Below are 115,343 nucleotides of genomic sequence, written 5' to 3'. Positions count from 1 at the left end.
CTCAATGCACTCACCGATGTACTGGTAGAAAGCGAAACAGAAAAACACTGATCTTTTTACCGGACTTTGATTAGATACTGCTTGCCGCAATGGGCAGGCTTTTTGTGTTTATGAAAAGGGCTACTTTTATTACTAAATTCCGGATGATGACGAGCGAGCAGCAACAAATTATTGATCGTACGGTGGCTTACGTGCAGCAGGAACTGGCCCATGCAGAGGGTGGCCACGACTGGTTTCATATTTACCGGGTGTGGAAGCAGGCCTTACACATCGCCCAGGCAGAGCAGGCCAATGTATTTGTTGTGTCGCTGGCTGCCCTGCTACACGATATTGCAGATGCCAAATTCCATCATAATGACGACACCATTGGCCCGGCCAAGGCACAGGCCTTTTTGCTGACCCAGGATATTGCCCAAGACATCGTGCATCACGTGGTGGCCATCGTGGAAAACATTTCCTTCAAGGGTGGCAAAACACAGCGCAGCTTCCACTCCAAAGAGCTGGATGTGGTGCAGGACGCCGACCGGCTGGATGCCATTGGCGCCATCGGTATAGCCAGGACCTTTCACTACGGTGGTTACAAACATCGCGCAATTTATGACCCGTCCATCCCCCCTAACCTGGAGATGGACGTTACCCAATATCGCAATAGCCAGGCGCCCACGCTGAATCATTTTTACGAAAAATTATTGCTGCTCAAAGACCGTATGAACACAGACTCCGGTAAAGTACTGGCCGCCGCGCGCCACCAATTTATGGAGGAATACCTGCACCGGTTTTACAAAGAATGGGAAGGGGAAGCCTAGTGCAGCGTACTTTAAATGCAGGGCTTTGATCATCTCCAGAAAACAGGATGTACCTTGCGGCTTTAAATCCTACATATTCACATCAAGCATCATCTAAAGATATGGCCGATAATATTTTAAGCGCTGCCGACCTGGAGGCCCTGCGCCAGTTGCAGGAACGTTCTAAAGAAGCTTACCGCGAATTGCAGCGTTTCCGTATAGAGGTATATCCTTACATGAGTATGGATGACAGGGTACAGTTTTGGGCCGGTGAAATGGAACGTAGTATGCATTGGACTGATGAGGTAGGGGAGGAAGAAGGGCCGGCAGCCATTGATCCGCAAAACCAGGCAGCCCCATTGGACCTCAGCTTCTTTGATCAGCACTGGTACGACGAATGCATAGGTTTTGATAAGGATTTCGATAAAATATTGGTAAAAGTAGCGCCGCTCATCGGGCTAGACCTGGGGGGCTTGCAGATAAAGCGAAAAAAATAAACGCAGGACAGGTCTGCGCAGTATATTTAATTTTTAGGTGCAGGGGCTACAACTGGTCATAAAATAACGCTTTCAACTCCGAAGCGTCCTGCGGCTTCATGCGGCCACTCAGTACCAACCGGAGCTGGCGCCGCCGCATGGCACCTTCAAACAATAGTTTCTCCTCCTCCGTTTCCGGGATCACCGCTGGTACCGGCCGGGAATTACCATTAGGGTCCAGGGCCACGAAAGTCATAAAGGCCTCATTGGATTTGTAGCGGGATTGCTGCACGGGATCTTCGCCCCATACTTTCATGTGTACTTCCATGGAGGTATTGAAGGCCCGGGTTACCTTGGCTTCAATATGCACCACATTACCCAGTTTGATGGGATTTTCAAAAGAAATATTATCTACCGAAGCGGTAACCGTAGGCGCTGCACAGTGTTTCATGGCGGCCAGGGCAGAAGCGATGTCCATCCAGTACATGAGGCGGCCTCCCATCAGGTTACCGAAGGTATTGGTATCATTGGGCAGCACCAGTTCTGTCATCTGGATCAATGAGTCGTTCGACTTCTTGGGCATAAGCGTCATACTTTCTATGTTTACCGGCCTGCAAAATTAAGTAAAAAGCGCTAAGGTGCGGTGAGGCATTGTCTTTTGTTTATTTAAAATACGGGGGCAAATATTCAACAAAACCCGCTAAGTGGCGGGCTGTGCCTTAAAAATGGTAGGTATGGTCAGCCTGGGTTGCCATTTCCAAAAATTCCGGGGTGCGGGGAAATTTATCGGCGGCAAAGCCATCTTCACTTTTTTGCATTTCCCTGTGCAGCTTTAAAAGTGGCCACCATGGATGGTTTAGGGCCAAGGCGCCTACCAAGTGCGGTGGCAGCGGGCGGGGTGTTTTTCATTTTTTTCACTTTTTTGCTGTAGCTTTGCATGACCTTCGGAAGTGATACTTGACAGGTACAACATCATACATCTGCACTTCTTTCATGCTTCTTTTGGTCAAGTAGCTAGATTCTCAGAATATCAATATTATGGCAAAATATATCTTCGTGACGGGAGGTGTGACATCCTCTTTGGGTAAAGGAATTATTGCGGCTTCGCTGGCAAAATTGCTGCAAGCCCGTGGTTTCAATGTGACCATTCAGAAATTTGATCCTTATATCAACGTGGATCCCGGTACCCTAAACCCTTATGAGCATGGAGAGTGTTATGTTACGGAAGATGGCGCGGAGACCGATCTGGATCTTGGTCACTATGAGCGTTTCCTGAACAAACCTACTTCCCAGGCCAATAATGTGACCACTGGCCGCATTTACCAAACCGTGATCAACAAAGAGCGGGAAGGCGCTTACCTGGGCAAAACCGTACAGGTAATCCCCCATATTACCGATGAGATCAAACGCCGCATTTTACTATTAGGCAAAGACAGCAAATACGACATCGTGATTACTGAACTGGGCGGCACGGTGGGTGATATTGAATCCCTGCCTTACATTGAAGCAGTGCGCCAGTTGCAATGGGAGCTGGGCGAAGAAGAATGCCTGGTTATTCACCTTACCCTCATTCCTTACCTGCGGGCGGCCAAAGAGTTGAAGACCAAGCCTACCCAGCATTCTGTGCGCCTACTCAGCGAGTATGGTGTACACCCCGACGTCCTCGTATGCCGCACCGAAGAACCGATGTACAGCGATTTGAAAAAGAAGATAGCGCTGTTCTGTAACGTAACGGTAGAATCGGTTATCGAGGCCAACGACGTAAACACTATTTATGAAGTGCCGTTGGAAATGCTGCGGGAAAAGCTGGATGTGATCTGCATGAAGAAACTGAACCTGCCCATGACCAAAGAACCAGAACTGGTAAAATGGCGCGAGTTCCTCGACAAACTGAAATACCCCAAATCCAAGATCACCATTGGCCTGATTGGCAAATACGTAGAATTGCAGGATGCCTATAAATCTATCCTGGAATCTTTTGTACATGCTGGTGCGGTGAATGAGTGCAAGGTAGTGGTGGAAAACATTCACTCCGAATATATTACCCCGGAGAATGTATATGAGAAACTGAAAAACCTGGACGGCCTGCTGGTAGCGCCAGGCTTTGGCCACCGGGGCATTGAAGGAAAGATCACGGCTATCCGGTATGCAAGGGAAAATAACCTGCCATTCTTCGGTATTTGCCTGGGCATGCAAATGAGTGTGGTGGAATACGCCCGCCATGTTATTGGCCTGAAAGAAGCCCACAGCTATGAAATGAATACAGCATCGCCCTACCCGGTGATAAATCTGATGGAAGAGCAGAAAAAAATTACTTCCAAAGGTGGAACTATGCGCCTGGGCGCCTATGCCTGCGATCTGAAGCCCGGCACTAAGGCGGCGCAGATTTATGGCACCACCCATATCAGCGAGCGTCATCGCCACCGCTATGAGTTCAACAATGACTTTGTGGAGCAATTTGAACAGGCAGGCATGGTACTATCCGGCAAGAATCCGGAAAGCGGGTTGGTGGAAATGATAGAACTGCCCCATCATCCATTTTTTGTGGGCTGCCAGTTTCACCCGGAACTGAAAAGCACCGTAGAAGCCCCGGCCCCGCTATTTGTGAGCTTTGTGAAAGCGGCCAAGCAATATGCAGAGAACAAGCAAAGTAACAAGCAACAGCTGGTGGAAGAACACCAGTAAGCAGTTGTAATACTATTAAAAAGCGGTCACTGCTACGGCAATGGCCGCTTTTTTTTATGGCTGAAAAGCCTATGCTTCTTGCTTCTCCAGCTCCGCCTGTAGCCAGGCTGTCCGGTCTTTAGTAGCGGAGAGATCCAGTTCCTGGTATTGCTCGAAAGGTATTTCCCGGAAACGGATTTCCAGGCCAATGGAGGTATTTTCTTCAATGAAATCCTGCACATAAGGAAAACGGCCCAGCACGGCTACGGTATGGCCTTTCATAACATCTTCCACAGCTTTGAGCTTGCCCCTGATGCCGCCAGACTTGCTCAGGAAGTGCAGCAACGCGGCTTCCTGCAAGGCGGCGAATGCTGTACCCCGGGCGGAGATTACGATGTAGCCGATGTCTATCCCTTTGTAAGTGGAGGCCTGGGTGTTCCAGCCTTTCTGGGTTTTCCACCAATTGTAATCGATCTCGTAATTGTGGGGGGCTGGTTCGTACAGTATCTCGTGGCCGGCGGTCATATATTCCGTTACCTCGGGGGGCAGGCGCAGGGCATGTGCTTCCAGGTAATGCACCAGGCCCTCGGGCCATACATATTTGCCATCGGTAAATTCCATGCTGCCCAGGCGACCCGTACGGGGCCCGTCGCAGCGAAAGCGGCACCAGCTTTGGCCCATGTAGGTATAAGGCATGGGCTTGCCTGCTTTCAGATGGACCAGCACCTGCTGGCGGATGGCAGCATCCCAGTTGTGGTCAGTAAACCAGGCAGGATCTGGATAATCGGTTTCATAGACGCTCTGCCAGTAGCCGATCATGGTAAGGGAGTGTTTCATACTTGCAGCAATTATATAAAATATTTCTATAATGCAATATACGGGCTTACGTTGGCTTTAACCGAAAAATAACCCCTGTTTGCCTAAAATCCTTTGTTGGCCGGTGTAATTCATAATTAGATGCTTACCTTTGCTGCCTAAATTTTAATTGCATTTCATGGACAGAAATTCGGTCATTGGCTTTGTTTTACTGGGTGCGTTGCTGGTCGCCTACCTGACTATCAGCAACCGCCAGGAGAGTGCGGCCAAACTTGAAAAAATCCGCAAGGATTCTATTGCCCAGGCTAATTTGCCTAAAACAGCTCCTGTGGATACAGTGGCCCAAGCTGCCGGCGTTGCCGTGGATAGCGCTCGACTGGCCGGTGAATATGGGACCTTTGCTGCTGCAGCCGGTGGCAATGAGCAGACCACCATCCTTGAAAATAACGTGGTAAAGATCATCTTCACCAATAAAGGAGGCGATGCCCAAAGCGTACAACTCAAAAATTTTAAAACTTTCGATGGCGGTCCACTGATGCTGCAGGAAGGTTCACTGAACCGCCTGGCCCTGCAACTGCCTGCTGCCGGTCATACCCTTAATACTGCCGACCTTTATTTCACCCCCGCTTATACGGAGGTTAACGGTGCTAAAACCTTGACTTACCATCTGCCTACCTCCAACCCGGAGCAATACCTGGAATACATTTATACTTTACAGCCTAACAGTTATCTTGTAGACTTTACCGTGCGGGCAGTAGGACTGGAAAATGTACTGGTTCCCGGCACCAATGCACTTACCATGCAATGGAATGCCCAGGCTGGCAAACAGGAACAGGACATGCAAAACGAGCGGACCAACAACCAGGTGCATTACCAGACCGAAGCCGGCAAGCACGATTTCTTCACCCTGTCCCGCACCAGCCACGAGCAATTGAGCAATCCTTTACAGTGGGTTAGCTTTAAACAACAGTTCTTTAACGTGGCGCTAATTGCAAAAGACAAGCATAACTTCAACAGCGCAGATTTTAATACCCAGGTACCAGAAAGTGGTAACATCGTAGGTATTTCTTATGCTACGTTGCAACTGCCGTATGACCGTAGCCATGATTTCCGTTTTCCCATGGAAATTTATTACGGGCCTAATCACTATAAAACGCTGAAGTCTTATAATATTGGCCTGGAAAACATTATCCCACTGGGTTCTGGCATTTTCTTCTGGGTGAAATATGTAAACAAATGGGTAATTATACCCGTGTTTAACTTCCTCAGCGGATTTATCCACAACTATGGTGTTATTATTATCCTGCTTACCATTTTCATTCGCCTGCTTATTTCTCCGTTCACTTACCAGAGTTACGTGTCGCAGGCTAAAATGAAGGTGTTGAAACCGGAGTTGGATGAGCTGCGCGCCAAGTATGCTGACGATCAACAGGCTTTTGGCGTGGAGCAGATGAAATTGTTCAAGAGCGCCGGCGTAAGTCCACTGGGCGGCTGTTTGCCCGCCTTGCTGCAACTGCCTATCCTGGTGGCGATGTACAACTTTTTCCCTTCTTCCATTGAGTTGCGTCAGCAAAGTTTCCTGTGGGCAAAGGATTTAAGTACTTACGATTCTATTCTGAATTTCTCTTTCAATATTCCTTTCTATGGCAATCATGTGAGCCTGTTTACCCTGCTCATGACCGCCACCAGTTTGATCCTGGCCTTCTACAACCGTGGTATGGCCGACCAGAGCAACCCGGTGATGAAGTATATGCCTTTTGTATTTCCGATCATGCTGCTGGGTATTTTCAATAAACTCGCGGCTGCATTGACCTTCTATTATTTCCTGTCTAACACCATCAGCATCATCCTGCAATGGGTGCTGCAAAATTTGGTGATAGATCATGCCAAGATCCATGCACAGATACAGGAAAATAAAAAGAAGCCTACCACCAAAAGCAAGTGGGCAGAGCGTTTGGAAGAAATGCAAAAACGCCAGCAAGAAGCGCAGCGGGGCAAAAAATAAGGTAGCCGCTACGTTTTTGAAAACCAGAAAATCTAATCATACCAGCCCGGTTACGGGCCATATAAAAAGGCCTGATGCGGTAACTCCCATCAGGCCTTTTTGTGGGTGAGTGAATCAGGAAGCGTGCTAAGGTTTGATGAATGTTTAAGGCCATTAATAGCAAGCGGCTATATGTAGAAGTGTTTAGCTCAGATAGCAAAAAAAACGCGCATCCGGAAAAAGATGCGCGTTTTTCGTAGGTGCATATACGTTATTGTCCGTCTTTTTTAGGCGGATTGGTTTTGGCAGGTGGTTGGGCGGGAGTTTTGTTCTCGCCTGTTTTTTCCTTTTGGCCGGGTTGCTGGGTAGGCTCGCCATAGTCGCTTACATCCAGATAATCGGCGGCGTTGCCATTGCCCTGGTCATCGATCTGTGCATCCGGCGGCACATTGCTATCGTAATTCAGGTTAATATCGTTATGCATACCGGCAGGGATGGAGAAGGTAGATTTGGGATCAATTTTCAGTGATTTATCCGCATACACTTTCTGCATAAAGTAGGCCCAGATGGGCAGGCCGGTATTGGCACCCTGGCCCATAGCAGTGGTGCTAAAGTGCAGATAGTTATTTTCACAACCTACCCAGGCGCCGGCCAGGAGTTGTGGGGTGTAGCCCAGGAACCAACCGTCGGTATTATCATTGGTAGTTCCGGTTTTGCCGGCCATTTCGCCCTGTAAGTTATAGCGGAAACGCACGCGGGCACCAGTGCCGCCGGGGGCCGTTACCCCTTCCATCATTTTCACCATAGTGTAAGCTTCGGTTTCACTGATCACCTCGCGTTTTACGGGCGCAAAGGTTTCCAGGATATTGCCATTGCGGTCTTCAATGCGGGTAATGTAGATCGGTTTAGAAATGATGCCGCGGGCCGGGAACATGGTGTAAGCCTGCAGCATTTCATAGAGCGACAGTTCCGGCGTACCCAGTGCAATGGAAGGGTAGGCGGGTACACGGCCTCCAAAGCCCACTTTATTATTGGCAAAATCGGCCACGGCTTGTGGCGTTAATTGTTTGATTAAATAGGCTGAGACCAGGTTCAGCGACTGCGCCAGTGCGCCTGCCATGGTAATGTTGCCGCCTACAGAACCTTCGGAATTGTGATTGAGGGTCCAGTTGCCAATGGTAATAGGTTCATTGGGCAACATGGTATTGGGCGACATCCCGTTCATAATGGCAAAGCAATACAGGAATGGCTTGAATGTAGAGCCCACCTGTCGGCGGGTCTTCATCACGTGATCATTTTTAAAGTAACGGAAATCAGGGCCACCCACCCAGGCTTTCACCTCGCCGCTTTCCGGGTCCATGGCCATAAAACCGGTTTGCAGGAACTCCCGCATGTAGCGGATAGAATCCATGGGAGTCATTACGGTATCGATCTCATTCATACTTGGATCTGTAGCACTTCTCCAGCCAAAAACCTTCATTTTGGTAGGGGTAGAAAAAGCTTTTTTAATCGCTGCATCGCTGGCATTGTCATCCTGCATACTTTGGTAGCGGTCGGATTCTTTCATGAATTTATCGAGGTCGCCGCTGCGTTTGTCCCATACTTTGCCGGACTTGATATTGCTTTGTAAAAAGAAGGATTTTTGCAGGGTTTTTAAGTGCTGGGCTACAGCTTCTTCTGCATACAACTGCATGCGGGTATTGATGGTAGTATAGATCTTCAGGCCGTCGCGATAAATGTTATAATCGCTGCCGTCGTTCTTTTTATTTTTCTTGCACCAATCCTTGATCTCGTCGCGCAGCACCTCCCGGAAGTAGGGGGCCAGACCATTGTTGTGATCAATTTTATTATAGTGCAGGATAATGGGTTTGCTCTTGGCTTCCTGTGCTTGCGCGAGGGTGATGGAGCCATTGTCTTCCATATTTTCGATCACCGTATTGCGGCGGTTCATGGCGTTTTGCGGATTGCGGCGTGGGTTATAGAGGGTGTTGCCTTTGAGCATACCCACCAGCGTGGCGGCTTCCTCTATAGAAAGGTGGGCGGCGTCTTTACTGAAAAAAGTGCGGGCGCCGTTTTCAATGCCATATACATTATCGCCGAAGGCTACGGTATTAAGGTAAAGGGTAATGATTTCTTCTTTGGTGAAATTGCGTTCCAGCTTCACCGCCATAATCCATTCCTGAAGTTTTTGGAAAGAGCGGGCAAATATGCTGGATGAACGCTTTTTACCGGATTGGTCCAGTTGCAGGTTTAGGGCCAGTTGCTGGGTAATGGTGCTGGAACCGCGTTTTTTACCGATAGCCAGGTAAAAGGGAATAGCAGCAGTGCCGTAGGCATCAATGCCGGAGTGATCGTAAAAACGGCGGTCTTCCGTGGCAATGAGTGCGTTGATCACATTGGGAGAAATGTCTTTATAGTCACTGTTAGACCGGTCTACCATGTAATACTTACCGAGAATGGTGCCATCGTCGGCGATGACTTCAGAGGCGAGGGCGGCTTGCGGGTTTTCCAGGTCTTCCAGGGCAGGAATGTTGCCGATGATCCGGAAATTGAACAGGAGCAGAAGCAGGACGAACAGGCCGATCCCGCTGAAGACCGTGATCCACAATATTTTCACCGAACGTTTCATTGATGCGTGTTATTTGGCTTTGGTTATAAGTTGGGAGCAAACCGGCGTGTAGTGCGGCTGCGCGTATTACAGTGTTTGAAACGGCGTGTGGTGCAAACATCGATCCAGATGTCATATTAAAATAAAATTGCGCACGTTTCTCCTGCAAAGCTATTAAAAAAAGGGCGTAGGTAGCAGGTATTATATGTTAAGTACCGGTAGCCCAGGCGGCTGTTTTGCGAGGAGCAAAGTAGCTGTGCCTACCTTTTTACTGCTGGGTCATGTAATTTTGCTGGAAGAATTGCATATAACCCTGCAGGTCTTTGGTACTGTTTAGCAGTATGAAGTTGTCCCTGGAAATGATAAACATTTGATAGTCTGTTTCCCGCACGCGTGGAATAATCTTATCGGGAGCGGCGATCCGTAGCTCATCGTAATATTCCAGCGAGGCGTTCTCGTTGGGGAACAGCCGGAATATGAGCATGATATCGGTGGGTGTCAGCACAAAGCTGCTGACTTCTATTTTATCATTTGGATGCTGGGCAGCATTGTATCGGGTAAACTGGTTCAGCACGTCTTCCAGCAGCGCTTTGTCTACGCGGGTAAAGCGCAGTACTACGAAGTGTGGTACTGCGGCGGTTTCGTTGGGCAGTTTATAAGGTGTCACCGGTTTGGGGGGTGGCAGGTTGGCCTTGGCAATAGAATCGGCCTGTATCTTTGCCAGGGAATCGGCGGCGGTTTTCATCAGGGAATCCTGCAGGGCCTTGTTGCGCAGGGAGTCCAGGTGCATTTGCTGGCGCTGCCAGGGATAAATCATGCTTACGTGTTCGTCTACCACCTGTCCATTATTGTTTTGCCGTTGTACCTGCAAGTGGGTCAGGTAGTCTGTTACCTGCTGGCGGCGGCTCAGGGCATCCAGGATAGCAAGTGCCTGCTGCTGAATAGCGGTATCCAGCGGGTATTTTTTCACCACGGTTTGGAGGGCGGCAGTACCACGGGTGGCGGAGGTATCTATTTTAATATACGTGATGGCTTGCAGCAGGTCTATCTTGGATTGCAGGCTGCTGTAGCCGTAAGTAGTATCGATCTTGCTGATCTGGTCCAGCGCCTCGGGGTAGCGGCCCGTGAGGTATTGAAGATAGGCGGTGTCGTAGGCGGCAGCAATCTCGCGGATCTTACCGGCATTGGTATCGGCTGGTTTATTGCCATACTGGATGATGTTGGCGAAATTGGATGTGGGGTATTGGGTAAGGATGATCTGCTTGTATTTATTCGACCTATCCTGTTGGTTCAATTGGCCATACCAGATGTAGAGGGAGTAAAGCACTTCTTCTTTCTTAGGGTGGTCAGGATATTTAATGAGCAGCGAATCGTACGTTTCGATGGCCATCTGCGCATCTTCCAGTTTGTCATGATAGATCTTTCCAAGATCAAACATTGCATCCTGTTGTTTTACCCGGGAGGCCTGGAGTTTTTCCGTTGTAAGGGGTAGGTTTTTCACGAGCAATTGAGCAGAAATGCTGTCTGGTTTCACATCGCTGGTGAGCAGCAGGGCCGGATCTATGGTAGCATCTGGTTTAGGTTCCAGCGACACGGGTGTACCGGCGGAGGAGCGTTGCCAGTTATCGGCCAGTGGGCGGTTGCCCCAGCGTTTTTTAAACTCTGTGAAGCCGACGGACTTGCTGTTAGGATTATAAAAATACCATTCTGCCTGGTTAGCGTCTATGCTATTATTGCCGGGCATGGGCACGCCAGACACCAGTTGCTGGCCGGGTAGGTTGGGATTGTAGTTGTAATTATTTCCTGGCGAGTTGGCAGCCAGTTCCTGCTGGGTGGCTTGTTGTTTTAGCTGGGCCACCAGCACTTGCAGGTACTTCACCCGGTCGGGCTCCGACATGGCCGCAATACGTTGCAGGCTATCTTCCTGGCGGATGATGGCTTTCTTTTTCACTACATCGTCCAGTACATTTTTGCGGGTGTTTACCAGCTTGGCCTCGGCAAAATCAGGCGTCATGAAGGTAGCGGTGCTATCATAATATTTGCGGGCCTGGGTGTAGTCTTTCCCGTTGTAATAAATATCTGCCAGCGCCTTGTAGGTCATGGTGCGCTGAAACATATTGTCGCTGCCTGCGCGCAGGCTTTTTTGCAACAGGGCGATGGCTTCCGGGGGGTGTTTATATTCGGCCTGGAGCAAGGCCATGTTGTAATAAATAATATCGTGGTAAATGGTGAAGCGGTCTTTTTTAAGCATGTTTTGGAGAATGGCCATGCTCTGTTCCAGCGATCCGCCCGATGCGCCGGCATTCATGCCGGCAATGGCCAGGCGGGCCTGGAAATCCATGATAGGATCTGGTTTCAGGGCTACCACGTGGTGGTATTCTGCCAGGGCCGAGTCGCGTTTGTGAAAGCGCTGGTACAATTGTCCCAGAATAAAGCGCATACGGGCTTTCGCATATTTATCGCCTTTGGTATCCGCGGCTTTACGCAGTGGGGCGATAGCTTCTGCGTATTTTTCCTGACGGTAAAGGCTATAGGCCTGTACTTCGGCTAGGCCGGGTTGCAAGCGTTTTGGATAATTGGGATCGTTGATCAGCACATTTATGAGCGAGCGTACTTCGTCGTAGTTTTCCTGTTCCAGCAGGGTGCGTGCCCGCCAGAGGAAGGCATCGTTGCGTACGGCTTTATGCTGGAAGAAACGGAAAAAGCCTTTGGTCTTTTCCTTGGTAGCTACTGTAATGGCCGTACCGTTGCGGTTATTTTCATTACTGCCCACAATGGCTTTGTACTGCGATTTGGACTTGGGCGCGTACTTGGTGTTGATAAAACGGAAGGTAGCATCGGCATTCGGGTAGTCTGCCAGGTAATAGTAGGCTTCGCCAATGAGCAGGTAAGCATCCGGTATCCATTTGCCCCGTGGATCGTGCAGTTGTATGCCGGTAGACGCTTTGATGATCACGGAGTCCAGGTCGGTATTATTAATGCCCAGGTTTTTCACGTTGTACGGGTAAAAGGGCAGCAGGTGATTATAATCGTCCTGCCATTGGAGGCCAATGCCCCGCACGGCGGCATTCATTTTTTGTTTGGCGTGGAAGTAGTAATTATAGCGGGTTTCCATGTTCTGGAAAAACTTCCGGTTCCAGGTCCATTTTTTATCTGCCATGATCTCGGAAGGCAGGCGCTGGTTAGTGCGTATTACGGGCATATTATTTCGCTGATAGGCGGGGCGCTGCTTGCCACTGGTGGCACCACTGCCGGTAGGTGCTTGCGGAAGGGCGTTTGGGAACTTACTATTGGCCGGCGTGTTGTTATACTGGCCGTTTTGGTTCTGGCTGTTTTGCGTGTTTTGTTGCTGTACCTGCCCGGGCAGGGTGGGTGCGGTGATCACAGGCACATCATTGGAAGGTACCGTAACCGGTGTTTTGGGTACGATGGGCGTTGTAGTGGGCGTAGTTGGGTAGGTAACCTGCGCATGCAGCACGGATGCACCTGCGAAGCAACAAAAGAATATAGTATGGAAAAATAAGGAAATAACGCTGTTACGCTTCATGGGTGCCAGGGTAGTAAGATCTATATATAAACTGCCTGGAGGCAAAAATATTTTTAAAGATAGGATATTTATTTCTCCGGGAAACAACTGGCTATCAATTCCGGCCAGCCGCCGCAGGGACGGAGCAGGGGCTATGTATGATTATTTTTTTTAATAATAAAACAATAATCCCGGGCACATACCGTTTGTCGTACGCCCGTCATATGTTCAAATTTCGTAATTGTTATTTCGTGATCAAATGTATAACTTACAGCGTATAAAGCCGTAAACAAACGTATGTCAAGCCGCGACCTAAAGAGTAAGAAGAAGGCGAGTAACCTGCAAAGACTGAATCACAAGTACCGGCTGGTGATCATGAATGACGATACGTATGAAGAGGTAACGGCTTTCCGCTTATCGCGCAAGAGTGTGTATATTGCTTTGAGTACCTTATTTGTTTTGCTGGTAACGATTACGGTATCCACCATTGTATTTACGCCGCTGCGTTATTACATTCCCGGATATGGCGATCTGAAACAGCGCCGTGAATTTATTCACCTGAAGCTGCGCACTGATTCGCTAGAGCAGGCCTTGCGGCAACACGATCAATACCTGGACGGACTGAAGAAAATGATTACGGGCGATGTGCCCAAAGCCTTGGATACCACTACCATTAAAGTTCCTAAAGTAGACAACAGTACCTATTAAATATTCCAATTTTTAATTATATTACATCTAATTGAAAACCTTTAAGACCTATCTATGTTTAGTAATAACAACCGCAACGCTAAGAGCGAAAGCAAAATTACCCTGCCTACGAGCAATGTTAATATCATTGGCAATGGCACTTCCATCCAGGGCGATATCGTTTGTGAAGGGGATATCCGGATAGACGGCCAGGTGAATGGGCTGGTATCTACCAAGGCCAAGATTGTAGTAGGGCCAGAAGGCGAGATTACCGGTGACCTGGTATGCGGCAGTGCCGATGTACTGGGCAAGGTAACCGGCATCATTAAGGTGGAAGAATTATTATTTCTGAAGGGTAGCGCCCTGGTGAAAGGAGATGTGTACACCACGCATTTCGAAATGGAGCCTTCGGCCAAATTTAATGGCCGTTGCTACATGGACGCCAACGACGTAGCGCCTGAAACCGGCAGACATGGAAGATCCGTTATCGCAGAAGAAGCAGGCAACGAAGCCTGATAGTAAGCTTTTATATTATTCGGGAATGGCATTCCAAATGGTGGCGCTCCTGGGGCTGGCAGTATTTGCCGGCATCCGGCTAGACCGTTGGACAGGTTGGTTGTTCCCATTATTTACTATTGTGCTGCCACTGGCCGCCCTGGGTATTATTTTGTACCAGATTGTAAAGGATACCGGTAAGCGGAAATGAAAGGTAATCGGTGTACTTTTGTATAAAAGGGCCTAGTTCCGAATAACGTAATGAATAAATTTTTGCTCCGCCTGGTGCTGGTTTGTCTGCTGATTACAGGTGTTTTATTTTTTGGGAAATCCTGGTTGTTAGCCAACGGTCTTCATTTTAGCATATTACTGCTCGGCAATATCCTGCTGGCACTGATCTCCGCACTTAGTTTTTACATGACCCGCAAAGGGAAGGAATCCAACAACTCTAATTTATTTGTGCGTATGGTGATGGGCGCCATGCTGCTAAAGATGATGTGCATGCTGCTGGGAGTATTGCTGTACGTACTGGCCTACCGCCCGTTTATCAGCAAGCCTACCATTTTTATACTGCTGGGTATGTACATCGTGTACACGGTAGTGGAAACTGCCAGTTCCTTCCGGCTTAATAAAACCCGCAGCTAATCATGGCCGCCAAACAGGAAGCTCCATTACATGCACTGGCAGCCTACCTGCCAGCGGGTACTTCGGAAGAAGTGATGCCTTTTATCCTGGAATACAAGGTACACCTTACCATTACCCGCGAGCGGCAGAGCATTCTGGGCGATTACCGCCATCCCTACGACGGCAGTGGTCACCGGATCAGCATTAACGGCAATCTTAATCCTTACGCTTTTCTCATTACCCTGCTGCATGAAATTGCCCACCTGGTTACCTGGGTGAAATATGCCAACCGCGTAGCGGCTCATGGCAAAGAGTGGAAGCATGAATTTGCCGAAATTTTACGGCATATCATTGGCAGGGGTTTTATGCCAACAGACGTGGAAGCTGCTATCATGGCCGGCATTCACAGCCCGGCTGCCAGCTCCTGCGCAGATGAAAACCTGATGCGGGTGTTGCGCCGCTATGATCCACAGAAGGTGAACCATTTCTTCGTGGAGCAGCTACCGGAAGGCGCAATATTTAAGACCAAGGATGGCAGGATATTCCGTAAGGGAGCGCGCATCCGCAAACGTTTCCGCTGCGAGGAGATCGCCACCAAACGGGTATACCTTTTTAGCCCCGTGTATGAAGTAGAGGCTGCGGAAGCATAGGTATAGCCCCCTTACCTTTATTGCCCACCACCAGACAATGATCTCCCTTATTTCATATTTTATTTTTTCTTAATTTAGTATCCTTATCCAGATACCGCTTTGTTGCTATACCAAACACGCAAAACCTATGAAAGCCTTTCTATTCAGCCTTCTGACCCTTTGTGGGTGCGGGGGCGCCTTTGCACAGGACTCCTTGCTGAACCAGCAATCTTTTAAGCTATTGGACAATGGAGACATTCGCGAAGACAACCAGTTCAATACCGATAATGCTTATGCCTTTGCCGTGGCAGCCAATTGGGATGATTCCTTGCACCAGTTGGTGGTAGGCATTTTAAAACATAAAAAAGAAGGCCTGAACCTGCCCATGGGCGACCTGGATAAAAAACTGCTGGTAAAATACCTGGATGCCAATCTAAACCTGATCAGCGAAAAAGAATGGCCGCTTGGCAACATGGGCGGCTTTAAATACAATAACGAAAAATGGTTCCTGCTACTCAAAGGCCACGTACCCCAGTTGTTTAAAGAACAGAAATGGGATACGCTGGTAAACCGTAAAATAGAACCACGGGCAGATAGTTTCGTGTACACGGCTTATGATGTAAATTTTTCGCTGGGGGGCATGCTGCATGGCAAAACGCCCGAAGGCATTGCTTTGCAGCACAAACTGGAACTGGACAGCCTGCCCAAAGGCTTGCATAAATCGCCCGGCTGCGATAGTGCCGTGATTGCGCCGGATGGAACGCTCACCCAGGTTTTTAGCTTGCCAGCGCCGGAGGATAAATACGGGGTGTACAAAAATTTCTATTTCGTGAAAGTAGACCGTAGCGGTCATGTTTTACGCACAGATTCGGTACGCTATGGGGTGAACCGGCAGCCGTCGTTGCCCACTTTTGTGTACGATGAACATGCCAAGTACCGTGGACTGCTATACGTGTTTGGCCGCCTCCAGGATGTGAAGGAAAAGTACCAGGATTCGGTGAAGAAACGTTACAACATAGTGTTTGTAAACGATAGTGGCCGCGTAGCTTTTAAAAGTAGCTTTGAAGCCGGTTTATTTGAGAAGAAAGCCGAATATCCTTTTGTGTTCAATACCGCTGTGTTTTTTCAAGAGCAACTGAAAGTATTGGGCTACCTGAATTTGCCAGACAGCACCGGCCTGGCCGTACTAAATTTCGACACCAGCGGTGTGTTCCAGGGCAGCGGCGGTTTTTTGCCCATGGAGGAACTGCAAAGTAAACTGGGAGAAGATAGTACCGCCGATAAAACCGCCCTCATGCACTGCCGCGTGGTATATTTTTCTTCTGATAGTACGGATGCCAATAAGAATAATTGTTTGCTGCGTTTCTACCATCTGTTTCCCGCGCATAAAAGCACGCCGGAACACGTGGAATATGCAGGTTATGGGGTGATGCGCCTCAGCGACCGCAAAGCGCAGTTCGTGAAATACCTTCCCTTGATCAAGGGTGTAACCGATCCAGGCTCGCTGGAAATGATTAAGCCCTTCCGGGAAAAACTGATGTTCACCAACGCCGTTAGCCGGCAGAGCGCCTTGCTGAATAAGGATCTCAGCGGGTTGCTGCTATTACAGGACCCTACGGATTTTCATCCGCAATATGGGCCGGTGCTGCGCATGAACCCGGAGAACAATTGTATGTATGCATTTTCCATGAAGAAAAATGTATTGGTCATTAAAACGATTAAGCTTTAAATTATAGAAGCATGGCATGCATAAAAAAAACCAACCGGCGTACTGCAGGTTGGTTTTTTTTATGCATAGATATAATACATTACTCCAGGTTTACATATCGGTCGCGTGGGTATTTCACGGTATATTTTAAATTCATTTTCTTTTCAGCCGACGGTTCCAGGTTCAGGTCCCAATTCACCTGGCCTGTGTTGGGCGTTTCTGTGGCGCCGCTAAACGATACGTGGCTGATCTCTACATCTTTGGCAGACGACAGCGGCACCTGGTCCTGCACGGTGATGTGAATGGGTACACCTTTATTGTTTTTTACCCGCAGTTCGTAGGCACGTTCGGCGGTGTTATTGTTGGCAAGAAACTGTTTTTTGCTGTATTCTTTTTGTAACACACGATTTACTACCACCTGTTTATCCACGCCCAGCGAGAGGTTTAGCGTATCGCCGGCGCTTTGCAGGTCTAGCAGGGAGCGGCCCAGGTAGGTGCCTTCAAAAAATATACTGGCTTCACCTTCCAGCAGGTTTAATTCTTCCCAATTGATGATGCTGGCGGTAAGATAAGCGGCTTTGTCCAGCCGGGGTGCGGTGTAATACTGGAAGTTGGCGGGTACCTGCAATTCTTTAATATCTACGGTATATGGCTTGCCATCGCTGGCGATGGTGTAGGGCAGTTCTATATCGTAAGTGAAGGTGGTGGAGCTAAAAGTTTGCGTAATGGCGATGGGAATGGTAGCCGGGGCTGCATTCAGTGTACTTATGCCACGAATGGTGACGCCGGCTTCTTTCCCTTGCAGCGTGCTTGTGATACTTTTTTTAGCCTGCCTTCCATAACCTACCACTACTACATCATCGAGGGTCTCTTTGGTAGAACGCAGTTGAATGCTTTTAAAATCGGCACCATTAGCATTTATTTCTTCCGGTTCATACCCTATATAGCTAAAGCGCAGCCGCTGCGGGCCGTCCGGCATTTGCAGGGAAAAACTACCATCGGCTCCGGAAACGGTGCCAATGGTACGATCTGACACCTGTACGCTCACGCCGGCCAGGGGAGAGCCCTGCTCGTCCAGCACGCGGCCCCTGACCTCATGGGCGCGGGCGGCCTGCTGAATGGCTTGCTGGTACTGCATTTGCGAGGGGCTGTTGTAGGTGTAAATATACCAAGGGCTGAGCGTAGGCTTATCGGTGCGCTCTTTAGGATTGCCGGTGCTCAGGCTAAGTTTTACGTTCTTCCATTCTTCCCCGCATTGCTGGAATACGCGGGCTTTGTATTGCAGGGTGAGAGGGTTGGTAATGCTTTGAACACGGATGTCGTAATTAGGATACCAACCGGCATGCTCCACCACGTAACGGATGGTGAATTTTGCAGTAAGGGCGTTCTTACTGTTGACCGTTACCAGGATATCGCTGGTGGGATTTTTCTTTACCTGTTGCAGTGCGACTAATTGAAGGTTGATGTTATCCACGCTATTTTCCATGGAGGCAATGTTTTTTTCGATCAACTGCTGTTTGTCTGCGATCTCAGACAGCCTGGCCCGCTGAAAGTCCATAGCTTCTTTGAGTTCGGCGGTTTTAACACCGTTGTTAGTGCCACCAATGCTTTGGTTTTTGCTCATCATAGTGGCTTCTTCCGCATAGACGTGCAATAAATTTTTTTCGTGTTTCAGTTTATCGTTCAGCTCATCGCGTTGATTTTCCAGGGTGGTGATTTCTGTGCGTTGCACTTGTTCCTGTAAAAAATTTTTTTGTGATGCAACAGATAGAATGGTAAACGCGCCATCGCCCTGTACCTGTATGCTTTTTTCATCGATGTCCGGGGAAAGGCCGTTGAAGGTGATGGTGTTGGCACCAGGCAGGAGGGCCACCGTGGCGGTGCGGGTTACCTGAGCGCCCTTTATAAATACGGTAACCTGCTGAATGGTAGAGGGGGAGGGCTTTTTAGGTTCTGCCATGGCACCATGGGCCAGGCATAAGGCGGCTAATAATAGATGGCTCATAACTATGAATTTGCGTATAGGATGCTAACGACATTGCCAATTCCATAAAACGATTTTTCCGGGAACAAAAAAAACTGCGAAGTGCAGGCAGGTTAAAGGCGTGCAGTTTCGCAGTGATATAACTATAAAGTTGAATTACAATTTCTCAATTTCCGAAGCCTGCCAATGTTCCGTTTTCGCTTTTTCTACATCAAGGTTGGCTTGCTGGCGCATATGTTCTTTGTCGATGGCGGCTTGCACGCGTTGTGCGCGGGTTTGCTCACGGATGTCTTTTCTTTCTTCGGATTGCTGGCGGCGGTGGGCCATGCGGTCTTTGCGTTCCATTTCGTAATTAAACTCATGTTGTTCCAGCAAATCGTCGTAAGGGCCGCGCAGGGAAATGAGTTTTACGAACACGGGAGCGGTTTCCAGGGCAATGAATAACAGCATAATAAACCCGTTGGCCCAGCGGATGGGTGTGCTTCTTTCGGTGATATGACCCAGGGCGTCCAGGCGGGAGGCCAGGCCATCCAAGCGTCCGCGGCCCATGGCCATTATGTCTGCCTTCATAGAAGAATCAATGGCGGCCAGTTGGTGTTGTTTATCGCGTATTTGCGCGGTGTTGGCACTATCCAGGTGCTGCAGGTCGGCGGAGGCTTTGTCGGCATCGGTTTTTTTTGCTTTGTAAATGGGGCCCAGGTTTTTTACCCGGGAGCCGCCGGTGCCATCTGCTTCCTGCTGGGCCAGCAGCATAAGGCCATCGCGGCGGGCGGCCTGGGTGGTGATGGCACCTTGCAGGGTGTCTATATCGTGGCGCAGTTCTGCACTGCGGGCGGCGTAACGGGCTTTTACCAGGTCTTCCTGCTGTTTGTACACCTGCTGCTCCATGCTCAGTAATTCGGCGTGTATCTCTTTTTCAAAGATTTTCAGCTCCAGCGGTTTGGAGATGACCACGGCAATAAGTACAGCCAGGATGATACGCGGTAATGCCAGCAGAAGTTCCTGTCCGAAGCGTGCGCGTTTTTTCATGCCCGATACGATGTAGCGATCCAGGTTAAAGATCATGAGTCCCCAGATGGCGCCAAACAGAATGGCGGACCAGGCTTGTTCAAACACCGTCCATAGCGCGTAGCCAGCAGAGAGGGCGGCCAGCAGGCCGGTGAAAAAAATAGTCCCCCCAATGCCCCCGTATTTATTGGTGTCGGCCGGTGCACGCCGGAGCATGGAGGGATGAGCCCCGGAGCAAAACAAAAAGAATTGGCGGATGCGTTGCATACTTGTATGGATATAACAGAGAATAAATATACGGGTGCTGTTTTCAGCACAAGTCTGGGTAGATAAGGAAGGACTATGAAGGTAAGAAAATTGTGAGAGTGGGTGGTTACTAAATGTTGAACCACCTGGTTGGCGGGGCCAACGCTGCCTTTCTGTGGGATGAACAGGGATAATTGGCTGAGGGGATATAAAAAAACGGCCGCACGATAAGGTGTGGCCGTTGGGCTATGATAATTTAAAAAATTAAGCGTTTACGGCTTTGCCCACCAGTTCCGCCGCTTCACTGAGCAGGATGGCGGATTGAACTTTCAGGCCACTTTTTTCGATCAGTTCCTTTGCTTCGGCGGCGTTGGTGCCTTGTAAGCGTACGATGATAGGTACGGTGATATTGCCAATGCTCTGGTAAGCGTCGATAACACCCTGTGCTACCCGGTCGCAGCGAACAATGCCGCCAAAGATATTGATCAGAATAGCTTTCACCTTCGGATCGCGGAGGATGATGCGGAAACCGGCTTCTACGGTCTGGGCATTGGCAGTACCGCCTACGTCCAGGAAGTTGGCGGGTTCGCCACCGCTCAGTTTAATCATGTCCATGGTGGCCATGGCCAGGCCAGCACCGTTCACCATACAACCTACGTTGCCGTCTAGTTTCACGAAGTTCAGGTTGTATTTACCAGCTTCTACTTCGGTGGGGTCTTCTTCGGTGATATCGCGCAGCGCTTCCAGGTCGGGGTGGCGCATGATAGCGTTGTCATCAATATTCATCTTACAATCTACTGCTACGATCTTGTCGTCGCTGGTTTTAAACAGCGGGTTGATTTCCAGCATACTGGCATCCACACCCACATAGGCATTGTAAAGATTGGTCACAAATTTCACCAGGTTCTTAAAGGCATTGCCCGTTACGCCCAGGTTAAAGGCAATCTTGCGTGCCTGGAAGGGCTGCAAGCCGCCGGAGGGATGTACCCACTCTTTAAAAATTTTGTCGGGGGTATTATGTGCTACCTCTTCGATATCCATACCGCCTTCGGTAGAGTACATGATAACGTTCTGTCCTTTGGCGCGGTCTAGCAGGATGGAGAGGTAATATTCTTTTACGGGGTTGGGGCCGGGATAATAAACGTCCTGGGCCACCAGTACTTTATTTACCAGCTTGCCGGCGGGGCCGGTCTGGATAGTTACCAGGGTGCCACCCAGCAGATTGCCGGCAATGGTTTTAATATCTTCTGCATTCTTACCTACGGCTACGCCGCGTTGTTCTTTACCAATGATCTTACCTTTACCACGGCCCCCGGCATGGATCTGCGCTTTCACCACTGCAAACTCGTTACCATATTGTACTTTCAGGTTCTTGTAAGCTTCTGCCGCTAGTTCTGGCGTGTCTACCGGAATTCCTTCCTGCACCGGTACATTATATTTTTTCAATAGTTCTTTGGCCTGGTACTCGTGTAAGTTCATCGGAATAAAATTTGGCGCTAATTTAGCGCATATTGCCTTATTAAAAAATAACTTTGCGCGGGGCGGTAAAAATGCCGGCCAGCTTTACCCAATATAATACACGCATATCAACAGCACCAGATGAGTGATCTTTTAAGCCAGATACGGGCAGCCAGCAATTTTTTACGGCCATTTCTGAAAGCGGTTCCCCGGGCGGGCATCATCCTGGGTAGTGGGTTGGGCAACCTGGTGGGTGATATGGAAGACCGGCAGGAGATACCTTATGAACAGATACCTCATTTCCCGCCTTCCACCGTGGAGGGCCATTCCGGTACCCTCATACTGGGAACCCTGGGAGGCCATTATGTGATAGCCATGGCAGGCCGCTACCATTATTATGAAGGCTACACCATGCAGCAGGTTACCTTTCCGGTGCGGGTAATGAAGGCACTGGGCGTAGACACGCTGCTGCTCAGCAATGCGGCTGGGGGGATGAACGAAGCCTTTTCGGTGGGAGACCTGATGATCATCACCGATCATATTAATTTACAGCCAGAACACCCGCTGCATGGGAAGAACATCCCGGAACTGGGCCCCCGTTTTCCCGACATGAGCGAAGCCTATTCCCAACAACTCGTTAAAAAAGCGGAGCAGGTGGCTGCCGCTCATCATATTTCAGTGCATAAAGGCGTTTATGTGGGGGTGCAAGGGCCTACCTTCGAAACCCGCGCCGAATACCGTTATATGCACCGCATAGGAGGAGACGCCGTAGGCATGAGTACTGTACCTGAAGTGATCGTAGCCATCCATGGCGGCATGAAAGTGTTTGCCATGAGCGTAATCACCGACCTTGGCATTGTGCCGGAAGGGCATGAAAATAAAGTATCACACGAGGAAGTACTGGCCGCCGCAAAGGCTGCGGAACCAAAGCTGACATTGATATTCCGGGAATTGATCCAACAATTGTAATTTTTACTGAATCCGCAGCATGAGGAAAATATGTTTGATAGGCTGTTTACTGATATGTTCCGCACTTTCCGGGATAGCGCAGATCAATACTGGTCGGTTTAGTGGTATGGGAGGCAGCAGTGGCACCAAACCGGATACTTCCCAACACTCCCTTCCCCCTGACACCCTTACGCTCAAGTATTATTTCCTGGGCGACCCCACACCGCACACCATCGATTCTGCGGCCAATGATTTTTCGAAGTACCTGCAAATACCCGCGTATTACCACACGCTGGGCAATAACGGGAATGCCGCCCAGTCGCTGTTCTTTACCCCCCGCATGCAGGATGGTTTCGACGCCGGCTTTCATAGCTACGACATTTACGAGTTTAACCACGATAACGCCCGCTTTTATTTTACCACCCGCCCTTACACGGAACTGCAATACCTGGTAGGCTCCAAGCAGGAGCAGATTATAGACGCCATGCATACGCAGAATCGCGGAGAGCGGATTAACTTCTCGTTCGAATACCGCAAGGTAAACTCGCCCGGCTATTACCAGAATCAAAGCTCTAATCATAACCTGCTGCGGGTTACGGTGCGCACCCTGAGTAAAAACAAACGGTATCACACAGAAGTAAGCTGGTATAGTAATAAAATAAACAGCGGCGAGAACGGCGGTATCCGCAGCGATACCTTCCTGACCAATTCCCGTTTTAAAGACCGCCTTACCATCCCGGTAAATGTAGGTGGCCCGGCTACCGAGAGCGCCACCCTATTTGGCAGCAGCAGTATGAACGTGAAAACGGCTTACAAACAAAGTGGTATCCTGTTTTCCCATGGGTACGACTGGGGCAAGGGCGATTCCATAGAGATTAACGATAGTACGGATTATTACCAGTTTGACCCCAAGTTCCGTGTGCAACACACGCTGAGTTACAGTAGCAACACCTACGAATACCTGGACATACAGCCCGATTCGGCTATCAGTTATTACAGCCAGCATTACGACTTTGCACCTGTTTTTACCAATAAGCAACTGGAGGCCCTGCATAAATGGACTATTTTATCCAACGATCTGAGTGTGGTGCAGTTTCCGTTGCGCGGTAGCCAGGCGCAGTTTATCAAAATAGGGGCTACTTTCGAAACCATCAAGGGCAGTTTCCCGGATGTGGCGGTAAATTTTAATAACGTGATGCTACATGGGGAATACCGCAACCTAACCCGCAACCACCTGTGGGACTTCCAGGCAAAAGGCGATTTTTATACCGCAGGTGTTAATACCGGTGATTATAGCCTTACCGCTAGCCTGAGCCGCTACCTGAGCCGCACCCTGGGTAATGTGAAGCTGGCATTCCGCAACGTGAACAGTGAACCTGGTTATGCCTTCCGCTATTTCCAGAACACCCGCAACACCTGGTATAACTATGGCCTGAACAAGCAAAATTATTCCCAGTTTAGTTTCGTGGCAGACAACCCCCGCCTGATGTACAACCTATCTGCCAATTACTACATCTTTAATAATTACACCTACCTGAAAGATTTTTACCACCCGGCACAGGCACCGCTGTTTAATCTGTTGCAGGTAATGTTCACCAAGCAAATCGTTATCCGCAAGCACCTGAACTGGTACATGGACTATGCTTTCCAGCAGTTCCAGGGCAATACGCCTTTTCACGTGCCTGCCGGGTGGACGCGGCAGCGCTTTACCTTTGAACGGACGCTGTACCTGAACCTGAACCTAGTAACCGGCATAGAAGTAAAGTACAATACGCCTTATTTCGCCGATACTTATTCCAACATTTTTGGCATGTTTGTGCCCCAGGATAGCCAGAAGATCAGCATGAACAGTCCTGAATTTGATGCTTTCGTAAACTTCCGGATTAAATCGTTCTGGGCTTATATCCGGGGCGAAAACCTTAACAGCTTTTTTGCCAAAAACAATTACGCAGCACCCAGTTACGCCTATCCTAACTTCCTGCTGCGGGTAGGACTGCGCTGGGCATTCGTAAATTAATGCCCGGTCTGGCGGCCCCTTGTGTATCACCGGATGTAAAAAACGGTCTGTTTAATCGTATCCGGATTTATCGCAAAGTAGTATCTTGCAGAGAGGTCCTTATTAAAATAATTGAAGATGAAAGCGATTGTAACCGTGCTGAGATTTGTACAGTCTTTATTTGTGAAAAAAAATTGTTGTAAATAAAACCAAACCTTTACACCAAAAACGCAGCGCAGGTGGCGTACTGTTTGCCTAACAGTTTTTCGCGGTCCATGCATATGTTGGCTTCTCCCTTCCGCGCACCACTGAATTTTACAGCATGAAATATAAATTTACCTATAGCTTGTTATGCCTGGTTATTGGTGCAACGGCCTGCAAAACCCGCGCGCCCAAGCAAAAAGAGATTGTCAAAAATGTGGTAGAATTAGGTACTGCGGTACCTGCAAATATCCAGGAGCGTTTGAGCTACCTGGCCGATAACAACGGTAAAATGGAAGACAGCCTTACTGCCTTCCGTCTTTCTGCCATCCAGGAATTTTATCAGCAACATGCCAATGCCCCGCAGTGGTCTGCCAAAGGCATAGCCCTGCCCATGTTTGACACGATGTATAACCGGATTGTTAATGCTGACGAGGTGGGCCTGCTGCCGGACCGTTTCCATTATAAAATTTTGCGCCAAGCCGTGGACCAGCTGCGCCGCAATGCAGACAGCGCCAAAATGGACGCTGCGCTCTGGGGCCGGGTAGATGTGATGCTGACCGATGCTTTTATGAAAATGGTTTCCGGCTTGCATTTCGGGGTAACGCCCCGCGACAGTATTACCCTGCGCCGAGATTCGCTGTATACTGATACGGCACTGGTGCAAATGCTTTCCCAGGCGCTGGAAACGCACCGCATTGGAATAGTACTGGACCAGGTGCAACCTGGCCACGAAGCTTATTTGCAATTGAAGGATGCCCTGAAAAATTTCAAAGAAAAATATAAAACACTTTCCTGGGACACCCTGCCCCTGACGATCACCGATACCCTGGCCTTTCGCAGCCAGCTTCGCCAGCGGCTTATACAAACAGGGCATATGGATACGCTGAGCCGCGACCAGGATACGGTACAGTTGCAGGCCGGCATAAAAGCCTTCCAGGAAGAGTTTAATATGTATGCCGATGGCAAAGCCGGCAAAAAAACCTTACAGGCCCTCAATCGCCCCTACAGCGACTGGATGGAGCAAGCGGCCGTGAACCTGGACCGGTGGCGCAAGCTGCCGGATAGCCTGCCCCACCGTTATATTTTCGTGAACCTGCCGGGCTTCTGGATGCACGTGGTAGAAGACGGTGAGGTAGCATTGGCATCGCGCATTATTGTAGGGGCACCCAAAACGCGCTCCCCGCTACTCACCTCCACGCTCACCAATTTCCAGCTATACCCCTACTGGCGCGTACCTTTTAGTATTACCGTGAAGGAAATGATCCCTGCCATAAAACGCAATATCAATTACCTGGCGAAAAAGAATCTCCAGGTGATCGGCAAAGACGGGCAGGAAGTAGATCCTTCCAAGATAGATTGGAGCCGCATGGGCCAGCACTACTTCCCTTACACCCTGCGCCAGATGGATGGGGAGGACAATTCGCTGGGGGTAATGAAATTTAATTTCTTTAATAAATACAGCGTGTACCTGCACGATACCAATAACCGTGGATTGTTTAAAAACGCCTTCCGTGCGTTAAGCCATGGTTGTGTGAGGGTGCAGCAATGGGATAGTCTTGCCAACTACCTGGTGAGCAGCGATAGTACGCACCCCTTCCTGAGAGATAGCATTAAAGTATGGTTGGCCAGGGGAGAACGTAAACAGGTGGATCTTAGAAACCGCATCCCTGTATATTTCCGCTACTTTACGGCGGAGGCGGGCGAAAACGGAAAGCTGCGCTTTAATGAAGATATTTATGGGGAAGACAAAATAGCCCGGCGCTGGCTGGAAACCGAATAAGCACATCCCCACAGCTATATTATTAAAAAAGCCTTGCAGCATGCTGTAAGGCTTTTTTAATGCTGGTGAATATGTGCTTATTCCGCTTTTTTATTTTTGTCTTTATCGCTGTCTTCGTTAAAAGGTGTGGGTTGGTCTGCTGCGTGCGGTAGAGATGCCTGGCTTTGGAGGTGATAGATCACCGCCTTGTCGGGAAAGGCATCACCCACCTTATCGAGATACACGTTGGTGTCCATGTATTCAAAGAAAGGCACCTTGTCGAAGGCCAGCGCCAGTTCCACCAGTTTGCTCACTTTGTGATCGAACTCGCCGTTCAGTATCTGGGTAATATACCCTTTAGATACGCCGAGTTTGGCCGCCAGTTGCGTTTTGGTGAGCTGGTGCTCTATGCGGTAATGTTCGAGAAGGTGGTGCACCTGTGATTGAATTTGTGCAAGCCAGTATGCTTTGTCCTTGAGAGTTGCTTCCCTGGTAGTCATAACGTTGTTTTGACTCCGGTCTGTATAAGCCGGAGCGGAGTAAAGTGCATTAATTTTTTCGGTCGGACTGAGATCATGTAGCCCGGATTATTGATGAAAAATTAGTTGCTGTCATTGGTACCTGAAATCTACGCTTTGGGGGATAGGCCTGGCAGTGGAGCGGCGCTACTATAAATATAAGTTTTATTGCCATCACTTTGAGGTGTTTTTTTTGGGAAAGTTCCGGCGGCGGAATAAGACAATGTATATGGCAGGTAAGCCGGTGTGCGGATGGGACATGGCATATTACAGGACCCCGGTTATGGTAGCCGGGGCCTTGTAGCATGAGGAAGGGGGGCTTATTTTAATTTAGCTTGCAGGGCGTTATCCAATTCCTGCAGGAATTCTTCCGTGTAGAGGTAATCACGGCCATGTTCTACCTTATTACCGTGAATGCAGATGGCCAGGTCTTTGGTCATTTTTCCGTTTTCTACGGTTTCAATGCATACCTGCTCCAAGGAATGGCAAAAGTTGATCAGCGGTAGGTTGTTATCCAGCCGCCCCCGGAACTCCAGGCCACGGGTCCACGCGAAGATAGAAGCGATTGGGTTGGTAGAGGTGGGTTTGCCTGCCTGGTGATCGCGGTAGTGGCGGGTTACGGTGCCGTGGGCGGCTTCCGCTTCCATTACCTTACCGTCTGGCGTTACCAGGGTGGAGGTCATGAGCCCCAGGGAGCCAAAGCCTTGTGCTACGGTGTCTGACTGTACATCGCCATCGTAGTTTTTGCAGGCCCATACAAAATTTCCATGCCATTTTAAAGCGCTGGCCACCATATCATCGATGAGGCGATGCTCGTAGGTAATGCCAGCTGTCTGGAAGGAGGTCTTAAACTCGTTCTGGTAGATTTCTTCAAAAATGTCTTTAAAACGCCCATCGTATTTTTTAAGGATGGTATTTTTTGTACTGAGGTAAAGGGGCCATTTTTTAATCAGGGCCTGGTTAAAACAGGCGCGGGCAAAGCCTTTGATGGATTCGTCGGTATTGTACATGGCTAGGGCCACGCCATCGCCTTTAAAGTTGTACACTTCGTGTTCAATCACTTCTCCATTATCGCCTTCAAACCGGATCGTTAGTTTGCCTTTGCCTTTGGTGACAAAATCGGTGGCGCGGTATTGGTCGCCAAAAGCATGGCGGCCAATACAGATAGGCGCCGTCCAGTTGGGTACCAGTCGGGGTACATTGCGGGTTACGATAGGCTCGCGGAACACTGTGCCGTCGAGGATGTTACGGATGGTGCCATTGGGCGATTTCCACATCTGTTTCAGGTTAAATTCCTTCACGCGGGCTTCGTCTGGTGTGATGGTGGCGCATTTAATGCCTACGCCGTACTGGCGAATGGCATGGGCCGCATCGATGGTTACCTGGTCGTTGGTCTGATCGCGGTATTCGATACCCAGGTCATAGTATTTTATATCCACGTCCAGGTAAGGCGTAATTAATTTGTCTTTGATGAATTTCCAGATGATACGCGTCATCTCGTCCCCATCCAGTTCTACGACGGGGTGGGCTACTTTAATTTTTTCAGCCATTGGTGAGAATTGTTTTTAGGTTTCGGCCCCGTGGAGGGCAAATGTTTTATAACGTGGTACTTCAGAACTTCAAATATAAAGCTCCGGATAGAATTTGCCATAACAATTTACATGGCGGGTTTCTTGGGTTTCCATGGGGTAGCACTGCGGGAAGAAGGGGCAAAAAAAAATCCCGGGATACAGTGTGCATCCCGGGATTTATTAAGAAAATATAGCCGGCTTAGAGGTTTTTAATGATCTCATCTGCAAACTCGCTGCACTTCACCAGGGTGGCGTCGTCCATGAGGTTGTAGAAGTCTACCGTTACGCGCTTGCTGGAAATGGCGGTAGAGAGTGCTTTGGTAATAAGATTGGCCGCTTCTATCCAGCCCAGGTATTCCAACATCATGACGCCGCTCAGGATAACGGAAGAGGGGTTCATCGTATCGGTATTGGCAAAGCGGGGTGCGGTGCCATGCGTAGCCTCGAATACGGCGTGGCCGGTGAGGTAGTTGATATTGCCACCCGGTGCAATACCAATGCCGCCCACGGCGGCTGCCAGTGCATCGGAAATATAATCGCCGTTCAGGTTTAGCGTAGCTACTACAGAGAAGTCCTGTGGGGCCAGCAGGATTTGCTGTAAGAAGTTATCAGCGATCACGTCGTTCACAATGATTTTGCCTTCGGCTTTGGCCTGGGCTATTTCTTTCTTAGCGGCATCTTCTCCACTGGCGGCTTTGGTTTTTTCCCATTGTTCCCAGGTGTACACTTTATCGCCAAACTCGCGTTCTGCCAGTGCATACCCCCAGGTTTTGAAACCACCTTCGGTAAATTTCATGATGTTGCCCTTGTGCACGATGGTTACAGAAGGCAGCTTGTGTGCTACCGCGTGTTTCAGGGCGGCGCGCACCAGGCGTTCGGTGCCTTCTTTAGAAACGGGTTTAATGCCCAGGGAGGAAGTTTCCGGGAAGCGGATTTTCTTCACGCCCAATTCGTTTTGGAGGAAGTGCAGCAGTTTCTTGGCTTCCGGCGTGCCTTCCATATACTCGATACCGGCATAGATATCTTCGGTGTTTTCCCGGAAGATCACCATGTTCACACGTTCGGGATGTTTTACCGGGGAAGGTACCTGGTCGAACCAACGCACGGGCCGTACGCAGGCGTAGAGATCCAGTTCCTGGCGCATCGCCACGTTAAGGGAGCGAATGCCACCACCTACGGGCGTAGTTAAAGGGCCTTTGATAGAAACAAGGTAGGTCTTCAAATCGGCCAGGGTAGCCGCTGGCATCCATTCGCCTGTTTGCTGGAAGGCTTTTTCACCTGCTAATACTTCTTTCCATGCTATTTTCCTGTCTTCGCCATAGGCCTTTTTTACGGCCGCATCAAAAACGCGCACGCTGGCATTCCAGATGTCTGGCCCAATGCCGTCGCCAATGATAAAAGGAATAATGGGTTGAGAAGGTACCTGTAGTTGTCCGTTGCTGATGGAGATTTTTTCTGCCGGCATAAACATTTGCTTTATGCGTTACGTAAATAGTTAATAATCGGGTGCAAAGGTAGGCCTTTTCAGGTTTAGGTTTTCACATAATTGATCCTGTTACAATTATTAATGCCACGTAGCACGTATAATGAACAGATTACTATTAATTTGTAGCGGTATTTTATTTCCACTTCATTTTTTAAGCAAATGTCAGCAACCAACCAACCTGAAAAAGTTTTTCCGGTACATAACTACCTGGCCCTGGGCGACAGTTATACCATTGGAGAAATGGTGAACGAAGACCAGCGTTTTCCGGAGCAAACTGCCGCTCTTTTGCAAGCGCAAGGCATTGCCCTGGCACCGCCCCGCATCATTGCCCGTACCGGCTGGACAACCGACGAACTGGCTGATGCCATCCGCGCGGCGCAGATAACGGATACTTTTAGCCTGGTTACTTTACTCATTGGGGTAAACAATCAATACCGGGGACGCACGGTAGAAAATTATGCACCGGAATTTGAGGCGTTACTGGAACAGGCCATCGCCTTCGCCGGCGGCAGGCAGGATCACGTGGTAGTGCTCTCCATTCCCGACTGGGGGGTAACGCCATTTGGCGCGGGTCGCAACCCCGAAAAGATAACCGCGGAGATCAACGCTTATAATGCTGCCAACCGGCGCATTACGGCCACCCTGGGCGCCCATTATACCGATATTACACCGGGCAGCCGCAAGGCCGCTACAGATGCCAGTTTGTTGGTAGCAGACGGCTTGCACCCTTCGGGTAAGGAATACCGCTTATGGGCAGCGGCGCTGGCCGCACTGGCCGCCCCGTGGCTGCGCCGGTAAAAACGCTTCCGGATATTTCACCGCCGATTTACCGCAGTTCACCGGAAGTCGGCTTTTTTTTGCCTAAATCAGCTTCCTTTACCCAATGGGGCATTGTAGTTTTGTTTCATCAAATTAAGCACAATGGAAAAGCAAGACGTCGCAGATAACGAACGCAGGAGAGATGGAAGGGGCAGGCATGTTGGCGGGCTGGTATTGGTAATAGTAGGTATTTTCCTCTTGTTGCACAACCTGAATCTAGATCTTCCCCGCTGGGTGTTTTCCTGGCCTAGTTTACTGATACTGGTGGGTATACTCGTGGGTGTTAGGCAGCAATTCCGCAGCATTAATTGGCTGGCCATGATCTGTATAGGCAGTGTGTTTTTGTTTCGTGACATAGCGCCAGACTTCTTCGCCATCCGGGAGGAGCTTATCTGGCCCGTTGTACTCATTGTTGTAGGGGTGCTTATTTACCTCCGCAATTCCTTTCATCCCGACGGCGGTCATTGCGATGCCCGCGAGGAGCGGAGACGCCGCTGGGATAGCAGCTTCCGACCACCAGTACCACCCGTGCCTCCCTTCCAACATTCCGAAAACTTTCAGGAAACAGGACAGTTCCGGAAAGAAGGATATATGCATCATGAAACCACAGACGACGATTATGTATATGGCTCGGCTATTTTCAGCGGAACGCAGAAAACTGTATTGTCCAAGCATTTTCAGGGAGGTAACTTAACGGCCATGTTTGGTGGCCTGGAAGTGAATTTAATGCAGGCAGATTTTTCCGGTACGGCTGTACTGCATGTTACCGTATTCTGCGGAGGAGCAGAGATCATAGTACCGGGCAACTGGACGGTGCGCCTGGATGAAACTACGCTGTTTGGTGGTTCCGAAGATTCCCGTCCGGCCTCCTTGCTTTCGCCCGACCCGTCGAAGGTGCTTATTATCCGTGGCAGTTGCCTGTTTGGCGGATTGGAAGTTAAAAGTTATTAAAAAGATATCCTTCAAAAGCTTCCTCCATCGCCTGCCGCCATGGGCCGTGGGGGCGGCTTTAATCAACACTTTAAATCAAACGGTATGAATTGGTTTGTAGCAAAAGTAGTGTACCAGATCATTAGCGGCGAAGGAAACCACGCGCCACAATTTGATGAACAACTGCGCCTTATTAGCGCCACTAGTAAAGCCGATGCCTGGAAAAAAGCCAACGATATCGGTGAGGAAGGCCAGTATGCTTTCCAGAACCAGCAACATCAAAAAGTAGAATGGAAATTTATTAACGTACCCGAAATTTACCCGATCAGTGAGTTGAAAGATGGTATGGAACTATATTCAAGAATAGAGGAACCCGGCAATGTAGCGGATTACCTGGCCTGGTTACGCACAAAATCTTCGCAGTGGAATACTCCCTCACCGCTTGCCTTCCTTCCTTCCTGATATAAATTTCTGACCCTTGCGCTTACTGCCCGATAAACCGATTAACTGGAGTTTTATTGCCGGCCTGCTGCTGGTGATGAGCATAGACTACCTGGTGGTATGGAAATGGTTTCAAATGCCTGCTTACATGGCCACCTGGGAAAGCCTGTTTGTGGCCTGGTTATCCTGCGCTACGCTGGCTATCCGGTATAACCTGAAATATTACCGCCCGCAAAAACAGAAATTCCTGTATGTAAAATTCGTGGCCGGTGTGCTAACAGTATTATTCTGCTGCGCCTATGCAATGCTCATGAATAAGTTGTATCCGGAAGCTTCCTCCTATCTTACCTGGCTTAATTACAGCCTGCCCGTGCGCATGGTAATTGGCTGGCTGGTAATTACGAATGCGGGCAATCGCAGCCTGCTCTGGTACGACCTCCAGGCCCAGCGCGAACTGGAAGCAAGGCGTAAAGTACTGGAAGACCTCTCGCGCGATGCAGAGCTGTTTAAACTGCGCCAGCAATTGCAGCCACACTTTTTATTCAACAGTTTAAACTCTATCAATGCCCTCATTGCGCTTCGTCCGCAGGAGGCCAGGCAGATGGTGCTAAAGCTATCCGACTTTTTCCGGGGATCGCTGAAGCGGGAAGATGAAAAATGGATACCCTTACCAGATGAACTGCAATACCTGGAATTGTATCTCGATATAGAAAAAGTGCGCTTTGGCCACCGGCTGTCTACACTGGTAAGTTGTGATGATGCTGCCTGTAGTTCGCTGGTGCCGCCCATGCTGCTGCAACCGGTGGTGGAAAATGCAATCAAATACGGACTATACGATACGCTAGATCCGATCACGATCACGATCCGTGGATGGCGGGAGCAGGGTATACTGTACATTGAGGTCAATAATCCCTACGACGCTTCGTTGCAACAACAGCCGAACAAGGGTATTGGATTTGGGCTCAGCTCCATCCGCAGGCGTTTGTACCTGCTATTTGCCCGGCAAGACTTACTGGAAACAGCTGCTGCCAACAATATATTTACCACACTCATTAAAGTACCGCAACCTTATGATAAAAGCGATCATCATTGACGATGAACCACTGGCCCGGGCGGTGGTGAAGGAGTACCTGGCAAGCTATACACAAATTACTTTGCTGCAGGAATGTGGCGATGGCTTTGAGGGCTTGAAAGCCATACAGCAACACCAGCCCGACCTGCTTTTCTTGGATGTACAGATGCCCAAGATCAATGGTTTTGAAATGCTGGAACTGGTGGAACACCTGCCGTCTGTAATCTTTACCACGGCCTTTGAGGAACATGCCATCCGCGCGTTCGAGGTGAATGCGGTAGACTACCTGCTGAAACCCTTTTCTAAAGAACGGTTTGACAAAGCCCTGCAAAAATGGATAGGTACATCCGAAAGTGTACGCAACCTGGCCACCGCGCAGGTAATAGCAGTGGCGGGAACCTCGCCCCTGCAAAGCAACCGCATTGTGGTGAAGCTTAATGGAAAGATCAAGATCATCCCGGTACAGGATGTATATTACCTGGAAGCGGCAGACGATTATGTGAAGGTGGTGACGGAAGAAGGCGCGTTCCTGAAAAATAAAACCATGTCTTTCTTTGAGCAACTTTTGGATATGGCGCAATTTGCCCGCGTGCACCGTTCTTATATCCTGAATGTAAACCAGGTAACCCGCATAGAGCCGTATGAAAAAGAAAATCACCTTGCCATTCTAAAATCTGGTGCCAAAATCCCGGTAAGCAAAACAGGATACCCCAAACTAAAAGCAGCGCTTGGATTGTAGGTGTTTTTACCCCATGTTTTGCCTCATTGCACCACCAGTACGGGTATTTTCACAGCATGCCTTACCTGGTTGGCCGTTTCCCCGAATATCCAATCTTTAAGCCCCTTATGGCCATGGCCGCCCAGGATGAGGAAATCAATTTTTTCTTCTGATACAATACGGGCTATTTCCTTCGCCCTTTGCCGGTAGCCCAGTACAGCCCTGGCTTGCAGGCCACGGTGGGTGAGTACGGCGGCATAATTTTCCAATTGCTCCCGGTCCTTGCGGGTCTCAAAATCGTCGGACTCCCGGCCCAGCCATCCGGCGGGCGCACTTTCCACCACGTGGATGAGAATATATTGGGTACTACTGTTGCCATTGCGCAATGCACTGGCAATTACCTTTTCATCGTGCTGACTAAAATCCAATGCTATGCCTATGCAATGATAGTCTGGTGCCTGTAATTCACCCCAAGGTTTTTGCTCCTGATGAATGCTGGTGATCTTTTGCTCCCGCCGGCGCTGCAACAAGGGATACAGCAGGGTAATGAACAACAGGGTAACAATGCCAATGGTGGCCAGTACGATCAGGATATCGATGAAGGTATTACCCGGCTTTTGTACATAATTCCAGGCGGCCGAACCTACCATGCGGAGGTTCAGGTACACCAGTACTAGCGCTACTAGCCAGCTGACCACCACGGTGCGGGGTTTGATGGCAAAAACCCCCATGCTTTTTTTATCGCTCACAAAATGGATCAGTGGGATCACGGCAAAGCCTAGTTGAAAACTTAGCAGCACTTGGCTAAACACCAGCAGGCTATTGATCTCCTCATCGCCAAAAAGCCACAGCGTGATCAGTGCGGGTAAAATGGCCAGCATACGGGTGAGCATGCGGCGCAGCCAGGGGTTAATGCGCAGGTGCAAGTATCCTTCCATGACGATTTGCCCTGCCAGTGTGCCGGTTACTGTAGAACTCTGCCCTGCGGCAATAAGTGCAACGGCAAATAAGATGGGTGCCAGCGTGCCCAGCTTAGGCGACAATAATTTGTAAGCGTCCTGGATGGCGGCTACCTCGTGGTGACCACTTTTAAAAAATACCGTGGCGGCCAGGATGAGAATGGCAGCATTTACCAGGAAGGCCAGGTTCAGTGCAATGGTGCTATCCCAGACATTGAGGCACAGTGACTGCCGTATGCCTTCTTCATTGCGTTTTATCTTGCGCGTTTGCACCAGGGCACTATGCAGGTATAAGTTATGCGGCATTACCGTGGCACCGATAATGCCAATGGCAATGTACAATGCGTTGGCATCGGGCAGGCCAGGTACAAACCCAAGTATCACTTCGCCCAGCCTGGGCCTGGCCATGACCAGCTGCCATAAAAATGATACGCCGATCACGGCTACCAGGGCAATAATAAATGCTTCCATTTTGCGCATGCCAAATCGTTGAAGCACCAGCAGCAGTAAGGTATCCAGTACGGTGAGAGATACGCCCCAGATGAGTGGTAGGCCAAAAAGTAATTGCAGGCCAATGGCCATGCCCAGTACCTCCGCCATGTCTGTAGCGGCAATGGCGATCTCGGCAAATATATACAGTATAAAATTTACGGTTTTAGGATAGGTATCGCGGTTGGCCTGGGCCAGGTCGCGCCCACCTACAATGCCCAGGCGGGCGGCATGACTTTGCAGCAACAAGGCCATGAGGTTGCTCATCAGTAACACCCAGATGAGGGTGTAGCCGTACTGGCTGCCCCCGGCCAGGTCGGTAGCCCAGTTGCCAGGGTCCATATACCCTACACTCACGAGGTAGGCTGGTCCAAAGAAGGCCAGTATTTTACGCCACTTTGATTTTAAAGTAGTATCTACGCTCTCGTGTACATCGCCCAGTGAGGTGGCAGGATGAAGTTCAGACATTATTTAGGTATCTAAAAATTAATTTAGGTAAATCTAACATTTTTAGAGCGGATGTCAAAGTGGGAAAGACGGGGAGTTTGCATGTATTTTTTTGTGGTATAATTACTACTTTTTTGGGCGATGCTTCCAGGAAAGCATTTACCGTAAGGGCCGCAGTGCCAGGTATAGGCCACCGGCCCGCATGGTTTATTTTAATCATACCAGATTTATATCTAACTTTTGGCCCGAATTTAAACACTGCATGAAACAGATCCTCCTAGCCATTTTCATCCTGGGCATCTGCCTCAGCGCCTGTCATACCAAAAAAGCCAAAGTGCTGCATGGCGATCCGCAGACCTTCGATGAATTTAAAAGTATGTTTACACCGGCTGCTGCGCCCTTTAAGCTGCCTGCCGATACCCTGGCCATCAAGCTGCCAGATAGCCTGGCCTTGAAGCCGGCTACGGTACAGCGTTTCCTGAACGACACCATTGGCCAGCATGCATTTGCCCCCGGGGTAAAGCGGCATTTTTATCCGTTATATTATTTTCAAACCGGCGAAAAGGACAATATTATCCAATACCTGGTGCTGAAGGTATCTGGCAGTGGCCAAAGCCTCGCCTACCTCTGCATTGCCAGTAAAAAAGGGGTGTACCTCAACAGTCTGCCTGTAGGCCGTGTAAGCAACGCCGATCAGCAGGTGCAGTATTTTTCGTTGGATAGCAAATCCACCATCCGCGTTACCACGGAAGACCAGGTAAATGGGCAAACGGCGCAAAAGGAAGAAGTGTTTGCGGCTTATCCTGATGGCCGTATCGCCCTTATATTAACCAACAGCAGCGGCCCGGTAAGCCCGGAAAAAGCATTTAACCCAATAGACACCCTGCCCCGCAAGCACAAACTATCCGGTGATTATGCGGCCGGGAGCGATGGGGTAATTTCCATCCGCGATGGCAAGGATGCCAAAACATTTCTATTCTTCATTAGCTTTTCTAAAAATAAAGGTGGCTGTACTGGCGAACTGAATGGTACCGGTACTTTCACCGGTGTTAATAAAGGCGAGTACAAAGACAAATCATCCTCCTGCGGCATTACTTTCCGGTTCTCGGCGGGTGCGGTGAATATTAAGGAGGAAGGCGGCTGCGGTGCCTACCGGGGCATTAAATGTTTCTTTGACGGGGTGTATGTAAAGAAAATAAAAAAGGGTAGTAAGTAGTTATTTTTGGGTGATTCATGTAAGACACAGCGGTGATAACGATGGCAGTACCATGGTTATCACCGCTGTTGTAATGTATGGCATATTCAGTATGGCATAAAGTACCGGATGCCTGTCAGTCAATACATTTTCGTATATTAGTTAATTAGCCTGGACTTAGCTCAACAGATTGTCGCATATTCTTTTACCAATTACCAAACACATTTGCTCATGAAACGTGTCACCGGTATCGGCGGGATCTTCTTTAAAAGTAATGATCCCGAAAAAATGAAAGCATGGTATGGCAAGCATCTTGGCCTGCCCGTTACAGAATGGGGTGCTACATTCACTTGGAAAGAAGCCAATGAAGGTGCTAAACAGCGTCATACGGTATGGAGTCCCTTTCCGGCAGACTCTGACTATTTTGCGCCTAGCGATAAGTCTTGCATGTTTAATTATATCGTGGAAGACCTGGATGCGTTGCTGGCGCAGCTAAAACTGGAAGGTGTGCAGGTAATAGGAGAGGTGGAGACCTACGATTACGGAAAATTTGGCTGGGTGCTGGACCCCGAAGGAAATAAAATTGAACTGTGGCAGCCCATGGGAGGATTTTAACAAAGCGCCGGAACGATGCAGGGTGGCAGGAGCTTAATGCTCCTGTATTCTCCGCACAAATTCATCCCGTGGAATAAACCGCGCCCCAAATGATTCCAGGTGCGGGGTGTACACCTGGCAATCTACCAGTTGCATGCCCTGCGCCGCATAGGTATGCACAAAAGTGATGAAGGCCGCTTTAGACGCATTACTCACGGTTGAAAACATAGATTCGCCAAAAAAAGTGTGACCCAACAACAAGCCATATAGTCCGCCTACCAATGTAGCGCCTAGCCAACATTCTACAGAGTGCGCCACACCCAGGGTATGTAATTCGGTATAAGCCTGCTGCATGTCGGGGTTGAGCCAGGTGCCATCCTGTCCAGGGCGGGGTGTGCCACTGCAACCACGGATCACATCGGTAAATGCTTGGTTAAAAGTGATATGGAATACTTTTTTTTTCAGTACCTGTTTCATGCTGGCAGATACTTTCAGTTCGTCCGGAAAGAGTACAAAACGTGGATCGGGACTCCACCACAGGATAGGCTCTTCAGAATACCAGGGGAAAATGCCAGCCTGATAAGCTGCGAGAATGCGCCCAGCCTGCAGGTCGCCACCCACCGCCAGCAGGCCGTCTTCGTCTGCTTCGTGCAGAGGCGGAAAAATAAATTGTTTGGGAAGCCGGTAGATCATACACGTTCTAAAAAAGAAATTCCAAACTGCACCGCATGTGTGTAAGTTTGGAATGGAGCAATAAGGTTTTAAAAAAAGCGATTCAGGTGCCTACTGTTTCCTCCACGGTGGCATTAATGCCCCGGTCCAGCAAAGCCTCACAGAGAGGGCGCAGTTGGTTGAAATTGCCTTCTTTTACGGCGTACTTGCCATTATTATGAATGATGAGTGCGCACTGTTCGGCTTGTTCAAAAGCGTGACCGCACACTTCCATCAGCGACTGGATCACCCAGTCGAAAGTATTTACATGATCGTTCCATACAATGAGTTGGAAAGGAAACTGAATTTCTTCAGCTAACATGGTATCTTCCCATTGCTGGGGACTATATGTTTTTTCCGGTTGTTGTCCCATTATCTTTCTACCTGTTTACACACAAAAATACGCGATCTTGGGCATTGTTAATAGTGAAATGTTCGAACGGAAACCTGTAAATTGGTATATAGCACCTATAGTGTTGGCCCGATAATGGGCTAATATGGATATTTACGATCAGCATTTTCAGCTATTACCGAAACCAAGCGCCCATGCATCCATCGAACGGCATTTTATTGACTTTAAATACGCATTTACCGCTCACCGATCCTATACCGATTTACTCGCTGGTATTATTCATTATTTTATTGGCGCCCATAATCCTGCGTAAGTTCCGTATTCCCAGTATAGTAGGGCTTATCCTGGCAGGCATGCTGATTGGAGATCACGGTTTTAAATTGATTGAAAAGGGCAGCATAGATCTTTTTGGGAAGGCCGGGTTATTGTACATTATGTTCCTGGCCGGTTTGGAGTTGGATATGACCGAATTCCGCAAAAACCGCCACCGCAGCCTGGTGTTTGGAAGTTTTACCTTTTTTATTCCCCTTATTCTCGGATACTTTGTGTGCACCTATGTGTTGCATTTTAATTTCATGGCCACCCTGCTGGTATCCAGCATGTTTGCCACCCACACCCTCGTGGCATACCCGCTGGCCAGCAGCCTGGGCATCTCCAAAAACGAAGCCGTTACCGTGGCCGTGGGCGGCACCATCATTACCGATACAGCGGTGCTGCTCATCCTGGCGGTGATTACTGGCGCAGCGGCGGGCAATCTGAACACCGCTTTCTGGATACGCTTGAGCATTTCCCTAGCCATTTTCGCCGTTACCATTCTATGGGGTTTCCCCCTGTTGGGGCGCTGGTTTTTCAAAAAGATCAAGGACGATAAAACCTCCCACTTCATTTTCGTGCTGGGCCTAGTATTCCTGGCCGGCTTCCTGGCGGAGCTGGCCGGTGTGGAAAGCATTATCGGCGCTTTTTTGGCGGGGCTGGCACTTAACACCCTGATCCCGCACACCTCTCCCTTAATGAACCGCATAGAGTTTGTAGGCAATGCCCTTTTCATTCCTTTTTTCCTGATCAGCGTGGGCATGCTGGTAGACCTGCGTGTACTGCTGGACGGGCCGGAGGCCCTGATCATCGCCGGCGTACTCACCATGCTGGCCCTGGTGAGCAAATGGCTGGCGGCATTATTTACCCAATTGGTATTCCGTTATTCGCGTACGCAGCGCAATATTATATTTGGCCTGAGCAGCGCTCATGCTGCCGCTACCATTGCGGTAATCCTCATTGGCTTTAACATGGGGATCATCGACAAAAATGTATTGAATGGCACGGTTGTGCTTATCCTCATTACCTGTTTGGTGGCCTCGTTTGTGACAGCCAGTGCTGGCCGTAAACTGGCCATGGTGGCGGATAATGAGCCTGTGGCAGACAATGCGGGAACAGAGCGCATCCTGGTGCCGGTGTCTAACCCGCTGCGCATAGAATCTTTGCTAGACTTTGCCGTAATGATCAAAGACCCGCAGGCCGGTACGCCCATTTACCCGCTGGCCGTGGTGCATGACGATAGCGCCTCCAAAGACAAGATACTCCACACTGGTAAGATGATGGAAAAAGCCGTGATGTATGCCGCCGCAACGGAAAGTACTGTGCAGGTGGTGACCCGGGTAGACCTTAATGTGGCAGACGGTATAGCCCGCGCCGTAAAGGAATTACTCATTACTGATGTAGTACTGGGATGGACGGAGCGCTCCAGTACCACCGACCGTTTGTTCGGTACCATCTTCGGCACTACGCTAGACAATATACTGCAAGGCGTTTGGGAAACAGTTTATGTGTGCGCCTTTCATCAACCGCTGAACATAACGCAGCGGCTGGTGCTGGTACTGCCGCACAATGCCTGTTATGAAGCCGGCTTCCAGCATTATTTGCAAAAAGCGGTGATGCTAAGCAAACAGGCCGGTGCCCGTATGGTGGTATGCTGCACGCCCGAAACCCGCGTACGCATAGAGGCCTGGCTGCGCGCCACCCGTACCAGCGTATCCCTGACGTACCGTGCTTTTGGCGAAGCCGAAGACCTGTTGGAGCTGGCCGGCGAACTATCGGACGACGACCTGCTGATGATGGTTACTGCCCGTAAAGGCACCCTGTCTTACAGCAAATACCTGGATAACCTGCCAGCAAGATTGAGCCGCAGCTTTAAAAACAACAATATTATCCTGCTATATCCCGAACAGGCCGCCCTGGATTATAACGAGCCGGGTCTGCGTCCGGAAGACCTTACACTGGCGCCTATACAGGAACAACTGGCCAACCTGAGCCGGCTGGGCCGCGCAGTGAGAAGTGTTTTTAAACGCAGGCGTAAAAATTGATGAACGCGTTGCTAAAAAGAGCTCTAATCGTCCCTTTTTCGTTACCTGTTTGCAGGGGTAATGAATGCCAACGTTTTAAATTATTAACCTCCGGAAAGCTTACTGGCAGCAGGTTTTAAGAAACGGTATAATGGGAGTTGAAAAAATATTTGGTAGAATAAAAATACTTTCTACCTTTGCAATCCCATCGAACGAAAAGCGCTGGTGGTGAAAGAAAAGAGGGGAGTTTAGCTCAGTTGGTTCAGAGCATCTGCCTTACAAGCAGAGGGTCGGCGGTTCGACCCCGTCAACTCCCACACCTTATGCTTTACGCTGCAAAGCGGGACAAGTGAAACGAAATTTTTAGTAAAGGGAGTTTAGCTCAGTTGGTTCAGAGCATCTGCCTTACAAGCAGAGGGTCGGCGGTTCGACCCCGTCAACTCCCACACAAGCCTCGGTATTTTGCCGGGGCTTTTTTGTTTTTGGAAATAAAGAATTTTTGTTTTGCCTGGCTAAAAAAATAGTAGAAAAAAATAATCAGTTCATCTTTTTAGTGGAAAAAATAATCATAAATGATGGTTTATTAGAAAAAAGTGATCGAGTGGCCCTAATTCTATTAGAAAATATCTAGCAATGTATTTCCGCTAAAAATTAAATCTGACGCTAGCCACTACCTGCCGGGGCCTTAAATACAATTCATTGTAATAACGGATATATTGATAATTATATTGGTTAATATATTGCCGGGCGTTGAGCACATTTACAACCGTTAAAGACAGATCAGTCTTGGTTTTGGGCAATGTAACCATGTATTTTAAATTCACTAAAAGCTTATTAGACTGCACCGCAGGGCGGCTGGTAAAATAATCCAGTTTTGACGTTAAGCTTTGCCCTTTTAAAGGATAAAAATTCATTTTCAGGGAATGGTTCATGCTGGTCACCGCATGCAGATCCATTCCTGGATAAGAGGAGATGGAATAGTTGTAATCGAATTTATACGCAAAGTCGAACCAGGCCAGCGAACTATTTATTACATCTAAAGAAAGCCCTGCACTGGTAGCATGCAGGCTTGCAAAACTATCGTTCAGGTATTGATCTGAAAGACTGGTATTAAAACGGCCTTTCACCTTTACGATGGATTGGATACCGGTAATTAATTTAGATACCCCCATAGTGCTGGTAAATACATTCCGGTTGTTACCAATGGGCAACATTTCATTTACCGTTAGGCCAAGACTATCAATGGATGTTTCATTGATGAAATTATTGTAAGACCGAATATAGGAAACAGACAGGTTGGAAAACCATGCTTTACGAATATCCTCATACGTCGAATAAAAACTATAGGCCATGGTGTTGCCCTGAGACACTACGCCAGCCAATGAGCGATTCATGGATTGGAACGATTGTAAAATATATCCTTTATACAGATTGCCCTGGCTTCCAAAGTCGTTCTTGTAGCTTACGGAGCCATAAAAATTCCAACGCAGGGTAGGTTTAAACCTTATCGTGAATGTAGGGTCCAGGGTAAGTTTCCGGGTGGTGGTTGAGTCGGATTTTATATGGTTATATTGGTTCGAAAATGTTTGCCAATTTAGCGGGGTTGATAATTCGAACAGCCAGTTCCTTTTTTCTACGCGGAAGCCAGGGCTTAGATAAAACTTGGTATGTATAAACGCATCATTGTTTTGAAAAATCTTGGACAGATTGGGATTTACATCCGTGGCCAACGCGCTTTTTAAAAGTCTATTTTCAAATAGGAAACCACCTTTGAAGTCGATAGTAAGTAAGTGAAGTTTCTTTATGAAGTGTAAAAAATTATCTGTTGTAAAGTAGTGAAAATTCACCTGCTGGAAAGCCTGTTGATAGTCGATACCTGTATTTAATATTTTGGTGAATTGCCCGGGGGAAATTACCAGGTTTTCTGGCGTGCGCTTATAAAAAGTAGATGAATTGATACCCATCAGTTGCTTTCCCACTTTGAGGGTGAGTTTAAAATCATTGGAAAGGGAAGTCACTTGCTCTTTGTTTACCTGGGATATATCTGTAGTGTCATTTCTGGTATCCCAGCCTTCATTTTTGTTCCATTTGGCATCTACTATTAGCTGATCTTTCAGGAATATATTTTTTTCATTTTTTTCCAGGGATAAGCCACCGGTAAGGTTATTAAGGTGGTATATATTTTTTACAGCCTCTGTTATGGTTACCGTCTGGGCTGGGAGCATCATTGTAGTGCTATTGTAACTTTTATTATCCTGCGCATCATGGATATAGGTTAAACTGCCCCGGAGTTGAAGATTGTTCTGGGTTTTATATAAAATATTGGTGCTGGCCATCTTCACATTATTTTGCAGCCAGGTCGATTGATCTACGGGTGGATGACCGGCATCCATAACACTGACATACCTATCTGCAGCATATGCTTCGCCAGCCTTTTCATTGATTTGGTCTTTTAATTGGTCGGATACATCATTCCCGGTATTATTGACCTGAATGGTATTCACCATTTGAAAATGCTTGTAAAAGGACATGGGCGTAAGCGATACATCCCAAAGCGCGGGGCTTGCCCCCACGCCTATATTTCCGGATCCGGTAGTGGTATGTTTTTTTAATACTACATTTAAGGACGCTTTATCGGATGGTACTAAAGAATCTAAGATCTTAGTGGGCTGGTCATTTTCCACGATCTGAACTTTTTTCACATTTTCCAGTGGCAGATTGTTAGTGATCAGGCCATACCGGCCTCCCATCAGGTCCAGCCCATTTACATAAAATTTTTGCAAAGGGTTTCCCTGGTAATAAATCTGGTTGCCCTTCATTTCCATGCCCGGCAGCTTTTTTATAATATCGGCAAGAACCCGGTCGTTTTTTGTTGCAAAGGAATCTGCTGCATAGTCTACCGTATCTTTTCTTTTCAGAATTCCTTTATTGATATCATGGATGGTTATCTCTGGAAGTACCTGGTCTTTATTTACCAGTTTTATGATGATTGGATTGGCCTTATGGAATAGTGATAATAACTCGGTTGTAAAACCTACATGCGAGAACTTAAGTACCAGACTATCCGTGTTGGGCGCATGAACAGTAAAATGGAAACGGCCTTGTGCATCTGTAATTCCAAAATTGAGTATTTGGGTGGAATGTGCCACGCTGCACACAATGCTGGTTCCCGCGATAGGCTTGCCGGTGGCAGCTTCTGTAACAATCCCTGTTATAGCTTGCTGGCAAAGCGCCTTGTTGCTCCAACAAGTAAGCAGTATCATTACAACTAGGCAACTTCGGAACAAATAAGCCATATCATCCATTCGTTATAAAAAATTCATCACTATTTTAGGCGGGATGATTATTCATTTAAGGCAGTTCTATCCAATTATTATCTTCCTTTGCTCGCTTTGCATTGGATGCTTTTAACTTCTCTTTTACCTGGGGATCTATTCCTTCAAAGTCGCCTTTGGCTTCTTTAAGCTGATAACCATTGAACAAGAAGTATTTTTTATCTTTAAAGAAGGTGGGCTTATCGATCTGCGTGTACGGAAGTTCTTTATAGTAATTAATAATAACATGGGTATGCTTATTGGCAATGCCTTCCAGTGTAAAACTCCAATACTCCTTTTCGTCGGCAATTTTAACGATAAGGCCCGGTAAGCCGCAAAACTTATAAGGACCATCCGATATGGGGATATCATTGCAAAACCAGGCTGTCCAATTGCGGTGACCATAACCGGCTAACAGCGCCTTTTGGCAATGGAGTCCGTTTATCGTGAGCGTGTCCGCCATTAGTTCCCAATGCATGGCTTCTTTAGGTTCTTTATAGTTGGAGATCCGGGTGCTAGAAATTATCTCCTCCATATAGCTGATGTCTGATGGCGTCTTCACAATGTTGTAATAAAGGGATGTTCGGTAGGTCTGCAACACCTTCATAATGCCCGCGATGTTGTTATTAATATAGGGTAAATATGCCGCAGAGTCTCTCATTCCGGTATTCACTGATCTAAATAACGACATGGAATCATTGGTCAATAATTCCATGTCCTCACTTTTGATATTAGTGAGGTCATTACTATCTGGCTTGTATACGATTTTATAAACGATTTGATTGTTAAATGTTTGTTGTAAATTTTTTTGGGCAATGCTGTTGTTCCATTGTATAAGTAATGTGCATACCAGGGCCAAAATCGATTTTCTATGCATGTTGCCGGGTGGGTTAGCCATAAAAATAAACTATATTCTAGTGATTTTTTATTTTTTTCTATATACGTGGCCTCAACGAACAAGTATTGGGTAGGTAACCCGCAGATAGCCCAGGGAAGGTAGGGGTAAAAAAAAACGCCGCTTCTTTACAAAGCGGCGATTTCGTATAGCTGTTACCGTAACTCCCAGTTCACAATTTCATTTTTCCAATCTTCCCGGAAGGGCGTGGTTACCTTGATGTAATTATCGGTGTAGCCATCCATGTAGCCATTTCGGTTAAATATCTCAAACAGTACGGGGCGTGTTTGACCTATATGCTGGGCGTGGAAGTATTGCTGTTTTTTGTGGCTCAGGTTGCGCAGTGATTTATTGCGTTCGTTGCGTACGTGTACGGGTACTACGGGTTGTATATCCAGCGCGCTAGTCTGGGGCCTTTCGGAGTAGGTGAATACGTGCAGGTAAGACACGTCCAGTGCGTGCAGGAAATCGTAGGTTTCCTGGAAGAGCGGGTCTGTTTCGGAAGGAAAGCCTACGATCACATCCACGCCAATGGCGCAATGCGGCATTTTTTCCTTGATGCGTTGTACCTTTTCTGCATATAGTTCGCGGCGGTAGCGCCGGCGCATAAGGCCCAGTATTTCGTTGCTCCCGCTTTGTAAAGGGATGTGGAAATGGGGCATGAACTTTTTACTGGCGGCCACAAAATCTATGATCTCGTTGCTCAGCAGGTTAGGCTCAATGGAGGAAATGCGGTAACGGTCTATGCCGGCAGTAGCTTCCAGGGCCTGTACTAGTTCAAAGAAAGATTCCTCCTTTTTTTTACCGCCTTCCAATCCTTTTCCGAAATCGCCGAGGTTTACCCCGGTTAGTACAATCTCACGCACCCCGCCGGCTGCCAGTTCACGTACCTGTGCGATCACATTTTCCACGCTGTTGCTGCGGCTTTTGCCGCGAGCCATGGGAATGGTACAGAAGGCGCAGGTATAATCGCAGCCGTCCTGCACTTTCAGGAAAGTACGGGTGCGGTCGGTGAGGGAATAGGAGGGGTGGAAGGTGTTTACGGCTTCGATATCGCAGGAGCATATTTTGGCGCTATTGCCTTTGGTAAGCTCTTTGAGATGGTGTACTATGTTAAATTTTTCGGCGGCGCCCAATACCAGGTCTACGCCTTCAATGTTGGCAATTTCTGCGGGTTTCAATTGCGCATAACAACCGGTGATCACCACCCTACTTTCCGGCGCACGGCGCTGTATGCGGCGTACCAGGTGGCGGCACTCCTTATCTGCATTGTCGGTTACGGAGCAGGTATTGATCACATATACGTCTGCGGTAGACTCGAAGTCTGTTTTGATAAAGCCGTCCTGCTCCAGCAGCCTGCCAATGGTGGAGGTTTCGGAGAAGTTCAGCTTACAACCCAGGGTATGAAAAGCTACTGTTTTGGCCGTTGTCATAAGGGCGCAAAGTTACGGATTTTGGTAGTTTGCCGCCACCTTCCTTGCCGGGCATTTAAAAATGAGCATTCAGCTGTGGATTACAAATAATAAATTTCTACATTTGTTGCCTTTCAAATACATCCGTATGAAGTATTATGCGCTCAGCGCGAGGCATTTAGCCTGTTTGTTTTTGTTCCTGTCCGGTATGTTGCTGGCCAGTGGCTGTCAGCAAACCAGTGTATCCCATCAGGATTCCAGCTTTAAAAAACGCATAAACCCAGCCAGCACCGACGGGCTGGATCGCCACGCCCATCTGGTGTACACCAAACATGCGCGGTGCCGGATGGACTGCCGCCACATTACGGAGGGAGAGATCCTAGAAATTTTGGAATATGGCGAGGTGAACCGGGGCAAATCCAATCCGAAAGACCATCCCTGTCCTACGTTTGCACTGGAAGGGCATACCCACGAAGGCCAGCATTTGCGGGTAGTGTTTGCGCCCTGCGACAAAGATACCAAGGTGGTGACCTGCATAGACCTGGATGCGGAATGGAGTTGCGCCTGCAATTAAAATGAAGGAGACCTGCGTGGATTGTTGTAATTTTCAGCGCTGGTTTCCGTTGCATGAAACAGGCAGCCATGAAACAATTTTAAAGACCTGCCCTGCGGGCCTTCAATTTTAAATTATTTATGCGTTTTTTATCGAAAACAATCCGGTGGGTGTATGTAATATGGGCCTCTTTTTGGTTTATCGGCATTATGTTATTGATCCTGCCATTTATCATCGTGTTTTCCTTTTTTGGAAGGATAACCGGGGGCAATGTCATTTATTATTTCCTATGGTTTTGGTCGCGCACCTGGTTTCCACTGGTAGGCATGCCGGTACAAAAAATATATGTGGGCGGTCGTAATGATGGGGAATCGCTGATGTATGCAGTGAACCACACTTCTTATCTTGATGCAGCACTGGCGGTAGGGCAGGTGCGCCTGCCTTTCCGTCCGCTGGGCAAAATAGAAATGCAGAAAATTCCCATCTTCGGATTTATCTACAAACACGCCGTGGTAACGGTAGACCGTTCCAGTGCCCGCGACCGCGCATTGAGCGTGCGAAAAATGATGGATATGCTGCGACAGGGTGTATCCATCCTGATTTTCCCGGAGGGCAGCACCAACACCAGTGGGCAACCGCTTACGCCTTTTCATAATGGGGCATTTAAAATAGCGATTGAAACACAAACCAACATTAAACCCATTCTTTTTATTGATAACGTAGACCGCCTGCCCGAAGGGAAAGGGCTGCTTGCTTTAAATCCCGGTAAGGTGCGCATCGTGTACCTGCCGGTGATCCCTGTAAAAGGACTTACCGTAGCCGACCTGCCGGCTTTAAAACAGCAGGTGTACGAAGCCATGGAAACTACCTTACGCCAATACCATACTTACCCCGAAATCACCGTAAAGGCTTGATATACGCCGATATCATATTGCCGCTAGCACTGCCCCGGATCTATACTTACAGCGTTCCTGCTGAGATGGAAGGGCAGTTACAGCCCGGTAGCCGGGTAGCCGTGCCGCTGGGTAAGCAGAAGAAGTATGCCGGTATTATCCGCGCTGTACATACACAGGCCCCCACTTATAAAACTAAACCCATATTAGACCTGCTGGATAAAGACCCCGTAGTGTATCCCACCCAATTAGCCTTCTGGGCCTGGCTGGCGGAGTATTATATGTGTTCGGAAGGGGAGGTGCTGAATGCAGCGCTGCCCGCCCACCTTAAACTGTCGAGCGAGTCGGTGCTGCTGCTGAACCAAGCCTACGGAGAAGATTTTTCGCTCCTGAGCGACGATGAATACCTGATTGCAGAAGCCCTGCAAATCCGGCAGGAACTGCGTATTGGTGAGGTGCAGCTGATCCTCGACAAATCGGATGTGTACAGCGTGATCAAGAAACTGATCGAAAAAAAAGTATGCCTTATTTACGAAGAGCTGCGCGAGGTATACAAGGAGAAGAAGGAAAATTATGTATTGCTACAGGAACCATATCATGGCGATGAAGCGTTGTCGGCCCTGTTTAATGAGATGGGCCGTGCGCCTAAGCAAATGGAATTGCTGCTGGCCTACCTGCACCTGGTAAAAACACAAGGTTCCGTTGTTCAAAGCGAATTGCTGAAGAAGAGCGGCGCCAGCGCCGCCCAACTGAAAGGCCTGGTGGATAAAGGCGTATTGCGCATAGAGCAACGTACGGTAGACCGTGTGCCCATGGGCAAAACTGCAATGCAATTGCAATCAGACCTTAGTCCCGCCCAGGAAAAAGCCTGGGAAACGCTGCAACAGCAGATGGAGCAAAAAGCAGTGACGCTGCTGCATGGAGTTACCTCCAGTGGCAAAACACAGCTATACGTGCGCATGATCGAAAAGGTGCTGCAACAGGCCCAACAGGTGTTGTACCTGCTGCCGGAGATTGCGCTCACGGCCCAGATCATCCGCCGGTTGCAGAAACATTTTGGTGGCAAAATTGGTATCTACCATTCTAAATTCAGCAACAACGAGCGGGTGGAAATATGGAACAAGGTAAAGTCTGGTGAAATACAACTGGTAGTAGGCGCGCGTTCCAGCCTGCTACTGCCCTTCCGCGACTTGGGCCTGATAATACTGGATGAAGAACACGATGGTTCTTTTAAGCAGCAAGATCCCGCACCCCGCTATCATGCCCGCGATGCCGCCATTTATTACGCCGCCCTTTTCAAAGCCAAAGTATTGCTGGGCTCTGCCACGCCTTCGCTGGAATCTTACTTCAATGCGCAGCAGGGCAAGTTTGGCCTGGTAACGCTGAGCGAACGTTTCGGTGGCATGCAGATGCCCGAAATCGAAATTGTGGATATGAAAAAGGAAATGGTGGACAAAACAGTAGACGGTAATTTTTCCTCTATACTAAAAGCCGCCATCAGCCACACATTGGAAGAAAAGAAGCAGGTTATTCTATTCCAGAACCGGCGGGGATATGCACCCTTCCTGTTGTGTACCACCTGCGGCTGGATACCTGATTGCAAAAACTGCGATGTATCACTCACCTATCATAAACACCGCGACAAACTGCACTGCCACTACTGCGGCACGCAATATCCCTACATCTACACCTGCGCAGCCTGTGGCAGCCAAACGCTGGTGCCGAAGAGTTTTGGTACCGAGAAGATAGAAGATGATCTGATACAGGCATTTCCCGAAGCCCGCATAGCCCGTATGGATGTAGATTCGGTGCGCAATAAAGACAGTCATAATAAACTCATCCAGCAATTGGAAAAGCAGGAAATAGATTTGTTGGTAGGTACGCAAATGGTGGTGAAGGGGCTGGACTTTGATCATGTAAATTTGGTAGGAGTCCTAAGTGCTGATAGTTTATTGAGTTATCCCGATTTCCGGGTTAATGAGCGTGCTTTCCAGCTCATGGAGCAGGTGAGCGGGCGGGCGGGGCGAAAGCATGAAAAAGGGAAAGTGCTGATACAGGCCAGCAATACCCAGCATCCCATTTTGCAATACGTGATAGCCCACGATTACATAGCCATGTACGATGCAGAACTTCAGGAGCGGCAGCGTTTTGGCTACCCGCCTTATTTCCGCCTGTTGCGCATTACCCTGAAACACAAAGACCAGAAAGTGGTAGAACAGGCCGCGCAGCTACTGGCTGGCTGGATACAACCCACACCAGGCATATACCTCGTAGGGCCAGCTGCGCCGCTAGTAAGCCGGGTGCGCAATTATTATTTGCAGGAAATATTACTGAAACTGCCGCGGGATTCCCGCGTGCTGGCCGATACTAAAAACAGGCTCAAAGAGCTGTTTGCCCAGCTTACGGCAGAAAAGAAATTCCGTTCGGTGTTTATCCAGCCGGATGTGGATTGTGTTTAAGCCTTGCCCAATTGTGCAATAGCATCCGATTCATACACATGAATGCCTTCAGCTTTCCGCTGGGCAATGACGATCATAGCGCGGGCCACCTTGGCGGCTGGTATGCCTTTGTATTTGCGCAGCCGCCGGCCCAGCAAAAACAGCGATACCACCGGCAGGAGTGCGCCCGCGACGATCTCCATGGGCCGGCGTTCTTCCCGCTGGCCCATTAAAAAGGAGGGGCGGAAAATATGCACGCCATAAAAACCGGTTTGTTGTATGGCGCGCTCCACCTCGCCTTTGGTACGGAGATAAAAATTGCTGCTGCTAATGCCCGCCCCGATAGCGGATATTAATAAAAATTGCTGCACGCCCTGTGCTTTGGCAAAGGCAGCCGCCCTGGCGGGAATATCGTAATCCACCGCGCGGAAAGCCGCCTGGCTGCCCGCTTTGCGGATGGTAGTGCCTATACAGCAAAAAACAACTTCGCCCTGCATGGCCTCCCGGAAAGCAGCATCGTTATTAAAATCCAGTACAACCGTTTCCAGCTTGGCATCCTCTAAGGCCAACGGTTGGCGCACCAGCGCACGCACATGGGTACACGCTGCGTCCTGGATCAGTTGCTGGAGAAGCTGGTGGCCCGTAAGACCGGAACCACCCAGTACAATTGCAGTGAAAGACATATCTTAGCAATTAATAAAAGTGCTGGCGCTGGCCCCTTCCTGTGGTAGCCGGTACGCGCTATAAGACTACAAATTAATCCTATTTATAGTTATTTATGCAAGTGTTATCAAACGTTTCTTTACAACCTTATAATACCTTCGGATTAGATACGCCGGCCCGTTATTTCACTGCTTTCGAAAGGCTGGATCAGTTGCAGGAAGCCCTGCAATGGCCGGCTGCGCAAGGGCTTCCCACCCTGGTACTCGGTGGTGGCAGCAATATCCTGCTCACGAAAGCATTTGACGGGCTGGTGCTGAAAAACGAATTAAAGGGCATTAGCGTAGTAAAGGAAGATGATGAATTTGTGTACATAAAAGCTGGCGCGGGAGAGCAATGGCATGGCTTTGTACTGCATTCCATTGCCCAAGGCCTGGGTGGACTGGAAAACCTGTCGCTCATACCGGGCAATGTAGGTGCCAGCCCTATGCAAAACATCGGGGCTTACGGGGTAGAGATTAAGGACGTTTTTGATTCGTTGGAAGCCTGGCACTTGCAGGATAAAACCGTGGTGACTTTTCATCATGCCGATTGCGCCTTCGGCTACCGGGAGAGTGTATTTAAGCAGGCCTACAAGGGACAGTTTGTGATATTGTCGGTCACTTTTAAACTGCGCAAGCATCCGCAATTCCATACCAGCTATGGCGCCATTAACACCGAGCTGGAACAGATGGGGGTTACGGAACTATCGGTGCAGGCCATCAGCCAGGCGGTGATCAACATCCGTTCTTCCAAACTACCCGACCCCAAAAAGATTGGCAATGCCGGCAGCTTCTTTAAAAACCCTACGGTGTCTGAAATGCATTACAAGGTGCTGAAAGGTTCTTTCCCTGAGGTGGTGGCCTACCCCGCTGGGCAAAACGCCTATAAACTGGCGGCGGGCTGGCTCATTGAGCAATGCGGCTGGAAAGGCTACCGCGAAGGCGATGCCGGCGTGCATGAAAAACAAGCCCTGGTACTGGTCAATTATGGCAAGGCCAGTGGTCAGGATATTTACCGCTTGTCTACCAAGATCCTGCAAAGCGTGCAACTGCGTTTTGGCGTACTGCTGGAACGGGAAGTAAATATTATCTAACTGTCTCCCTTTTGCGGAGCTTCCTGTTTACCTGCTCTTTCCCTTACAATTTTCGCTACAATTTTCTCCGCATGCTCCCGCGAATTTTCTATGAACCACACATGCGTATCCAATCCGCCGCACACTACGCCTGCCAGGTACAGGTTGGGAAGATTGGTTTCCATGGTGTCTGGGTTATAGGTCGGACATTGATTGGATGCAGGTGCTATTTCAATGCCTGTATCCGCCAGGAATGGCAGGTCGGGGCGGTAGCCGGTCATAGCCAGTACGTAATCATTGGGAATGGTAACCAGGCCGTCGGGTGTCTGAATGTCTACACTGTCGGGGCGAATGGCGGTGAGCGATGAATGAAAATAAACCTTTACGCTGCCTTCCTTTATCCGGTTTTCCATATCGGGGCGCACCCAGTATTTTACCCGGCTGCCAATTTCTCCGTCGCGGATCACCATGGTTACGTGGGCACCTTTGCGATAGGTTTCCAAAGCCGCGTCCACGCTGGAATTGTTAGCGCCCACCACCACTACGTGCTGCATGGTGTAGAAATGGGGTTCTTTATAATAATGGGTTACTTTAGGCAAGTCTTCGCCGGGAATATCCAACCTGTTTTCTATATCAAAAAAACCGGTGGCAATCACTACATGTGTAGCAGTGTAAGTAGCTTTTTCGGTAATTACCGTATATCCGTTACCGTTAGTTGTTACTTTTTCTACCTTTTCAAAAAGATTTACGTGCAGTTTGTGCGCGGTAGCTACGCGGCGGTAATATTCCATGGCTTCCAGCCGGCTGGGGCGGCGGTTGATGGAAACAAAAGGAATACCACCAATCTCCAGCCTTTCCGAAGTGGAGAAAAAGGTCATGTGTACGGGGTAGTTATACAGGGAATTTACCAAGGTGCCTTTTTCTATCACCACGTATTTCAGGTTGGCCTGCTGTGCTGCCAATGCAGTGGCCAGGCCAATAGGCCCTGCACCAATGATCAGCACGTCGTATGCAAAAGTAGTTTGTTCCATATGCTCCTATCCTTAGGCCGGATGGCTGATTATGAACCATCCTGGCGGGTTATGTTATGCTGATGTAATGCCGTTCCGGTGAGCGATCAGGTGTGCTGCCATTCCAGGTTGTAGCAATGGGAATGTGCATGCTTTCCGGTATGTTATACTCTTCCAAGGCCTGTTTGCGGCTGGCCGGGAAGGTTACTACAAATTTACTACATCCGGGTAAGAAACAGTATTGTTTTGGGGCGCCTGTGTTATGTGCTGCTGCCGGAGATATTGGGCAGGGCGTAAGCAGGGTTCACTGGCCTGGCAATAACTCGGCCACGGCAATGCGTTGATATTCGAAACCTTTCATGGCGGCTGCTTTCTGCTTGCCAAAGTAAGCATACCGGTAATCGGCGGCGCCACCATCATAAAGTAATTTAAAATGCCGGGCGGTCAAATAAGCTTCCAGTTTATCTGGTAATATGCCAAACGTCCACTGCTCGCGGTTCCTGGCCAGTGTTCTAAACAGCTTGCTGGTGCCAGAGAACGCGCCGGTGTTATCTATTACACGCTTGTCCATATAAGTAAATACCACCCGGGTACCTGCTGGAAATCCTTTGATGTAGCGCAGTACGTCGTTTACCGCCGCTTCGGTGATATAGTTAGTTAATTCTTCTACCACAAACAAGGTTTTATAATAAGCGCGTTGCAGCATGGCAGGGGCTATGGCACCCAGTTGTGCGTCATTAAAATCCACCGCCACGTAATCCACCGGTTTAATGGGCAGGTTGCCTTCTTTTTCATAAAAACGGCCTATTTGTTTTTTTTTTAATTGCTGTGTGCAGGGATGGTCTACTTCTACAAACTGAACATTGGGCAGCAACAGGCGATGGGCCCGGCAATCATACCCGGCGCCGAGTAAAATCACCTGGTTAATATCACTTTGTGCGGCCTGGGCAATGGTATCATCTATAAAACGGGTGCGGGCAATGCCGGCGGTAAATGCGCCTGTCCAGTACCTTTCTATGTAAGCGATGAGCAATTGGCGCAGCAGGGGCAGGCGGGCTATCCGGGCGGCCAGTTTTAGCCAGCCATGCAGAAAATATATGGAGAATGGATCGTTGAACAATCTGTGGCCGGGGTGCTGCGCAGATTCAATTGCCCGGAAAAGGGCCATGTAAGCGGCGGTTCTGCTGGTTTTCACCAATGGCATTGTACAAAAGGGTTTGGGATGACCCTTCAAAATATTAAATATTTTTCATCGGATAGTGAAGTGCTTGTTAATAGAGGTGCGTGCAGGGCAGTTATGGTGCAGGGGTAGCAAAAAAGCCCCGGGTGGGGCTTCTGGCAGTAATAAGTAAGGTCATCCTGTTCGTAATTTACAGGGTATCAGCGGTCGTCATCGCTATAATTAAAGTCGTCGTCTTCATCGTCCCAATCTTCATCATCTTCCAGCAGGAGGGCGGCTTCAGAGCCAGGTTCTATGCCTTCTGCCCGCCAGCGGCCCACAATCTGGCTGATCTTTTCGGACACTGGTTCAAAGCCGGCAATGGGCAGTCCATTGAGCAGCACCTGTACATCAAAATTTTCCAGGAGCAGGTCGTAACATTCTTCTAATACGTCTACCGATTTGCCAGGTACATTGCGCAGGGCGTTGTAAGAAAGGCGTACCGCATCGAAGGGGCCAGCATGTTGGATAGCTTCTTCACCACGGATCATGGGAAACAGCCATACAATCACATCATCACCAGCTTCTTCTTCATTAAGTATCCCGAAGAAGTCATGTATTTGCTCAAAGCCCAGGTGGGCCAGCTGTTCGAAGTTGCGGGTTTTAGCCGGAAACTTTGCATGCTCCGTGCCGGTAATCAGGAACAGATCGCCCAGGCCTGGCCTATCCTGTTTAAATTTAAAGTCGATTAAGATGTCTTCATCCATATCACTATATTTTTAACTGGCTATACTGACGTATTTCCCAAAATTTAAAAGTCAATTCCAAGCAGGTGCAATTTGCGATTTACAATTTCCACCAGCAAATAAAAATTATGCGTACACCTGGGCTGTAATAGTACGGTATGCCCGCAGGTATTTATTTAGGCGGCTAATGTCTTTTTCCGTAAGCTCGGGAATGCGGCGTATATCCATATTGTCGGTCAGGTCGTTCAGCTTTACGGCGCAGGAAAGCTTGTTTTGCAAGGTACGGTTTACAAAATGATCGTAGTCTTCCTCCTCGGAAAGTTTGGTGACTCCCCGCAAAGCTGCTATGAGCGTGGGGTCCAGGCCTTCAGCTGCCAGTTGTTCAAAGCTCCATGCTGTATCTTCTACCACATCGTGCAACACACCTACAATTTTTTCCGCATCGGTTTTTCCCAGGTTCATTACCCGTAATACGTGGCCAATGTAAGGGGCGCCATATTTGTCTTTTTGTCCTGCGTGCGCAGCTACCGCAATGGCTATGGCTCTCTCAAGTGTTATCATATAGTGGATGTTAGGAAGTTCCCGGCTATGGCGGGGGGGCCGGTTATTCTATAAAATGTTCTTTTAAAGATAAGCATTCCAGGGAATAATTTTTCCCGGCTGGGGTAGAAAACGTAAAAAGCCCGTGCCTGGGTAGGCGCGGGCTTTTATGATGGAAAGCATTTTGTTAGCTGAAGGAAGAACTTATGGGAGTTCTTCGTATTATGTTGCGGAGCATGTGCTATGTTGCTCTTTAAAAACGATGTCTTACAAAAGCCTCCATGGCGGCGTATTTCTGTAAACCCAGGCGGTCGTACAGGTCGGCCGTGTTGGCATTGCGGTCTTCTGCGCGCTGCCAGAACTCCCGGAGGTCGGAGCCCTGGAATGGTACTACGTCCTTCTGGCTCTGGTGGATAAAAATGCCCAGTCGTTTCTGCAATACCTGGTCGGGGCTCATGGGTACGGCCATCTCTATTTCATGAACGTCCCATTCTTGCCAGGCGCCTTTGTACAGCCATACCCAGCAATCTTTCATCCATGCTTCATTTTTCAAAATCTGCAAGGCTGCGAAAATAGCATCCAGGCATACTTTGTGGGTGCCATGAGGATCGGCCAGGTCGCCGGCGCAGTAAATCTGGTGCGGTTTTATTTTTCGTATAAGGTCTACCGTTAGCTGGATGTCTTCATCGCCCAAAGGTTTCTTTTCCACCAGGCCGGTTTCATAGAACGGCAGGTTCATAAAGTGTACATTTTCTTCAGGAATGCCTACGTACCGGCAGGTGGCTTTGGCTTCGCAGCGGCGGATGAGGCCTTTAATGGCGCGGATCTCCGGCGTATCTTTTTCGCTGGGTTTCTTCAGGCGGATAAATGCCTTTGCATTTTCCAGGATCTTGGAGCTGGTACTGCGATCCACATCGAACATGGTATCGAAGCCCACGGCAAAGTCCACGAAGCGGAGCAAGAACTCGTCTGTTACTGCAATATTGCCAGAAGTTTGGTAGCCCACGTGTACATCGTGTCCCTGTTCGTGCAGGCGAATGAAGGTGCCCCCCATGGAAATGATGTCGTCATCCGGGTGAGGGGAGAAGATGAGTACCCGCTTGCTGGCCGGTTCCGGGCGTTCCGGGTGGTTGGGCAGGTTGGCGTGTGGCTTACCGCCGGGCCATCCGGTAATGGTATCACGGATAGCGTTCAGCTCTTTAATATTGAGCTCATAGGCCGATCCATATTGTACGATCAGGTCGTTGAGTCCATTCTCATTATAGTCTTTGTCGGTGAGCATGAGAATGGGTTTGTTGAGCTTCAGCGCCAGGCCTGTTACGGCTTTGCGAATGAGCAGCGGTGTCCATTCACAATCGCCGGTGAGCCATGGCTCTTTATAGCGGGTAAGTTCCAGTGCAGCAGATTCCTCGATAACAAATTTGGTGTTAGGATGCTGTTGCAACAGGGAGGCTGGCACGTGTTCGGAGCTGGAGCCTTCTACACTGCGGGCTACAATTTTAGCCTTATGCGATCCCCAGGCCAGCAGCACGATCTTTTTAGCCTTCAATATGGTGCCTATACCCATGCTAATGGCCAGGCGCGGCACCTGGCTCATGTTGCTAAAGTCGTATCCATTGGCCAGGCGGGTAGAGTTGTCGAGTGTTACCAGGCGGGTGTGGGAATTGATGGAAGATCCTGGCTCGTTAAAGCCAATGTGTCCGTTGTTGCCAATGCCCAGTACTTGCAGGTCTATGCCGCCTACAGATTCAATGTGTTGGTCATACTGCTCGCAATAAGCCTTCATTTTGTCTTTGGGCAGGGTGCCATCGGGTATAAAATACTGGCCTTCCGGAATATCAATATGGTTGAAGAGTTGTTCTTTCATGAACCGGTGATAGCTCTGTAGCGCGTCTGGTTCCAGGGGATAATATTCATCCAGGTTAAAAGTGATAACATTCTTGAAACTGAGGCCTTCTTCTTTATGGAGGCGTACCAGTTCTGCGTATAAATACTTCGGTGTAGAGCCGGTAGCCAACCCCAATATGCATCGTTGATTAGCGGCTTGTTTTTCCCGGATGAGCGCTGCAATCTCGGCGGCAACTGCTTTGGAACCCTCTTTGGCGGTAGGGTAAATTTCCACGGCAATTTGCTCGAAACTGTCGATCAGTTCAATTTCCTGGTGGTGAATGGTCATAAGTAAATTTGTTTGATGCTTTAAAAATGGAAATGGAAAATTAAAACAAATACGTTAACCTTGTATGCGTTTTTAAAAAGATTGCCCTACTTTTTAAATTTGTGCAATTTAATGGGGTAGGTATCCCTACTGCTACTCCTTAAAATGCTATTATTCAGTAATTTAAGAAAATGTAAGGGGTAAGCTTTTTTGGAAATTCTTCAAGGAGGGCCAATCCGGTGATTAACCTTTTTGCGTACATAGGGGTGGCTGGGATACCTTAATAAACCATTATACAGCTACCTAAACCAATAAGGTCTGTATTTTGTTGAGCAGTTTCATCATCCCAGTTATGCTATGTTTGCTTTCCTTATTCTATTGCAACTCTAGCCCACTATAACATCTTTTTATTGGTGTAGGAGTCAATAAAAGCAGCTTCGGCTGAAACCGGCATGTGTAAACGTGTCGGTTTTTTTGTTTTCCGCGTACTGCGGGCGGAATAAATCAAACGCCTGCATGGGCAAGCAGGCGTTTGTGCAGGTGGCATTTATTTTCGCATTAGTTTTTTACGACCGGTTTTGGAGCTGTAGGATCTAACACGTGTTTGGCGTAGTGAACGTTTTTCAAATCTAGCCGTGCAGCGTGTACTTTGAGTCGTTTCAGGAAATCGTCGTAGTGCTTGCGGTCTGGCTGGGTCCATGCTACTTCTGCCACGGCGCAGGCACGGGGATAGGCCATATATTCGGCGTAGTCGGTGGTAGGAATATATTCCGTCCACAGGTTGGCCTGGGCACCAATGATATAATGGTATTCATCGGGTTGCAGGGAATCTGTGGGTACAGGATCATAACTATATACCTGGCCTACCGGCAGGAAGCCGCCGATAGATAACGGCTCGTCTTTGTCTATGGATTGGGCATGGTCAATGTAGAGATACTTACCGGGCGTCATGATTACGTTATGATGCTGGCGTGCTGCGGCAATGCCGCCTTCAATGCCTCTCCAGCTCATCACGGTGGCATTGGGGGCCAGGCCACCTTCCAGTATTTCGTCCCAACCAATGATCTGCTTGCCTTTACTGTTTAGATATTTTTCAATGCGCTGTACAAAATAGCTCTGCAAGGCGTGTTCATCTTTGAGGCCTTCAGCTTTTATGCGGGCCTGGCATTTAGGGCATTTTTCCCAGCGGTCTTTGGGACATTCGTCGCCTCCAATGTGTACGTAGGTGGAAGGGAAGAGTGGCAGCACTTCATCCAGCACGTTTTCTAGGAAGGTAAATACACTGTCATTGCCAGCGCAATACACATCATGCAGCACGCCCCAGTGCGTGGCCGTTTCATAGGGGCCACCCGTGCAGCCCAGATAGGGATAAGCGGCCAGTGCAGCCTGTGCATGGCCGGGCATTTCAATTTCAGGTATTACGGTAACATGTCGGTCTGCAGCGTATTGCACTACGGCTTTTACCTGGTCCTGTGTATAATAACCTCCGTAGGGTGTGCCGTCGTACTTGCCATCGCGGTAGTGGCCTACGCTGGTTTCCTTGCGCTGGCTGGCTACTTCCTGGAGGCGGGGATAACGTTTTATTTCTATGCGCCAGCCCTGGTCGTCAGTGAGATGCCAGTGAAAGGTATTCATCTTCTGCATAGAAAGCAGGTCAATATATTTTTTTATAAAATCCACGGGAAACATATGCCTCGAAACGTCCAGCATCATGCCCCGGTAGGCGAAGCGCGGATAGTCGAGTATGTACACGGCAGGCACCTGCATGGCCATTGCCTTTTCAATGGGCAGCAATTGGATAAGGGTTTGTATACCGTAGAAGGTACCGGCGGGATCGTAGCCCCTCACCTTGATGCGGTTTTTATCTACAGTGAGCGTATAGCCTTCCCGGTGAGTAGTGTCATGACCTGTTTCCAGGATAATAGAATTGGCAGCTCCGTTTTCCCGGATGGGCAAGGCATACCCGGTTAGGGGCTTCAGCCACTCATTGAAGAGGGCGGCAGCCGTTTTATCGCTTTCATTATTGGCCACCAGCACCGTTTTGCTGGTAAGCAGGAAGGAACCTGCTTTCTCGGTTACCTGTACCGGTAGCGGAATAATGCTGACCTGCCCTTTGGGCACTTTGGATACCTGGGCAAAAGCAGCGTTGGCGCAGCACAACAGTAGCATGCAACAAAGCCGTTGCAAAGTATTTGTATTCATACGGTAAAGTTTAGCACTGCCTGTTAGTATAGGTCAGCGTAAGTCAATTAATAAGGTTCCGTGCTGTGTTGTTAGTACAGGCAAAATAGAAACGATCAGTATGTACGTGGAATGATGAGTGAAAAAATAATAAAAATCCGGGAAGAAAGTCAAAAATATTTGGGAGGTAATCATGGATGCCTGGAGGAGGTAGGGCTAACAAACAGTTACTGGCTGGCTTTCCATGCTTCCCATGCTTGTTGGGCTTCGGTACGTATCTTTTTCACTTCGCTGGCCTGGGTAATGGCAATGCCGTATTCTGGTACGCCGGGAATGCCGCCCATACTTACCTGCGGGTTGCGGTATACCATGCGGCTTTCTACATAGGCCTTGGCGGTAGTATGGTATTCATTAGCGCCGGTAGCAGTTACCAATGAGGCTATATTGTGAGACCGCACGCCACTACCCACCATGATAATAATGCGCCCTGCAGCTTGCTGTACCAGGGTTGCCAAAAGTGGGGCGCCCTCTGTTGCCGTGTTGCGCTGGCCGCTGGTAAGTATGCGTTCACAGCCGGTGTCAATAATATCTTCCATCGCCTGTATGGGGTTTACCGTCATGTCGAAAGCGCGGTGAAAGGTAACGCCCATGGGCCAGGCCAGCGATACCAGTTGCTTGGTCCGGACCTTATCTACCTGGCCATCCGCGGTGAGCAGTCCTATCACCACCCCGTTGCAGCCCAGTTGTTTGCACAGCGCAATGTCTTTTTGCATCAGTGCAAATTCCAGGTCATCGTACAAAAAATCGCCACCCCGGGGGCGGATAATGGGATAGAGTTCAATATGCAACTGCTCGCGGGCCATGGCTATGGTGGCGTAACTGGGTGTGGTGCCACCTTCCAGCAAGTTGTCGCACAGCTCTACCCGCTGTGCGCCGCCTTGCTGGGCGGCGATGGCGGAGGCCAGGGAATTGGCGCATATTTCGAGTACTACAGGCATGGAGTTTTAGCTTTCTTTGAAATAAAATGAACTGTTTAGAAGCACGTTTTTATCGGCGGCGGTGCATACAGCATAACTAAAACCTTTTTGCAGGCAGTAGGCGCCATATTCCCCTTTTTTATTGAGGGCCAGGAAGCCCACTTGCAGTTGGGAGGCGCGTTGCTTATTTTTCTTTACGATGCGCTCCACTGCCTCCTGGCAGGCCTTTTCCGGGGGGTAGCCCTGGCGCATCAGCTCCACCACAAGATGGCTGCCGCAAATGCGGATCACTTCTTCGCCTACTCCGGTAGCAGTAGCGCCGCCTACTTCATTATCTATGTACAAACCCGCGCCAATAATGGGAGAGTCGCCTACGCGCCCGTGCATTTTAAATGCCATGCCGCTGGTGGTGCAGGCGCCAGACAAATTGCCCTGCGCGTCCATGGCCAGCATGCCAATGGTATCATGATTATATTGATTGCCCGGAAGGCGCAAAGGATTAAACGTCGTAGATACGTTACCGTTATACGATTTGTTTTCAATATTGATCTGCGGTTTGTATTCGGAAGTTTTCAACCATTCTTTCCAAGCCTTTTCGGCGTCGGGGGTCAGCAGGGTTACTTTGGGAAAGCCCTGGGCCTGGGCAAACTGAAAAGCGCCATCGCCTACTATCATAACATGGGGTGTTTTTTCCATCACAGCGCGGGCCACGGAAATGGCGTGCACAATGTTTTCCAACGCCGCCACGGAGCCGCAGTTGCCCATTTCGTCCATAATGCAGGCGTCCAGCGTAACGCGGCCATCACGGTCGGGATATCCACCGTAGCCGATGGTGGAGATCTTTGGATCGGCCTCGGGTATTTTTACACCGGCTTCCACGGCATCGAGGGCGCGACCTTTATTGGATAAGACCTCCCAGGCACCTTTATTGGCCGTAAGGCCAAAATCCCAGGTAGAAATAACAATAGGCTTATTCAGCACTGGCCCGTATGCCGCAGCCCTGGCAGCTCCTTTCAGCGAAAAGGCGGCTGCCGTGGTGGCGGCCATTCTCAAAAAATTTCTTCTGTTATGCATGGTAGGTAGTGTGATGGTGGTCACGGTTAAAACTACAAAAGGCAGCGGGATTTATCGAAAATAAAATCCATAAAAAAACCCTGCGCGCTGGCAGGGTTTTTTAGAAAAGAAATATGTCTTATGCATCCATTGCTTAAGGTTGCGGTGTTTCTGCTTTTTGGTCTGTTTTCATTTCCCAGGCCAGTGCACTGGCGCCCAAAATGGCGGCATCGCTTTCTTTAAGTTCGGAGAAAACCAGTTTTACCTTATTCTGGAAAATAGGCAGCAGGTTAATTTCCATATGGTGGCGCACAGGCCGCATGATCATGTCGCCCGCTTTGGTGAGGCCACCGAAAAGAACAATCGCTTCGGGGGAAGAGAACATAACGAAGTTTGCCAGCGCCGCGCCCAGAACCATGCCGGTGTATTCGTACACTTCTATGGCCAGGGGATCGCCTTGTTTGGCAGCTTCAAAGATCACTTTTGAATCTACCAGTTCGCGGGGAGTATGCCGCAGCATACTATCCTGTTCGGGGCGGCTATCCATAAATTCCAGGGCGGTGAGCATTACGCCGGTAGCAGAGGCGTACGATTCCAGGGAGCCCCGCATGCCGGTGCCGGCGTGAACGCGGCCACCGGGTATCACAATACAATGACCCAGCTCTCCGGCAAAACCATCGTGGCCGTAGATCAACTGACCGTTGGCTACGATGCCGCTGCCTACGCCAGTACCCAAGGTGATGGTAATAAAATCCTTCATGCCGCGCGCAGCGCCATAGGTCATTTCCCCGATGGCGGCTGCATTGGCGTCATTGGTCAGCACAGCAGGTACGTCGAAATAATCCTGTAGCAGATTGGCCAGCGGGATGATACCTCGCCAGCGTAGGTTAGGCGCGTAATCGATGGTACCCGTGTAGTAGTTGCCATTGGGTGCGCCCACACCAATCCCACGGATGTTATCTTTCCCACCCACCTTGTCGATGAGTACATCAAGGCGTTCCTTCAATTCATTTAAAAAGGAGGTGATGTCTCCATGTGCTTTAGTTGACATTTTGCCGTCGTACAAAATATTGCCACGACGATCTACGATACCAAACACGGTGTTCGTTCCACCAATATCAATGCCCACCGCTAACTGCTGACTCATAATCGATGCCCTGAGATTTTAAAATTGATTTTACGCGGAATGCAAAGAATGCAACGTAAGCAAAGCATAACGCCGGAATAATGTAAGACAAGTGGATGCCGATAGCCGGAATGTCTGCCAGACCACCCTGTACCGGAGGGATCAGCGAACCGCCCAAAATCATCAGTACCAGGAAAGAAGAAGCCTGACCGGTGTATTTGCCCAGACCAGTAATAGCCAGGGAATAAATGCATGGCCACATTACGGAGCAGAACAAGCCACCGCTTACAAATGCAAAGGTAGAAACATATCCGGTAGTAAAAATACCAAAGAGCATAAAAGCTACCCCCAGTATGCCGAAGATCATGAGGGTTTTGGCTGGTTTGTCTTGCGCAGCCAGGAAACCTATAATCTGAATTACAATGCAAATGACGTAAGGATAAAGATTGCTTACATCCGTACCTTTTAATACGTTAGCACCCAACACCACGCCGTAGGCAACGAATGGAACAATGACCGACAGTATTTTGCGGGTGCTGGCCGTTACATTAAATACGCTGATAGCAGCGGTCCAGCGGCCTATCATGAGGCTGCCCCAGAACAGGGATACGAAAGGATCCAGTTCCGACTCCTTCAGCCCGTGTTCCGTGAGGAAACCGGGATGCCGGAGCAGGGCGCCCATATTACTGGCAATAGATACTTCCACACCTACATAAATAAAGATGGCCAGCATACCCAATACCAATTGCGGATATTTCATAGCGCCCCAGCCTTCTCCGTGGCCCACCTGTGCGGCGGATTTAGAATAAAGGATGGTCCCGATGATACCCACAATACCAATGATAAAGCATACCAGTTCCTGTTTTAATACCAGGCCTACAAGTATCAGGATAAACATACCGGTAATCCAGGCAAGGCTGCGGCTGGCTTTGGGAGAACTTTCGAAATGTTCATCGGCGTTGGTAGCAGAAGGCATTTTGGTAATGGCAAAAATGCCTGCTGCCAGCAGAAACAGCACGATGAGCAGGATGTACAGTGTGTTAATGCTGGTAATATTAGCATCGTCCGGGCTACCACCTGCTGCGCCAAAAAGCAGGCGGCTTACGATGATGGGACCTATGGTGGTACCGAAGGAGTTTACCCCGCCGGCCAGGCTCAGGCGGTTAGCGCCTTGCTCGGGGTTACCCAGCAGAACGGCAAACGGATTGGCCGCGGTTTGTTGCAGGGAGAAGCCCAGGGCCACTATGAATAGTGCACCCAGGATGAGGGCAAAATATCCGAAGGTCACGGTTTGATGGTGTGCGGTACCCAGCTCCGTAACGATGGACTCAATATTGGCCGTAGAAAAGTTGGCGCTGTATTCTTTCTTTTCTTCATCTTTCGTGAAGTTATTACCCTGTACGATAGACAGCAGTTGCGGATCGGTAATATATTGATCTGCCTGGGCACCGAATGGCACTATCAGTGCATACTCACCGTCTTTGGCTTCCTTACGGATCTTCACAGAATGATCGGTGGTCTGCAATTGCTGTTCTGTGGTGAATTTAGTGATATCCTCCACGGTTCCCTGGATGGGTACAATACGTTCTTTATTCACCGCAGGGATCATTACAATAGATCCGAACACGGAAATCAGCAGCCCGTAAATGATGCCTTTTTTGTAACCGATCTTATTGAGAAGATCAACTTTACGCGCAGCAGAGTAGAAGTACAGGATCAGCGATCCAATAAAATAAGCACTATAGAACGCGAAGTCGATCAACTGCGATTCCAGTTGCGTAAGATTGAAGTGCGATTTACAAAACGGAATAAAAATACTGTTGGAAGCGGCCAGAAATCCCCAGAAAAAGAAAACCAGAATTAACACAAAAAAGGAGGGATGCGTGCCTTGTTTTTGTTGCTGCGACATAAGTGAATTAAAAGATTTCAGTAAAATTAGGTGCTAAATGTAGAAATTATTTTTTTATAATGCTTTTAAAGTTAGAAATCTTTGCTGTAGAAAACCCCTATCATTAAATAATATTTAAATCCCATCAAAGTTTCCAATGCGGGACCACCGGATTATATCCATAAATTTTAGTCTGCTGCCTTTTTACCCAGGTTATTGGATTTTTTTATACTTTTAGGTGTAAGATTTACCCTTATTATTGTAGGAATGGTACAACAAGTTTCCCAGAAATTCCATGCGTTATTTGGAAAAACGCCTTTGATTGTTAGTTCTCCTGGCCGCATTAACCTGATCGGAGAGCATACGGATTATAACAACGGCTTTGTTATGCCGGCGGCCATTGATAAACGTATTGTATATGGAGTGCAGCTCAATGGCACACAAACCTGTACGGCACACGCCGTGTATAAGAACGAGACCATTAGCTTTTCTTTAGACCAGGTGAAACCTACACCGGGATGGATCAATTACCTGCTGGGGGTGGTGTATGAGCTTCAGCAGCGTGGGTATGTGGTACCAGGTTTCGACTGTGTGGTGGATGGCGATATTCCCGTAGGGGCAGGCCTGAGTTCCTCCGCTGCGGTGGAGGGGGGGCTGGTGATGGCCCTTAACGAACTGATGGGGCTGGGTCTGAGCCGTATAGATATGGCGCTGATCGGTCAAAAGGCGGAACATACCTTCCCGGGGGTACTTTGTGGTATTATGGATCAGTTTGCTAATTTGCATGGACGTAAAGACCAGGTAATATTATTGGATTGCCGTTCACTGGAATACCAGTATTTCCCTTTTCAATTCCCGGATTATAAAATAGTGTTGTGTAACACCATGGTGCATCACTCGCTGGCCAGTTCGGAGTACAATGTGCGCCGGCAGCAGTGCGAAGCCGGGGTGTCTGCCATACAGGCCCTTCACCCAGGGGTGTTATCGCTGCGCGATGCTACCCTGGAACAACTGCAGGCGGTGCGGGAACAGGTGGGCGAAGAGGTGTTTCAGCGCTGCCAGTTTGTGATCGGAGAAATAGCCCGTACCCAGGAAGCCGGCCCCCTGCTGGAAAAGGGTAACCTGCCGGCATTCGGGAAACTTATGTATGAAACCCATGAAGGGTTGAGCCGGGACTATGGTGTGAGTAGTCCGGAACTGGATCTGCTGGTGGAATTGGCCCGGTTAAGGCCGGAAGTAGCGGGTGCCCGCATGATGGGAGGCGGTTTTGGCGGCTGTACCATTAACCTGGTACAATCTGCTGCCGTTCCCGGTTTTGTGGCATATATAGCGGATCGCTACCAGCAGGAAACTGGCAAAAAACCGGAGGTGTACGTTACCACCATTCAAGACGGCACTACAGTAATACACGGCAAGGCCTTGCAGGATTAAACGCCTGCCCGCTTCTGCTGCCGGGTGAAGGGCAGGGTCTTTCTCTAAAAGTATAAATCGTATTTTCTTATAAACCAATGTTCTGCCACTGCGGCAGGACATTTTTTTTAACGGTTTGCTTTCAAAAAAGTTAGACCTATATAAATAATAATGTTATAACTTTGCGATCCTAAACTAAAGATGATTTAATTCACAATTAAATGCTGAACTGAAGTTGAAAAACTTTGCAACCCATCACTACATCTCTGCTTTCCACCCGGCATTACAATCCGGTGTGGTTACTCTTGGGTTCAATCTTTTTGTGTTCTTGTGCCGACGACCTCGTATTTGATAGCTTTCGCCGCTCCAGCAAGCTATCGCATCGTTCCCCGGCTCGCCATTTTGGGCGTTCCCCCCGGATTTGGAATGATTTTTAATACCCTTTACTCCTTTATTTATTGCTTCACCGTTTTCAATTGAATAAGTTGGAAAATCCGAATATTATTGTCAGGGTAGCTACTCCTGATGATGCACACTATGCAAAAACCATCACCGACGAGATGGAATCGTCTGCCAAGGCGCGTGGAACTGGTATTGCCAAACGCTCGCCCGATTATGTGGTGCTTAAAATGCAGGAAGGAAAGGCCGTGATTGCCCTCACCGATAAAGGTGAATGGGTAGGTTTCTGCTATATCGAAGCCTGGGGACACGAAAAATTTGTGGCCAATTCCGGCCTGATCGTAAATCCCGCCTTCCGGGGTCATGGCGTGGCCAAGTCTATCAAGGAAAGAATTTTCCAGCTCTCCCGCGAAAAATATCCAGACGCCAAGATCTTTGGTCTCACTACCGGCCTGGCAGTTATGAAAATAAACAGCGATTTGGGTTACGAGCCTGTAACTTATTCTGAGCTTACCGATGACAACGAATTCTGGAAAGGTTGCCAAAGCTGCGTGAACTTTGATATCCTAACTGCCAAGGGCCGTAAGAACTGTCTTTGCACGGCGATGTTGTATGATCCTGCAGAGAAAGGAAAGGTGGAAGAGAAACAGACCGAATCCACGGAAGCAGTGGCTGCTGCCGAAAAACAGTTGTCTGTAACCATGCATGGCGCCATACACCAGGTAAGACGCAAACGTGCTTATAAAAAGGATTTTAAACTGTTTGAGCGCTGGTTGCGCTACAAAAAATATGTGCTGCTGAATTCCCGCAAAGAAGGGCGGGATAACCATCAAAAGCGCCGGTTCTTCTTATTTAATTTATTCTGATTTTTAGATTTTCACTACCAACTACAAAACTATCATGAAAAAAGTTGTATTAGGCTTTAGCGGCGGATTAGATACTTCTTACTGTGTTAAATACCTGACCGAAGAGAAGGGCTATGAAGTGCATTCCATCATTGTAAATACCGGTGGTTTTACAAAGGAAGAGCTGGAAGAAACCGAAAAGCGCGCGTACAGCCTGGGGGTGAAATCGCACAAGACCGTGGATGCGGTGAAGTCTTACTATGATAAGGTGATCAAATACCTCATCTTCGGCAATGTCTTAAAAAATAATACCTATCCCCTCAGCGTAAGTGCCGAACGTATGAGCCAGGCACTGGCCATCGCCGAATACGTAAAAGAAACCGGTGCCACTGCCGTAGCGCATGGCAGCACAGGAGCCGGCAACGACCAGGTGCGTTTTGACATGATCTTTCATATCATGATCCCGGGTGTAGAGATCATCACCCCCATCCGCGACCTGAAACTGAGCCGGGAGGAAGAAATAGCCTACCTGAAATCCAAAGGGGTGGCTATGAACTTCGACAAGGCCATGTATTCCATCAACAAAGGCATTTGGGGTACTTCCGTTGGCGGAAAGGAAACCCTTACCAGCAATGGTTTCTTGCCAGAAAACGCCTGGCCTACCCAGCTTACCAAACAGGAAGCTACCGATGTGAAACTGGTATTTGAAAAGGGGGAATTGAAAGGGGTGAACGACCAAACGTTTGATCATCCGTCTGCAGCCATCCAATATTTGCAAACCATTGCCGGTCCGTATGCGATCGGAAGAGATATTCATGTGGGCGATACCATTATCGGTATTAAAGGCCGCGTAGGCTTTGAAGCCGCCGCGCCAATGGTGATCCTTAAATCACACCACGCCCTGGAAAAACATGTACTTACTAAATGGCAACTGAGCTGGAAAGATCAATTGGCGCAGTTTTACGGCAACTGGCTGCATGAAGGCCAGATACTAGACCCGGTAATGCGCGACATCGAAGCTTTCCTGGAAAATACCCAGCAGCACGTAAGCGGCGAAGTGTTTGTTACCTTGCTGCCTTACCGTTTCCAGGTAAAGGGCATCCAATCGCCCTATGACTTGATGAGCAGCAAGTTTGGCAAATATGGGGAGATGAACAGTGGCTGGAGCGGAGAGGACGTACGGGGCTTCAGCAAGATCTTTGGTAATCAGACAATGATCTGGCACCAGATTGCGACGTCTAATCAATAAATTTATTCCTGGAGCCGGCTTTACCACCGGCACCTGTATTTAACAGATATGAGTAAGATAGTTATCAGAGCAGGCATCATTGGCGGCGCAGGGTACACCGGCGGCGAGGCAATCCGTTTATTGCTGAACCATCCTAATGTACACCTGGTATTTGTGCACAGCCGCAGCAATGCGGGCAAGCCGGTATTTTCCGTGCATGCAGACCTGCTGGGTGATACCGACCTCAATTTTACCGATGCGTTGCAAGATGATATCGATGTACTTTTTCTGTGCCTGGGCCATGGCGAATCTTTAAAGTTCCTGCAAAGCACACCGGTGCCTAACCACGTAAAGGTGATCGATTTGAGCCAGGATTTCCGGCTGGGTGAAACTGTCAACGGGCGTTCCTTCGTGTATGGCCTGCCGGAACTGCAACGGGATGTCATTGCACAGGCCAGCAATATTGCCAATCCTGGTTGCTTTGCCACTGGTATACAACTGGGCCTGTTGCCGCTTGCCAACGCGGGGTTGCTCACCACTGTACATACTACCGGCATTACCGGCAGCACCGGGGCGGGCCAGCGTTTGCAGGAAACCAGCCATTTTACCTGGCGGGCCAATAACATTTCCACTTACAAAGTGCTGAACCATCAGCATTTGAAAGAAATACGGCGCAGCTTACAACAGTTGCAACAAGGGTATAACAGCCCGGTGCATTTTGTGCCGGTGCGGGGCGATTACCCGCGCGGCATTTGGGTGACCTCTTATTTACAGAGCAACCTCTCTTTGCAAGAAGCTTTACATCTTTATAACAGTTATTACGCTACACATCCTTTTACGCATGTGAGCGAAAAACAGATCGATCTGAAACAGGTAGTCAACACCAATAAATGTTTGGTGCAGTTGGAAAAACAAGATGACCAGCTCATCATTCATACCATTGAAGACAACTTGTTGAAAGGCGCTTCAGGACAGGCAGTCCAGAATATGAACCTTTTATTCGGGCTGGAAGAAACAGCAGGACTGAAGTTGAAATCGATCGTGTTTTAGGCAAGGGGTCACCAGGAATGGGGGCTGCGTAAAAAGTTCTTTTTTTCACTTAAAAATGTCGTCAGGAAGCCCTCCGACGCAATTTAAAGTTATGAAGCTTTTCGACGTTTACCCGGTCAATGACATTATCATTGACAAAGGCCAGGGATCTTATGTCTGGGACGACAAAGGTCAAAAGTACCTGGACATGTACGGCGGTCATGCCGTGATCTCCATTGGCCACACGCAACCGAATTATGTAAAACGCCTGGAGGAGCAATTGCACAAAGTGGGATTTTATTCCAATTCCGTACGCATTCCTTTGCAGGTAGAACTGGCGGCCAAGCTGGGTAAGGTATCCGGCAAGGAAGACTACCAGCTATTCCTGTGCAACTCTGGTGCAGAAGCCAATGAAAATGCGTTGAAACTCGCTTCTTTCCACACCGGTCGCAAAAAGGTCATCGCCTTCCGCAAATCCTTTCATGGCCGTACCTCCCTGGCAGTAGCCGTGACCGACAACCCCAAGATTGTAGCGCCAATTAACCAGACGGATCATGTGATCTTCCTGCCCTGGGAAGACCAGGCCGCGCTGGAAAAAACGTTTGCCGAACAAGGCCAGGACATTGCCGCTGTGATCATCGAAGGCATACAGGGCGTTGGAGGTATTAATGTAGCCAGCGAATCCTTTCTCCAAAAAATACGCAGTCTTTGCAATACGTATAAATCCGTGTACATCGCGGATGCCGTGCAGTGTGGTTATGGCCGCAGTGGTAAGTTCTTTTCCCATGATTATGCCGGTGTAAATGCAGACATCTACACCATGGCCAAGGGGATGGGCAATGGTTTTCCGGTAGGGGGCATCATCATTGCGCCCCATATCCAGTCTTCTTACGGCATGTTGGGTACTACCTTTGGCGGCAACCACCTGGCCTGTGCCGCTGCGCTGGCGGTACTGGAGGTGATAGCGCAGGAGCAGCTTATCCAGAACGCGTTGCAAGTAGGGCAATATATCATAGACCAGGTAGTAACCTTCCCCAACGTAAAAGAAGTGAGAGGCCGTGGTTTAATGATCGGTATTGAACTGCCGGAGTCGCTGGCGCATGTGCGGAAAGAACTGTTATTCACCCACAAGATTTTTACCGGTGAAGCCAAGCCAAACGTGATCCGTTTGCTGCCCAGCCTCGCCCTGCGGAAAGAAGATGCCGACATCTTCCTCCAGGCGCTTCACGCAATATTAAAAAATAGCTAAGTCGTTTATAAGGAATCAGCAGTTTGTTGCAGGATGGCCAGGCAGCCCATTGCAGGGCTTACCGGGCCGCCGGGCAACATCCTGCCTTTTACGCTGTTTCCCCGTTGTTTGTATGCCTTACCCATTCACGTCTAACATTTACCAAGAATGAAACAATTCATTTCCGTAACGGATGTACCATCTGTTCCGCGGCTCGCGGAGATTGCACTGGATTACAAAAAAAATCCTTACAAGGATAAAGGCATAGGTGAAAATAAAAAGCTGGGCATGATCTTCCTGAACCCCAGCCTGCGTACCCGCCTCAGCACGCAGGTGGCGGCCAGCAACCTGGGCATGGAAGCCATTGTATTTAACATCGACAAAGAAGGATGGGCGCTGGAAATGAAGGATGGTGTGATAATGAGCGGCAATACCACTGAGCATGTAAAAGAAGCAGCCGCCGTGATGGGCCAGTACTTCGATATCCTTTCCATCCGTACTTTTCCTGGCCTGAAAAATAAGGATGAAGATTATACAGAAAAATACATTCACCAGTTCATTAAATACGCCGGTAAGCCCGTGGTGAGCCTGGAAAGTGCCACCCTGCATCCTTTGCAGAGCCTTACCGACCTAATCACCATTAAAGAACGCTGGAACCAGCCGCGCAAACCCAAAGTGGTGATGACATGGGCACCGCACGTAAAAGCCCTGCCACAAGCCGTTCCCAACTCTTTTGCAGAGTGGATGAACGCCTGGGGTGAAGTAGACTTTACCATCACCCACCCGGAAGGGTATGAGCTGGACCCGAAGTTCAGCGGGCAGGCCCATATCGAGTATAACCAGGATAAGGCCCTGGAAGGCGCAGACTTCGTGTATGTAAAGAACTGGTCTAGCTATGTAGATTATGGCAAAATACTCAATACCGATCCTCACTGGCAGTTTACCAATGAAAAACTGCGCCATACTAACGATGCCCGGGTAATGCACTGCCTGCCGGTGCGCCGCAATGTGGTGATTGCCGACGAAGTGCTGGATGGCCCGAATGCCATCGTGATTCCCGAGGCGGGAAACCGCGTATGGGCGGCACAGGCCGTATTGAGCGAAATACTGAAACACGGAAAATAATGATAGATCTTTTCGTCATAAAAGTAGGTGGCAATGTACTGGACAATGCTCCTTTGTTGCAGCAGTTCCTGCAAAACATTGCTACCATTCCCGGTAAAAAAATCCTGATACACGGCGGTGGCAAAATTGCCACCCGTATCGGTGACCAGTTGGGCATTGTATCTAATTACATCAATGGGCGCCGTATTACAGATGCTGCTACAATAGACCTGGTGACCATGGTGTATGGTGGCCTGGTAAATAAGCAACTGGTAGCGCAACTGCAAGCCTTGGGCTGTAATGCTATTGGCATGACTGGTGCGGATGCAAATATCATCCCGGCCAGGAAGCGACCGGTGAAGGAGATCGACTATGGTTTTGTGGGCGATATTACCACGAAGGACCTTCATGTACAACCGCTGCAAGCTATGCTGGATGCCGGCCTTACCCCCGTGTTTGCCCCCCTGACCCATGATGGCAAAGGGCAGATGCTCAATACCAATGCAGACACCATTGCCGCTTCCCTGGCCATTGCCTTGTCTGCCTTTTACAAAGTGCGCCTGATCTACTGTTTTGAAAAGAAAGGTGTATTGCGCGATGCCAGCGATGATGAGGCGGTTATTCATCTCATTAACCGCACCATCTACCAGGACCTGCTGGAAAATAAAATTCTTACAGACGGCATTTTGCCTAAATTAGAAAATGCCTTCTCGGCCATTGAAAGCGGTGTTACCGAAGTACTAATTGGCCACGCCGATGATGTGCTGCGCAATACCACCCGTGAAGTGGCCGGTACCTTAATCTGCTGATTTATGTGGAATGAACAATTATATACTGATGCCGTAAAGCTGTTGCAGCAACTGGTTCGCACGCCCTCCATTAGCCGAGAAGAGCAGGGTACGGCGGGCGTATTGGGGGCTTTCCTACAGGATTGCGGCATCCCGTTTCAGCAGCATTTAAATAACGTATGGGCGAAGAACAAATACTTCGATGCAAGCAAGCCTACTATTTTATTCAATTCTCACCACGATACGGTAAAACCTAATCCACAATATACCCGCGATCCTTTTGATGGCGCCCTGGAAGGCGACCGGCTTTTTGGATTGGGCAGTAACGATGCTGGTGGATGTTTGGTAAGCCTGCTGGCGGCTTTCCGTCATTTTTACGACCAGCAACATTTAAAGTATAATATCATCATCGCGGCTACTGCTGAAGAAGAAATCAGTGGGATAAACGGTATTGAAAGTATCCTGGACCAGCTTCCGCCGTTGGAACTGGCCATGGTGGGAGAACCCACACTTACGCAACTGGCCGTGGCGGAAAAAGGTCTGATGGTGCTGGATTGTACCAGCTATGGGCGCGCGGGCCATGCGGCGCGCGAAGAAGGAGAGAATGCCCTGTACAAAGCCTTGACAGACATCACCTGGTTTAAAGATTACCGCTTCGAAAAGGTGTCGCCGGTACTGGGGCCTGTGAAGATGAGTGTAACGGTGATCAATACCTCTAACAAGGCGCATAACGTGGTGCCGGCAGATTGTAGTTTTGTGGTAGATGTGCGCGTAACGGAAATGTACACGCTGGAGCAAGTGCTGGACACGGTAAAGGCCCATGTGCAATGTGAAGTGAAAGCCCGTTCTATCCGTATGCGCCCCTCCGGCATCCCGCTGAACCATCCGCTGGTGCAGGCAGGGGTGGCCATGGGTAAGCAGTGTTACGGCTCGCCCACTACTTCCGACCAGGCGCTGATACCTTACCCGTCTATCAAGATCGGGCCGGGGGATTCGGCCCGCTCCCATACTGCGGATGAATTTATCTATGTGCAGGAGATCAGGGAAGGTATTGATACTTACATCCGGTTGGTAACCGCTATCTTGTAAATAGGGAAGACAGTGGGGTATATACTGATTGTTTTTTTGTAAATGGATCATTATAATGGACTTTAATATTACACTTGAAAATAAACGCGTGCGACTGCAACCCTTGCAATTGGCGGATTTCGAGGCATTGAAGCCCATTGCCCTGCTGCCGGAATTATGGAAAGTGGCGCTCAATGCTATTGATGACGGCGCAGCTTTGCAAGGCTACCTGGAAAAAGCAGTACAGGACAGACAGCGCCAAGCGGCCATTCCTTTCCTGGTATTCGACAAACAGAAACGCTGCGTAGCCGGCAGTACCCGCTTTATGGCGATAGACCTGCCCAACAAAAGGGTGGAAATTGGGTCTACCTGGATACACCCTTCGCTGCAAGGCACGGGGCTGAATAAGGCCATGAAATATGCCATGCTGCAATATGCATTTGAAACAGCAGGCCTGAACCGCGTAGAGCTGAAAACAGATGAGCGCAATCAGCTTTCACAGAATGCCATGCGCAGCATCGGGGCACAATATGAAGGCACCTTGCGGCAGCACGCCATCACCAGTAGTGGGTTTGTACGCAATACCATGTACTTCAGCATCCTGGCTGCGGAATGGCCGGACGTGAAGCGCCGCATATTTGCGCAGTATGATTTTGTAACTGGATGATGGCAGGGTCATAAAATGAATATTTGTGAAAAATGATTTTGACCATGTTATGCACAGATCGTAAGCGAACGGAAAACTTACGATCATGGCACAACGGGGTTTACCAGTGGTTTGTATACCTGCATCTACTGCCATCGGAAAGCGGAGGATGCAGATGATCAACAATACAAAGGGTTTTTGGTGTGCCGTAACCGGCTATCGCTATAGGCCCAATGATTCACCTTAAAAGATCAATTTTCAACGATATGAAACTTTGGCAAAAAGATAAAACATCCCTGGCGGCGGTAGAGCAATTCACCGTAGGCAAAGACCGGGAGATGGATACCTACCTCGCACCATTTGATGTACTGGGATCTATTGCACATATTACCATGTTGCAAAGTATTGGCTTGCTCACTGCCGATGAGCTGGTGGTACTTAAACAGGAACTGCGCAACATTTATAAAGAAATAGCTGCCGGTCAATTTAAACTGGCCGATGATGTGGAAGATATTCACTCCCAGGTAGAATTGCTGCTCACCCAACGCCTGGGTGATGTAGGTAAGAAAATTCATAGTGGCCGCTCCCGCAACGACCAGGTGCTGGTGGATGTAAAGCTTTACCTACGGCATGAGATCGAGGAGATAGTAGCCGAGGTGCAGCAAACTTTTGACCTGCTGCAATCGCTGAGTGAGCAGCATAAAAATGTATTGTTACCTGGCTACACCCACCTGCAGGTGGCCATGCCTTCCTCTTTCGGGCTTTGGTTTGGCGCTTATGCGGAAGCCCTGATAGATGATCTCACCGTACTGCACAGTGCTTACAACGTGGTGAATAAAAACCCGCTAGGATCGGCAGCAGGTTATGGTTCCTCTTTTCCGCTGAACCGCACCATGACTACTCAATTGCTCGGCTTTGAAACCCTGAATTACAACGTGGTGTACGCGCAGATGGGCCGTGGTAAAACGGAAAAGATCGTAGCTTTTGCCCTGGGCAACTTGGGTGCCACCCTAGCGAAGATGTCTATGGACGCTACCTTGTTCATGAACCAAAATTTTGCTTTCATCAGCTTCCCAGACGAGCTGACCACCGGCTCCAGCATTATGCCCCACAAAAAAAATCCGGATGTGTGGGAGCTGGTGCGTTCGCATGGCAATAAGCTGCAGGCATTACCCAATGAAATTGCCATGATGATCACCAACCTGCCCAGTGGCTATCACCGCGACCTTCAATTGCTGAAGGAAAATTTGTTCCCCGCTTTCCAGACTTTAAAAAATTGTTTCCAGGTGGTTCGCCTCATGCTGGAAAATATCCGCGTAAAGAATAATATCCTGGAGGACGACAAATATAAATACCTGTTCAGCGTGGAAGTAGTGAACAAGCTGGCCCTGCAAGGTGTGCCTTTCCGTGAAGCATACAAGCAGGTGGGCTTGGATATAGAAAAAGGAACCTTTCAACCTGATAAGCAGGTGCAACATACTCACGAGGGTAGCATTGGCAACCTGAATACAGCGGAAATAAAACAACATATGAACAACATCGTTGGGGCGTTTGTATTCCGCGATGTGCATGCTGCTTTTGATGCATTGCTGAAAGAGTAGCCTTGAAATTTTTTAATGATAAATGGCCTGCTGCGTTTAGTAGCAGGCTTTTTTTATTGCGACATAAGTAGCGTCATGTTTTTCCCCGACATATATCAACCCTCCAAAAATACATTCTATTTTCAACATAATGCTAAAAATATTAGCATTAACAAAAGGTTTACATCCAAAAAAAAGACCCCGCATATTGCGAGGCCTTATGGTTGATAGGATGTGATATCGGTAAATGACTAAAATGCCAGGTGTACACCACCCATGATGTTGAAACCCGCCATGGGAGCGTAGTAATTATCTGCTGCAATTTTACCGTCCTGTATGTAAGCATAAGTAGAACCGGATGGCTCATACAGGCGGTTAAAAATATTGTTCAGCATGAGTTGTAAACCCAGTTCCTTAAATATCCGCTGTGGTACGGTATAATTAAACCGCAGGCTGCTTACAAAATAGTCGCTCAGTTTAGTATTGGCATCCTGTGCGGAAGTATTGTCCATGTATTGACGGCTCACATATTTACCCAGCCAGTTTATTTCAAGGTGTTGCAAAGGTTTTGCCGTAAGCGTATAACCTGCTACCAGCCAGGGAGAGAAGGCTATGTCGGTATGATGATAGGCCTTTTCCGTTTGGCTGCCATCATCGTAATTGTCGATGAAGGCGGTGAAGTCTTGGATCTTATTGCGGGAAAATGCTGCATTGGCCTCCAGGGAGAAAATGGGTCCTAGTTCCACGCTGCCCTGTACTTCTACCCCGGCACGATAACTCTTCGGGATATTGATGCGGGTGTAAGCGCCTACGTCATTAAGGCGGCCAGTTTGCACAAGCTGATCTTTGTAATGCATGTAAAACAAATTACCCTGGAAGCTGGCTTTTTGTGTGCGCAAAACATAACCGGCTTCCACATCGCCCAGCTTTTCCGGTTTGGCAATGCTTTGTTTATTATTCTCGTAATCGTCGCGGTTAGGCTCGTGATGGCTGATGGAAAAGGAAGCAAATACGTGGCTTTGGGTATTAATGTTGTACGTAAGGCCCACTTTAGGATTAAAGAAATTGTAATTATTATGCTGCTGCAAGTCGGGCCGGTCGTCGAAACCTAGGATGTCGTATTTCACATACCGGTATTGTAGATCCAGGAAGCCGCGGAGGCGACCGGCAAGGCGGGCATCGCCCTTCCAATAGATATTGAAATCTGTTTTGTGCGCATAGTTTTCGTAATAGGTATGGTCGTTGTTTACACCGCCGTTTTGTGCCCAGTTTACAAGGCCATAATGTTTTCCATCGTATTTACTGAACCCACCGCCCAGGCTCCAGTTCAGCCATTGGCCGGTATTGTTCAGGGAGAAAATGCCTCCATAAAAATAGTTATCCAGCCACAGTTGGCGTACCAGGTCGGAGCTATCTACCGTGGTAGTGCCATATACAGGTGATGCAATACCATAATCTGCGTAGGCCTGCCCGGCTTTGTATTCCTCATAATAGCCACGCCCCCGTGTCAGGAAGGCCGCCACACTAAAGTTCCAGCGGTCATTAATGGCTTGGTTCAGGAATAGCTGGTAGTAATCCTGTTGGTAATTGTCTGTTTGATTATTATATGGAGTTCCCGGTTTTTCGGTGCCTTCCAGGTTCAGCGTGCGATGGGTGGCCATTGAATCTTCGGGAACGCCGTACCAGGCCTGGTATGTTTTTTCTTTGCCAGAAAGTATATTGAAACGAATAGCGGTTTTCTTAGAGATGTAGGCCGCCGAGGTGTAAAACGATTTCAGGTTGGAAGTAGCACGATCAATATACCCATCGGAGCTGATCATAGACAGGCGGGTATCGATAGTAAAGTGTCCGTTGATAAGGCCGGAACCTGCTTTCACCGTATGTTTCCAGGTATTAAATGTACCATAGCTGTTGTCGGTTTCTGCATAGGCTTTGTCGCGCAGTTCGTTGGTACTGATATTGAGCGTGGCGCCAAATGCACCGGCCCCATTGGTGGAAGTGCCTACCCCGCGTTGGATTTGTATACTGTTAGTCGAGGAGGCCAGGTCTGGAATATCCACGAAGTAAGCGCCTTGTGCTTCGGCATCGTTTACCGGGATGCCATTCAGTGTAAGGTTAATGCGGGAAATATCCGATCCACGGATGCGTATTCCCGTATAGCCGACACCGTTACCTGCGTCGGAATTAATTACCACGCTGGTTTCCTGGCCCAGCAGGAAGGGCAGGTCTTGACCAAGGTTTTGTTTTTTAATATCGTCTGCGCTGATCTCTGTAGTAGTAAAGGGTGCATTTTTACCTGCCCGCAGGCTGGTAATTTCTACCGGCGTTACGAAAAGTCCTTTTTCTTCGAGTGTAATGTCTACGCTGGTATTGACCTGTACGGAAATGGGCTGTTTATACGGCGTGAAGCCAAGATAGGTGGCACTCAGGGTGTAATTGCCTTTTGGTACGGAAATACGGTAGTGGCCGGCGGCATCGGTGTATACGCCGCTCACCTGGCGGGATTGAAGGCTTACGCTTACGCCTTCCAGCGGGCGATGATGAAGGTTGTCGGTAATGGTACCGCTCACGATGGTTTGCGCGCTGGCTTGCAGGGATAGGCCTGTGAACAGTAGCAGCATCCAGTGTTTCATGAATTTGTACTATTTTAAAATGATCAATAAAAATGCCATTGCTACGCCGTGGATATACCTGCATTGGTGCAGGCAAACCAGCGATGCAGGTCGCGGCGGGTAAGTCCAATAAGAGGTAAGTAAATGTTCGCTTACCTTTCCTAAACAGCATTACCTGGTCAGGTTCACGGGTTTGATCTCAGCCTGATAGTAAGGCACCCCGAGGTGAAACTGTATGTTTAGATAAATAGCGTTGGCTACCAGTTTCCGATGTCAAAGGTAATTAGCAAATTGAACAATTGCCTAAAAATTTTTTTGTTTGCTAAAAAAATTAGCTAATTTCGGTTTCTCCGACCCCATAACCTTGCCTTGCTTTTTTGTTAACTCTTATTCGTTAACTCTTTTAAAAAATCACTTGCAATGATCAAACTACAGATGATTGGCCATCTGGGCAGGAATGCTATCCGTGGCCAGGTAAACGGCAAATCGGTACTAAATTTCAGCTTGGCGCACACCGAACGTTTTAAGAACTTCCAAGGAGAAGACATGCAACGTACCACCTGGGCAGAATGCTCGCTCTGGGAGCGTGAAGCACTGGCTCCCTACCTACAACAAGGCTCCTACGTGTATGTAGAAGGTATCCCGCATTTGGATACTTATACAAACAAGAAAGGAGAAACGGTTACCTCACTGCGCCTGCGCGTTACTACCGTGCAATTGTTGAGCAAACGCGAAGCTACAGAAGCAAATGCCGTGATCCCTGATACAGGCACGGAAGTTAGCGTAGAAACAGCCGTTCATGCCGGCACGGATACGGTAGAGGAACTGCCTTTTTGATAAAGATAAAAGGCTGTATGTTCGGAGCATACAGCCTTTAACTTTTTGGTTCCCATGTATCCGAAAGGCGCCATACTGCAAGCTTTTCAGCGAGTGCAGGAAATTAAATTTGGCAGCTATACTGAACTATCCTAATATTGCATCCACATTGCGAGATAGAGCAGAGGTAGCTCGTCGGGCTCATAACCCGAAGGTCAATGGTTCGAATCCGTTTCTCGCTACAACAAGAGAATTTTCAGGCAAATCCTGTAGATTCTCTTTTTTTTTGGAGGGATAAATGCTATGCCTGTAACGCAAAGTCCAAGTTAACATTCCTGTTACGGATCGCTGAAAATGCCCTATGGGCAACTAACCAAGCAGCAGCACCTTTTTATAACATGCTGTTGCCATGTGGTTGTTTGGATAATAGTGGAAATAACAGGCTGCATATTTTAAAAGCGACCAAGCGCCGGCAATTGCTGGCACTTGGTCGCTTTTATCTTTTGTTGTTTTCATCGCAGTGCTGTACCCTTGTGAAAGTTACAAGTTGCACGAGTGGTATCACCGTGTACCGGCCTGATGCGGATAGTTAAAAAAAATTAGTTCACCTTGGTTAAAGTAGCCTTAAAATTTCCGTGCGTAACAGGCGCATTATCCCCTTCATAATTATAAGATAGGCCGGAGAAAGTACCGCTGATCACTTGTTTTATACTATCGTAAGCAGTCACCTGTATGGTTACTACGTTGCCTTGTTCCAAAGAGGTGGCAGCAAAAATAACATCGCCATTGCTTTTCGTTAAGGAGAAATTATTACCGATGTCGGATGTGGCATAAGTGCCGGGCACAATGTTATTGTCCGGAAACTGAATACTCAGGGCAAAGATGGGATGTGAGGATCCGCTGGTCGGCAAACCTGCCACATCTACCCGTGCACCACCAGCATAAAGAATGGTACCGACCTTCACCGGCCCGGTGAAGGTGTGATCATTGGCGGTAAACTGCCAATAGTTTTTTGCATCGTCATTAGGCTTTGATGCATCATGATCTTTTTTGCAGGCAGAAAGGGCTAAAAGGGATAGCAGGCCAGCCTACAAAACTTTTTACATAGGAAATTGGGTTTAAGAATGGATTAAATATATTAAATTTATTTAATATATCAATGCGATACCACTTTTAATCCTACTATAGAACAGATAAGGGTTGTTATAAAAAACAACCGCCAGCAGGTGGCGGGCTCTTTAAAAACTATAATGCCCACCATTACCGTACCCACTGCACCAATGCCCGTCCACACGGCATAAGCGGTACCGATGGGTAATGTTTGTATAGCTTTCATCAGCAAAGCCATGCTCAATACCAGCGATAGAATAAAACCTCCATACCAGCCATACATGGGCAAGCCGCTCAGCCCTTTTACTTTCTCCAGGCAGAAAGTAAATGCCACTTCAAACAGTCCGGCGAAGACGAGTAAGATCCAATTCATGTGTGTGTTTTTAATTCGGGGCACTAATGCATCCTGACAAATTTCGTAAAATAAAACGAGCAGCGCCTGTTGCCGGCAGCGCTGCTTAGTGATTATAGTGTTATATGGTTTATTGGTAATGGTTGTGCTTTGCGCATGATCTTCCATCAATGAACAGGGGGTTTTCTTCCAGCCATGTATGGAAAGGGAATAAAAAAAGCAGGCATGTTTCCATACCTGCTCTCTTTAAAATTTTGGGTGAACTAAGATAACTTGGCAATAATAGCATCCGTATCATCTATCTGTCCTATCCTAGGAAAAATAGTGTTCAGGCTATTTTCCTGTGCGCTGGCTACCATATCGGTCATAGCGTCTTTGGCGAAGGTTATGTTATAACCTAGTTCGGCGGCCTGGCGGGCAGTGCCTTCCACCCCAATGCTGGTGGATACGCCGCTGAGTACAATACCAGTCACCCCTTTGGCCTGTAAGATTTCGTGGAGTCCGGTCTCAAAGAAAGCGCCCCAGCTGTGTTTGGTCACGAAGATATCGGTAGGCAGGGTACCAATTTCCGGCACAATATCCAGGAAGTCAGCGGGCAATTCCGCACGTCCATGAGAGGGGGCGTCCTTGCGCGCATCCGGGTTCTTGAATTTGCCCGGATCTACGTTTACGGCAACCACTGGTTGGCCGGCTTTATGGAAAGCCGCCACCAGCTTTGCGTTCTGTGCCAGTACGTTGGCCATTGGGTTTACCGTTGGGTAGGCAGTAATACCTTTTTGTAAGTCAATAATCACCAAAGCGGTGTGTGGATCAAGTGCTGTTACCATGTTATAAAATTGATTTAGGTGAGGAGGTAACCACAATTTGTTGCAGTCTTGTGGTTATATTTTGTTTTTTTATGTAATGGAAATAGGAGTACCCGATGATTAAAGAAATAATGCCTTGTGCCAGCACCATGTTTTCTACGCCTGTATATTGCGATAAAAATCCGATGATCAATCCGCCCACCGGTTGCAGGCCGAAAAAGGCCATTGCGTAAAAACTGATCACCCGCCCTCGCATTTCCGGCGTTACGGTAGTTTGAATAATGGTATTGGCCATCGTTACTTGACCCATCATGCCGAAAGCCGCTATCACGGCAAATGCCAGGGCAAGCAGGTAAATGGTGGTATGCGAGAAAAGGATCAGCCCCGCGCCAAATATGAAAGAATCTATCGCCATAATTTTTCGCATATCATGACCTGGTTTCAGGGAGGCCAGGTACAATCCGCCACAAATGGCGCCCAGGCCGATAGCACTGTCTATCGCGCCAAAAGTAGAAGCGGTGCCGTGAAAAATATCTTTGGCATATACAGGTATCAGCGTTGCAAAAGGCAGTACAAATAAACTATTGAAGGCCAATATCAGCAATACCGTGGCAATAGCCGGTGTAGCTTTAATGTAAGCAAATCCTTCTTTCAATTGTCCTATGCCGCCTTTGTTGCGCAATGAGTTTTCTCGCTGCGGGAGTTTCATCATTAACAAGGATGCAATCACTGCGATAAAGCTGGCTGCATTAAGGCCAAAACAAACATCCGTTCCCAGGTATTCCATCGCCAAACCCGCTATGCCAGGACCAATGAGGCGGGAGAGGTTTACCATTGAAGAATTGAGCGCCAGCGCATTTGGCAGATCTTTTTTATCATCTACCATCTCGTATACCAGCGACTGGCGGGCAGGCACATCAAACGCATTTACAATGCCCAGCACCACACTCAGCCCCAAAATTTCCCACACGGTATATACTTTAAAATATACCAGCACGGTAAGGGCAAGGGCCTGGAGCATGGAAACAACCTGGGTTATCAGTAATAATTTATGGCGGTTATACCGGTCGGCAGCCACGCCACCCAGGAAAGAAAAAACAAAAGAGGGAAACATGGTGGCAAAAAGCGATACGCCCAGCATCCATTTGGATTTAGTAAGGTCGTATACCACCCAGCTTACGGCAGTTTTTTGCATCCAGGTACCCAGCAGGGACACGGATTGACCGGTGAAAAAAAGCCGGTAATTGCGGCTGCGGAATGCAGAAAAGGTGGTAATGTTCATATCCTGGTTTCAGTTCTATTATTCGTCCGTTATTCGTAATCAACTAACTTGGTTAGTATATCAATAATGCTGCGCAGGCGGGCCTGCTCTTCTGCTGTAGTGGTATGCTCCAAAGCCTTTAGCAGCCATTCCTCCCGCTGACTGCGCGCTTGCAGTACGGTGTCTTTTCCTACTTGTGAAAGGGAAATAATGGCTTTGCGGCCATCGGTGGCAGAGGGCTTGCGAATGATGTAACCTAACTCCAGCAGGTGGGCCAGTATCTGCGACATAGATGCGGTCGTTACCTTTTCCATGGCAGCCAGCTCGCTGGGCAACAGTTCCTTATGGCTGTCCAGCAACCCCATCACCGAACGTTCTGTGAGCGACAAATGCACGCTGAGCGAAGATTTGGTGCGTAATTTCTTCACTAGCCGGGTTACTACGGTGCGCAGATCGGAAACAAGTTGCTGATTTTGCTTACTGGACATATAGTTAATTAAACTTGTAAGGTTACTTAATAAAGTTACTGGATTATTTTTAGCCGCGCGTATAAAATGGAGGCGGTTTTGATTAAAAAAGGATTAAAAAATGGGACAATGCCAGGCCACGAAACCCCCAAGGCCTACAAAACTATATAGCAATGGCACAGCCAGGTGGTTGACAGCCAGTTAATTCAAAAAACATTTGGCTTATAATTTAAACTATCCTACATTTGCACCCACATTGCGAGGTAGAGCAGAGGTAGCTCGTCGGGCTCATAACCCGAAGGTCAGTGGTTCGAATCCGCTCCTCGCTACAAATATTTCAAGGAAGAAGCCGAAGAAATTCGGCTTTTTTTATTGGTGGCAGGCCCTGCAACCTCCTTCCCGATTTTTTCAGGAAATTTGCGGATCAAAATTGATGAAGTGCTTTTCTGTTTCGAAAGGCGCTTTCGAAAGCAGACATATGCATAAAGCCGGTTTTGTAAATATCTTTGGTAAGCCCAATGCGGGAAAAAGCACATTGCTTAATGCGCTGATCGGGGAAAAGCTCGCCATCACTTCGCATAAGGTACAAACCACCCGTCACCGTATCACCGGCATCGTTACAGAGCCTGGTTACCAAATCATCTTTTCCGATACCCCTGGTATCATTGATCCTAAGTACAAACTGCACGAAAAAATGATGGGTGCCGTAAGATCGGCCCTGGAAGACGCAGATGTAGCCTTGCTCATTGCAGATGCCCGCACGGATTTTGAGGAAAATGTAGCGCTGTTTGATTCCCTGAAACTTAAAGCACCCATCCTGCTTGTACTGAATAAAATAGACCTGCTGCCGCCCACAGAGCAGGCGCTGCTCCAGGAAAAATGGACGGCCTGGGGGAAAGCCAAAAAGGTAGTGGCCATCTCCGCACTGAAACAAGAAGGTATAAAAGCCTTGATGGAAGGCATTGTAGCGCTGCTGCCGGCAGGGGAAGCTTTTTACCCGGAAGATACCCTCACCGATCGCTCTACCCGCTTTTTTGTAGCCGAGTTGATCCGGGAAAAAATTTTCCAGTTATACAGTGAAGAAATACCCTACCATACAGCCGTGGTAGTAACGGAATTTAAGGAAAAAAATACGCTCACTAAAATAGCTGCAGAGATTATAGTGACCCGCGAAACGCAGAAAGGCATTATCGTTGGCGAGCATGGCAAAGGCATCAAAGAAATTGGTTCCAAAGCCAGGGTAGATATTGAACAATTCATCAGTCAAAAAGTATTCCTGGAACTGCATGTAAGAGTGCGGGGCAAATGGAGGGATAGTGATCTCTATCTCAAAGAATACGGATATTAATAAATAGTGACAACCACTTCAAAACACAAGGTATGGCCGGATTTACCGTAGCAATAGTAGGACGCCCCAACGTGGGCAAATCAACCCTGTTCAATCGCCTGATTGAGCAGCGCAAAGCCATCGTAGACGACATAAGCGGGGTAACCCGCGACCGCCAGTACGGCCTGGCCGAATGGAATGGTAAAACGTTCAACGTAATTGATACCGGCGGTTTTGTGCCGAACAGTGAGGATGTTTTTGAAAAGGAAATCCGCAAGCAGGTGGTTATTGCCATGCAGGAAGCCAATCTTATTCTCTTCATGTGCGACGTTACCACCGGCATCACCGACCTGGACGCGGCCATGGCAGACCTGCTGCGGCGTTCCGATAAGCCGGTCATTACCGTGATCAATAAGGTAGACAATGCCCAACGCCAGTTAGACGCCAATGAATTTTACAGCCTGGGACTAGACCCACTGCATTTTTTGTCGTCTATAAGTGGCAGCGGCACTGGCGAACTGCTGGATGATGTGACCGCCCATATCACAGAAGATCTCAACACAGTGAAGCCGGAAACAGAGTTGCCCAAGATCGCTATCATCGGTCAGCCTAACGTGGGCAAGTCCTCCCTGCTAAACGCCCTGGTGGGTGAGGAGCGCAACATTGTGAGCGACATTGCCGGCACTACCCGCGATACTATTCACACACATTATAAATTATATCAAAAGGATTTCATCCTGATAGATACGGCAGGTATTCGCCGTAAAACTAAAGTGCATGAAGACCTGGAATTTTATTCGGTCATCCGCGCCATTAAAGCGATGGACGAAGCAGATGTGTGTATGTTGTTGCTGGATGCCGAAAAAGGACTTACCGCGCAAGACCTCAGCATCTTTAGCCTGGCCACCCGCAAGGGTAAAGGCATTGTGGTGCTGGTAAATAAGTGGGACCTGATAGAAAAAGCCACCAACTCTGCCCGCGACTATGAGGAGATGCTGAAAAAACGTTTCGCTCCCTTCACAGACGTGCCGATTATTTTTACCTCCGTTATTGAGAAACAACGCATTTTCAAAGCCATTGAAATAGCGCTGGACGTGTATGATAACCGCCGCCAAAAGATTCCAACCTCCAAGCTGAATGATATCATGCTGAAAGCCATCGAATCTTATAAACCACCGGTGGTGCGTGGTACCCAGATCAAAATCAAGTATGTAACGCAACTGCCCACTTATACGCCCGCCTTTGCATTTTTTTGTAACCTGCCCGAAGATGTGAAACAGCCGTACAAGAACTATCTCGAAAACCAGTTGCGCGGTAAGTTCAATTTCTCCGGTGTGCCGGTGAGGTTATTTTTCCGCAAGAAATAATTACCTGAAAATGTAAGAAAGAAAGCCTCCATATAGGGAGGCTTTTTTATGCTGGATATATCTTTGCACCAATAAGATAAAGCAGGTACAATGGTCCCCATTCACCCATTTATCTTAAAATTACCTTAAAATTTGCTGGATTTTGGCCTTAATTATACATATTATATAAAAATGTGTTTTAAATTTAAATAATATGCTTATATTTGCGGCGTTTAAACAAAACTTGATCATGAAAAAATTATTCGTATTAGCACTGGCTGGCGGTATGTTCGCAGCTTGCAACAGCGGTAACGGTTCTACTTCTTCCGACTCTACTACTGTTAAAACTGATTCTGTAACTACTGTTGCTCCTGCTGCTGATTCTGCTGCAGTTCCTGCGGCTGATTCACTGAAGGTTGATTCTGCTGTAACTGCTGCTGTAGATACCGTTAAGACTAAGGTTGAAGTTAAGACTGAAAAGAAAGAAGTTAAGAAATAGTGCTTAACTGCTTCAGAAAAAAATTATTCCCTGCACCTGCGTGTAGGGATTTTTTTTTGCCTCTCTCGCATAACAAAAAAAGGTGCATCGCCATTGGGAATGCACCTTTTTTATAAGCTGTTAATAAAAGAAGGGTTATGGATGTTGCAATACTTCGATAGCCTTGTGTACCATTGCATCATTAGCATTATTAATCAGTAAATAACCTTCATTACGGAATAACTGTTTGGCGAATAATGCCTTCATCCGTTGCTTTACCACTACCGCCTCGCTTTCCCGTATGTCCTGTACGCCAGGTACGCTATCTGCCACGGCAAAGGCTTTCAGTTCGGAAAAGAGGGCGTCGCTAATTTGAAAACGTTTATTGAAATCTTCCGCATTGTGGTAATTCGCAAATTCGGGGAGGTGGGCGCTGTAATAACGGGCGGTGAACTGGTTCATCACATCACGGATGTATAATTTTGTAACCAGGGGAGTGAACCGGCTGGTATCGATGGGAATAAAAATATCGGGGGTAATGCCACCACCGCCATACACGGTGCGTCCTTTGGCGGTGTGGTAAGGCACGGTGTCTGTTGGTTTAATGCTGTCTTTATTCAGCAATTCACCATGGTTGTAGCGGTTCAGGATATCCTCATCGTATGCGGCGCGTCCATTGGTATAAGATTTTTGTATGCAACGGCCACTGGGAATATAGTAGCGGGCAATGGTGAGGCGTAGCGCGCCGCCGTTGCTCAGGCCGTACTGTTCTTGCACCAGGCCTTTGCCAAAGGTGCGGCGGCCTATCACCGTGCCACGGTCCCAATCCTGAATGGCACCGGCCAATATTTCGCTGGCGCTGGCAGAACCTTCATCGGTAAGAATGGCTAAGGGACCGTCTTCAAACACGCCGGGTTTGTTACATTTATATTCAGCCTTTGGATAATTGCTGCCTTTGGAATAAAGGATTAATTTATTGTCAGATAATAGTTCGTCGGCAATGTTAGTCGCCGCCTCCAGGTAACCGCCTGGGTTTTGGCGAAGGTCTATGATCAGGTCTTTAAGGCCCTGGCCTTTGAGTTTAGTAATGGCATCCATAAACTCTTTGTAGGTAGTGGCGGAAAACTTGCTGATTTTGATATACCCTACACCGGGTGCAGTCATGTAAGCCGCATCAACACTGTACAGCGGAATAATGCCACGGGTAATCTGCATATCCAGCAATTTCTGTCCACGTAGCACGGTCACTTTCACCTTAGATTCCTCAGGGCCACGCAGCAGTTTGCGAATGCCCTCCACGGTAATGCCGTTGCCGGCCACGGTGCTGTCGTTTACTTTAATAATGCGGTCGCCGCTGCGCACGGCCATTTTATCTGCCGGGCTGCCGGTAAGTACGGATACAATATTCACGGTATCGGCAATTACATTGATCTCTACACCAATGCCCTGGGTGTTGCCTTCCAGGTTATCGTTTACGTCGGCCAGGTTGGCAGGGGGAATATACACGGAGTGTGGGTCCAGGTGGGAGAGTATGCCTTCTATGGCTTCCTGTTGCAGATCGGCCGCCTGTAAGGTGTCTACATATTTAGCTTTCAGCAAATTGATGACTTCCTGTAAAGGTGTTTGGTTACGGTTAAAAAGGCCCATGTTGCCATTCTGAGAACCGGGCATTTTATGTCCCAGGTACATGCCCAAGGCTAAAACTCCCGCCATTAAAAGCGGTAAAAATACCTGCAACTTCCTGTTATTAGCCATACGCCTTGCTACCGATTTGTTTAAATGGATGCGTTTTAATTAAATTGTGGCAAAAATAGCACAATTCAACGCAAATGGTGGTTGGCATTTTTATTTCCTAAAAGACCGCAAAATGCAGGTGAAAACAATATTGGTCGCCGATAGCGGCTCTACCAAGACCGATTGGTGCCTGGTGGAAGATGGCCACCGTCGTACATTCAGCACGCAGGGTATCAGCCCCTATTTCCAGACGCCTGCGCAGGTACAAGAAATTATCCAGACGGAATTGGTGCGCCAATATCCGGCCCTGTTGCAAGTACACGAACTATATTTTTACGGTACCGGTTTGCTGGCACCTGCCAATGCCCGCATGGTGGAAGACGCGCTGCAAGCCGTATTTACCCAAACCAATATCTCCGTAAACCACGACCTGATGGGTGCCGCCCGTGGCCTTTGTGGCCGCCATCCCGGTGTGGTGAGTATCCTGGGTACCGGTTCCAATTCCTGTTTTTATGATGGCATCACTATCGTGAAAAATAATCCGGGCCTGGGTTATGTGCTGGGCGATGAAGGTAGTGGCGCCTATCTCGGCAAGCGCCTGCTTCAATATTATTTATACGATAGTTTCGACGAGGAGCTGAAATTTAAGTTTGATGCAAAATACCAGGTGACCCGCGATCAAATCCTGGAAAACGTATACCGTAAACCATTGGCCAATCGATACCTGGCGTCTTTTGCCGGCTTTCTCACCGAAAACAGGGGCCACTTCCTGATAGAAAATGCGCTGGAAGATGGCATAAACGAATTTTTCTTCAACCACTTGTACAAATACCGGGAAAGCTGGACCAGCCCTTTATATTTTTCCGGCGGCATCGCCCACGCCTTCCGTGATGTAATCCAAACGCTGTGCGAACTGTATGAATTACAGCTTGGCACTATCGTACGCTCTCCGCTGGAAGGCCTGGTAAACTTTCATGGCGAATAGCCGGGAAAAAGGATGTACCATATTGCTGTACCGCATACTTAGCTAATCATCTAATTATTTATCCGCTGCATAGTACCGGGTACTGTGCACAAATTTTTACCCATGTTCCAACGCATTACTGAGCAACCTTCCCACTACCGCCATTTAGAAAAAATGAGTTTAACGGAATTGCTGGAAAATATTAACAAGGAAGACCAAAGTGTGCCTTTGGCCGTGAAAAAAGCGATTCCGCAAATTGAGCAATTAGCTGCAGCCATCGCAGATAAAATGCTGGCCGGTGGCCGGTTGTTTTACCTGGGAGCGGGTACCAGCGGGCGTTTGGGCATTGTAGATGCTTCGGAGTGTCCACCCACCTTTGGGGTACCTCATGGTTGGGTGATTGGTATTATTGCCGGGGGCGATGGTGCCATCCGCAAGGCCGTAGAGTTTGCGGAAGACGACCGTGAACAGGGCTGGAAAGACCTGCGGGAATGTGATGTGTCTGAAAAAGATGTAGTAGTGGGTATTGCCGCCAGCGGCACCACCCCCTACGTAATCAGCGCCTTGGCGGCCTGCCGCCAGCGGGGCATTACCACCGGCAGCATTAGTTGCAACCCGGATACCCCCTTGTCTGCGGAGGCCGATTATCCCGTGGAGGTGGTGGTAGGCCCTGAGTTTGTAACGGGTAGCACCCGTATGAAAAGCGGCACCGCGCAGAAGCTGGTACTCAATATGCTCTCTACTACGGTGATGATACAACTGGGCAGGGTAGCCGATAATAAAATGGTGAATATGCAGTTGAGCAATGAGAAACTGATAGATCGGGGGGTGCATATGTTGATGGACAATGCTGGTATCGCCGATTATGCCACCGCCAAAACCCTGCTGCTGCAATATGGTAGTGTGAAGAAAGCAACGGAAAATTATAAGCCGTAAGCGGCGGAGAAAAACAGCTAAAAATATTGGCTGCACCTATGCAGCATAAATCGTTCCATAAACGGGGCAATCCTAAGCCGCTGCTGCAAAGTAGCGGTTTTTTTTATAACAAAGGATTTTAAATTTCTACCCAAAAAAACGACATTTGAAAGGTGCGTAATCCCGCACAATACAAGGAATTTTTAGTGACCCATATCAGGATAGTTATGCATGACATTGAACCTTTTTATAACTGGCGGCACCTGTATACAGCAGAGGAGGATGAGCTGTCGCCTTTTTACGGGAGGGAATATAGTGAGTTTGAATATTCCAACACCGTTTATAATTATTATATCCATCCACAGTGGGACGAATTTGGCGCGCGCAATCTTTACATGAAGGTGTTATTTGCCGACTATCAGTTTAATTACGCAATTATTGAACTGATCGGCGAGTGGAACGATTGCATAGAGAACGATATCATGACCCTGAAGCGGGATGTGGTGGACATATTCATCGCCCAGGGCATTTACAAATTTATCCTCATTACCGAAAACGTACTCAACTTCCATTCTTCCGACGATTGTTATTACGAAGAATGGTGGGATGATATTAAGGACGAAGGCGGCTGGATGGTAAGTGTAGATATGCCGGAGCAAACCCGCCAGGAATTTGAAAACGCCCACCTGGATAATTACATTCATCTGCTAGACATAGACAAATGGCGCACTTACCAGCCACAACACCTCTATAATTTGATCGACAATATGATGCTGCGCAGGCTTGAATAAAAAAAGCGCTACAACAAAGATGGTGCTGCTAACTAATATTATTTTACCGCAAAGATCTAATAGGAAGGTTATTTTTTACTACATTGTACATATTACCTTGTACTTACTACATACTATATTTTAATAAAGCGTATTTTAGGCACAGTGAATGCGTCTATGGGCAATACCTGAGAAATATCATTTGGTTTTAATTTTTCCTGCTTTAAATTTGCCCGGTTATTTGTCATTTATAATTCATCACGTCACTCAAGGAAGCTTAGATAATTACTATGAAGTGGTCACAATTCTTCGGTACCTCCATAGGAAAGAAGTTATTGGTAGGTGCTACCGGCTTTTTCCTGTGCAGCTTTGTACTGGTACATCTTGCAGGCAATTTTCAGTTACTGTACAACGACAACGGCGAAGCTTTCAATGCCTACGCTGCCTTTATGGGTCATAATCACCTGATCCAGTTCATTGCATGGGGGCTTAAATTGGTGATCCTGTTACATGCCGGTATAGCTTTACAACTTACCTTCCGCAACCGTGCCGCCCGTCCTGTACGCTATGCAGTGAATCCTGGTAATCAAACTTCTTCCTGGTTCAGCCGCCAAATGGCGATCATGGGCAGTATCCTGCTGATCTTTATTATTATTCACCTCAAAGACTTCTGGTACTTATTCCATTATGGCGAAGTGCCAACGGTAACTTACAAAGGGGAAGAATATAAAGATCTCTACCAGGTGGTACAGGTGGCGTTCAAAGAATTGTGGATTGTGATCATCTACGTAATTGGTATGATTGCCCTGAGCTTCCACCTGGTGCATGGCTTTAAGAGTGCCTGCCAGACCTTTGGCCTTAACCATGTAAAATATAACGGGTTGCTGAACTTTATCGGCGTATGGATCTTTGGAATAGCCGTTCCGGTAGGTTTCGCCATCATCCCGTTGATCATCTATTTCAAATAATTCAGTAAAGCAAGGATATTATGTTGAACGCAAAAATTCCTGCCGGTTCATTAAATGATAAATGGAACGACTATAAAGGACATTGTAAGCTGGTAAACCCGGCCAACAAGCGCAAGCTGGAGGTGATCATCGTGGGTACTGGCCTGGCGGGCGCTTCGGCGGCTGCTTCTTTGGGAGAGTTGGGATATAAAGTAAAAGCATTCTGTTTTCAAGACAGCGCCCGCCGTGCGCATAGCATCGCGGCACAGGGCGGTATCAATGCGGCCAAGAATTACCAGAACGATGGCGATTCCGTTTTCCGCTTATTTTACGACACCGTAAAAGGGGGCGACTACCGCGCCCGCGAGGCTAACGTACACCGGCTGGCAGAAGTGAGCACAAATATTATTGACCAATGCGTGGCGCAGGGCGTACCCTTTGCCCGCGAATATGGGGGCCTGCTGAGCAACCGCTCTTTTGGCGGTACCCAGGTGCAGCGTACCTTTTACGCCGCCGGCCAAACCGGCCAGCAGCTTTTGCTGGGCGCCTATTCCGCGCTGCAGCGGCAGGTGTCGCTGGGCAACGTGGAAATGTTTGCCCGCCATGAAATGCTGGATATTGTAAAGATAGACGGCAAGGCCCGCGGCATCATTGCCCGCGACCTGGTAACCGGCAAGCTGGAACGCCACTTCGGCCACGCAGTGCTGCTCTGCACAGGCGGTTATGGTAATGTGTTCTACCTGTCTACCAACGCCATGGGATCTAACGTAACCGCCGCCTGGAAGGCACACCGCCAGGGCGCTTACTTTGGCAATCCCTGCTTTACACAAATACACCCCACTTGCATACCGGTGTCTGGCGACCACCAGTCTAAGCTTACGCTGATGTCGGAATCACTGCGCAACGATGGCCGTATCTGGGTGCCAAAGAAAAAAGACGATCCCCGCAAGCCTAACGAAATACCGGAAGAAGAAAGAGATTATTACCTGGAACGCCGCTACCCGGCCTTCGGTAACCTGGTGCCCCGCGACGTGGCATCGCGTGCGGCCAAGGAAAGATGCGACGCCGGTTATGGTGTGGGTTCTTCCAAACAAGCCGTGTACCTCGATTTCTCCGAAGCCTTCAGCCGTTACGGCCATATCGAGGCTGGTAAACGCGGTATCCACAACGCAGACGCTAATATGCTTTATAAACTGGGCGTAGAAGTGGTGACGGAGAAATACGGTAACCTCTTTGAAATGTACGCTAAGATCACCGGGGAAGACCCTTACGTAGTGCCTATGCGCATTTATCCTGCGGTACATTACACCATGGGCGGTCTCTGGGTGGATTACGAATTACAAACCTCCATTCCAGGCTTGTACGCCCTGGGCGAAGCAAATTTCTCCGACCACGGTGCTAACCGCCTCGGTGCATCTGCATTGATGCAGGGCCTCGCAGACGGCTATTTTGTGATCCCTTACACCCTGGGCAATAACCTGGCGGATGATATCTCTACCAAGGCTATTCCTACTACCCACCCCGCATTTGAAGCAGCAGAAAAGGCCGTGCAAGCCACTATCGATACCTTCCTGAACATTAAAGGTACTAAGTCGGTAGACCACTTCCACAAGAAGCTCGGTAAAATCATGTGGGAAAAATGCGGTATGGCCCGCAATGAAGCCAACCTCAAAGAAGCCATCGTTGAAATACAGGAACTGCGCAAAGAATTCTGGAAAGATGTGCGGGTGCCGGGTACTGCCAATGAGTTTAACCCCGAATTGGAAAAGGCTGGCCGCGTGGCCGACTTCCTGGAACTGGGTGAGCTGATGTGCCTCGATGCGCTGAACCGCCGGGAATCCTGCGGTGGCCACTTCCGGGAAGAATCGCAAACAGAAGACGGAGAGGCCAAACGCGACGACGAAAACTTTTCCTACGTTTCCGCCTGGGAATACAAAGGGGATGGTCAATATGAACTGCATAAGGAAGCACTGGAATTTGTGGAATGCAAACCCACCCAGCGTAATTACAAGTAAGGGAAGCTTTTTATCATTACTACAAACCATTTAACAATGGAACATTATAACATGAACCTGAACCTTAAGGTTTGGAGACAAAAAAATAAGAACGACAAAGGTGGTTTTGAAAATTACCAGGTACCCGGCATTTCTTCTGAAATGTCTTTCCTGGAAATGTTCGACGTATTGAACGAGCGCCTGATTAACGAAGGCAAAGAGCCGATCGCGTTTGATCATGATTGCCGGGAAGGTATCTGCGGCTCCTGTTCTATGCATATCAATGGCCGTGCGCACGGTCCCTGGGCTGGTACCACTACTTGCCAGCTTCACATGCGCGCTTTCAAAGATGGCGATACCATTACCGTAGAACCCTGGAGAGCCGGCTCTTTCCCAGTGATCAAAGACCTTACGGTAGATCGTAGCGCCTTTGACCGTATTATCGAAGCGGGTGGTTTTATCTCGGTAAATACGGGCAATGCCGTGGATGCCAATGCCATTCCGATCGATAAGGACAAGGCCGATGCAGCATTCGCTGCTGCCGCCTGTATTGGTTGCGGTGCCTGTGTGGCGGCTTGCAAAAATGCCTCCGCCATGCTCTTCGTTTCCGCGAAAGTATCCCAACTGGCCCTGCTTCCACAAGGACATCCGGAAAAAGAATCCCGCGCCCTGAACATGGTAGCCCAGATGGATAAAGAAGGATTTGGCTCCTGCACCAACACGGGTGCTTGCGAAGCGGAATGCCCTAAACAAATTTCCCTGACCAACATCGCCCGCCTGAACCGCGAGTTCATCGCCGCCGGTGCTGTCAGCAAGTAAGCATGTAACTGTAATCGTAATAAAAGGTAAGGCCTGCGCAATCCGTGCAGGCCTTTTTGTTGTATCCCCCTGTACGTTGTGCCTCCCTACCATTCTTCCTGCAAATTTGCATCTCCCGGATTTTATGCTTATATTTTACAGTATTAATCCATGTTATAAATTAACTCCATATGTCCAGTCAATCCCGCCGAACTTTTATCCGCCAAGCTGGCGGTGCAGCACTACTTTTGGGCGTACACCCCTTTTCTTCCCTTGCAAAGCCATTTTCTACCAATGATAAGATCCGCATTGGCTGTATAGGCATGGGTATCATGGGCTTTGGCGATGTGGCTTGCGCCCTGCAGGTACCGGGTGTGGAACTTGCAGGCGTAGCCGATCTGTATGATGGCCGCCTGGCCCATGCGAAAGAGTTGTATGGGCCAGGCCTTTTTACTACCCGCGACTACCGCCAGTTGCTGTCCCGCAAAGACATAGACGCCGTGATCGTGGCCACGCCCGATTTCTGGCATGACACCATTTCCATTGCTGCGATGGAAGCCGGCAAGGCCGTGTATTGTGAAAAGCCAATGGTGCAGCAGATTGCCGAAGGCCACCAAGTGATAGATACCCAGCGCCGCACCAAGGCAGTATTCCAGGTGGGTAGCCAGCGGGTAAGCAGCCTGGCATTTGCTAAGGCACAGGAGCATTTCCGGGCGGGTAATATCGGTAAGCTGAACATGGTGGAAGCGCACATGGACCGGCACGATGCCCTGGGCGCCTGGCAATATTCCATCCCTACAGACGCCTCGCCCAGCACGGTGGATTACGACACCTATTTAAAAGATACCGCCAAAGTAGGCTGGGATCCTAAAAGGTTTTTCCGTTGGCGCAATTATCAGGCTTATGGCACCGGCATTCCCGGCGATCTTTTCGTACACCTCATCTCTGGCCTGCATTTGATTACTGGTAGCAAAGGTCCCAGCCGCATTTTTGCAAGCGGTAGCCTCTCATACTGGAAAGATGGCCGCGATGTGCCGGATGTAATGACCGCCATTTTTGAATACCCCGAAACCAGCCAGCATCCGCAGTTTCAACTAACGCTCCGCGTAAACTTTGCCGACGGGGGCGGGGGAGGGGAAGCCACCCGGCTCATAGGCTCCGAAGGCGTGTTGGAACTAACAGACCGCAGTGTACGCCTTCAAAAAAGAGGCCTGCCCAAAGCCCCCGGATATGATGGCTGGGACTCGTTCAGTACCTATACCAAAGCAGAACAGGAAGCCTACGTTCGCCAATACAACAAAACTTACAGTGCTGCAGACCAGCAAACCCCTGCACCAACCTCGGAATTTTATGCTGTACCGGAAGGCTACGACGACCGCTTGGATCATTTTAAAAACTTTTTCGCAGGCGTACGCAGCGGACAGCAGATTGTGGAAGACGCCTCCTTTGGGCTCCGCGCCGCTGGCCCGGCCATTCTTACTAACCAGAGTTATTTCGGACGCAAAGAAATTAAATGGGACGCCGATAAAATGCAAGTGATTTAAAGCGCACCCTATTCATGCAGGGAAGCATGCATTAAAACTCCATCTTCCCACACATTACTTCTTCCCCATAAAATATCCTCGCCATTTTTTCAAAAATGGCCGGATCATCTGTAGTCAGGAAAGCGCGCGACTGGTTCTTGCTCAGGCGTACCTCCATTTCCGGATGCCGCTGCAAATAATCGGTCAGGCTGTGCGCCACAATCTTGCCCTGGGAGATCACCGTAATGCCACCCGGCACGTATTGTTTGATCTTGTGCATGAGCAGCGGGTAATGCGTGCAGCCCAGTATCAGCGTATCAATTTCTGCATCGTGTTCCAGGATATGGTTTAGGTGTTTCTGTACGAAATAATCCGCGCCGGCGCCTTCATGTTCGTTATTTTCAATAAGTGGCACCCACAGCGGGCAGGCCTCCTGGTATACCTTTACGTCCGGGAAAAATTTATGGATCTCGATAGGATAGGATTCAGAATTTACCGTGCCATTGGTAGCCAGTATGCCCACCTTGCCGGTTTGCGTGAGGGTGCCTACCAGTTCGGAGGTGGGCCGTATTACCCCCAGCACGCGGCGGGTAGGATCTTCCATGAAGGGCAGGTCTTTCTGCTGGATGGTACGCAAAGCCTTGGCAGATGCGGTGTTGCAGGCCAGTATTACCAGCGGGCAGCCCATGGAAAAAAGCTGCTGCACACATTCCAGCGTGTATTCGTGGATTACCTCGAAGCCACGGTTACCATAGGGAGCACGGGCGTTATCGCCTAGGTACAGGTAGTCGTACTGCGGCAGTGTGGCCATAATTTCTTTCAGTACGGTAAGCCCGCCATAGCCCGAATCAAATACACCGATGGGTCCTTGCATAAAATAGATTGAGGTATAAAATTAATCAATTTATACCGGTCGCATTAAATGCCTCAGTTTGTCGTGTTAAACAACATCGGTTTTTTATAGTTGATAAAGGTTCTTTCAATGGGCAACAGCATCCCCTGGCCTCGGGGCTTAGTGAATGTTTAATTGCAGCACCATTTATTTATTGATTTTAACCCCCTGCCCGGTCAGGTCATAGATTTCCTGGATCTCATGCAGGATATGTTCAAAGTCTATCTTAAGGTCTTTCAGTAGGCCGTTATGGATATCGAATACCCATCCGTGAACAGTGGGATAACCATCTTTAATGTAAGATTGCTGTACTGCGGCAGTTTTGATCACGTTAATGCATTGCTCCTGCACGTTCAACTCCACCAGGCGGTCGTACCGCTGTGCTTCGTCGGTAATCAGGTTCAGCTCCTCCTTGTGTAGCCGGTATACATCGCGGATGTTGCGCAGCCATGGATTTAGGATGCCCAGGTCTTCCGACTGCATAGCGGCTTTTACGCCGCCGCACTGGTAATGCCCGCATACCACGATATGTCTTACCTGTAAGTGGCGTACCGCATAATTGATCACCGACATCACGTTCAAATCGGCATTCACCACCAGGTTGGCTATATTGCGGTGCACGAATACCTCGCCGGCCCCCAGGCCCATGATCTCGTTAGTGGGTACACGGCTGTCGCTACACCCAATGTAGAGGTATTCAGGCTGCTGACCACCGGCTAGTCTTTCAAAGAATAGCGCGTCATTGGCTTTGTGCTCGGCTACCCATTGCCGGTTATTCTCAAAAATCTGTTCGTATTTGGTCATGGTTGGTTTCGTTTGTGGGTTACATGCCTGGGGCAAGTTTGAATTTTAAGGACTAAGTTAAAGAACAAAAGATAATTTCCAACTGCAACAAAATGCCGGTCTGGTAAGCCGGCCTGTGCCCACATTGGCGGCCCGGGCCTTAACGGCATATTAACACCACCCATACATCATCAAAATGCTAATAAATACTTACTTTTGCGGCTTCAAATCCATTTATTAGCGCATGATCAGTGTAAAAAATGTTTCTCTGTCTTACGGCAAAAGGGTGTTGTTTGATGAAGTTAACCTGAATTTTACCAAAGGCAATTGTTATGGGGTTATTGGTGCCAACGGTGCTGGTAAATCCACCTTCCTCAAAATATTGTCCGGCGAAATAGAGCCCAACAAAGGTTCCGTAGAGATCACCCCTGGCGAGCGCATGAGCGTGCTGTCGCAGAACCACTTTGGTTTTGACGATGTAACTGTACTTAACGCCGTGATGATGGGTAATAAAAAGCTTTGGGAAATAGCCCTGGAGCGCGATACCATCTATGCGAAGGCCGATTTCACCGAAGAAGACGGTATGCGCGCCGGCGAGTTGGAAGCCGAGTACGGCGAAATGGGCGGCTACACCGCCGAAAGCGACGCTGCTTCCATGCTGTCTGACCTGGGTGTAAAAGAAGACCTGCACGGCTCCCTGATGGGCGACATTAGCGGTAACCTGAAAGTTCGGGTACTATTGGCGCAGGCGATCTTCGGCAATCCCGATATCCTGCTGCTGGATGAACCTACGAACGACCTGGACGTAGAAACCATTGGCTGGCTGGAAAATTTCCTGGCCGATTATGAAAATATCGTGATCGTGGTATCCCACGACCGTCACTTCCTAGATGCCATCTGTACCCACGTGGCGGATGTAGACCGCGCCAAAATCCAGATCTTTACCGGTAACTACTCCTTCTGGTACGAGTCTTCCCAGTTAATCGCCCGCCAGGTGGCCGATAAGAACAAGAAGATGGAAGACAAACGCAAAGACTTGCTGGACTTCATTGCCCGCTTCTCTGCGAATGCTTCTAAAAGTAAACAAGCCACTTCCCGTAAGAAAGCCCTGGATAAGCTGGTAATAGAAGACATTCAGCCTTCCAACCGTAAATACCCAGGTATTATCTTTAAACAGCAGCGGGAAGTTGGTAACCAAATACTCAACGTAGAAAAACTGGAAAAGAAAGCAGACGGCGGCAAGCTGTTTAGCGACGTCAGTTTCTCTGTAAACAAGGGCGATAAAATTGCCTTCCTGTCGCGCGAACACGTAGCCCTTACCACTTTTTTCCAGGTGATCAATGGCGAGGTGAAGGCCGACGGCGGTAAATATGAGTGGGGTACCACCGTTACCACCGCTTACCTGCCCAATGATAATAGCCAGTATTTTCAAAATAACCTAAACCTCATGGACTGGCTGCGCCAGTTTGTACCCCCTCACATCACCGCCGATGTAGACGAGGCTTTCTTGCGTGGCTTCCTGGGTAAAATGCTTTTCAGCGGCGATGAGATCATGAAGAAAACATCGGTGCTGAGTGGTGGTGAAAAAGTGCGCTGTATGATTTCCCGCATGATGCTGCAAGATCCTAACGTGCTGGTACTGGACGAGCCTACCAACCACTTGGATCTGGAATCTATCCAGTCTTTCAATGAAAGCATGATCAACTACAAAGGCATTGTACTCTTTACCACCCATGACCATACATTTATGCAGTCGGTGGCCAACCGTATCATTGAGCTTACGCCCAAAGGTATTATAGATCGCCTCATGACCTTCGACGAATACCTGGCGGATGAAAGGGTAAAAGCGCTGAGAGCAGAAATGTATAGTTAAAAGGCTGAACTATTTTTAAAAAGCTTTATTACAATAGTTGAAACCACCAGTTGTTAGCAACCGGTGGTTTTTTTTGTAGCTGAAATCCTTTAGAGGAGTAGGTTTCAGCGACCCGATATATTTGATCCCATTAAAAAAGCCACTTGCTATTTGCAGGTGGCTTTCTATTAATACACAACAATCTTTTATAACAAGCTGTAGCAATATTCTTTTAATTTTTTAAGTACTACATGCTATTTAGCAGAGATAATCTTCCAGTACTTTCAATTTACTTTTATCCAAAGGTTTTGTAATATAAGCAGTCAGCTCCGGGATGGTTTGTACCTTTTGCATGTCCCGCAGATCTATTGAGGAAGAACACATTACGATCGGGATGTGTTTGGGTATGCTGGTTTTAATATCCCGGTATGCATCCAGGAAATCCCAGCCACTCATACGTTGCATGTTCATATCCAGGATAATTAGAGAAGGCAGGGAATCAGAAGCTACCGGTGCGGTGAGGGTTTCCAGCGCGTCTTCTGCAGACAAGAATGAAGTAACAGACACTTGCCCGAACTGTTGGCCCATCATTTTTTTAATGATAAAATGAAATATTTCATCATCATCAACTACGTACACGAGCTTGGGTGTATCTTCCATGCTTATTAAATTTAGGAGAGGCGACATTTAATGCTGGTTTTGTATGGTCTTCATTTAAGCAAAACTGGGTTAATCCACGTGAACTTCCATCACTACATTTGCTAGTCTACAGTTTTTAGTTTAATGATCATTCTCTCGAGCCTTCACTGAAAAGTTTTTGGTGTACGCTCTGCATTACGTATAAATGATGGGCAAAGAAACTTAATTTTATTTTATTTTATATATATATTTTTATCAATAACCAATATTTAACAAAATTTACAAGTCATTAACGAACGAAAAAAGGCGAAACCGGATGGTTTCGCCTTCGTTATGAATAAATTATTATTGTTTTGCTTAGAACAAGCCGCCTTTTTTCAGGGTCACATTCCCACTACCGATGAGGTAGCCAAGGTTGTAAATGTCTACCTTATATTCACCGGGTTTAAAGTCGGAATTTTGTTTCCAGTCTACATGTGCTTCTTTGGTAGTACCAGACACATAATCGATGGTGGTTTTGGCGGTGTACAATTTTTCAGTACCATCCTGCAGGGTAAAGCGGCCACTGCCCAGGGCTTCTACTGCCAGCGGCGTACCGTCGGGTGCGGTTATAGCTACATAAATATCTTTCTGACCACTGGTAGCAATACGGTTGTCCAGGTCAAAGCTTACCCGCATCAGGTCTGCACGTTTGGCTTTGGAAGTTTCACTTTCCTTGCCGTTCCGTTTCAGGTTAATAGGAGTCATTTTTATATTGGATGCATGTAATACAGAACCTACTTCGGCTACTTTGCTGAGGGAATCTTTTACAACGCTTACAGAGTCGCGTTGTTTGCGGGCCACATCCCTTTCACCGGTAAGCACTACTTTTTCGCCTTCCAGTTTTTCAATGGTAGCCTGGTAATCTTCAATGTTAGATTTAAGTTTATTAATCAGGTCCTGTGCTTCTTTCAGTTGGGCAGCGGTGGCATTTTTATTGGCCAGTATGCTTTGGATGCGGGCCTTCATATCATTCACTTCCTTATCTTTGGTTTTCACCAGGCTGTCCATGCGGCTGTTCTGAGAAATCAAATCATCCAGTCGGGCATTGGCTGCATTGTATTCTTGTTGCAGTGCATCGCGGGAAGAAGAAATAGAATCGATCTGCGTATTCTTTTCGGTAATGGCTGTATTGGAATTGTGTTTATCGTACAACATATATATCCAGGTACCTGCCAGTGCGGCTATCAGAATTCCGTAGATAATGGCGTTTTTGCTACGAGGTTTTTCAGGTCCGCCTGAATTGGAGGAAGGTCCTGGTGCAGGCGCATTAAACGTGTTCTCTGTCATAAATTATTTGTTTTATGTTAGTTGTATGGTTAAAAATGTTAATGCAAATTAAGGGCGTTCTGCGCGTATTTTAGCAATAAATATTAAATTTTTTTAAAGGTGCTGCAAAACATAGCCTTAGATCAATTACTCCTGCTAGACATAGAGACGACCCCCGCATATCAAAGGTTTTCCCAGGTGCCGGCGGCGCTACAACCGCTTTGGTTGGACAAAATGACAAAAACTGCGCCAGATTCAACTGATCCGGAGGAGACTTACGGTAACCGGGCGGGCATTTTTGCAGAATTTGGCAAGATTGTCTGCATTTCAGTAGGTTTTTTTCATGTGGAAAATGGTCGGCATCAGCTTAGGATAAAATCATTTGCCAGTGATGATGAAGCTGCTTTGCTCATTGATTTTTTACAATTGGTACAAAAGTTTCATACCAGATTCCCCCGTTTTCAATTTGCAGGGCATAATATCAAGGAATTCGATATTCCTTACATTTGCCGCCGCAGTGTGATCAACCAATGTGCACTGCCACCCGCCCTGCACATCCATGGTTTTAAACCCTGGGAACTACCTATGCTGGATACCATGCAGTTGTGGCGTTTTGGCGATTTCAAGAATTATACCTCGCTGCGCCTGCTCACGGCTGTGCTGAATATTCCCACGCCTAAAGACGATATCGATGGCAGCATGGTGGCCAAAGTGTATTGGGAAGAGCATAACCTGCAGCGCATTGCCGACTACTGCCAGAAAGACGTGGTGGCCGTAGCCCAGTTGCTGCTGCGTTTTAAATGCCTGCCACTTATTTTACCAGAAGATGTGATACTGGCCTAAAGCCCGCAATAAATTATGGATTACAACGATATTATCCAGGAATGGAAGAACAAGCATTACCGCCCGCTGTACTGGCTGGAAGGGGAGGAGGATTTTTTCATTGACCAGGTAACCACCTTTGCCGAAGATAAATTACTGGACGAAGCAGAGAAGGGTTTTAACCTTACGGTGCTGTATGGTAAAGACGCCGACTGGAGTACGGTGGTAAATGCCTGCCGCCGCTATCCCATGTTTGCCGACAAACAGGTGGTGATCCTTAAAGAAGCGCAGGGTATGCGCGACCTCCTGAAATTGGAAGCCTACATTGAAAACCCCTTGTCCAGCACCATTTTCGTGGTAGCCCATAAACAGGGTAAAATAGATGGCCGAAGCAAACTCTCTAAGATCATCAAAGAAAAGGGGGTTATGCTCACCACCAAAAAAATGTATGATAACCAATTGCCGGCCTGGGTAGAAGCCTATGTGCGCGGCCGGGGCCTGGCCATTTCACAAAAGGCGGGTATACTGCTGGTAGACCATATCGGCAACGACCTGTCGCGCATAGCCAATGAAATAGATAAGCTGCTGGTAAACCTGCCGGAAGGCAAAAAGATAGATGAAAGCGATATAGAAAAATATGTAGGCATCAGCAAAGAATATAATGTCTTTGAACTACAAAATGCCGTGGGATTAAAAGACGGTGCCAAGGTGATGCGCATTGTACAATATTTTGCAGCCAATCCTAAAGCCGGTCCTATCCAGATGGTTATTCCCGCGCTATATAATTTCTTTGCAAAGGTGAATATGATTTTCGGCGTAAAAGGGGGTGAAAAAGAAATTGCCGGCGCACTAGGCGTACATCCCTTTTTTGTAAAGGACTATACCGCCGCTGCCCGTGCCTATGGCGCAGATGGGAGTGAACGCGCTATCCTGCTGCTGCATGCTTACAACCTGCGTAGCATTGGCATCAACGACAGTGGGGTAGCGGACGGGGAATTGATGAAGGAGTTATTGTTTAAAGTAATGTACTAAGCAGTAGTTCCTGCGAAATAATCTTTTCCTGCTTTCCAGGAAGGCCGGAATTTTTTTTGTTGTTCAGGCAGGTATTGGCCTACGTTTCAGGCCAGGATAGTTTTGGCCCTTGCGGAGTCTTTATCCATTTGTTCAATAAGTGCCTTTACATCGTCGAACTTGCGGTTGGGACGCAGGTATTCGATGAATTGAATATGAATTACCTGGTCGTAGAGGTCGCCCTGGAAATCGAAGAGGTGGGCTTCCAGGCGAACGTCGGCACCATTAAAGGTGGGGCGGGTGCCAATGCTCATAACGCCGGGGCGCCAGTTGGTTTCCTGCTGCAATTGCACCCGGATGGCATAAATGCCTTCTGCGGGAATAAGTTTGCGGGCATCGGGCAGTTGCACATTGGCCGTTGGATAGCCTAACTGACGGCCCATTTTATCGCCATGCATGACCGTGCCGCTGATGCAGTAAGGATACCCCAACAGTTCATTGGCCAAGGCTACTTGGCCGGCTTCGAGGTTTGCGCGGATCTTGGTGGAGCTTACCGTGAGGTCGTGTACCACCTGCTCAGGTATTTCTATCAGTTCATATCCATAGCGGGTTTGTTCCTGTTCCAGCAGCGGTAGGCCGCCTTCGCGGTTATGGCCAAAGCGGTGATCGTACCCGATGATGATGGTATGGGGGTGAAAACGGGCAATGAGGAAATCTGCAATATAATCGCTGGCGCTCATGCCAGCAAAGGCCATGGTGAAGGGTACTACCACCAGGTGGTCTATGCCGCACTGCTCCAGCAGCGCTATTTTCTCCGGCAGGGTGGTGAGAATGTGAATGGGCTTGTCCTGTGGGCGCAGCACTTCCCGGGGATGGGGGTCAAAGGTAATGATCACCTTTTCGCCACCACTGGTTTTAGCCGACTTGTCCAGCTGTTGCAATATATAACGGTGGCCCGTGTGAACCCCGTCGAACGTGCCGATTGTAATAACTGCACGATAAAAATCAGGCAATTGCCCCAAATCCCGGTGAACCTGCATAAAATCTAATCCAATACAAAACGATGGGCAAATCTAAAGGTTTTGGGCAGAATCTGTTAACTTTGCCTTTCTTTAAAAAAAGTTAATAGTTAAAAGCCGAAAGGAAACGGTGTGTAGGCCTTCCCTTTAATCCTTAGCCATTAACGCATTACGTACCATGGATCAGAATCTGTACAGCCAGCGTGGGGTATCTGCGGCCAAAGAAGATGTGCATAATGCCATCCGTAATATCGATAAGGGGCTTTTCCCTAAAGCCTTCTGCAAGGTGGTGCCCGATGTGCTGGGCGGCGATAATGCCTGGTGTAATATTATGCATGCCGATGGTGCCGGTACTAAGTCCAGCCTGGCCTACACCTACTGGAAAGAAACCGGCGACCTGGGAGTATGGAAAGGCATTGCCCAGGATGCTATTATTATGAACCTGGACGATCTGCTTTGCGTGGGTGCAACTGAAAATATTCTACTTTCTTCTACCATAGGCCGTAATAAAAACCTGGTACCCGGTGAAGTGATTGCCGCTATCATCAACGGCACAGAGGAAATTCTTGCAGCCCTGCGGGAACATGGTATTTCCATTCACTCCACAGGTGGCGAAACCGCCGATGTGGGCGATCTGGTACGCACCATCATTGTAGACAGCACGGTAACCTGCCGTATGCCCCGCAACCAGGTGATCTCTAACGACCGCATACAAGCCGGTGATGTAGTGGTGGGACTGGCCTCCTATGGGCAGGCATCCTACGAAACGGCTTACAACGGTGGTATGGGCAGCAACGGCCTTACCTCTGCCCGGCACGATGTATTTAATAAAACCATCGCCACAAAATATCCGGAAAGCTTTGACCCGGCCATACCGGCAAACCTGGTATTCAGCGGCAAAAAGGCAATGACCGATAAGATAGATATTCCCGGCTTTGGCGCCATAGACGCAGGTAAGTTGGTACTATCGCCCACCCGCACCTATGCACCGGTGATCAAAAAAGTGTTGGAACAATTTCGCCCGCAGGTTCATGGTATGGTGCATTGCAGTGGTGGCGCACAGACCAAGGTGCTGCATTTCATTGAAAAGCTGCATGTGATCAAGGATAACCTGTTCCCCATTCCGCCTTTGTTCCAGCTTATTCAGGAACAGTCTGGCACGGGTTGGAAAGAAATGTACCAGGTGTTCAACATGGGCCACCGCATGGAAATTTATGTACCGGAAAATATTGCAGCAGCCATCATTGCGCTGGCTAACAGTTTCCATATTGAAGCACAGGTTGTGGGTCGCGTAGAAGCTGCGCCCACCCGGCAGGTAACGGTAAAAGCACCAGCGGGAACGTTTATCTATCACTAAGTATCTTTTAGCAAATAGCACAGGGCGAAGCATGGTAAAAATGCTTCGCCCTTTTTTATGTGGCTAGGATGTTATTGAATTATTCTTGCGGATCTATATGCAATGGAATGATAACCTGCACGGCTACCGGATGGCCATGCACCGTGCCAGGCAGCCAGTGGGGCATGCGTTTTATCACCCGGAAGGCTTCTTCCTCCAGGCCGCCACCTGTGGGTTGTCCTATATACTTTAAATCCCGGATGTTGCCCTGCGCAGTTACTACAAATTGAAGGCGTAGGGTGCCTACTATTCCATTATCTGCCGCCATTTTGGGATAATGCAGCTCCTGGGAAAAATATTTGAGCAGGGCTTCCTGCCCACCAGGGAAAGTGGGGAGGTAAGGCAGGTATACAAAAATAGTATCGCCATCCGGCGTTTTATAAAATGTTGCACTGCTATCTGCCATCCAGGTGACAACGGGGGCTTGATAAGGAGCCTTGTAATGCAGGCCGCCCCTAGTTACCAGCTCCTCTGAGTGGTCGTATACCTGCACGGACGCAATGCTGTCTGTGGGTATTGCATGGAGATAAGCAGGTGTAACCCACCCATTGGATTGGCTAGCAGCTGTGCAAGAAAACAGCAGGCAACTGGTGAGGAGCAGCAGGGATATTTTCATGTTATTGTAAAGAAAAGATCACCGGAAGATTGAACCGCACCGATGTGGGTACATCATTTTTGGTACCGGGTTCCCAATCTGGCATGTTAGCCACTACCCGTATAGCTTCGGCATCGAAGTAAGATTGTGGCTCACCGGCTACTTTTACATTGGTTACTTTACCTTCCTGGTTCACAATAAATTGTACCTGCACCACCCCCTGCATGCGCTTGCGTCTTGCTATTTCGGGATATTGAATATGAGATAGCAGGTAATTATTCAATGCATTTTCGCCACCTGGAAAAGCAGGAGGTTTCATGGTATGGCCCACCGTTACCTGTTGCACCGGTGCGCCGGTAGGCGTGAAGTACATTGTCTGATCGTGGGAGAATACAACCGATAGGATAATGACTGCACCACCCGGCACTTCGTTTTGTAAAGCAGGTGCCCAACTAGGCATCGTTTTTACCAGCCGGAGTGCTTCACTATTCAAGGCCGGGCTGCTGCTGAAAATAATTTCGGGATGCTGCATTTTACCCTTTTCATTGAGGTGAAATTTTACATTCACGAAGCCGGAATCAGTCGTGGCAGGATATTTCAGGTTAGTACCAACATAACGGCGCAAAGCATCCTCCCCGCCAGGAAAAAAGGGTTCGGCTTCTGTGTACATGCTGTAAGTGCCAGATCGCAGCAGCGGCGTTGGATGGTCGTACTGGGTGAGTGGATGGGGCAATAGGGTATCAGTGGGAGCCAGCACCGACAGTTGCAGGCAAAGCAGGAGGGAGTAAATCATGTCCTAACGGAATTAATTGGCTAAAGATAATATATTAAAACTAAAGCACATGTAGTTGCGCAGCACTTCGGTCGCTGGTTTGGCAAATCTATACAAGAATTTTAAGTAGACAACAACATTCAGATGGGTGGCAGTCCGGCAGCTACTGCTGGCCGATATGGTGCTTGGTGACGCATGTTTTCCATCCCTAAGGCCTGCTATGGGGTAAACTATTTTTTTAGTTTTTGTCAAAATTGATGGCTAACAACTATTTTTGTTTCCTATAGTTAAAAGCCAGCAGCATGATCGATGAACAGCCCATTATACAGTTATCTAACGCCAATATTTACCAGGGTCAGTCGCTGATCTTGTCGGATGTAAACATCAGCGTGAATAAGGGAGAGTTTGTTTACCTGATTGGCAAAACGGGTACGGGCAAATCCAGCTTACTGAAAACCCTGTACGGGGACTTGCCTTTCCATGAAGGTTCCTGCCAGGTAGTAGGGTTTGACCTTAAAAAAATGGATTGGAAAAAGGTGCCTTACCTGCGCCGTAACCTGGGGGTGGTGTTCCAGGATTTCCAGTTACTAAACGACCGGAATGTACACGATAACCTGAAATTTGCCCTGAAGGCCACCGGCTGGCAGGATAAAAAAGAAATGGAGGATAAAATAACGGATGTGCTGGACAAGGTGGGGCTGGGTACCAAGGGCTTTAAAATGCCCTATGAGCTTTCCGGTGGAGAGCAGCAACGGGTAGACATTGCCCGGGCTATGCTGAACTCGCCCAAGCTAATCCTGGCGGACGAACCTACCGGCAACCTGGATCCTGAAACTTCCGACGGTATTATGCAACTACTGTTTCGTATTTGCCGGGAAGATGATACCGCCATTGTAATGGCTACTCACGACTACATTGTGCTGCAAAAATTTCCAAGCAGGGTATTGCGCACCGAGAACGGACAGGTGATCGATAACGCTGCCGTAAATTTTTCCTAGACCAGATAGCACGCCACGTTTATGCTACCATGCCTTTTAAATAATTGAATTTCAGTAATTTATTTCGAGCAGGACGGGTGGCTTCCAGGACTTGGCCGGGAGGGATTTTGTATTTCATTTTGGTGTTTGGAAATATTAATCCTACTTTTGCACGGTAAAATACCGACTTAATAAAATTCATTTATTTCTAAGATGTCTTATTTAACTGTTGAAAAGAAAGCTAATATTTTTAAGGAATTCGGTGGAAGTGAGAAAAATACCGGCTCTATCGAAGCGCAGATCGCTTTATTGACTGAGCGTATCACTAGCATTTCTGCTCACCTGAAGAATAACAAAAAAGATTTTTCCACTAACCGTGGTTTGATGAAAATGGTAGGTCAGCGTAAACGCCTCCTGTCCTATCTGTCTAAAACTAACCTCTCCGGTTACCGTGCCCTGATCGAGAAATTAGGTATCAGAAAGTAATCATTACCCGATGTATAGCGCTATTCCCAACTCTTTACGGTTGGGAATAGTTTTTTTATGTAGACCTTTTTAATTTCCCAAATTTTATGAATCTAACACCTGTTTCCGTTAAGTTCGATATAGGAGACGGTCGTATAGTGACTATTGAAACTGGCAAGTTAGCCCGCCAGGCCGATGGAGCTGTGACCGTTCGTTTAGGTAACGCTATTTTGCTGGCTACCGTAGTAGCTGCCAAAGAACCAAAGCCCGGACAATCGTTTTTCCCGCTTACAGTGGATTACATGGAGAAATTTGCCTCCGCAGGCCGTATTCCCGGATCTTTTTTCAAAAGGGAAGGTCGTTTGTCCGATTCTGAAGTATTGATTTCCCGTTTAATAGACCGCGCCCTGCGCCCGCTTTTCCCGGATGATTATCTCTGCGAAGTGCAGGTGCTGGTAACCCTCATTTCTTCCGATCCTGAAGTGATGCCCGACGCGCTGGCTTGCCTGGCGGCTTCCGCTGCCCTGGCCGTTTCCGACGTACCCATCCAGGAAATTATTTCCGAAGTGAGAGTAGCCCGCGTGGGCGGTTCCCTGGTAGTAAACCCGAACCGCAGCCAGTTGGCTACTGCCGATATGGACTTTATCATTGCCGCTACCGACAAGAATATTATGATGGTGGAAGGGGAGAGTAAAGAGTGCCAGGAAGAGGATTTAATTGCCGCTATTGAAACCGGACACGCAGCCATTAAAATTCAGGTGAAAGCCCAGCAGGAGCTGCATGCCCTGGTTGGCAGCCCTGCCAAACGTGCCATCGAAGCGCCTCACAAAAACGAAGAACTGAAAGCGAAGATCACCGCTTTTGCCAAGGATAAAATTTATAAGGTGGCCAAAGCCGCTTTGGGTAAACACGAGCGCACCGATGCTTTCAAGGCTATCGGCGAAGAGCTGAAAGTGTTCCTGGGCGAAGAACTGCCGGAAGAAGATAAACCGCTGGTAAAGGAATACCTGCACGACCTGGAAAAAGAAGTGGTGCGCAACATGATCCTGGACGACAAGGTTCGCCTGGATGGCCGCGCCCTGGATGAAGTACGCCCGCTGGCGATGGAGGTAGATTACCTGCCTTCTCCGCACGGTGCCGCCCTGTTCACCCGCGGCGAAACCCAGTCGCTTACCACTGTAACCCTGGGTACCGGCGATGATGAGCTGCTGATAGAAAGCGCTGCCGTTTCCAACTATTCTAAATTTATCCTCCACTATAACTTCCCGCCTTTCTCTACCGGTGAAGTGAAAATGATGCGCGGCCCTGGCCGTCGCGAAGTGGGCCACGGTAACCTGGCCATGCGTTCCCTGAAACAGATGATGCCAGGTAGCGACTACGCCTATACGGTGCGCGTGGTGTCTGATATTCTCGAATCAAACGGTTCCTCTTCTATGGCCACTGTATGTGCGGGTTCGCTCGCACTGATGGATGCCGGCGTTCCCCTTCCCAAGCACGTGAGTGGTGTGGCAATGGGGCTCATTGCCCGTCCTTCGGACAATAAATGGGCAGTACTCACCGACATTCTCGGCGATGAAGATCACTTAGGTGATATGGACTTTAAAGTAACCGGTACCCGCGATGGTATTTGCGGCATACAGATGGACATTAAAGTAGATGGACTGAGCATGGATGTGATGCGCGCGGCATTGGAACAAGCACAACGTGGCCGTCTGCATATTATAGACGCCATGTACCAGTGTATAGACAAAGCCCGTACGGAACCCAAACCGCATGCACCTCGCATGGAGAAAATCGTTATCGATCGCGAATTTATTGGCGCGGTGATAGGGCCCGGTGGAAAAATTATCCAAGAAATTCAGCGTACTACCGGTACAACGATCAATATAGAAGAAGTAGGCGAAACCGGCGAAGTAAGCATCTTCTCCGCCCAGGCAGAAGGGTTGCAAAAAGCCCTGGAATGGGTGAAAGGTATTGTAGCCATTCCGGAAGTAGGCGAAACATACGAGTCTACCGTTAAATCGATCATGCCATATGGTGCTTTCGTAGAATTTATGCCAGGCAAACAAGGCCTGTTACATATTTCCGAAGTGAGCTGGAAACGCCTGGACGATCTTGAAGGTGTGCTGAACGAAGGTGATGTGATCAAGGTAAAGCTGGTGGGAACAGATCCTAAAACCGGTAAGTTTAAACTGAGCCGCAAGGTATTATTGCCTAAACCCGAAGGTTATGTAGAACGCGAAGAGCGGGACGACCGGGGTGGTGATCGCGGTTTCCGTGGCGGTGATCGCCGTGATGATCGTGGCCGTGGTGGCCGTGACGATCGCGGTGGCCGTGGTGGAGATCGCCGGGACGACCGTGGATTCCGCGGCGGAGATCGCAGGGATGATCGCGCACCGAGAGAAGATCGCGGTCCGCGGACCAACGAAGACCGTTTTAATAACCGTCCGTCTGATGCGCCTGCGCAACAGGATGGACCGGTGTTTGATGGTCCCAGCTTTGACGAATAGTTTTTTGATATCATTTCAAAGGCCCCGCTGCAACACAGCGGGGCCTTTTTTTTGCATCATCTCTTCCATAAAATAGCCCTGCAGGCATAATCTGCAGGGCATTCGTATAAGTTGATGAATTATTTTTTAGAAGTGTTGATTATTGGCTCTGTGTAAATATCCTGTTCCCGCAGGATCTCTTTGCCGTCTGCAAATTTGTAAATACGGTAGTTGCGGCCATTAATATCATGGTTGGCAAAAAGGTACTTGGTGACCGGAGCCTTTACATTTTTTTCAACCAGGTGTACCTTGCCCTGTTGCAGCAGTTGCGGCAGGATCTCATCGATATAAGGTTGTAAAATGCCGGGGCCATTTGTCCAGAAATAGTTGAAATTATTTACATCATAAACCAGGGGCTGGCCCGGTACGGTAGTCCAGAAGGCGATGGCCTGGCTGTAGTGATTTTGCACATCCTGCTCGGTGAGGTGGGCAAACTGCACATTTTGGTAAACCTTAGGACTGTATTTCCGTTGTTGAAGGGCCGTGTCCAACATTTTAAAGTAATCGTCCAATGCATGTCGATCAATATACAACACTGCATTTTCCCGTTTATACACGATAGAATCCTCAAAAGGTTGTGGCTGGATTTTGATGATATTAGGTTTTTCTTCATCCTGCTGGGCAAACACGGCCAGCGCGGAAAGCAGGAGCGGCAGCAAAGCCGTCAGGTTTTTTTTCATAGGGAATGTATTAAAATTTGAACAAATATAATAAATTTAGATTATGTTTGTAGGGTGCTGGGGTTAGGCATGCTGTGTATTGCTGAAGCCATATCCTGACAAATGTTTACGTAACGATCTTTGAGAAAAACCGTTTTATCCTATGGAAGCCATTAAAAATCAAACCGGTAACATTATATTTGCCGGTATGACATACATGGCAGTCACCATTTATCAATCTGCTGAGCTGGCGGAAATTCTCATTGCCCGGCTGGTGAATATTGGCTACGAAGGGTTTGAGGAAAAGGAGCAGGAGTTGATCGCTTTTATTCCTTTTGATAATTACAGTGCCCAAGCATTGGAGGAAATACTGGGAGAGTATGGAATGGCTTACCAGGCCGAAGGCATGGCCGATACCAATTGGAACGCTGTTTGGGAAAGCAATTTTCAGCCGGTGCTGGTAGACGATTTTTGCGGTATCCGTGCCGGTTTTCATCCGCCTTTTGCGCCGCCTCCTACCCATGAAATCGTGATTACGCCGAAAATGTCATTTGGCACCGGGCATCATGCCACTACCTTTTCTATGATCAGGCTATTGAAAGGACTGCCGCTGGACGGTAAGCGGGTGTTTGATTTTGGTACGGGTACAGGCATACTGGCCATCCTGGCGGAAAAGCTGGGTGCTTCTCACATAGATGCCATCGATATTGATGAATGGGCGGTCAATAATACGCGGGAAAATATAGCCGCCAACGACTGCTATCATATAAACATCTATCAGGCCGATACGCTGGATGGCATAAATGACACATACGAGGTATTGCTTGCGAACATAAATCGTAATATTTTACTGGGGTTCATGGGGGCAATGCGCCGCCTATTACAACCTGGTGGCACCCTGCTGCTGAGCGGCATACTTACTTCTGATATACCTGTAATTTTAGCATCGGCAGCACAGCACGGATTTATTCAGCAACAACAAGTAGAAAAAGATAATTGGGTGGCGATGGCACTCGTAGCGGCCTGATGTGAAATATTAAAAATATATACTATGAAATCCCTTGATTAACTAAGTTTTGGATTATTTCCAGGTCATATTTTGACAATCCTTTAACACTTTATTACTTATCTTCGTTACCTAACTTATCGTGATGACTGAATTCTTGCTATTGATCTGTGCCTATTTGATTGGCTCTATTCCCACAGCAGTGTGGGTGAGTAAGGGTGTATTCGGAATGGATATCCGGGAATATGGCAGTGGAAATGCAGGTGCTACGAATACTTTCCGTGTGCTGGGTCCTAAGGCGGGCAGTTTCGTTATGCTGATAGACATGCTGAAAGGCGTGTTGGCTGTAAGGCTTTCCTACATGCTCAATTTTTACGATAATCCTGATCATCTCACTGAGCTGGTAAATTTTCAGATTGGCCTGGGTCTGGTAGCCGTGATCGGGCATATTTTTCCTATCTGGGCAAGTTTTCGTGGCGGTAAAGGTATTGCCACCCTGTTTGGCCTGGTATTGGCCATACAGCCTTTGGTAGCCCTTAGTTGTGTAGGCGTATTCCTGCTTATCTTGTTCCTTACCCGTTATGTTTCACTCAGTTCTATTATTGCCAGCATAGCTTTTCCGGTACTTATCCTGTATATTTTTAATGAGCAGGAACTTTATTACCGCGTATTTGCCATTGCCGTGGCGCTGATGGTGGTTCTTACCCACCAGAAGAATATTGTTCGCTTGTTTAACGGGAATGAAAACAAGGTGCCCTTGTTCCGCAACCGGAGCATGTTTCGCCGAAATAATGAAGAATAACCAACCTGAAATAATATTGGAAAGCCATCCTAAGGGGTGGCTTTTTTTATGGAGTAATATGGGTGCAGTGCTGCTTTATAATTTTTATATTATTAAAAAATTACCGGCTTATGGCTGACCGTGAAGGGCATAAATTTTGCGTTCTTTGCAGTAACATTGCAATAGTATACACATCATTTATACTGTACTGATATATGAAAAAATATTCTCTCCTGCTTGCAGGTGCTTTTATGCTAACAGCCTGTTCCCGGGTTCCTATCACCGGTCGCAAGCAATTAAACCTTATCCCGGAAAGCACCATGAATACGATGGCGCTCCAGGAATACCAGACTTTTTTATCCTCCAATAAAACGGTGTCTTCCGGTACCAGTGGCGATGCCCAGATGGTGCAGCGGGTAGGTCGCCGTATAGCCGATGCCGTTACCCAATACATGACCAAGCAGGGATTGCAGGCCCAGATTGCTGATTACAAATGGGAGTTTAACCTGGTAAGTAGCAAGGAAGTGAATGCCTGGTGTATGCCGGGCGGCAAAGTGGTGGTGTACACTGGCTTATTGCCAGTTACCCAGAACGAAACGGCACTTGCCTGTGTTTTGGGGCATGAGATATCGCATGCCATTGCGCGGCATGGAAACGAGCGTATGAGCCAGGGCCTGGTGGCGCAGGGAATACAGATAGCTGGTTCGGTAGCATTGAATAGAAACCCGGTGGCACAAAACCTGTTCAATCAATCTTATGGGGTGGCTAGCCCACTGGGGTTATTGGCCTATTCCCGCCAGAACGAGCTGGAGGCAGATCACCTGGGAATTATATTCATGGCCATGGCGGGTTACGATCCGCAGCAGGCCATACCTTTCTGGCAGCGTATGGCGGCCCAATCTGGTTCCAAGCCCA

100 protein-coding genes and 4 tRNA genes (2 of these 104 running past the window's edge) are annotated in these 115,343 nt (G+C 48.4%); 61 read left to right on the top strand and 43 right to left on the bottom strand.

Annotated features, from left to right (window positions below):
- The 3 genes from GA0116948_RS09665 to GA0116948_RS09655 form a co-directional block, all read left to right on the top strand.
- On the top strand, nucleotides 1-51 hold the final stretch of the coding sequence (locus GA0116948_RS09665; protein ID WP_089711511.1) for a precorrin-2 dehydrogenase/sirohydrochlorin ferrochelatase family protein. The gene continues 543 nt to the left of window position 1, outside the view; 51 of the gene's 594 nt are visible here — the last part of the coding sequence; the start codon falls outside the window, past its left edge; its stop codon occupies nucleotides 49-51.
- Nucleotides 52-143: 92 nt separating this feature from the next.
- Nucleotides 144-806, top strand: a complete 663-nt coding sequence (locus GA0116948_RS09660) for an HD domain-containing protein (RefSeq protein WP_205686108.1) — start codon at nucleotides 144-146, stop codon at nucleotides 804-806.
- A 101-nt stretch (nucleotides 807-907) separates the two neighbouring features.
- Nucleotides 908-1,282, top strand: a complete 375-nt coding sequence (locus tag GA0116948_RS09655) for a hypothetical protein (RefSeq protein WP_123891761.1) — start codon at nucleotides 908-910, stop codon at nucleotides 1,280-1,282.
- 46 nt (nucleotides 1,283-1,328) lie between these two features.
- Here GA0116948_RS09655 and GA0116948_RS09650 read toward each other — a convergent pair whose 3' ends face one another.
- Nucleotides 1,329-1,853: an acyl-CoA thioesterase gene (locus GA0116948_RS09650; RefSeq protein WP_089711507.1), complete on the bottom strand. Its 525-nt coding sequence runs from the start codon at nucleotides 1,851-1,853 to the stop codon at nucleotides 1,329-1,331.
- A gap of 446 nt (nucleotides 1,854-2,299) precedes the next feature.
- Between GA0116948_RS09650 and GA0116948_RS09645 the strand changes: the two genes are divergently transcribed.
- Entirely contained in the window at nucleotides 2,300-3,946 is a 1,647-nt protein-coding gene (locus GA0116948_RS09645; RefSeq protein ID WP_089711504.1) for a CTP synthase, read from the top strand.
- 69 nt (nucleotides 3,947-4,015) lie between these two features.
- Here the strand turns inward: GA0116948_RS09645 and GA0116948_RS09640 are convergent, their stop codons facing one another.
- A complete protein-coding gene (locus tag GA0116948_RS09640; protein WP_089711502.1) occupies nucleotides 4,016-4,762 on the bottom strand; it encodes a hypothetical protein in 747 nt (248 codons plus the stop codon).
- 157 nt (nucleotides 4,763-4,919) lie between these two features.
- Between GA0116948_RS09640 and yidC the strand changes: the two genes are divergently transcribed.
- Nucleotides 4,920-6,746, top strand: coding sequence for a membrane protein insertase YidC (yidC, locus tag GA0116948_RS09635; RefSeq protein WP_089711499.1), 1,827 nt, complete (start codon nucleotides 4,920-4,922; stop codon nucleotides 6,744-6,746).
- 250 nt (nucleotides 6,747-6,996) lie between these two features.
- Here yidC and GA0116948_RS09630 read toward each other — a convergent pair whose 3' ends face one another.
- Both GA0116948_RS09630 and porW read right to left on the bottom strand, forming a co-directional pair.
- Nucleotides 6,997-9,354 (bottom strand): penicillin-binding protein 1A, encoded by a 2,358-nt coding sequence (locus GA0116948_RS09630; RefSeq protein ID WP_089711497.1) that lies wholly within the window; start codon nucleotides 9,352-9,354, stop codon nucleotides 6,997-6,999.
- Between the two features lie 247 nt (nucleotides 9,355-9,601).
- Nucleotides 9,602-12,880, bottom strand: coding sequence for a type IX secretion system periplasmic lipoprotein PorW/SprE (gene porW / locus GA0116948_RS09625; RefSeq protein ID WP_123891760.1), 3,279 nt, complete (start codon nucleotides 12,878-12,880; stop codon nucleotides 9,602-9,604).
- A gap of 276 nt (nucleotides 12,881-13,156) precedes the next feature.
- Between porW and GA0116948_RS09620 the strand changes: the two genes are divergently transcribed.
- The 6 genes from GA0116948_RS09620 to GA0116948_RS09595 all read left to right on the top strand — a co-directional run bounded on the left by GA0116948_RS09620 (nucleotide 13,157) and on the right by GA0116948_RS09595 (nucleotide 17,023).
- Nucleotides 13,157-13,567 carry a hypothetical protein gene (locus GA0116948_RS09620; protein ID WP_089711493.1) on the top strand — a complete coding sequence of 137 codons (411 nt, stop codon included), beginning with the start codon at nucleotides 13,157-13,159 and terminating at the stop codon, nucleotides 13,565-13,567.
- Between the two features lie 54 nt (nucleotides 13,568-13,621).
- Entirely contained in the window at nucleotides 13,622-14,062 is a 441-nt protein-coding gene (locus GA0116948_RS09615; protein WP_089711491.1) for a bactofilin family protein, read from the top strand.
- The gene (locus GA0116948_RS09610) at nucleotides 14,019-14,252 is read left to right on the top strand and encodes an AtpZ/AtpI family protein (RefSeq protein WP_089711489.1); all 234 of its coding nucleotides are present in this window, start codon (nucleotides 14,019-14,021) and stop codon (nucleotides 14,250-14,252) included. The genes GA0116948_RS09615 and GA0116948_RS09610 overlap by 44 nt, the downstream gene beginning before the upstream one ends.
- A gap of 50 nt (nucleotides 14,253-14,302) precedes the next feature.
- The gene (locus tag GA0116948_RS09605) at nucleotides 14,303-14,686 is read left to right on the top strand and encodes a hypothetical protein (protein ID WP_089711487.1); all 384 of its coding nucleotides are present in this window, start codon (nucleotides 14,303-14,305) and stop codon (nucleotides 14,684-14,686) included.
- Between the two features lie 2 nt (nucleotides 14,687-14,688).
- The gene (locus GA0116948_RS09600) at nucleotides 14,689-15,315 is read left to right on the top strand and encodes a SprT-like domain-containing protein (protein WP_089711484.1); all 627 of its coding nucleotides are present in this window, start codon (nucleotides 14,689-14,691) and stop codon (nucleotides 15,313-15,315) included.
- Nucleotides 15,316-15,442: 127 nt separating this feature from the next.
- Nucleotides 15,443-17,023, top strand: a complete 1,581-nt coding sequence (locus GA0116948_RS09595; RefSeq protein ID WP_089711483.1) for a hypothetical protein — start codon at nucleotides 15,443-15,445, stop codon at nucleotides 17,021-17,023.
- A 79-nt stretch (nucleotides 17,024-17,102) separates the two neighbouring features.
- Here GA0116948_RS09595 and GA0116948_RS09590 read toward each other — a convergent pair whose 3' ends face one another.
- The 3 genes from GA0116948_RS09590 to sucC all read right to left on the bottom strand — a co-directional run bounded on the left by GA0116948_RS09590 (nucleotide 17,103) and on the right by sucC (nucleotide 21,719).
- Entirely contained in the window at nucleotides 17,103-19,007 is a 1,905-nt protein-coding gene (locus tag GA0116948_RS09590; RefSeq protein WP_089711481.1) for a DUF4139 domain-containing protein, read from the bottom strand.
- Nucleotides 19,008-19,142: 135 nt separating this feature from the next.
- On the bottom strand, nucleotides 19,143-20,261 hold the full coding sequence (locus tag GA0116948_RS09585; protein WP_089711479.1) for a DUF4407 domain-containing protein: 1,119 nt from the start codon (nucleotides 20,259-20,261) through the stop codon (nucleotides 19,143-19,145).
- A 243-nt stretch (nucleotides 20,262-20,504) separates the two neighbouring features.
- A complete protein-coding gene (gene sucC / locus GA0116948_RS09580; protein WP_089711477.1) occupies nucleotides 20,505-21,719 on the bottom strand; it encodes an ADP-forming succinate--CoA ligase subunit beta in 1,215 nt (404 codons plus the stop codon).
- A gap of 120 nt (nucleotides 21,720-21,839) precedes the next feature.
- Between sucC and GA0116948_RS09575 the strand changes: the two genes are divergently transcribed.
- From GA0116948_RS09575 to GA0116948_RS09565, 3 genes are all read left to right on the top strand, one after another.
- Nucleotides 21,840-22,667, top strand: coding sequence for a purine-nucleoside phosphorylase (locus GA0116948_RS09575; protein ID WP_089711475.1), 828 nt, complete (start codon nucleotides 21,840-21,842; stop codon nucleotides 22,665-22,667).
- Nucleotides 22,668-22,686: 19 nt separating this feature from the next.
- Nucleotides 22,687-24,663, top strand: a complete 1,977-nt coding sequence (locus GA0116948_RS09570; protein ID WP_089711473.1) for a putative porin — start codon at nucleotides 22,687-22,689, stop codon at nucleotides 24,661-24,663.
- Between the two features lie 301 nt (nucleotides 24,664-24,964).
- Complete coding sequence (locus GA0116948_RS09565) at nucleotides 24,965-26,626, top strand: L,D-transpeptidase family protein (protein ID WP_089711471.1); 1,662 nt, start codon at nucleotides 24,965-24,967, stop codon at nucleotides 26,624-26,626.
- Between the two features lie 77 nt (nucleotides 26,627-26,703).
- Here GA0116948_RS09565 and GA0116948_RS09560 read toward each other — a convergent pair whose 3' ends face one another.
- The 3 genes from GA0116948_RS09560 to icd form a co-directional block, all read right to left on the bottom strand.
- Entirely contained in the window at nucleotides 26,704-27,105 is a 402-nt protein-coding gene (locus GA0116948_RS09560) for a helix-turn-helix domain-containing protein (protein ID WP_089711469.1), read from the bottom strand.
- A gap of 338 nt (nucleotides 27,106-27,443) precedes the next feature.
- Nucleotides 27,444-28,673 (bottom strand): NADP-dependent isocitrate dehydrogenase, encoded by a 1,230-nt coding sequence (locus GA0116948_RS09555; protein WP_089711467.1) that lies wholly within the window; start codon nucleotides 28,671-28,673, stop codon nucleotides 27,444-27,446.
- A 220-nt stretch (nucleotides 28,674-28,893) separates the two neighbouring features.
- Nucleotides 28,894-30,159, bottom strand: a complete 1,266-nt coding sequence (gene icd, locus GA0116948_RS09550) for an NADP-dependent isocitrate dehydrogenase (protein ID WP_089711769.1) — start codon at nucleotides 30,157-30,159, stop codon at nucleotides 28,894-28,896.
- 180 nt (nucleotides 30,160-30,339) lie between these two features.
- On the opposite strand from icd, the gene GA0116948_RS09545 reads away from it, so the two are divergent.
- The 5 genes from GA0116948_RS09545 to GA0116948_RS09525 all read left to right on the top strand — a co-directional run bounded on the left by GA0116948_RS09545 (nucleotide 30,340) and on the right by GA0116948_RS09525 (nucleotide 34,181).
- Nucleotides 30,340-30,978 (top strand): SGNH/GDSL hydrolase family protein, encoded by a 639-nt coding sequence (locus tag GA0116948_RS09545; protein WP_089711464.1) that lies wholly within the window; start codon nucleotides 30,340-30,342, stop codon nucleotides 30,976-30,978.
- A 123-nt stretch (nucleotides 30,979-31,101) separates the two neighbouring features.
- Nucleotides 31,102-31,950, top strand: a complete 849-nt coding sequence (locus GA0116948_RS09540; RefSeq protein WP_089711462.1) for a LiaF transmembrane domain-containing protein — start codon at nucleotides 31,102-31,104, stop codon at nucleotides 31,948-31,950.
- Between the two features lie 84 nt (nucleotides 31,951-32,034).
- On the top strand, nucleotides 32,035-32,391 hold the full coding sequence (locus GA0116948_RS09535) for a DUF4288 domain-containing protein (RefSeq protein ID WP_089711460.1): 357 nt from the start codon (nucleotides 32,035-32,037) through the stop codon (nucleotides 32,389-32,391).
- A 16-nt stretch (nucleotides 32,392-32,407) separates the two neighbouring features.
- Nucleotides 32,408-33,463 (top strand): sensor histidine kinase, encoded by a 1,056-nt coding sequence (locus tag GA0116948_RS09530; protein ID WP_089711458.1) that lies wholly within the window; start codon nucleotides 32,408-32,410, stop codon nucleotides 33,461-33,463.
- Nucleotides 33,441-34,181: a LytR/AlgR family response regulator transcription factor gene (locus GA0116948_RS09525; RefSeq protein ID WP_089711456.1), complete on the top strand. Its 741-nt coding sequence runs from the start codon at nucleotides 33,441-33,443 to the stop codon at nucleotides 34,179-34,181. Before GA0116948_RS09530 ends, GA0116948_RS09525 begins: the two co-directional genes overlap by 23 nt.
- 23 nt (nucleotides 34,182-34,204) lie before the next feature.
- Here the strand turns inward: GA0116948_RS09525 and GA0116948_RS09520 are convergent, their stop codons facing one another.
- Complete coding sequence (locus tag GA0116948_RS09520) at nucleotides 34,205-36,076, bottom strand: Nramp family divalent metal transporter (RefSeq protein ID WP_089711454.1); 1,872 nt, start codon at nucleotides 36,074-36,076, stop codon at nucleotides 34,205-34,207.
- 241 nt (nucleotides 36,077-36,317) lie between these two features.
- On the opposite strand from GA0116948_RS09520, the gene GA0116948_RS09515 reads away from it, so the two are divergent.
- Both GA0116948_RS09515 and GA0116948_RS09510 read left to right on the top strand, forming a co-directional pair.
- Nucleotides 36,318-37,271 (top strand): hypothetical protein, encoded by a 954-nt coding sequence (locus GA0116948_RS09515; RefSeq protein ID WP_123891759.1) that lies wholly within the window; start codon nucleotides 36,318-36,320, stop codon nucleotides 37,269-37,271.
- A 210-nt stretch (nucleotides 37,272-37,481) separates the two neighbouring features.
- On the top strand, nucleotides 37,482-37,865 hold the full coding sequence (locus tag GA0116948_RS09510; protein WP_089711450.1) for a VOC family protein: 384 nt from the start codon (nucleotides 37,482-37,484) through the stop codon (nucleotides 37,863-37,865).
- Between the two features lie 33 nt (nucleotides 37,866-37,898).
- Here GA0116948_RS09510 and aat read toward each other — a convergent pair whose 3' ends face one another.
- Complete coding sequence (gene aat, locus GA0116948_RS09505) at nucleotides 37,899-38,537, bottom strand: leucyl/phenylalanyl-tRNA--protein transferase (protein WP_089711448.1); 639 nt, start codon at nucleotides 38,535-38,537, stop codon at nucleotides 37,899-37,901.
- A gap of 82 nt (nucleotides 38,538-38,619) precedes the next feature.
- Complete coding sequence (locus tag GA0116948_RS09500) at nucleotides 38,620-38,928, bottom strand: ATP-dependent Clp protease adaptor ClpS (RefSeq protein ID WP_205686106.1); 309 nt, start codon at nucleotides 38,926-38,928, stop codon at nucleotides 38,620-38,622.
- A 173-nt stretch (nucleotides 38,929-39,101) separates the two neighbouring features.
- On the opposite strand from GA0116948_RS09500, the gene GA0116948_RS09495 reads away from it, so the two are divergent.
- The 3 genes from GA0116948_RS09495 (at nucleotide 39,102) to GA0116948_RS09485 (ending at nucleotide 41,689) form a co-directional block, all read left to right on the top strand.
- Complete coding sequence (locus tag GA0116948_RS09495; protein WP_089711446.1) at nucleotides 39,102-41,264, top strand: cation:proton antiporter; 2,163 nt, start codon at nucleotides 39,102-39,104, stop codon at nucleotides 41,262-41,264.
- A gap of 221 nt (nucleotides 41,265-41,485) precedes the next feature.
- Nucleotides 41,486-41,560, top strand: a tRNA-Val gene (locus tag GA0116948_RS09490).
- 54 nt (nucleotides 41,561-41,614) lie between these two features.
- Nucleotides 41,615-41,689: transfer RNA gene (locus GA0116948_RS09485), tRNA-Val, on the top strand.
- 198 nt (nucleotides 41,690-41,887) lie between these two features.
- Here the strand turns inward: GA0116948_RS09485 and GA0116948_RS09480 are convergent.
- The 3 genes from GA0116948_RS09480 to mtaB all read right to left on the bottom strand — a co-directional run bounded on the left by GA0116948_RS09480 (nucleotide 41,888) and on the right by mtaB (nucleotide 46,885).
- Nucleotides 41,888-44,506 (bottom strand): peptidase associated/transthyretin-like domain-containing protein, encoded by a 2,619-nt coding sequence (locus GA0116948_RS09480; RefSeq protein ID WP_089711444.1) that lies wholly within the window; start codon nucleotides 44,504-44,506, stop codon nucleotides 41,888-41,890.
- Nucleotides 44,507-44,594: 88 nt separating this feature from the next.
- Nucleotides 44,595-45,434, bottom strand: coding sequence for a GLPGLI family protein (locus tag GA0116948_RS09475; RefSeq protein WP_165798421.1), 840 nt, complete (start codon nucleotides 45,432-45,434; stop codon nucleotides 44,595-44,597).
- Nucleotides 45,435-45,607: 173 nt separating this feature from the next.
- Nucleotides 45,608-46,885, bottom strand: coding sequence for a tRNA (N(6)-L-threonylcarbamoyladenosine(37)-C(2))-methylthiotransferase MtaB (mtaB, locus tag GA0116948_RS09470; RefSeq protein WP_089711440.1), 1,278 nt, complete (start codon nucleotides 46,883-46,885; stop codon nucleotides 45,608-45,610).
- 127 nt (nucleotides 46,886-47,012) lie between these two features.
- Here mtaB and GA0116948_RS09465 point away from each other — a divergent pair, with 127 nt between their 5' ends.
- The 3 genes from GA0116948_RS09465 (at nucleotide 47,013) to priA (ending at nucleotide 50,769) form a co-directional block, all read left to right on the top strand.
- Complete coding sequence (locus GA0116948_RS09465) at nucleotides 47,013-47,438, top strand: DUF4258 domain-containing protein (RefSeq protein ID WP_165798420.1); 426 nt, start codon at nucleotides 47,013-47,015, stop codon at nucleotides 47,436-47,438.
- A gap of 119 nt (nucleotides 47,439-47,557) precedes the next feature.
- Nucleotides 47,558-48,331, top strand: a complete 774-nt coding sequence (locus GA0116948_RS09460; protein WP_089711436.1) for a lysophospholipid acyltransferase family protein — start codon at nucleotides 47,558-47,560, stop codon at nucleotides 48,329-48,331.
- Nucleotides 48,328-50,769 (top strand): replication restart helicase PriA, encoded by a 2,442-nt coding sequence (priA, locus tag GA0116948_RS09455; RefSeq protein WP_089711434.1) that lies wholly within the window; start codon nucleotides 48,328-48,330, stop codon nucleotides 50,767-50,769. Before GA0116948_RS09460 ends, priA begins: the two co-directional genes overlap by 4 nt.
- On the opposite strand, the gene GA0116948_RS09450 is transcribed toward priA, so the two are convergent.
- Nucleotides 50,766-51,431 carry an NAD(P)H-binding protein gene (locus GA0116948_RS09450; RefSeq protein WP_089711432.1) on the bottom strand — a complete coding sequence of 222 codons (666 nt, stop codon included), beginning with the start codon at nucleotides 51,429-51,431 and terminating at the stop codon, nucleotides 50,766-50,768. The genes priA and GA0116948_RS09450 overlap by 4 nt on opposite strands.
- A 95-nt stretch (nucleotides 51,432-51,526) precedes the next feature.
- Here GA0116948_RS09450 and murB point away from each other — a divergent pair, with 95 nt between their 5' ends.
- Entirely contained in the window at nucleotides 51,527-52,543 is a 1,017-nt protein-coding gene (gene murB / locus GA0116948_RS09445) for a UDP-N-acetylmuramate dehydrogenase (RefSeq protein ID WP_089711430.1), read from the top strand.
- Here murB and GA0116948_RS09440 read toward each other — a convergent pair.
- The 10 genes from GA0116948_RS09440 to GA0116948_RS09395 form a co-directional block, all read right to left on the bottom strand.
- The gene (locus GA0116948_RS09440; RefSeq protein WP_089711428.1) at nucleotides 52,540-53,553 is read right to left on the bottom strand and encodes a YpdA family putative bacillithiol disulfide reductase; all 1,014 of its coding nucleotides are present in this window, start codon (nucleotides 53,551-53,553) and stop codon (nucleotides 52,540-52,542) included. The genes murB and GA0116948_RS09440 overlap by 4 nt on opposite strands.
- A 283-nt stretch (nucleotides 53,554-53,836) precedes the next feature.
- Complete coding sequence (locus GA0116948_RS09435; protein WP_165798419.1) at nucleotides 53,837-54,727, bottom strand: class I SAM-dependent methyltransferase; 891 nt, start codon at nucleotides 54,725-54,727, stop codon at nucleotides 53,837-53,839.
- A gap of 185 nt (nucleotides 54,728-54,912) precedes the next feature.
- Nucleotides 54,913-55,458 (bottom strand): hypothetical protein, encoded by a 546-nt coding sequence (locus GA0116948_RS09430; protein ID WP_089711424.1) that lies wholly within the window; start codon nucleotides 55,456-55,458, stop codon nucleotides 54,913-54,915.
- A 105-nt stretch (nucleotides 55,459-55,563) separates the two neighbouring features.
- Nucleotides 55,564-55,998: an HD domain-containing protein gene (locus GA0116948_RS09425; protein ID WP_089711422.1), complete on the bottom strand. Its 435-nt coding sequence runs from the start codon at nucleotides 55,996-55,998 to the stop codon at nucleotides 55,564-55,566.
- 232 nt (nucleotides 55,999-56,230) lie between these two features.
- The gene (gene nagB / locus GA0116948_RS09420) at nucleotides 56,231-58,153 is read right to left on the bottom strand and encodes a glucosamine-6-phosphate deaminase (protein ID WP_089711420.1); all 1,923 of its coding nucleotides are present in this window, start codon (nucleotides 58,151-58,153) and stop codon (nucleotides 56,231-56,233) included.
- Between the two features lie 537 nt (nucleotides 58,154-58,690).
- The gene (locus tag GA0116948_RS09415; RefSeq protein WP_240619195.1) at nucleotides 58,691-60,334 is read right to left on the bottom strand and encodes a beta-N-acetylhexosaminidase; all 1,644 of its coding nucleotides are present in this window, start codon (nucleotides 60,332-60,334) and stop codon (nucleotides 58,691-58,693) included.
- Between the two features lie 206 nt (nucleotides 60,335-60,540).
- Nucleotides 60,541-61,311, bottom strand: coding sequence for a copper homeostasis protein CutC (locus GA0116948_RS09410; protein WP_089711416.1), 771 nt, complete (start codon nucleotides 61,309-61,311; stop codon nucleotides 60,541-60,543).
- Between the two features lie 6 nt (nucleotides 61,312-61,317).
- The gene (locus tag GA0116948_RS09405) at nucleotides 61,318-62,364 is read right to left on the bottom strand and encodes a N(4)-(beta-N-acetylglucosaminyl)-L-asparaginase (RefSeq protein ID WP_089711764.1); all 1,047 of its coding nucleotides are present in this window, start codon (nucleotides 62,362-62,364) and stop codon (nucleotides 61,318-61,320) included.
- A 133-nt stretch (nucleotides 62,365-62,497) separates the two neighbouring features.
- The gene (locus GA0116948_RS09400; RefSeq protein WP_089711414.1) at nucleotides 62,498-63,490 is read right to left on the bottom strand and encodes an ROK family protein; all 993 of its coding nucleotides are present in this window, start codon (nucleotides 63,488-63,490) and stop codon (nucleotides 62,498-62,500) included.
- Entirely contained in the window at nucleotides 63,462-65,378 is a 1,917-nt protein-coding gene (locus GA0116948_RS09395) for an MFS transporter (RefSeq protein ID WP_205686105.1), read from the bottom strand. Before GA0116948_RS09395 ends, GA0116948_RS09400 begins: the two co-directional genes overlap by 29 nt.
- Nucleotides 65,379-65,624: 246 nt before the next feature.
- Here GA0116948_RS09395 and galK point away from each other — a divergent pair, with 246 nt between their 5' ends.
- The 10 genes from galK to argH all read left to right on the top strand — a co-directional run bounded on the left by galK (nucleotide 65,625) and on the right by argH (nucleotide 76,703).
- On the top strand, nucleotides 65,625-66,788 hold the full coding sequence (gene galK / locus GA0116948_RS09385) for a galactokinase (protein WP_089711761.1): 1,164 nt from the start codon (nucleotides 65,625-65,627) through the stop codon (nucleotides 66,786-66,788).
- Nucleotides 66,789-67,252: 464 nt separating this feature from the next.
- Nucleotides 67,253-68,032, top strand: coding sequence for a GNAT family N-acetyltransferase (locus GA0116948_RS09380; protein ID WP_089711759.1), 780 nt, complete (start codon nucleotides 67,253-67,255; stop codon nucleotides 68,030-68,032).
- Nucleotides 68,033-68,066: 34 nt separating this feature from the next.
- On the top strand, nucleotides 68,067-69,260 hold the full coding sequence (locus tag GA0116948_RS09375) for an argininosuccinate synthase (RefSeq protein WP_240619194.1): 1,194 nt from the start codon (nucleotides 68,067-68,069) through the stop codon (nucleotides 69,258-69,260).
- A gap of 48 nt (nucleotides 69,261-69,308) precedes the next feature.
- Nucleotides 69,309-70,289, top strand: a complete 981-nt coding sequence (gene argC / locus GA0116948_RS09370; RefSeq protein WP_089711410.1) for an N-acetyl-gamma-glutamyl-phosphate reductase — start codon at nucleotides 69,309-69,311, stop codon at nucleotides 70,287-70,289.
- Between the two features lie 91 nt (nucleotides 70,290-70,380).
- Complete coding sequence (locus GA0116948_RS09365) at nucleotides 70,381-71,517, top strand: aspartate aminotransferase family protein (RefSeq protein WP_089711409.1); 1,137 nt, start codon at nucleotides 70,381-70,383, stop codon at nucleotides 71,515-71,517.
- A gap of 147 nt (nucleotides 71,518-71,664) precedes the next feature.
- Nucleotides 71,665-72,621, top strand: a complete 957-nt coding sequence (locus GA0116948_RS09360; protein WP_089711407.1) for a Rossmann-fold NAD(P)-binding domain-containing protein — start codon at nucleotides 71,665-71,667, stop codon at nucleotides 72,619-72,621.
- Nucleotides 72,621-73,409: an acetylglutamate kinase gene (argB, locus tag GA0116948_RS09355; protein WP_089711405.1), complete on the top strand. Its 789-nt coding sequence runs from the start codon at nucleotides 72,621-72,623 to the stop codon at nucleotides 73,407-73,409. Before GA0116948_RS09360 ends, argB begins: the two co-directional genes overlap by 1 nt.
- 3 nt (nucleotides 73,410-73,412) lie before the next feature.
- The gene (locus GA0116948_RS09350; protein ID WP_089711403.1) at nucleotides 73,413-74,477 is read left to right on the top strand and encodes a M20 family metallo-hydrolase; all 1,065 of its coding nucleotides are present in this window, start codon (nucleotides 73,413-73,415) and stop codon (nucleotides 74,475-74,477) included.
- Nucleotides 74,478-74,532: 55 nt separating this feature from the next.
- Nucleotides 74,533-75,123, top strand: coding sequence for a GNAT family N-acetyltransferase (locus GA0116948_RS09345; RefSeq protein ID WP_089711401.1), 591 nt, complete (start codon nucleotides 74,533-74,535; stop codon nucleotides 75,121-75,123).
- Nucleotides 75,124-75,368: 245 nt separating this feature from the next.
- Nucleotides 75,369-76,703 (top strand): argininosuccinate lyase, encoded by a 1,335-nt coding sequence (argH, locus tag GA0116948_RS09340; protein WP_089711399.1) that lies wholly within the window; start codon nucleotides 75,369-75,371, stop codon nucleotides 76,701-76,703.
- A 230-nt stretch (nucleotides 76,704-76,933) separates the two neighbouring features.
- On the opposite strand, the gene GA0116948_RS09330 is transcribed toward argH, so the two are convergent.
- Nucleotides 76,934-79,315 carry a TonB-dependent receptor gene (locus GA0116948_RS09330; RefSeq protein WP_089711396.1) on the bottom strand — a complete coding sequence of 794 codons (2,382 nt, stop codon included), beginning with the start codon at nucleotides 79,313-79,315 and terminating at the stop codon, nucleotides 76,934-76,936.
- Nucleotides 79,316-79,714: 399 nt separating this feature from the next.
- Here GA0116948_RS09330 and GA0116948_RS09325 point away from each other — a divergent pair, with 399 nt between their 5' ends.
- A complete protein-coding gene (locus GA0116948_RS09325; protein ID WP_089711393.1) occupies nucleotides 79,715-80,131 on the top strand; it encodes a single-stranded DNA-binding protein in 417 nt (138 codons plus the stop codon).
- 149 nt (nucleotides 80,132-80,280) lie between these two features.
- A tRNA-Met gene (locus GA0116948_RS09320) sits at nucleotides 80,281-80,352 on the top strand.
- Nucleotides 80,353-80,479: 127 nt separating this feature from the next.
- Here GA0116948_RS09320 and GA0116948_RS21250 read toward each other — a convergent pair.
- The 6 genes from GA0116948_RS21250 to GA0116948_RS09295 form a co-directional block, all read right to left on the bottom strand.
- Nucleotides 80,480-80,626: a hypothetical protein gene (locus GA0116948_RS21250; protein ID WP_165798418.1), complete on the bottom strand. Its 147-nt coding sequence runs from the start codon at nucleotides 80,624-80,626 to the stop codon at nucleotides 80,480-80,482.
- Between the two features lie 83 nt (nucleotides 80,627-80,709).
- Nucleotides 80,710-81,075 carry a hypothetical protein gene (locus GA0116948_RS09315; protein ID WP_089711391.1) on the bottom strand — a complete coding sequence of 122 codons (366 nt, stop codon included), beginning with the start codon at nucleotides 81,073-81,075 and terminating at the stop codon, nucleotides 80,710-80,712.
- A gap of 191 nt (nucleotides 81,076-81,266) precedes the next feature.
- Nucleotides 81,267-81,593, bottom strand: a complete 327-nt coding sequence (locus GA0116948_RS09310) for a DMT family transporter (protein WP_089711757.1) — start codon at nucleotides 81,591-81,593, stop codon at nucleotides 81,267-81,269.
- A 242-nt stretch (nucleotides 81,594-81,835) separates the two neighbouring features.
- Nucleotides 81,836-82,399: an isochorismatase family protein gene (locus tag GA0116948_RS09305; RefSeq protein ID WP_089711389.1), complete on the bottom strand. Its 564-nt coding sequence runs from the start codon at nucleotides 82,397-82,399 to the stop codon at nucleotides 81,836-81,838.
- A 1-nt stretch (nucleotide 82,400) separates the two neighbouring features.
- The gene (locus GA0116948_RS09300) at nucleotides 82,401-83,660 is read right to left on the bottom strand and encodes an MFS transporter (RefSeq protein WP_089711386.1); all 1,260 of its coding nucleotides are present in this window, start codon (nucleotides 83,658-83,660) and stop codon (nucleotides 82,401-82,403) included.
- Nucleotides 83,661-83,689: 29 nt separating this feature from the next.
- Nucleotides 83,690-84,127, bottom strand: a complete 438-nt coding sequence (locus GA0116948_RS09295) for a MarR family winged helix-turn-helix transcriptional regulator (protein ID WP_089711384.1) — start codon at nucleotides 84,125-84,127, stop codon at nucleotides 83,690-83,692.
- A gap of 236 nt (nucleotides 84,128-84,363) precedes the next feature.
- Here GA0116948_RS09295 and GA0116948_RS09290 point away from each other — a divergent pair.
- The 4 genes from GA0116948_RS09290 (at nucleotide 84,364) to GA0116948_RS09275 (ending at nucleotide 87,278) form a co-directional block, all read left to right on the top strand.
- Nucleotides 84,364-84,435: transfer RNA gene (locus GA0116948_RS09290), tRNA-Met, on the top strand.
- Nucleotides 84,436-84,584: 149 nt separating this feature from the next.
- Nucleotides 84,585-85,454 (top strand): GTPase Era, encoded by an 870-nt coding sequence (era, locus tag GA0116948_RS09285; RefSeq protein ID WP_089711382.1) that lies wholly within the window; start codon nucleotides 84,585-84,587, stop codon nucleotides 85,452-85,454.
- A 32-nt stretch (nucleotides 85,455-85,486) separates the two neighbouring features.
- Complete coding sequence (gene der, locus GA0116948_RS09280; RefSeq protein ID WP_089711380.1) at nucleotides 85,487-86,800, top strand: ribosome biogenesis GTPase Der; 1,314 nt, start codon at nucleotides 85,487-85,489, stop codon at nucleotides 86,798-86,800.
- 229 nt (nucleotides 86,801-87,029) lie between these two features.
- Nucleotides 87,030-87,278 (top strand): hypothetical protein, encoded by a 249-nt coding sequence (locus GA0116948_RS09275; protein ID WP_108675040.1) that lies wholly within the window; start codon nucleotides 87,030-87,032, stop codon nucleotides 87,276-87,278.
- 135 nt (nucleotides 87,279-87,413) lie between these two features.
- Here the strand turns inward: GA0116948_RS09275 and GA0116948_RS09270 are convergent, their stop codons facing one another.
- The gene (locus GA0116948_RS09270; protein WP_240619193.1) at nucleotides 87,414-88,970 is read right to left on the bottom strand and encodes a S41 family peptidase; all 1,557 of its coding nucleotides are present in this window, start codon (nucleotides 88,968-88,970) and stop codon (nucleotides 87,414-87,416) included.
- Nucleotides 88,971-89,058: 88 nt separating this feature from the next.
- On the opposite strand from GA0116948_RS09270, the gene GA0116948_RS09265 reads away from it, so the two are divergent.
- The 7 genes from GA0116948_RS09265 (at nucleotide 89,059) to GA0116948_RS09235 (ending at nucleotide 96,923) form a co-directional block, all read left to right on the top strand.
- The gene (locus GA0116948_RS09265) at nucleotides 89,059-89,976 is read left to right on the top strand and encodes a BadF/BadG/BcrA/BcrD ATPase family protein (protein ID WP_240619192.1); all 918 of its coding nucleotides are present in this window, start codon (nucleotides 89,059-89,061) and stop codon (nucleotides 89,974-89,976) included.
- A 102-nt stretch (nucleotides 89,977-90,078) separates the two neighbouring features.
- On the top strand, nucleotides 90,079-90,891 hold the full coding sequence (gene murQ / locus GA0116948_RS09260; RefSeq protein WP_089711373.1) for an N-acetylmuramic acid 6-phosphate etherase: 813 nt from the start codon (nucleotides 90,079-90,081) through the stop codon (nucleotides 90,889-90,891).
- A gap of 206 nt (nucleotides 90,892-91,097) precedes the next feature.
- Nucleotides 91,098-91,661, top strand: a complete 564-nt coding sequence (locus GA0116948_RS09255) for a hypothetical protein (RefSeq protein WP_089711371.1) — start codon at nucleotides 91,098-91,100, stop codon at nucleotides 91,659-91,661.
- A gap of 269 nt (nucleotides 91,662-91,930) precedes the next feature.
- Nucleotides 91,931-92,608, top strand: coding sequence for a succinate dehydrogenase cytochrome b subunit (locus GA0116948_RS09250; protein WP_089711369.1), 678 nt, complete (start codon nucleotides 91,931-91,933; stop codon nucleotides 92,606-92,608).
- A 20-nt stretch (nucleotides 92,609-92,628) separates the two neighbouring features.
- On the top strand, nucleotides 92,629-94,602 hold the full coding sequence (locus tag GA0116948_RS09245) for a fumarate reductase/succinate dehydrogenase flavoprotein subunit (RefSeq protein ID WP_089711367.1): 1,974 nt from the start codon (nucleotides 92,629-92,631) through the stop codon (nucleotides 94,600-94,602).
- Between the two features lie 36 nt (nucleotides 94,603-94,638).
- Nucleotides 94,639-95,400: a succinate dehydrogenase/fumarate reductase iron-sulfur subunit gene (locus GA0116948_RS09240; RefSeq protein ID WP_089711365.1), complete on the top strand. Its 762-nt coding sequence runs from the start codon at nucleotides 94,639-94,641 to the stop codon at nucleotides 95,398-95,400.
- Between the two features lie 170 nt (nucleotides 95,401-95,570).
- Nucleotides 95,571-96,923 (top strand): Gfo/Idh/MocA family protein, encoded by a 1,353-nt coding sequence (locus GA0116948_RS09235; RefSeq protein ID WP_089711363.1) that lies wholly within the window; start codon nucleotides 95,571-95,573, stop codon nucleotides 96,921-96,923.
- Nucleotides 96,924-96,954: 31 nt separating this feature from the next.
- Here the strand turns inward: GA0116948_RS09235 and murI are convergent, their stop codons facing one another.
- Together murI and GA0116948_RS09225 are read right to left on the bottom strand one after the other, a co-directional pair.
- Nucleotides 96,955-97,776, bottom strand: a complete 822-nt coding sequence (murI, locus tag GA0116948_RS09230; protein ID WP_089711361.1) for a glutamate racemase — start codon at nucleotides 97,774-97,776, stop codon at nucleotides 96,955-96,957.
- Nucleotides 97,777-97,941: 165 nt separating this feature from the next.
- A complete protein-coding gene (locus tag GA0116948_RS09225; protein WP_089711360.1) occupies nucleotides 97,942-98,598 on the bottom strand; it encodes a carbonic anhydrase in 657 nt (218 codons plus the stop codon).
- Between the two features lie 223 nt (nucleotides 98,599-98,821).
- Here GA0116948_RS09225 and GA0116948_RS09220 point away from each other — a divergent pair, with 223 nt between their 5' ends.
- Nucleotides 98,822-100,450, top strand: coding sequence for an ABC-F family ATP-binding cassette domain-containing protein (locus GA0116948_RS09220; RefSeq protein ID WP_089711358.1), 1,629 nt, complete (start codon nucleotides 98,822-98,824; stop codon nucleotides 100,448-100,450).
- A 237-nt stretch (nucleotides 100,451-100,687) separates the two neighbouring features.
- On the opposite strand, the gene GA0116948_RS09215 is transcribed toward GA0116948_RS09220, so the two are convergent.
- Together GA0116948_RS09215 and GA0116948_RS09210 are read right to left on the bottom strand one after the other, a co-directional pair.
- Complete coding sequence (locus GA0116948_RS09215; protein ID WP_165798417.1) at nucleotides 100,688-101,089, bottom strand: response regulator; 402 nt, start codon at nucleotides 101,087-101,089, stop codon at nucleotides 100,688-100,690.
- A gap of 336 nt (nucleotides 101,090-101,425) precedes the next feature.
- On the bottom strand, nucleotides 101,426-102,397 hold the full coding sequence (locus tag GA0116948_RS09210) for a hypothetical protein (RefSeq protein ID WP_089711354.1): 972 nt from the start codon (nucleotides 102,395-102,397) through the stop codon (nucleotides 101,426-101,428).
- Nucleotides 102,398-102,496: 99 nt separating this feature from the next.
- Here GA0116948_RS09210 and GA0116948_RS09205 point away from each other — a divergent pair, with 99 nt between their 5' ends.
- Nucleotides 102,497-103,219 carry a ribonuclease H-like domain-containing protein gene (locus tag GA0116948_RS09205; protein ID WP_089711352.1) on the top strand — a complete coding sequence of 241 codons (723 nt, stop codon included), beginning with the start codon at nucleotides 102,497-102,499 and terminating at the stop codon, nucleotides 103,217-103,219.
- Nucleotides 103,220-103,234: 15 nt separating this feature from the next.
- A complete protein-coding gene (gene holA, locus GA0116948_RS09200) occupies nucleotides 103,235-104,230 on the top strand; it encodes a DNA polymerase III subunit delta (RefSeq protein ID WP_089711350.1) in 996 nt (331 codons plus the stop codon).
- A gap of 86 nt (nucleotides 104,231-104,316) precedes the next feature.
- Here the strand turns inward: holA and GA0116948_RS09195 are convergent, their stop codons facing one another.
- Nucleotides 104,317-105,249 carry a bifunctional riboflavin kinase/FAD synthetase gene (locus GA0116948_RS09195; RefSeq protein WP_089711348.1) on the bottom strand — a complete coding sequence of 311 codons (933 nt, stop codon included), beginning with the start codon at nucleotides 105,247-105,249 and terminating at the stop codon, nucleotides 104,317-104,319.
- Between the two features lie 157 nt (nucleotides 105,250-105,406).
- Between GA0116948_RS09195 and GA0116948_RS09190 the strand changes: the two genes are divergently transcribed.
- Nucleotides 105,407-106,585 carry an AIR synthase related protein gene (locus GA0116948_RS09190; RefSeq protein ID WP_089711346.1) on the top strand — a complete coding sequence of 393 codons (1,179 nt, stop codon included), beginning with the start codon at nucleotides 105,407-105,409 and terminating at the stop codon, nucleotides 106,583-106,585.
- A gap of 79 nt (nucleotides 106,586-106,664) precedes the next feature.
- Here GA0116948_RS09190 and GA0116948_RS09185 read toward each other — a convergent pair whose 3' ends face one another.
- The gene (locus GA0116948_RS09185) at nucleotides 106,665-107,240 is read right to left on the bottom strand and encodes an energy transducer TonB (RefSeq protein ID WP_089711344.1); all 576 of its coding nucleotides are present in this window, start codon (nucleotides 107,238-107,240) and stop codon (nucleotides 106,665-106,667) included.
- A gap of 1 nt (nucleotide 107,241) precedes the next feature.
- On the bottom strand, nucleotides 107,242-108,012 hold the full coding sequence (locus GA0116948_RS09180) for a TonB family protein (protein WP_089711341.1): 771 nt from the start codon (nucleotides 108,010-108,012) through the stop codon (nucleotides 107,242-107,244).
- 281 nt (nucleotides 108,013-108,293) lie between these two features.
- On the opposite strand from GA0116948_RS09180, the gene GA0116948_RS09175 reads away from it, so the two are divergent.
- The 3 genes from GA0116948_RS09175 (at nucleotide 108,294) to pnp (ending at nucleotide 111,943) form a co-directional block, all read left to right on the top strand.
- Nucleotides 108,294-108,989 carry a cell division ATP-binding protein FtsE gene (locus tag GA0116948_RS09175; RefSeq protein WP_089711339.1) on the top strand — a complete coding sequence of 232 codons (696 nt, stop codon included), beginning with the start codon at nucleotides 108,294-108,296 and terminating at the stop codon, nucleotides 108,987-108,989.
- Between the two features lie 192 nt (nucleotides 108,990-109,181).
- Entirely contained in the window at nucleotides 109,182-109,454 is a 273-nt protein-coding gene (rpsO, locus tag GA0116948_RS09170) for a 30S ribosomal protein S15 (RefSeq protein WP_089711336.1), read from the top strand.
- 86 nt (nucleotides 109,455-109,540) lie between these two features.
- A complete protein-coding gene (gene pnp, locus GA0116948_RS09165; RefSeq protein ID WP_089711334.1) occupies nucleotides 109,541-111,943 on the top strand; it encodes a polyribonucleotide nucleotidyltransferase in 2,403 nt (800 codons plus the stop codon).
- A gap of 119 nt (nucleotides 111,944-112,062) precedes the next feature.
- Here pnp and GA0116948_RS09160 read toward each other — a convergent pair whose 3' ends face one another.
- Nucleotides 112,063-112,662 carry a hypothetical protein gene (locus GA0116948_RS09160; protein ID WP_089711332.1) on the bottom strand — a complete coding sequence of 200 codons (600 nt, stop codon included), beginning with the start codon at nucleotides 112,660-112,662 and terminating at the stop codon, nucleotides 112,063-112,065.
- Between the two features lie 142 nt (nucleotides 112,663-112,804).
- Between GA0116948_RS09160 and prmA the strand changes: the two genes are divergently transcribed.
- From prmA to GA0116948_RS09145, 3 genes are all read left to right on the top strand, one after another.
- The gene (gene prmA / locus GA0116948_RS09155; RefSeq protein ID WP_089711330.1) at nucleotides 112,805-113,668 is read left to right on the top strand and encodes a 50S ribosomal protein L11 methyltransferase; all 864 of its coding nucleotides are present in this window, start codon (nucleotides 112,805-112,807) and stop codon (nucleotides 113,666-113,668) included.
- A gap of 124 nt (nucleotides 113,669-113,792) precedes the next feature.
- Nucleotides 113,793-114,449 carry a glycerol-3-phosphate 1-O-acyltransferase PlsY gene (gene plsY, locus GA0116948_RS09150; protein WP_089711328.1) on the top strand — a complete coding sequence of 219 codons (657 nt, stop codon included), beginning with the start codon at nucleotides 113,793-113,795 and terminating at the stop codon, nucleotides 114,447-114,449.
- Nucleotides 114,450-114,643: 194 nt separating this feature from the next.
- On the top strand, nucleotides 114,644-115,343 hold the 5' portion of the coding sequence (locus GA0116948_RS09145; RefSeq protein ID WP_089711326.1) for a M48 family metallopeptidase. It continues 98 nt past the right edge of the window; 700 of the gene's 798 nt are visible here — the first part of the coding sequence; its start codon is at nucleotides 114,644-114,646; its stop codon lies beyond the right edge, outside the window.

The organism is Chitinophaga costaii (genome assembly GCF_900094705.1).
Classification (GTDB): Bacteria; Bacteroidota; Bacteroidia; order Chitinophagales; family Chitinophagaceae; genus Chitinophaga; species Chitinophaga costaii.
The sequence above is the reverse complement of the archived record's forward strand: the minus strand, read 5'-3'. Positions and strand labels throughout refer to the sequence as shown.

What these genes read in the sequence shown, in the direction of transcription:
- GA0116948_RS09660 (WP_205686108.1), top strand. Translation starts at nt 144, where the DNA reads ATGATGACGAGCGAGCAGCAACAAATTATTGATCGTACGGTGGCTTAC.
- GA0116948_RS09655 (WP_123891761.1), top strand. Translation starts at nt 908, where the DNA reads ATGGCCGATAATATTTTAAGCGCTGCCGACCTGGAGGCCCTGCGCCAG.
- GA0116948_RS09650 (WP_089711507.1), bottom strand. Translation starts at nt 1,853, where the DNA reads ATGACGCTTATGCCCAAGAAGTCGAACGACTCATTGATCCAGATGACA.
- GA0116948_RS09645 (WP_089711504.1), top strand. Translation starts at nt 2,300, where the DNA reads ATGGCAAAATATATCTTCGTGACGGGAGGTGTGACATCCTCTTTGGGT.
- GA0116948_RS09640 (WP_089711502.1), bottom strand. Translation starts at nt 4,762, where the DNA reads ATGAAACACTCCCTTACCATGATCGGCTACTGGCAGAGCGTCTATGAA.
- yidC (WP_089711499.1), top strand. Translation starts at nt 4,920, where the DNA reads ATGGACAGAAATTCGGTCATTGGCTTTGTTTTACTGGGTGCGTTGCTG.
- GA0116948_RS09630 (WP_089711497.1), bottom strand. Translation starts at nt 9,354, where the DNA reads ATGAAACGTTCGGTGAAAATATTGTGGATCACGGTCTTCAGCGGGATC.
- porW (WP_123891760.1), bottom strand. Translation starts at nt 12,880, where the DNA reads ATGAAGCGTAACAGCGTTATTTCCTTATTTTTCCATACTATATTCTTT.
- GA0116948_RS09620 (WP_089711493.1), top strand. Translation starts at nt 13,157, where the DNA reads ATGTCAAGCCGCGACCTAAAGAGTAAGAAGAAGGCGAGTAACCTGCAA.
- GA0116948_RS09615 (WP_089711491.1), top strand. Translation starts at nt 13,622, where the DNA reads ATGTTTAGTAATAACAACCGCAACGCTAAGAGCGAAAGCAAAATTACC.
- GA0116948_RS09610 (WP_089711489.1), top strand. Translation starts at nt 14,019, where the DNA reads ATGGAAGATCCGTTATCGCAGAAGAAGCAGGCAACGAAGCCTGATAGT.
- GA0116948_RS09605 (WP_089711487.1), top strand. Translation starts at nt 14,303, where the DNA reads ATGAATAAATTTTTGCTCCGCCTGGTGCTGGTTTGTCTGCTGATTACA.
- GA0116948_RS09600 (WP_089711484.1), top strand. Translation starts at nt 14,689, where the DNA reads ATGGCCGCCAAACAGGAAGCTCCATTACATGCACTGGCAGCCTACCTG.
- GA0116948_RS09595 (WP_089711483.1), top strand. Translation starts at nt 15,443, where the DNA reads ATGAAAGCCTTTCTATTCAGCCTTCTGACCCTTTGTGGGTGCGGGGGC.
- GA0116948_RS09590 (WP_089711481.1), bottom strand. Translation starts at nt 19,007, where the DNA reads ATGAGCCATCTATTATTAGCCGCCTTATGCCTGGCCCATGGTGCCATG.
- GA0116948_RS09585 (WP_089711479.1), bottom strand. Translation starts at nt 20,261, where the DNA reads ATGCAACGCATCCGCCAATTCTTTTTGTTTTGCTCCGGGGCTCATCCC.
- sucC (WP_089711477.1), bottom strand. Translation starts at nt 21,719, where the DNA reads ATGAACTTACACGAGTACCAGGCCAAAGAACTATTGAAAAAATATAAT.
- GA0116948_RS09575 (WP_089711475.1), top strand. Translation starts at nt 21,840, where the DNA reads ATGAGTGATCTTTTAAGCCAGATACGGGCAGCCAGCAATTTTTTACGG.
- GA0116948_RS09570 (WP_089711473.1), top strand. Translation starts at nt 22,687, where the DNA reads ATGAGGAAAATATGTTTGATAGGCTGTTTACTGATATGTTCCGCACTT.
- GA0116948_RS09565 (WP_089711471.1), top strand. Translation starts at nt 24,965, where the DNA reads ATGAAATATAAATTTACCTATAGCTTGTTATGCCTGGTTATTGGTGCA.
- GA0116948_RS09560 (WP_089711469.1), bottom strand. Translation starts at nt 27,105, where the DNA reads ATGACTACCAGGGAAGCAACTCTCAAGGACAAAGCATACTGGCTTGCA.
- GA0116948_RS09555 (WP_089711467.1), bottom strand. Translation starts at nt 28,673, where the DNA reads ATGGCTGAAAAAATTAAAGTAGCCCACCCCGTCGTAGAACTGGATGGG.
- icd (WP_089711769.1), bottom strand. Translation starts at nt 30,159, where the DNA reads ATGCCGGCAGAAAAAATCTCCATCAGCAACGGACAACTACAGGTACCT.
- GA0116948_RS09545 (WP_089711464.1), top strand. Translation starts at nt 30,340, where the DNA reads ATGTCAGCAACCAACCAACCTGAAAAAGTTTTTCCGGTACATAACTAC.
- GA0116948_RS09540 (WP_089711462.1), top strand. Translation starts at nt 31,102, where the DNA reads ATGGAAAAGCAAGACGTCGCAGATAACGAACGCAGGAGAGATGGAAGG.
- GA0116948_RS09535 (WP_089711460.1), top strand. Translation starts at nt 32,035, where the DNA reads ATGAATTGGTTTGTAGCAAAAGTAGTGTACCAGATCATTAGCGGCGAA.
- GA0116948_RS09525 (WP_089711456.1), top strand. Translation starts at nt 33,441, where the DNA reads ATGATAAAAGCGATCATCATTGACGATGAACCACTGGCCCGGGCGGTG.
- GA0116948_RS09520 (WP_089711454.1), bottom strand. Translation starts at nt 36,076, where the DNA reads ATGTCTGAACTTCATCCTGCCACCTCACTGGGCGATGTACACGAGAGC.
- GA0116948_RS09515 (WP_123891759.1), top strand. Translation starts at nt 36,318, where the DNA reads ATGAAACAGATCCTCCTAGCCATTTTCATCCTGGGCATCTGCCTCAGC.
- GA0116948_RS09510 (WP_089711450.1), top strand. Translation starts at nt 37,482, where the DNA reads ATGAAACGTGTCACCGGTATCGGCGGGATCTTCTTTAAAAGTAATGAT.
- aat (WP_089711448.1), bottom strand. Translation starts at nt 38,537, where the DNA reads ATGATCTACCGGCTTCCCAAACAATTTATTTTTCCGCCTCTGCACGAA.
- GA0116948_RS09500 (WP_205686106.1), bottom strand. Translation starts at nt 38,928, where the DNA reads ATGGGACAACAACCGGAAAAAACATATAGTCCCCAGCAATGGGAAGAT.
- GA0116948_RS09495 (WP_089711446.1), top strand. Translation starts at nt 39,102, where the DNA reads ATGCATCCATCGAACGGCATTTTATTGACTTTAAATACGCATTTACCG.
- GA0116948_RS09480 (WP_089711444.1), bottom strand. Translation starts at nt 44,506, where the DNA reads ATGATACTGCTTACTTGTTGGAGCAACAAGGCGCTTTGCCAGCAAGCT.
- GA0116948_RS09475 (WP_165798421.1), bottom strand. Translation starts at nt 45,434, where the DNA reads ATGCATAGAAAATCGATTTTGGCCCTGGTATGCACATTACTTATACAA.
- mtaB (WP_089711440.1), bottom strand. Translation starts at nt 46,885, where the DNA reads ATGACAACGGCCAAAACAGTAGCTTTTCATACCCTGGGTTGTAAGCTG.
- GA0116948_RS09465 (WP_165798420.1), top strand. Translation starts at nt 47,013, where the DNA reads ATGAAGTATTATGCGCTCAGCGCGAGGCATTTAGCCTGTTTGTTTTTG.
- GA0116948_RS09460 (WP_089711436.1), top strand. Translation starts at nt 47,558, where the DNA reads ATGCGTTTTTTATCGAAAACAATCCGGTGGGTGTATGTAATATGGGCC.
- GA0116948_RS09450 (WP_089711432.1), bottom strand. Translation starts at nt 51,431, where the DNA reads ATGTCTTTCACTGCAATTGTACTGGGTGGTTCCGGTCTTACGGGCCAC.
- murB (WP_089711430.1), top strand. Translation starts at nt 51,527, where the DNA reads ATGCAAGTGTTATCAAACGTTTCTTTACAACCTTATAATACCTTCGGA.
- GA0116948_RS09440 (WP_089711428.1), bottom strand. Translation starts at nt 53,553, where the DNA reads ATGGAACAAACTACTTTTGCATACGACGTGCTGATCATTGGTGCAGGG.
- GA0116948_RS09430 (WP_089711424.1), bottom strand. Translation starts at nt 55,458, where the DNA reads ATGGATGAAGACATCTTAATCGACTTTAAATTTAAACAGGATAGGCCA.
- GA0116948_RS09425 (WP_089711422.1), bottom strand. Translation starts at nt 55,998, where the DNA reads ATGATAACACTTGAGAGAGCCATAGCCATTGCGGTAGCTGCGCACGCA.
- nagB (WP_089711420.1), bottom strand. Translation starts at nt 58,153, where the DNA reads ATGACCATTCACCACCAGGAAATTGAACTGATCGACAGTTTCGAGCAA.
- GA0116948_RS09415 (WP_240619195.1), bottom strand. Translation starts at nt 60,334, where the DNA reads ATGAATACAAATACTTTGCAACGGCTTTGTTGCATGCTACTGTTGTGC.
- GA0116948_RS09410 (WP_089711416.1), bottom strand. Translation starts at nt 61,311, where the DNA reads ATGCCTGTAGTACTCGAAATATGCGCCAATTCCCTGGCCTCCGCCATC.
- GA0116948_RS09405 (WP_089711764.1), bottom strand. Translation starts at nt 62,364, where the DNA reads ATGCATAACAGAAGAAATTTTTTGAGAATGGCCGCCACCACGGCAGCC.
- GA0116948_RS09400 (WP_089711414.1), bottom strand. Translation starts at nt 63,490, where the DNA reads ATGAGTCAGCAGTTAGCGGTGGGCATTGATATTGGTGGAACGAACACC.
- GA0116948_RS09395 (WP_205686105.1), bottom strand. Translation starts at nt 65,378, where the DNA reads ATGTCGCAGCAACAAAAACAAGGCACGCATCCCTCCTTTTTTGTGTTA.
- galK (WP_089711761.1), top strand. Translation starts at nt 65,625, where the DNA reads ATGGTACAACAAGTTTCCCAGAAATTCCATGCGTTATTTGGAAAAACG.
- GA0116948_RS09375 (WP_240619194.1), top strand. Translation starts at nt 68,067, where the DNA reads ATGAAAAAAGTTGTATTAGGCTTTAGCGGCGGATTAGATACTTCTTAC.
- argC (WP_089711410.1), top strand. Translation starts at nt 69,309, where the DNA reads ATGAGTAAGATAGTTATCAGAGCAGGCATCATTGGCGGCGCAGGGTAC.
- GA0116948_RS09365 (WP_089711409.1), top strand. Translation starts at nt 70,381, where the DNA reads ATGAAGCTTTTCGACGTTTACCCGGTCAATGACATTATCATTGACAAA.
- GA0116948_RS09360 (WP_089711407.1), top strand. Translation starts at nt 71,665, where the DNA reads ATGAAACAATTCATTTCCGTAACGGATGTACCATCTGTTCCGCGGCTC.
- argB (WP_089711405.1), top strand. Translation starts at nt 72,621, where the DNA reads ATGATAGATCTTTTCGTCATAAAAGTAGGTGGCAATGTACTGGACAAT.
- GA0116948_RS09350 (WP_089711403.1), top strand. Translation starts at nt 73,413, where the DNA reads ATGTGGAATGAACAATTATATACTGATGCCGTAAAGCTGTTGCAGCAA.
- GA0116948_RS09345 (WP_089711401.1), top strand. Translation starts at nt 74,533, where the DNA reads ATGGACTTTAATATTACACTTGAAAATAAACGCGTGCGACTGCAACCC.
- argH (WP_089711399.1), top strand. Translation starts at nt 75,369, where the DNA reads ATGAAACTTTGGCAAAAAGATAAAACATCCCTGGCGGCGGTAGAGCAA.
- GA0116948_RS09330 (WP_089711396.1), bottom strand. Translation starts at nt 79,315, where the DNA reads ATGAAACACTGGATGCTGCTACTGTTCACAGGCCTATCCCTGCAAGCC.
- GA0116948_RS09325 (WP_089711393.1), top strand. Translation starts at nt 79,715, where the DNA reads ATGATCAAACTACAGATGATTGGCCATCTGGGCAGGAATGCTATCCGT.
- GA0116948_RS21250 (WP_165798418.1), bottom strand. Translation starts at nt 80,626, where the DNA reads ATGAAAACAACAAAAGATAAAAGCGACCAAGTGCCAGCAATTGCCGGC.
- GA0116948_RS09310 (WP_089711757.1), bottom strand. Translation starts at nt 81,593, where the DNA reads ATGAATTGGATCTTACTCGTCTTCGCCGGACTGTTTGAAGTGGCATTT.
- GA0116948_RS09305 (WP_089711389.1), bottom strand. Translation starts at nt 82,399, where the DNA reads ATGGTAACAGCACTTGATCCACACACCGCTTTGGTGATTATTGACTTA.
- GA0116948_RS09300 (WP_089711386.1), bottom strand. Translation starts at nt 83,660, where the DNA reads ATGAACATTACCACCTTTTCTGCATTCCGCAGCCGCAATTACCGGCTT.
- GA0116948_RS09295 (WP_089711384.1), bottom strand. Translation starts at nt 84,127, where the DNA reads ATGTCCAGTAAGCAAAATCAGCAACTTGTTTCCGATCTGCGCACCGTA.
- era (WP_089711382.1), top strand. Translation starts at nt 84,585, where the DNA reads ATGCATAAAGCCGGTTTTGTAAATATCTTTGGTAAGCCCAATGCGGGA.
- der (WP_089711380.1), top strand. Translation starts at nt 85,487, where the DNA reads ATGGCCGGATTTACCGTAGCAATAGTAGGACGCCCCAACGTGGGCAAA.
- GA0116948_RS09275 (WP_108675040.1), top strand. Translation starts at nt 87,030, where the DNA reads ATGAAAAAATTATTCGTATTAGCACTGGCTGGCGGTATGTTCGCAGCT.
- GA0116948_RS09270 (WP_240619193.1), bottom strand. Translation starts at nt 88,970, where the DNA reads ATGGCGGGAGTTTTAGCCTTGGGCATGTACCTGGGACATAAAATGCCC.
- murQ (WP_089711373.1), top strand. Translation starts at nt 90,079, where the DNA reads ATGTTCCAACGCATTACTGAGCAACCTTCCCACTACCGCCATTTAGAA.
- GA0116948_RS09255 (WP_089711371.1), top strand. Translation starts at nt 91,098, where the DNA reads ATGCATGACATTGAACCTTTTTATAACTGGCGGCACCTGTATACAGCA.
- GA0116948_RS09250 (WP_089711369.1), top strand. Translation starts at nt 91,931, where the DNA reads ATGAAGTGGTCACAATTCTTCGGTACCTCCATAGGAAAGAAGTTATTG.
- GA0116948_RS09245 (WP_089711367.1), top strand. Translation starts at nt 92,629, where the DNA reads ATGTTGAACGCAAAAATTCCTGCCGGTTCATTAAATGATAAATGGAAC.
- GA0116948_RS09240 (WP_089711365.1), top strand. Translation starts at nt 94,639, where the DNA reads ATGGAACATTATAACATGAACCTGAACCTTAAGGTTTGGAGACAAAAA.
- GA0116948_RS09235 (WP_089711363.1), top strand. Translation starts at nt 95,571, where the DNA reads ATGTCCAGTCAATCCCGCCGAACTTTTATCCGCCAAGCTGGCGGTGCA.
- murI (WP_089711361.1), bottom strand. Translation starts at nt 97,776, where the DNA reads ATGCAAGGACCCATCGGTGTATTTGATTCGGGCTATGGCGGGCTTACC.
- GA0116948_RS09225 (WP_089711360.1), bottom strand. Translation starts at nt 98,598, where the DNA reads ATGACCAAATACGAACAGATTTTTGAGAATAACCGGCAATGGGTAGCC.
- GA0116948_RS09220 (WP_089711358.1), top strand. Translation starts at nt 98,822, where the DNA reads ATGATCAGTGTAAAAAATGTTTCTCTGTCTTACGGCAAAAGGGTGTTG.
- GA0116948_RS09215 (WP_165798417.1), bottom strand. Translation starts at nt 101,089, where the DNA reads ATGGAAGATACACCCAAGCTCGTGTACGTAGTTGATGATGATGAAATA.
- GA0116948_RS09210 (WP_089711354.1), bottom strand. Translation starts at nt 102,397, where the DNA reads ATGACAGAGAACACGTTTAATGCGCCTGCACCAGGACCTTCCTCCAAT.
- holA (WP_089711350.1), top strand. Translation starts at nt 103,235, where the DNA reads ATGGATTACAACGATATTATCCAGGAATGGAAGAACAAGCATTACCGC.
- GA0116948_RS09195 (WP_089711348.1), bottom strand. Translation starts at nt 105,249, where the DNA reads ATGCAGGTTCACCGGGATTTGGGGCAATTGCCTGATTTTTATCGTGCA.
- GA0116948_RS09190 (WP_089711346.1), top strand. Translation starts at nt 105,407, where the DNA reads ATGGATCAGAATCTGTACAGCCAGCGTGGGGTATCTGCGGCCAAAGAA.
- GA0116948_RS09185 (WP_089711344.1), bottom strand. Translation starts at nt 107,240, where the DNA reads ATGAAAATATCCCTGCTGCTCCTCACCAGTTGCCTGCTGTTTTCTTGC.
- GA0116948_RS09180 (WP_089711341.1), bottom strand. Translation starts at nt 108,012, where the DNA reads ATGATTTACTCCCTCCTGCTTTGCCTGCAACTGTCGGTGCTGGCTCCC.
- GA0116948_RS09175 (WP_089711339.1), top strand. Translation starts at nt 108,294, where the DNA reads ATGATCGATGAACAGCCCATTATACAGTTATCTAACGCCAATATTTAC.
- rpsO (WP_089711336.1), top strand. Translation starts at nt 109,182, where the DNA reads ATGTCTTATTTAACTGTTGAAAAGAAAGCTAATATTTTTAAGGAATTC.
- pnp (WP_089711334.1), top strand. Translation starts at nt 109,541, where the DNA reads ATGAATCTAACACCTGTTTCCGTTAAGTTCGATATAGGAGACGGTCGT.
- GA0116948_RS09160 (WP_089711332.1), bottom strand. Translation starts at nt 112,662, where the DNA reads ATGAAAAAAAACCTGACGGCTTTGCTGCCGCTCCTGCTTTCCGCGCTG.
- prmA (WP_089711330.1), top strand. Translation starts at nt 112,805, where the DNA reads ATGGAAGCCATTAAAAATCAAACCGGTAACATTATATTTGCCGGTATG.
- plsY (WP_089711328.1), top strand. Translation starts at nt 113,793, where the DNA reads ATGACTGAATTCTTGCTATTGATCTGTGCCTATTTGATTGGCTCTATT.